The sequence below is a fragment of the Bradyrhizobium sp. USDA 4486 genome (assembly GCF_054057995.1).
The window spans coordinates 56,520-171,862 of sequence record NZ_JBSRZV010000001.1 but is presented as its reverse complement, the minus strand read 5'-3'; the positions used below and the strand labels follow the sequence as shown (position 1 = coordinate 171,862).

Annotated in this window: 96 protein-coding genes, 1 tRNA gene, 1 other RNA gene and 7 pseudogenes (2 of these 105 cut by a window edge); 43 read left to right on the top strand and 62 right to left on the bottom strand. The window is 63.4% G+C overall.

From position 1 onward, the window contains the following. The 8 genes and pseudogenes from ACVWY3_RS00775 to ACVWY3_RS00740 form a co-directional block, all read left to right on the top strand. A protein-coding gene (locus ACVWY3_RS00775; protein ID WP_456843252.1) for a hydrolase crosses the window boundary here: on the top strand, positions 1-1,678 show its 3' portion. 101 nt of this gene lie to the left of the window's left edge; only the last 1,678 of its 1,779 coding nucleotides appear in the window; its start codon lies beyond the left edge, outside the window; its stop codon occupies positions 1,676-1,678. A gap of 141 nt (positions 1,679-1,819) precedes the next feature. Next, positions 1,820-3,205 carry a hypothetical protein gene (locus ACVWY3_RS00770; protein WP_456843251.1) on the top strand — a complete coding sequence of 462 codons (1,386 nt, stop codon included), beginning with the start codon at positions 1,820-1,822 and terminating at the stop codon, positions 3,203-3,205. Continuing rightward, a complete protein-coding gene (locus tag ACVWY3_RS00765) occupies positions 3,202-5,259 on the top strand; it encodes a glycosyltransferase (RefSeq protein ID WP_456836746.1) in 2,058 nt (685 codons plus the stop codon). Before ACVWY3_RS00770 ends, ACVWY3_RS00765 begins: the two co-directional genes overlap by 4 nt. 100 nt (positions 5,260-5,359) lie before the next feature. Next, the gene (locus ACVWY3_RS00760; protein WP_456836745.1) at positions 5,360-6,781 is read left to right on the top strand and encodes a lipopolysaccharide biosynthesis protein; all 1,422 of its coding nucleotides are present in this window, start codon (positions 5,360-5,362) and stop codon (positions 6,779-6,781) included. Between the two features lie 65 nt (positions 6,782-6,846). Further along, positions 6,847-7,698: a glycoside hydrolase family 16 protein gene (locus tag ACVWY3_RS00755; protein WP_456836744.1), complete on the top strand. Its 852-nt coding sequence runs from the start codon at positions 6,847-6,849 to the stop codon at positions 7,696-7,698. Between the two features lie 61 nt (positions 7,699-7,759). Further along, positions 7,760-8,913 (top strand): annotated as a pseudogene (locus tag ACVWY3_RS00750) (glycosyltransferase). A gap of 286 nt (positions 8,914-9,199) precedes the next feature. Next, positions 9,200-11,440: an AAA family ATPase gene (locus ACVWY3_RS00745; protein WP_456836743.1), complete on the top strand. Its 2,241-nt coding sequence runs from the start codon at positions 9,200-9,202 to the stop codon at positions 11,438-11,440. A gap of 179 nt (positions 11,441-11,619) precedes the next feature. After that, positions 11,620-12,309 (top strand): sugar transferase, encoded by a 690-nt coding sequence (locus ACVWY3_RS00740; protein WP_456836742.1) that lies wholly within the window; start codon positions 11,620-11,622, stop codon positions 12,307-12,309. A 295-nt stretch (positions 12,310-12,604) separates the two neighbouring features. Here the strand turns inward: ACVWY3_RS00740 and ACVWY3_RS00735 are convergent, their stop codons facing one another. Further along, positions 12,605-13,906, bottom strand: a complete 1,302-nt coding sequence (locus ACVWY3_RS00735; RefSeq protein WP_456836741.1) for an NAD(P)-binding protein — start codon at positions 13,904-13,906, stop codon at positions 12,605-12,607. A gap of 610 nt (positions 13,907-14,516) precedes the next feature. Here ACVWY3_RS00735 and ACVWY3_RS00730 point away from each other — a divergent pair. Continuing rightward, positions 14,517-15,587 carry an acyltransferase family protein gene (locus ACVWY3_RS00730; RefSeq protein ID WP_456836740.1) on the top strand — a complete coding sequence of 357 codons (1,071 nt, stop codon included), beginning with the start codon at positions 14,517-14,519 and terminating at the stop codon, positions 15,585-15,587. Between the two features lie 340 nt (positions 15,588-15,927). On the opposite strand, the gene ACVWY3_RS00725 is transcribed toward ACVWY3_RS00730, so the two are convergent. The 7 genes and pseudogenes from ACVWY3_RS00725 to ACVWY3_RS00695 form a co-directional block, all read right to left on the bottom strand. Continuing rightward, positions 15,928-16,413: a hypothetical protein gene (locus ACVWY3_RS00725; protein ID WP_456836739.1), complete on the bottom strand. Its 486-nt coding sequence runs from the start codon at positions 16,411-16,413 to the stop codon at positions 15,928-15,930. Between the two features lie 177 nt (positions 16,414-16,590). After that, positions 16,591-16,787: pseudogene (locus ACVWY3_RS00720) on the bottom strand (chromosome partitioning protein ParB); the annotation flags it as partial. A 246-nt stretch (positions 16,788-17,033) separates the two neighbouring features. Continuing rightward, a tRNA-Lys gene (locus ACVWY3_RS00715) sits at positions 17,034-17,109 on the bottom strand. A gap of 168 nt (positions 17,110-17,277) precedes the next feature. Further along, positions 17,278-17,874 (bottom strand): Spy/CpxP family protein refolding chaperone, encoded by a 597-nt coding sequence (locus tag ACVWY3_RS00710; protein WP_456836738.1) that lies wholly within the window; start codon positions 17,872-17,874, stop codon positions 17,278-17,280. A 243-nt stretch (positions 17,875-18,117) separates the two neighbouring features. Beyond that, the gene (locus tag ACVWY3_RS00705; protein ID WP_456836737.1) at positions 18,118-19,134 is read right to left on the bottom strand and encodes a TRAP transporter substrate-binding protein; all 1,017 of its coding nucleotides are present in this window, start codon (positions 19,132-19,134) and stop codon (positions 18,118-18,120) included. A gap of 285 nt (positions 19,135-19,419) precedes the next feature. Then, a complete protein-coding gene (locus ACVWY3_RS00700; protein WP_456836736.1) occupies positions 19,420-20,982 on the bottom strand; it encodes a 2-isopropylmalate synthase in 1,563 nt (520 codons plus the stop codon). Between the two features lie 524 nt (positions 20,983-21,506). Beyond that, positions 21,507-21,770 carry a hypothetical protein gene (locus ACVWY3_RS00695; RefSeq protein WP_456836735.1) on the bottom strand — a complete coding sequence of 88 codons (264 nt, stop codon included), beginning with the start codon at positions 21,768-21,770 and terminating at the stop codon, positions 21,507-21,509. Between the two features lie 301 nt (positions 21,771-22,071). On the opposite strand from ACVWY3_RS00695, the gene ACVWY3_RS00690 reads away from it, so the two are divergent. The 9 genes and pseudogenes from ACVWY3_RS00690 to ACVWY3_RS00650 all read left to right on the top strand — a co-directional run bounded on the left by ACVWY3_RS00690 (position 22,072) and on the right by ACVWY3_RS00650 (position 32,634). Further along, on the top strand, positions 22,072-23,310 hold the full coding sequence (locus ACVWY3_RS00690) for an SMP-30/gluconolactonase/LRE family protein (protein WP_456836734.1): 1,239 nt from the start codon (positions 22,072-22,074) through the stop codon (positions 23,308-23,310). Positions 23,311-23,407: 97 nt separating this feature from the next. Then, complete coding sequence (locus ACVWY3_RS00685) at positions 23,408-24,511, top strand: NAD(P)/FAD-dependent oxidoreductase (RefSeq protein WP_456836733.1); 1,104 nt, start codon at positions 23,408-23,410, stop codon at positions 24,509-24,511. A gap of 254 nt (positions 24,512-24,765) precedes the next feature. Further along, positions 24,766-26,010 carry an ABC transporter substrate-binding protein gene (locus ACVWY3_RS00680; RefSeq protein WP_456836732.1) on the top strand — a complete coding sequence of 415 codons (1,245 nt, stop codon included), beginning with the start codon at positions 24,766-24,768 and terminating at the stop codon, positions 26,008-26,010. A gap of 102 nt (positions 26,011-26,112) precedes the next feature. Further along, a pseudogene (locus tag ACVWY3_RS00675) lies at positions 26,113-26,989 on the top strand (branched-chain amino acid ABC transporter permease). Between the two features lies 1 nt (position 26,990). Further along, on the top strand, positions 26,991-27,917 hold the full coding sequence (locus ACVWY3_RS00670) for a branched-chain amino acid ABC transporter permease (RefSeq protein WP_456836731.1): 927 nt from the start codon (positions 26,991-26,993) through the stop codon (positions 27,915-27,917). Further along, positions 27,917-29,399 (top strand): annotated as a pseudogene (locus tag ACVWY3_RS00665) (ATP-binding cassette domain-containing protein). Before ACVWY3_RS00670 ends, ACVWY3_RS00665 begins: the two are co-directional and overlap by 1 nt. A 40-nt stretch (positions 29,400-29,439) precedes the next feature. Continuing rightward, the gene (locus ACVWY3_RS00660) at positions 29,440-30,675 is read left to right on the top strand and encodes an ABC transporter substrate-binding protein (RefSeq protein ID WP_456836730.1); all 1,236 of its coding nucleotides are present in this window, start codon (positions 29,440-29,442) and stop codon (positions 30,673-30,675) included. A 184-nt stretch (positions 30,676-30,859) separates the two neighbouring features. Then, complete coding sequence (locus ACVWY3_RS00655; RefSeq protein WP_456836729.1) at positions 30,860-32,170, top strand: ABC transporter substrate-binding protein; 1,311 nt, start codon at positions 30,860-30,862, stop codon at positions 32,168-32,170. A gap of 269 nt (positions 32,171-32,439) precedes the next feature. After that, positions 32,440-32,634 carry a hypothetical protein gene (locus ACVWY3_RS00650; protein WP_456836728.1) on the top strand — a complete coding sequence of 65 codons (195 nt, stop codon included), beginning with the start codon at positions 32,440-32,442 and terminating at the stop codon, positions 32,632-32,634. Between the two features lie 182 nt (positions 32,635-32,816). Here the strand turns inward: ACVWY3_RS00650 and ACVWY3_RS00645 are convergent, their stop codons facing one another. The 9 genes and pseudogenes from ACVWY3_RS00645 to ACVWY3_RS00605 form a co-directional block, all read right to left on the bottom strand. Next, on the bottom strand, positions 32,817-33,986 hold the full coding sequence (locus ACVWY3_RS00645; RefSeq protein ID WP_456836727.1) for a Gfo/Idh/MocA family protein: 1,170 nt from the start codon (positions 33,984-33,986) through the stop codon (positions 32,817-32,819). 49 nt (positions 33,987-34,035) lie between these two features. Further along, the gene (locus ACVWY3_RS00640; RefSeq protein WP_456836726.1) at positions 34,036-34,350 is read right to left on the bottom strand and encodes a septal ring lytic transglycosylase RlpA family protein; all 315 of its coding nucleotides are present in this window, start codon (positions 34,348-34,350) and stop codon (positions 34,036-34,038) included. Positions 34,351-34,453: 103 nt separating this feature from the next. Continuing rightward, a complete protein-coding gene (locus ACVWY3_RS00635; protein WP_456836725.1) occupies positions 34,454-35,299 on the bottom strand; it encodes a CmcJ/NvfI family oxidoreductase in 846 nt (281 codons plus the stop codon). A 369-nt stretch (positions 35,300-35,668) separates the two neighbouring features. Then, positions 35,669-36,607, bottom strand: a complete 939-nt coding sequence (locus ACVWY3_RS00630; RefSeq protein ID WP_456836724.1) for an ABC transporter substrate-binding protein — start codon at positions 36,605-36,607, stop codon at positions 35,669-35,671. Then, positions 36,604-37,699: pseudogene (locus ACVWY3_RS00625) on the bottom strand (LLM class flavin-dependent oxidoreductase). Before ACVWY3_RS00625 ends, ACVWY3_RS00630 begins: the two are co-directional and overlap by 4 nt. 24 nt (positions 37,700-37,723) lie before the next feature. Then, complete coding sequence (locus ACVWY3_RS00620) at positions 37,724-38,896, bottom strand: acyl-CoA dehydrogenase family protein (protein WP_456836723.1); 1,173 nt, start codon at positions 38,894-38,896, stop codon at positions 37,724-37,726. Beyond that, positions 38,890-39,690: an ABC transporter ATP-binding protein gene (locus tag ACVWY3_RS00615; RefSeq protein WP_456836722.1), complete on the bottom strand. Its 801-nt coding sequence runs from the start codon at positions 39,688-39,690 to the stop codon at positions 38,890-38,892. Before ACVWY3_RS00615 ends, ACVWY3_RS00620 begins: the two co-directional genes overlap by 7 nt. Continuing rightward, positions 39,684-40,706, bottom strand: coding sequence for an ABC transporter permease (locus tag ACVWY3_RS00610; protein ID WP_456836721.1), 1,023 nt, complete (start codon positions 40,704-40,706; stop codon positions 39,684-39,686). Before ACVWY3_RS00610 ends, ACVWY3_RS00615 begins: the two co-directional genes overlap by 7 nt. Beyond that, positions 40,684-41,787 (bottom strand): ABC transporter substrate-binding protein, encoded by a 1,104-nt coding sequence (locus tag ACVWY3_RS00605; RefSeq protein ID WP_456836720.1) that lies wholly within the window; start codon positions 41,785-41,787, stop codon positions 40,684-40,686. The genes ACVWY3_RS00610 and ACVWY3_RS00605 overlap by 23 nt, the downstream gene beginning before the upstream one ends. Before the next feature lie 475 nt (positions 41,788-42,262). Between ACVWY3_RS00605 and ACVWY3_RS00600 the strand changes: the two genes are divergently transcribed. Next, positions 42,263-43,243, top strand: coding sequence for an ABC transporter substrate-binding protein (locus ACVWY3_RS00600; RefSeq protein ID WP_456836719.1), 981 nt, complete (start codon positions 42,263-42,265; stop codon positions 43,241-43,243). 297 nt (positions 43,244-43,540) lie between these two features. Further along, positions 43,541-43,792 (top strand): hypothetical protein, encoded by a 252-nt coding sequence (locus ACVWY3_RS00595; protein ID WP_456836718.1) that lies wholly within the window; start codon positions 43,541-43,543, stop codon positions 43,790-43,792. A gap of 1 nt (position 43,793) precedes the next feature. Here the strand turns inward: ACVWY3_RS00595 and ACVWY3_RS00590 are convergent, their stop codons facing one another. Further along, the gene (locus ACVWY3_RS00590) at positions 43,794-44,222 is read right to left on the bottom strand and encodes a hypothetical protein (protein WP_456836717.1); all 429 of its coding nucleotides are present in this window, start codon (positions 44,220-44,222) and stop codon (positions 43,794-43,796) included. 333 nt (positions 44,223-44,555) lie between these two features. Between ACVWY3_RS00590 and glgC the strand changes: the two genes are divergently transcribed. The 4 genes from glgC (at position 44,556) to ACVWY3_RS00570 (ending at position 48,525) form a co-directional block, all read left to right on the top strand. Further along, positions 44,556-45,818, top strand: a complete 1,263-nt coding sequence (gene glgC / locus ACVWY3_RS00585) for a glucose-1-phosphate adenylyltransferase (RefSeq protein WP_456836716.1) — start codon at positions 44,556-44,558, stop codon at positions 45,816-45,818. Then, complete coding sequence (gene glgA, locus ACVWY3_RS00580) at positions 45,815-47,278, top strand: glycogen synthase GlgA (RefSeq protein ID WP_456836715.1); 1,464 nt, start codon at positions 45,815-45,817, stop codon at positions 47,276-47,278. The genes glgC and glgA overlap by 4 nt, the downstream gene beginning before the upstream one ends. 30 nt (positions 47,279-47,308) lie before the next feature. Continuing rightward, the gene (locus ACVWY3_RS00575) at positions 47,309-47,569 is read left to right on the top strand and encodes a SemiSWEET transporter (RefSeq protein WP_157331162.1); all 261 of its coding nucleotides are present in this window, start codon (positions 47,309-47,311) and stop codon (positions 47,567-47,569) included. 278 nt (positions 47,570-47,847) lie between these two features. Continuing rightward, complete coding sequence (locus tag ACVWY3_RS00570) at positions 47,848-48,525, top strand: nucleoside deaminase (protein ID WP_456836714.1); 678 nt, start codon at positions 47,848-47,850, stop codon at positions 48,523-48,525. A 24-nt stretch (positions 48,526-48,549) separates the two neighbouring features. Here the strand turns inward: ACVWY3_RS00570 and ACVWY3_RS00565 are convergent, their stop codons facing one another. Both ACVWY3_RS00565 and ACVWY3_RS00560 read right to left on the bottom strand, forming a co-directional pair. Beyond that, positions 48,550-49,320, bottom strand: a complete 771-nt coding sequence (locus ACVWY3_RS00565) for a phosphorylase family protein (RefSeq protein WP_456836713.1) — start codon at positions 49,318-49,320, stop codon at positions 48,550-48,552. A gap of 410 nt (positions 49,321-49,730) precedes the next feature. Continuing rightward, positions 49,731-50,528, bottom strand: a complete 798-nt coding sequence (locus tag ACVWY3_RS00560) for a DODA-type extradiol aromatic ring-opening family dioxygenase (protein WP_456836712.1) — start codon at positions 50,526-50,528, stop codon at positions 49,731-49,733. A gap of 157 nt (positions 50,529-50,685) precedes the next feature. Here ACVWY3_RS00560 and ACVWY3_RS00555 point away from each other — a divergent pair, with 157 nt between their 5' ends. Next, positions 50,686-50,865, top strand: coding sequence for a hypothetical protein (locus ACVWY3_RS00555; RefSeq protein WP_456836711.1), 180 nt, complete (start codon positions 50,686-50,688; stop codon positions 50,863-50,865). Between the two features lie 135 nt (positions 50,866-51,000). Here ACVWY3_RS00555 and ACVWY3_RS00550 read toward each other — a convergent pair whose 3' ends face one another. Both ACVWY3_RS00550 and ACVWY3_RS00545 read right to left on the bottom strand, forming a co-directional pair. Beyond that, positions 51,001-52,461 (bottom strand): carboxylesterase/lipase family protein, encoded by a 1,461-nt coding sequence (locus ACVWY3_RS00550; RefSeq protein WP_456836710.1) that lies wholly within the window; start codon positions 52,459-52,461, stop codon positions 51,001-51,003. A 113-nt stretch (positions 52,462-52,574) separates the two neighbouring features. Further along, on the bottom strand, positions 52,575-52,751 hold the full coding sequence (locus ACVWY3_RS00545; RefSeq protein ID WP_231164101.1) for a hypothetical protein: 177 nt from the start codon (positions 52,749-52,751) through the stop codon (positions 52,575-52,577). Between the two features lie 246 nt (positions 52,752-52,997). Between ACVWY3_RS00545 and ACVWY3_RS00540 the strand changes: the two are divergent. The 3 genes and pseudogenes from ACVWY3_RS00540 (at position 52,998) to ACVWY3_RS00530 (ending at position 56,516) form a co-directional block, all read left to right on the top strand. After that, a pseudogene (locus tag ACVWY3_RS00540) lies at positions 52,998-55,689 on the top strand (flavin-containing monooxygenase). Between the two features lie 132 nt (positions 55,690-55,821). Next, positions 55,822-56,097 (top strand): hypothetical protein, encoded by a 276-nt coding sequence (locus ACVWY3_RS00535; protein ID WP_456836709.1) that lies wholly within the window; start codon positions 55,822-55,824, stop codon positions 56,095-56,097. A 113-nt stretch (positions 56,098-56,210) separates the two neighbouring features. Beyond that, the gene (locus ACVWY3_RS00530; RefSeq protein WP_456836708.1) at positions 56,211-56,516 is read left to right on the top strand and encodes a hypothetical protein; all 306 of its coding nucleotides are present in this window, start codon (positions 56,211-56,213) and stop codon (positions 56,514-56,516) included. Positions 56,517-56,868: 352 nt separating this feature from the next. Here ACVWY3_RS00530 and ACVWY3_RS00525 read toward each other — a convergent pair whose 3' ends face one another. From ACVWY3_RS00525 to ACVWY3_RS00455, 15 genes are all read right to left on the bottom strand, one after another. After that, a complete protein-coding gene (locus tag ACVWY3_RS00525) occupies positions 56,869-57,024 on the bottom strand; it encodes a hypothetical protein (protein WP_235544433.1) in 156 nt (51 codons plus the stop codon). Positions 57,025-57,235: 211 nt separating this feature from the next. Then, entirely contained in the window at positions 57,236-57,757 is a 522-nt protein-coding gene (locus tag ACVWY3_RS00520) for a septal ring lytic transglycosylase RlpA family protein (protein ID WP_456836707.1), read from the bottom strand. Positions 57,758-58,135: 378 nt separating this feature from the next. Continuing rightward, positions 58,136-59,788, bottom strand: a complete 1,653-nt coding sequence (locus ACVWY3_RS00515) for an NAD-dependent malic enzyme (RefSeq protein WP_456836706.1) — start codon at positions 59,786-59,788, stop codon at positions 58,136-58,138. 470 nt (positions 59,789-60,258) lie between these two features. After that, complete coding sequence (locus tag ACVWY3_RS00510; RefSeq protein WP_456836705.1) at positions 60,259-61,257, bottom strand: tripartite tricarboxylate transporter substrate-binding protein; 999 nt, start codon at positions 61,255-61,257, stop codon at positions 60,259-60,261. 90 nt (positions 61,258-61,347) lie between these two features. Continuing rightward, positions 61,348-63,678, bottom strand: a complete 2,331-nt coding sequence (locus tag ACVWY3_RS00505) for a mechanosensitive ion channel domain-containing protein (protein WP_456836704.1) — start codon at positions 63,676-63,678, stop codon at positions 61,348-61,350. A 971-nt stretch (positions 63,679-64,649) separates the two neighbouring features. Then, positions 64,650-65,570 carry a polyphosphate kinase 2 family protein gene (locus ACVWY3_RS00500; RefSeq protein ID WP_456836703.1) on the bottom strand — a complete coding sequence of 307 codons (921 nt, stop codon included), beginning with the start codon at positions 65,568-65,570 and terminating at the stop codon, positions 64,650-64,652. Next, the gene (locus ACVWY3_RS00495; RefSeq protein WP_456836702.1) at positions 65,530-66,549 is read right to left on the bottom strand and encodes a branched-chain amino acid ABC transporter permease; all 1,020 of its coding nucleotides are present in this window, start codon (positions 66,547-66,549) and stop codon (positions 65,530-65,532) included. Before ACVWY3_RS00495 ends, ACVWY3_RS00500 begins: the two co-directional genes overlap by 41 nt. Beyond that, positions 66,546-67,427 carry a branched-chain amino acid ABC transporter permease gene (locus ACVWY3_RS00490; RefSeq protein ID WP_456836701.1) on the bottom strand — a complete coding sequence of 294 codons (882 nt, stop codon included), beginning with the start codon at positions 67,425-67,427 and terminating at the stop codon, positions 66,546-66,548. Before ACVWY3_RS00490 ends, ACVWY3_RS00495 begins: the two co-directional genes overlap by 4 nt. 5 nt (positions 67,428-67,432) lie before the next feature. Further along, complete coding sequence (locus ACVWY3_RS00485) at positions 67,433-68,137, bottom strand: ABC transporter ATP-binding protein (RefSeq protein WP_456836700.1); 705 nt, start codon at positions 68,135-68,137, stop codon at positions 67,433-67,435. Beyond that, positions 68,137-68,907, bottom strand: a complete 771-nt coding sequence (locus ACVWY3_RS00480) for an ABC transporter ATP-binding protein (protein WP_456836699.1) — start codon at positions 68,905-68,907, stop codon at positions 68,137-68,139. Before ACVWY3_RS00480 ends, ACVWY3_RS00485 begins: the two co-directional genes overlap by 1 nt. A gap of 30 nt (positions 68,908-68,937) precedes the next feature. Then, positions 68,938-70,248, bottom strand: coding sequence for an ABC transporter substrate-binding protein (locus ACVWY3_RS00475; RefSeq protein WP_456836698.1), 1,311 nt, complete (start codon positions 70,246-70,248; stop codon positions 68,938-68,940). 95 nt (positions 70,249-70,343) lie between these two features. After that, positions 70,344-71,048 carry an NUDIX hydrolase gene (locus ACVWY3_RS00470; RefSeq protein WP_456836697.1) on the bottom strand — a complete coding sequence of 235 codons (705 nt, stop codon included), beginning with the start codon at positions 71,046-71,048 and terminating at the stop codon, positions 70,344-70,346. A gap of 29 nt (positions 71,049-71,077) precedes the next feature. After that, the gene (locus tag ACVWY3_RS00465) at positions 71,078-72,103 is read right to left on the bottom strand and encodes an ABC transporter substrate-binding protein (RefSeq protein ID WP_456836696.1); all 1,026 of its coding nucleotides are present in this window, start codon (positions 72,101-72,103) and stop codon (positions 71,078-71,080) included. A 269-nt stretch (positions 72,104-72,372) separates the two neighbouring features. Beyond that, the gene (locus tag ACVWY3_RS00460; protein WP_456836695.1) at positions 72,373-73,161 is read right to left on the bottom strand and encodes an ABC transporter permease; all 789 of its coding nucleotides are present in this window, start codon (positions 73,159-73,161) and stop codon (positions 72,373-72,375) included. After that, complete coding sequence (locus ACVWY3_RS00455; RefSeq protein WP_456836694.1) at positions 73,161-73,979, bottom strand: ABC transporter ATP-binding protein; 819 nt, start codon at positions 73,977-73,979, stop codon at positions 73,161-73,163. Before ACVWY3_RS00455 ends, ACVWY3_RS00460 begins: the two co-directional genes overlap by 1 nt. Positions 73,980-74,130: 151 nt before the next feature. On the opposite strand from ACVWY3_RS00455, the gene ACVWY3_RS00450 reads away from it, so the two are divergent. Further along, a complete protein-coding gene (locus ACVWY3_RS00450; protein ID WP_456836693.1) occupies positions 74,131-74,913 on the top strand; it encodes an ATP-binding cassette domain-containing protein in 783 nt (260 codons plus the stop codon). Further along, complete coding sequence (locus ACVWY3_RS00445; protein ID WP_456836692.1) at positions 74,910-76,469, top strand: glycine betaine ABC transporter substrate-binding protein; 1,560 nt, start codon at positions 74,910-74,912, stop codon at positions 76,467-76,469. Before ACVWY3_RS00450 ends, ACVWY3_RS00445 begins: the two co-directional genes overlap by 4 nt. 112 nt (positions 76,470-76,581) lie before the next feature. Here the strand turns inward: ACVWY3_RS00445 and ACVWY3_RS00440 are convergent, their stop codons facing one another. The 9 genes from ACVWY3_RS00440 to miaA all read right to left on the bottom strand — a co-directional run bounded on the left by ACVWY3_RS00440 (position 76,582) and on the right by miaA (position 87,467). Then, a complete protein-coding gene (locus tag ACVWY3_RS00440) occupies positions 76,582-78,294 on the bottom strand; it encodes a sulfatase-like hydrolase/transferase (RefSeq protein ID WP_456836691.1) in 1,713 nt (570 codons plus the stop codon). A 1,025-nt stretch (positions 78,295-79,319) separates the two neighbouring features. Continuing rightward, complete coding sequence (gene ilvC, locus ACVWY3_RS00435; RefSeq protein ID WP_456836690.1) at positions 79,320-80,339, bottom strand: ketol-acid reductoisomerase; 1,020 nt, start codon at positions 80,337-80,339, stop codon at positions 79,320-79,322. A 133-nt stretch (positions 80,340-80,472) separates the two neighbouring features. Further along, the gene (locus ACVWY3_RS00430) at positions 80,473-81,075 is read right to left on the bottom strand and encodes a LysE family translocator (RefSeq protein WP_456836689.1); all 603 of its coding nucleotides are present in this window, start codon (positions 81,073-81,075) and stop codon (positions 80,473-80,475) included. A 7-nt stretch (positions 81,076-81,082) separates the two neighbouring features. After that, positions 81,083-81,958 (bottom strand): EamA family transporter, encoded by an 876-nt coding sequence (locus ACVWY3_RS00425; protein ID WP_456836688.1) that lies wholly within the window; start codon positions 81,956-81,958, stop codon positions 81,083-81,085. A 68-nt stretch (positions 81,959-82,026) separates the two neighbouring features. After that, entirely contained in the window at positions 82,027-82,716 is a 690-nt protein-coding gene (locus tag ACVWY3_RS00420; protein ID WP_456836687.1) for a class I SAM-dependent methyltransferase, read from the bottom strand. Between the two features lie 3 nt (positions 82,717-82,719). Next, entirely contained in the window at positions 82,720-83,262 is a 543-nt protein-coding gene (ilvN, locus tag ACVWY3_RS00415; RefSeq protein WP_027572493.1) for an acetolactate synthase small subunit, read from the bottom strand. A 23-nt stretch (positions 83,263-83,285) separates the two neighbouring features. After that, entirely contained in the window at positions 83,286-84,257 is a 972-nt protein-coding gene (locus ACVWY3_RS00410; protein WP_456836686.1) for a threonine dehydratase, read from the bottom strand. Between the two features lie 4 nt (positions 84,258-84,261). Then, positions 84,262-86,037: an acetolactate synthase 3 large subunit gene (locus tag ACVWY3_RS00405; protein WP_456836685.1), complete on the bottom strand. Its 1,776-nt coding sequence runs from the start codon at positions 86,035-86,037 to the stop codon at positions 84,262-84,264. A gap of 488 nt (positions 86,038-86,525) precedes the next feature. Then, the gene (gene miaA / locus ACVWY3_RS00400; protein ID WP_456836684.1) at positions 86,526-87,467 is read right to left on the bottom strand and encodes a tRNA (adenosine(37)-N6)-dimethylallyltransferase MiaA; all 942 of its coding nucleotides are present in this window, start codon (positions 87,465-87,467) and stop codon (positions 86,526-86,528) included. Positions 87,468-87,478: 11 nt separating this feature from the next. On the opposite strand from miaA, the gene serB reads away from it, so the two are divergent. Further along, positions 87,479-88,387 (top strand): phosphoserine phosphatase SerB, encoded by a 909-nt coding sequence (serB, locus tag ACVWY3_RS00395; RefSeq protein WP_456836683.1) that lies wholly within the window; start codon positions 87,479-87,481, stop codon positions 88,385-88,387. Positions 88,388-88,482: 95 nt separating this feature from the next. On the opposite strand, the gene ACVWY3_RS00390 is transcribed toward serB, so the two are convergent. From ACVWY3_RS00390 to ACVWY3_RS00345, 10 genes are all read right to left on the bottom strand, one after another. Beyond that, positions 88,483-89,979: a Do family serine endopeptidase gene (locus ACVWY3_RS00390; RefSeq protein WP_456836682.1), complete on the bottom strand. Its 1,497-nt coding sequence runs from the start codon at positions 89,977-89,979 to the stop codon at positions 88,483-88,485. 157 nt (positions 89,980-90,136) lie between these two features. Further along, on the bottom strand, positions 90,137-90,343 hold the full coding sequence (locus tag ACVWY3_RS00385; RefSeq protein WP_057747247.1) for a DUF2065 domain-containing protein: 207 nt from the start codon (positions 90,341-90,343) through the stop codon (positions 90,137-90,139). A 102-nt stretch (positions 90,344-90,445) separates the two neighbouring features. After that, the gene (gene hflC, locus ACVWY3_RS00380) at positions 90,446-91,342 is read right to left on the bottom strand and encodes a protease modulator HflC (RefSeq protein WP_456836681.1); all 897 of its coding nucleotides are present in this window, start codon (positions 91,340-91,342) and stop codon (positions 90,446-90,448) included. Continuing rightward, positions 91,339-92,475, bottom strand: a complete 1,137-nt coding sequence (gene hflK / locus ACVWY3_RS00375; protein WP_456836680.1) for an FtsH protease activity modulator HflK — start codon at positions 92,473-92,475, stop codon at positions 91,339-91,341. Before hflK ends, hflC begins: the two co-directional genes overlap by 4 nt. Positions 92,476-92,634: 159 nt before the next feature. Next, entirely contained in the window at positions 92,635-93,144 is a 510-nt protein-coding gene (locus ACVWY3_RS00370; RefSeq protein ID WP_456843250.1) for a dihydrofolate reductase, read from the bottom strand. Further along, a complete protein-coding gene (locus ACVWY3_RS00365) occupies positions 93,144-93,629 on the bottom strand; it encodes an N-acetyltransferase family protein (RefSeq protein ID WP_456836679.1) in 486 nt (161 codons plus the stop codon). Before ACVWY3_RS00365 ends, ACVWY3_RS00370 begins: the two co-directional genes overlap by 1 nt. A 5-nt stretch (positions 93,630-93,634) precedes the next feature. Then, positions 93,635-94,429: a thymidylate synthase gene (locus ACVWY3_RS00360; RefSeq protein ID WP_456836678.1), complete on the bottom strand. Its 795-nt coding sequence runs from the start codon at positions 94,427-94,429 to the stop codon at positions 93,635-93,637. A 170-nt stretch (positions 94,430-94,599) separates the two neighbouring features. Further along, entirely contained in the window at positions 94,600-95,583 is a 984-nt protein-coding gene (locus ACVWY3_RS00355) for a tripartite tricarboxylate transporter substrate binding protein BugD (RefSeq protein ID WP_456836677.1), read from the bottom strand. Between the two features lie 141 nt (positions 95,584-95,724). Next, complete coding sequence (locus ACVWY3_RS00350) at positions 95,725-97,239, bottom strand: tripartite tricarboxylate transporter permease (protein WP_027560523.1); 1,515 nt, start codon at positions 97,237-97,239, stop codon at positions 95,725-95,727. A gap of 7 nt (positions 97,240-97,246) precedes the next feature. Beyond that, positions 97,247-98,008 (bottom strand): tripartite tricarboxylate transporter TctB family protein, encoded by a 762-nt coding sequence (locus tag ACVWY3_RS00345; protein ID WP_456836676.1) that lies wholly within the window; start codon positions 98,006-98,008, stop codon positions 97,247-97,249. A 485-nt stretch (positions 98,009-98,493) separates the two neighbouring features. Here ACVWY3_RS00345 and ssrA point away from each other — a divergent pair. The 7 genes from ssrA (at position 98,494) to feoB (ending at position 104,044) form a co-directional block, all read left to right on the top strand. Beyond that, positions 98,494-98,860, top strand: a transfer-messenger RNA (tmRNA) gene (gene ssrA, locus ACVWY3_RS00340). Between the two features lie 117 nt (positions 98,861-98,977). Continuing rightward, positions 98,978-99,496, top strand: a complete 519-nt coding sequence (locus ACVWY3_RS00335) for an SspB family protein (protein WP_456836675.1) — start codon at positions 98,978-98,980, stop codon at positions 99,494-99,496. Positions 99,497-99,584: 88 nt separating this feature from the next. Next, entirely contained in the window at positions 99,585-101,030 is a 1,446-nt protein-coding gene (gene fumC, locus ACVWY3_RS00330) for a class II fumarate hydratase (protein ID WP_456836674.1), read from the top strand. 276 nt (positions 101,031-101,306) lie between these two features. After that, on the top strand, positions 101,307-101,495 hold the full coding sequence (locus ACVWY3_RS00325) for a DUF4169 family protein (protein ID WP_130364945.1): 189 nt from the start codon (positions 101,307-101,309) through the stop codon (positions 101,493-101,495). After that, positions 101,492-101,746: a ribbon-helix-helix domain-containing protein gene (locus tag ACVWY3_RS00320; protein ID WP_456836673.1), complete on the top strand. Its 255-nt coding sequence runs from the start codon at positions 101,492-101,494 to the stop codon at positions 101,744-101,746. Before ACVWY3_RS00325 ends, ACVWY3_RS00320 begins: the two co-directional genes overlap by 4 nt. A gap of 112 nt (positions 101,747-101,858) precedes the next feature. Continuing rightward, positions 101,859-102,134 (top strand): FeoA family protein, encoded by a 276-nt coding sequence (locus ACVWY3_RS00315; RefSeq protein ID WP_456836672.1) that lies wholly within the window; start codon positions 101,859-101,861, stop codon positions 102,132-102,134. A gap of 38 nt (positions 102,135-102,172) precedes the next feature. Continuing rightward, positions 102,173-104,044, top strand: coding sequence for a ferrous iron transporter B (gene feoB / locus ACVWY3_RS00310; RefSeq protein WP_456836671.1), 1,872 nt, complete (start codon positions 102,173-102,175; stop codon positions 104,042-104,044). A gap of 287 nt (positions 104,045-104,331) precedes the next feature. On the opposite strand, the gene ACVWY3_RS00305 is transcribed toward feoB, so the two are convergent. Both ACVWY3_RS00305 and ACVWY3_RS00300 read right to left on the bottom strand, forming a co-directional pair. Then, positions 104,332-105,090: an outer membrane protein gene (locus ACVWY3_RS00305; RefSeq protein WP_456836670.1), complete on the bottom strand. Its 759-nt coding sequence runs from the start codon at positions 105,088-105,090 to the stop codon at positions 104,332-104,334. A gap of 161 nt (positions 105,091-105,251) precedes the next feature. Then, entirely contained in the window at positions 105,252-105,518 is a 267-nt protein-coding gene (locus ACVWY3_RS00300) for a hypothetical protein (RefSeq protein ID WP_456836669.1), read from the bottom strand. A 230-nt stretch (positions 105,519-105,748) separates the two neighbouring features. Here ACVWY3_RS00300 and ACVWY3_RS00295 point away from each other — a divergent pair, with 230 nt between their 5' ends. Together ACVWY3_RS00295 and ACVWY3_RS00290 are read left to right on the top strand one after the other, a co-directional pair. Next, the gene (locus tag ACVWY3_RS00295; RefSeq protein ID WP_456836668.1) at positions 105,749-106,264 is read left to right on the top strand and encodes a GNAT family N-acetyltransferase; all 516 of its coding nucleotides are present in this window, start codon (positions 105,749-105,751) and stop codon (positions 106,262-106,264) included. Positions 106,265-106,512: 248 nt separating this feature from the next. After that, on the top strand, positions 106,513-106,680 hold the full coding sequence (locus ACVWY3_RS00290; protein WP_456836667.1) for a hypothetical protein: 168 nt from the start codon (positions 106,513-106,515) through the stop codon (positions 106,678-106,680). Positions 106,681-106,932: 252 nt separating this feature from the next. Here ACVWY3_RS00290 and ACVWY3_RS00285 read toward each other — a convergent pair whose 3' ends face one another. From ACVWY3_RS00285 to ACVWY3_RS00270, 4 genes and pseudogenes are all read right to left on the bottom strand, one after another. Further along, entirely contained in the window at positions 106,933-107,175 is a 243-nt protein-coding gene (locus ACVWY3_RS00285) for a hypothetical protein (protein WP_456836666.1), read from the bottom strand. Positions 107,176-107,203: 28 nt separating this feature from the next. Further along, positions 107,204-108,323: pseudogene (locus ACVWY3_RS00280) on the bottom strand (DUF2336 domain-containing protein). Between the two features lie 271 nt (positions 108,324-108,594). Then, positions 108,595-112,212, bottom strand: coding sequence for an AsmA family protein (locus ACVWY3_RS00275; RefSeq protein ID WP_456836665.1), 3,618 nt, complete (start codon positions 112,210-112,212; stop codon positions 108,595-108,597). Positions 112,213-112,344: 132 nt separating this feature from the next. Then, a complete protein-coding gene (locus tag ACVWY3_RS00270; protein WP_456836664.1) occupies positions 112,345-113,571 on the bottom strand; it encodes a cytochrome P450 in 1,227 nt (408 codons plus the stop codon). A 142-nt stretch (positions 113,572-113,713) separates the two neighbouring features. On the opposite strand from ACVWY3_RS00270, the gene ACVWY3_RS00265 reads away from it, so the two are divergent. The 3 genes from ACVWY3_RS00265 to ACVWY3_RS00255 all read left to right on the top strand — a co-directional run. Further along, entirely contained in the window at positions 113,714-114,325 is a 612-nt protein-coding gene (locus ACVWY3_RS00265; RefSeq protein ID WP_456836663.1) for a TetR/AcrR family transcriptional regulator, read from the top strand. A gap of 267 nt (positions 114,326-114,592) precedes the next feature. Further along, entirely contained in the window at positions 114,593-114,982 is a 390-nt protein-coding gene (locus ACVWY3_RS00260) for a hypothetical protein (protein WP_456836662.1), read from the top strand. A gap of 156 nt (positions 114,983-115,138) precedes the next feature. Then, on the top strand, positions 115,139-115,343 hold the start of the coding sequence (locus tag ACVWY3_RS00255; RefSeq protein ID WP_456836661.1) for a peptidoglycan-binding protein. The gene runs 1,628 nt beyond the window's last position; only the first 205 of its 1,833 coding nucleotides appear in the window; it begins with the start codon at positions 115,139-115,141; its stop codon lies off the right edge, out of view.

Sequence of the window (115,343 nt, the reverse complement as noted above, 5' to 3'; positions counted from 1 at the left end):
AATGTTGGGCCTTCCAACCTCGGAGGTTGCAACGAGATTGGCGATTGAGCTGAACGTCGAAAAAACGTCGCTTATCCTAAACCGCCATTTGGCCAACGTTCTGCTCGCGCAGCGTTATGCAGGTCGTCGTATCGTTGCCGTCAGCGACACCATGCTGTCGTCCGAAAATGTGCGCGAACTAATTCGTCACTTTTACGTCCGGGATCTCATCGACCAGATCTACACCAGCGCCGATTGTGCACGTACGAAGCGGCAGGGCGATCTATTTCCTCATGTTGCGGAAACAGAAGGCGTCTCGTTGAGCCGCATCCTGCATATCGGCGACGACGTCCGAGCCGATGTGAGGAACGCGTCAGCACATGGCATCACCGCCATCCATACACCTCGCCCGATTTGGCTTGGCCATCTTCGCAAGGCAAACGGCGCCTTGGCCATGATGAGGGTCGCCCTCTCGTCCAAGAACCGCTTTGCAAGACGACCGCCGGCGACTCTGGAAAATGCCTTTGCGTTTGGACGTTTCGTCCTTGGGCCGATCGTTACGCAATTTTGCCTGCGCATTTGGCTTTATGCCGCCGAAGTTGAGGCCCACGACAGATCTGCGTTGTTGTTCTGCGCCAGAGGGGGTGTCGGAATTAGGGAAGCCTTCGAGCGGGTGCTCGCAAGACTTTCTCTTCCCCTGGGAATGCGGCGGGACAATATCATGGTTTCGCGACTGGTCGCCGCGCGAGCCGCAATTCTAACGCGCAGTTCTTCAGCGGTTGAGGAAATTGCCCGTGAATTCCGCGGTCGCTCGTTTTCAGACGTAGCGAGCGCACTCGGCGGACGCCGGTACAGCCTTCCAGACCGATGGAACAAGCCGTTTGTCGCGAGTGACTTTCTCGAAATGCTTTTTGATAATTCCGCTAAAGAGGTGTTGTCCGACATACGGCAGCAAAATGCCCTGTTCGAGCGCCACTTTTCAACGCTTCGTAACGATTCCTCACGGATACTACTTTGTGACACAGGCCTTTACGGCAGCACTCAGCGCCTGCTGGCGAGCGCCTTCCCCGCACTTAATATCGAAACTATTCAATTCGCGCGGGCGAACTACAAACAACATGGAGAGGAGCATTTCCAAAAGGTCGCTGGCCTAGTGGTAGAGCGGAATTGCTATAGCCCTCTCGACGTTCACTCATGCGTGTTGCGGTACTGGCATCTCATCGAGAGCCTTTTTGAGCCGGCGATTCCTTCAGTTCGGTTGTTCACGGACGGCGGAGGGGACGAAGTTGCGGCCAACTGCGGCGACATCCGGTACGGGTTCATTGATCCAAGCCACAGAAACGATCTCCTCTCGGGAACACTGACTTACATCGATGAGCTTTCGATCGAAGGCGCAGCCAAAGCGTCCGCGGATGCCGAGTTGGCTTGGCTTCGCCTGAAGAAGGCCATCACGCGCCCCACCGCCGGAGTGTTGCGTTGCCTCGACCTTCCCGGCCGATCGGTGGACTTTGGCCGGCCGGATGTCCTGAACGTGTTTGGCCCACGTCAAGCTGAACCGACGTTTAGCAGATTGGCATCGCTCCGAGCCGAACTGTGGCGCGAAGGCGCGATAGCTCGGGAATTTCCCATCCTAAAGCATGCTCTCCTGCCTATGCTCGATTCCGTGCACTCAGTGCGAGCGGTGATAGCGCGCCCATGATGAAGGTTGTCACAAATTGAAAGATGACTCAGCGAATCTCCAACATCGATCTGACCAGAGCACGATTTGATTACCGAGGACGTCATGGGAAGCAGTCAGGACTATCGAGGTTAGCGCGCAATGAGTGTAGAACCGATCGGAGTGTTGACCATCCTGCTCGGTTTGCTTTGCCTGCCTCTCGGCCAGCGAGCCACGTTCAGCGTGCTCATCTGCACAACGCTATTCGGAGCTGCTGCCGCCATTCTCGTCGGCGGTGCGAACATACAACCAGCTCACCTGTTTCTGGTTTTTGTGCTTGCAACGGTGCTTGCCCAGCGGAACGTGGCCGCGGCGGCAATCAGGGCCGTGAGCTTCGGCCAGCCCGGCTTTTGGCTGTTATGCTTGGTTGTTTATGGAGTTGGCTCAGCCGTCCTGCTTCCGCGGCTGCTGGCTGGGGGAACGCCGATTGTTCCGTTGGGAGCGTCGGAATATGCCAACACCGGGTCAACCGTCCCTCTTGGCCCAGTGTCAAGCAATTTTACGCAATCCATTTACATGATAGCCAATCTCGCCTGTTTTGGCATGACAGTTGCGACCGGTTCGAGCCTCGGCGGCTTTCGGACCATTGTCGCCGCGCTGCTGAGCTACTCGGCGGGCAACGTCCTGCTAGCGTTGCTGGACATCGGCACGCACGCTACCGGGACGCAGGCTCTTCTCAGTTTCATGCGTAATGCTCAGTACGCCATGCACTTCGACGATGAGGTGAACGGCGCAAAGCGCATCGTCGGTTCTTACCCGGAAGCATCCGCCTTTGCGCGCGCGACACTGGGTGCCCTCGCATTCACGGGTACGCTCTTTCTCTTCGGCCGCAACATCGCCTTGACCGGCCTTCTGGCTGTCGCCTCATTCGCTCTCGTAATCCTATCTACGTCTTCTACCGGGCTCGCGAGCGCTCCGTTGGTGCTCTTGATCCTATACATCTCGATGCTGTGGCGCACTGGCTTTGACCCTACTCGCCCTTTCAGTTCGGCGGCTGCAATATGCGCCCCTGTCCTTCTGATCACATTGATCCTTGCTGTGCTTCTTGATGAGAGAACCTCGGAAATCGTGCAGCGCTACGCCGACACGCTCATCCTCAACAAGTCGTCTTCGACTTCAGCTATCGAGCGTAGCTCCTGGAATGCTTATGCGATGCAGAACTTCTTTGATTCTCTCGGATTGGGTGTTGGGTTGGGCACCGTGCGCACCTCGAGCCTTCCGATCGCACTCCTCTCAAACGTCGGAATCCCCGGAACGGTCTTCTATTTGCTTTTCGTGGCGACAGCTCTGTTTGGGCAACGAAACGCGCCCCATACGATTGAGGCGGACGCTTGCATTGCAGCCCGGACCGCCTGCCTGGCGCTCATGATAGGAGACACTTTGGCTGCTCCGACCGTGGAGCAAGGCCTGCTGTTTTATGCTCTTGCCGGGCTTGCGTGCTCCTCCCCCCGTGATCAGCGTGCACCCGTCCTGCTCGCGTCTTCCCCCGCGTCAGGAGCCAACGCATGAGCTCGTCCGCCGGATTCGGGATAAATGGCCGGTTCTTGACTCAACCGCTAACGGGTGTTCAGCGATACGCCCATAACGTCAGTGCCGCCATGAATCGAGCACTCGCCAGGCGGGGCAAAGCAGCGGCGATCATTGCTCCAGCTGATGCCGCCGATCCGGGATTCCAGTCGATCCCCCTCCTAACCGCCGGGCCGCTTGCCGGTCACCTCTGGGAGCAGGTGGTACTTCCGGCGCGATGGCCGGACCGGCTCCTCAATCTTTGCAACACCGCGCCAGCGATCAAGTCCGATCAGGTCGTATGTATCCACGACGCGAACGTCTTTGTTGCGCCGCAGAGCTATCGCTCACTGTTTCGCATGACGTACCGAACCCTGCAGCCGTTGCTGGCGAAGCGCGCTGCCAGGATTGCGACCGTCTCGGCCGCCTCAGCCCGCCAAATTGCTTGTCACCTTCCCGTGCGCGCCGCCGACATTGCGGTCCTTCCAAACGGCCACGAACACGCATTGGCTTGGGAGCCAAGGCGCGCCCACATCGCCCCCTCGTCCGTGCCCGACGGACGTTTTGTATTGGCGCTGGGATCGCGCGCGTCCCACAAAAATCTGCAGCTCGTTCTCAAAATCGCACCGGAACTTGCAGCGATGAATCTCAGCGTGATTATTGCAGGAGGAGGCGCGGATATTTATACCCCCGAGAGCCTGACCAGCGCGCAAGGGGTAAAACTGCTCGGCTACGTTACGGATGACGATCTCGCGTATTTAATGGAACGAGCCTTGTGCTTGCTGTTTCCGTCGTGGACTGAGGGATTTGGACTTCCCATCATTGAAGCAATGGCCCGCGGATGTCCGGTTATTTCATCCAATCGCGCCAGCATGGCTGAAGTGTGTGGCGATGCAGCCCTTCTTGCCGCGCCCGACGATCCTGCCGAATGGGTTCGACAGGTTCGACAGCTCGCAAGTTCGGCGGACCGAAGAACTGAACTGGTCGGAAGAGGACGACAGCGGCTCCGACTGTTCTCATGGGAGAGTACCGCGGCCGGCTATCTCGAGCTCATGCAAGAGCCGAAGCGTTCCCTGAGCGCACGCGTAGCGAAAGAGCAGCCCCTACCGAGCATTGCCGTCGCCGTAGCAACACGAGGCCGCCCTGAAATCGTCACGGCCACCCTTACGCACCTGCTCCGGAATCAGACGCTGCAGCCTAAGTCTGTCGTCGTCTCCAGCGTCGTGCCGGAGGACGCCGGCGAAGCGGCGAACCTGCCGGGGGTTCGAGTTGTCCTTGGTCCTCCTGGATTGCCGGCTCAGCGAAATACTGCCCTCGCTGCCCTGGGTAATGCGGCCGAGGTCGTGGCTTTCTTTGATGATGATTTTGTCGCGGATCCGGACTGGTTAGCGGCCGCCGCGATGATTTTTCGCGACGAGCCGGATGTCATCGGGCTTACGGGCTATCTCCTTGCTGATGGCATTCACGGGCCGGGATTAAGCTTTGACGAAGCGCTGAGCATCCTTGCAGCAGAAAGCGGCCCGCAAGCCCCGATACGGATCGAGCCGTTTAGTCCATATGGCTGCAATATGGCTTTTCGTGCCTCGGCGATCGGCGATACGAGGTTCGACGAGCGCCTTGTACTCTACGGTTGGCAGGAAGACAGGGACTTTGGTGCGGCGCTCGCGAAGCGGGGGGGACGCCTGATCAAATCAGCGCGTGCGCGCGGTGTTCATATGGGTGTCAAGGGCGGACGGGTTGCCGGAGACAAGCTTGGCTACTCCCAGGTGGTCAATCCAATTTACTTGGTGGGTAAAGGTACAATGACCGCCCGTCAGGCCGCGAGCCATATCTTTCGGAATGTCGCCAGCAATCTTGCACGTTCCGCGAAGCCTGAACCCTTTGTCGATCGGCGAGGCCGGTTGCGAGGAAATATTCGCGGCCTCTCTGATGTATTGCGAGGGCGCATTGAGCCAGAACGTGCGGCAACGATCATAGGCGCAGGTGACAAGATGAAGTCAGCCTCGCAAGTATCTCTCTCAGCGAAAGGCAATAGCGATGGGTCTGCAGATTTGTAGCGCGGCTCAGTGCGCAACCTTCCGGCGTAATGCGGGCTGGTTTGCGATAAGCGTGCAACGTCCGCAACACGCCACGGTCGTGAAGGACTAGGCGCAGCTCGTGCTGACTCGCAAGACCATCTTGGGGGCGGCGTGGACGGTCTCGTCCAGGTTGTCAGGCCGACTCATCGACTTCTTTACTCTTCTTGTTCTGGCTCGGCTTCTGACACCTGGCGACTTTGGGCTTACGGCAATCGCCGCTACGTTGATTACGATCGCGGACATGGTGCTCGAGGTACCAACGCTCCAAGCCCTTACACGACTGCCCCATGTGAAGAAGTCGCATCTGGATACAGCATTTACCTTGAGCATGATCAGGGGCGTTGTACTGGGCTCGGTGCTGTTGCTCGCCGCATGGCCGTTTGCACATCTTTACAAGGATCCCCGGCTCGTCGCGCTGATTCTGGCGAGCGGGATCGGACCTTTAGCACGCAGCCTCTACAGCCCGGGCATGGTTGAATACGTCCGCAGCATGAGTTTCAGGCAAGTGTTCGTTGCTGAGATCGCCGGCAAGCTCATCGCTGCTGCAACCGCGATCGCCCTGGTGTCACTCGGAGCCGGTTATTGGGCAATTGTGGCCAGCGGCATGTCTGCGGCCATAGGGGCCACATCGGTGTCATACCTGTTGGCACCTTATAGGCCGCGCCTGACGCTCTCCGAGTTTCAGGAATTCTCGACTTTTCTCGGCTGGCTCAGCGGAGCGCAGATCCTAATTGCCTTGAGCTGGCAATTTGACCGCATCCTCCTCGGGTTCTCATTAAGCAAAGCCGCGCTCGGTCAATACACGATCGCCAGCGATCTCTCAGTCATGCCCACTCAAAGCCTGATTGGCCCGGCCATGCAGCCTCTCATGGCGGCATTAGCACAGATCAATCAAAGCGTGGACCGACTCCGTAACGCATATTCAAAGGCATCCCGCTTTACCATGCTCCTCGCAGCACCAACCTGCATCGGGATGTCTCTGACATCTGATCTGATCGCCGACGTCCTGTTGGGCCCGCAATGGCACGATGCCGGCCTCTATCTGCGGTGGCTTGCTCTCTCGACCGTTCTCAGCGCCTTCTATCAGCCTCTGCATTCTCTAGCGCTTGCGACCAACCAGACCAGTTTCGTGTTTCGTCTGACCTTTGTTGAACTGTGTTCCAAGGTCATTCTGATGTCTCTTGGTCTATATTTTTACTCGCTGATCGGGGTCATCGCCGCGCGCGGCCTGGTCTCCTTCATCTTGTTTGTCCTTTCACTTCTCGCCGCCCGACAACTTGTCGGCACCAGTGCGGCTTCGGAACTAGCCAAGCTCTGGCAAGTGGCCGCTGCATGCGCAGTCATGACCATTTTGGTTATTGCCTTGAGACACACGCTTACTTGGACACGTATCCCTGCTCTGTTGGAGCTGGGGACGGTCTCGCTATTTGGCAGCGCAGTCTACGTGGCCTCGCTGTACGGCTTTGGAATCCGACTCACAAAAAGTTTGAAGGCCGTGTAATTCATGACCGGAATTAGCGCATCTGCTGGTGATATCCGCGGCCACCATCAAACGGAGCCTGTCACATGAATGGCAGTATGCTTGCAGGAGGCGGCGCCCTCCTTGCCCTCGGTGTTTCCATCCGTTGTGTATTGGCAGCCGAGCCGTCACAGTCATGCGAATTCCGCCCCGTATTGCTCGAGGAGTTCGACGAGCTCCGTGCTTCGGCCAACCGCATCGGCCCCGCGCGGTGGACGGCGCACACGCCGTGGGCTGGCGATTTTGGCGACGCTACATTCGCAAACCCCGGACCGAAAGGGCCGTTCAAGGTTGAGAATGGAATTCTTTCCATCACCGCTTCGAAGGATCAAAACGGCCGGTGGACGTCAGGACTTCTGGCCGCCGCCGATGCGTCTGGCGCAGGGACCGGAACGCGCTACGGCTATTTCGAAGCACGAATGAAGATGCCTGCAGGCCGCGGCACTTGGCCGGCATTCTGGCTTGCCGCCTTGAAGCCGGCGGCGATGGCCGAGGGCAATGTCGAAATCGACGTCATCGAATACTACGGGCAATTTCCGTCTGCTTATCAAGCCGCGACGCACATCTGGTACAAGGATCCGCAGAAGACGCGCGGCGAGGCTCAGAGGATCGATATACCCGCCGATACTCTCGTTAACGAGTTTCACACCTTCGGCGTCGACATCTCGCCGCAGGCTATTGTGTTCTTCTTGGATCGCAAGCCGGTATGGACGCAGCCAACTCCTCCCGAGCTCGACGGCCCGCTCTATCCTCTTGTGAATCTTGCGCTCGGTGGAGGGTGGCCGATCGACCAGACCCCCAATCCCTCCACACTGCTCATCGACTATGTTCACGTATTCGCACGCGACGCAGGCCCACCCGAGGGCTGCCCTCCAGGCCCCGCGATGCTCCCCCCCTGAGTTCTACGAGTTCTTCGCGACGGCGAGCAGCCGATTTATCTTGCTTGCATGAAGTGACGCCATGAAAGTTGCCATCGTACACTATTGGCTCGTTGGAATGCGCGGCGGCGAGAAAGTCGTTGAAGCGCTGTGCGAAATGTATCCGGGCGCAGACATCTATATACACACGTCTATGTTCCGGAGATGGTCTCGGAGACTATTCGCAAGCACCGCGTTGCTTCGACATTCATAAACAGGCTTCCGCGCGCGCGGCAAATGTACAAGTCCTACCTGCCTCTGATGCCGATGGCGCTGGAGCAGCTCGATCTGCGGACATATGACCTGATCATCAGCAGCGAGTCGGGGCCTGCAAAGGGCGTCATAGCGCCGCCCGGCGCGTTACACGTCTGCTATTGTCACACACCGATGCGCTACATCTGGAACATGTTCCACGACTATCGGGAGACTGCAGGTTTCCTCACTCGGTTGGCGATACCGCCACTTGCGCATTACTTGAGGCTTTGGGACGTCTCCTCAGCCGCCCGCGTCGACAGCTTCGTTGCAAATTCCGCAACGGTTGCAGCGCGTATCCGTCGCTACTATGGCAGCGATTCCACCATTATCCACCCTCCCATCGATACCAAGGCGTTCTCACCGGTGCCATGCTCCGAACTGGCGGACTACTACCTGATGGCCGGCGAGCTCGTCTCCTATAAGCGGCCCGATCTTGCGGTACGCGCCTTTAATGAAATGAAGCTGAACTTGGTCGTAATAGGCGGCGGTGAAATGCTTCCTGAGGTCTGCCGCCTTGCCGGTCCGACAGTCTCAGTACTCGGACCGCAGCCGTTTGCAATCCTCAAGCATCACTACGCGCGCTGCCGCGCGTTGATTTTTCCCGGTGAGGAGGATTTCGGAATGGTTCCCGTCGAAGCCATGGCGAGCGGCCGTCCCGTTGTTGCCTTTGGACGCGGGGGCGCGACGGAGACTGTCGCAAGCGACCTGACCGGCGTTTTCTTCCAGGAGCAAACCGTCGATGCGATCGCGGATGCCGTTAGGCGACTTTCCACTATGGAGTTCGACTCCGAGGCCATCGTTGCACATGCCGCGCATTTCAACCGCGAGCAATTCGTCCGGAAGATGCGAGCCCACATCGACGCCCTTCTCGCGCAACGCGATCTTGCTGGACAGAACCTGCGGGACCAATCCTCGTTTCGCCGCCAAAGGGCCGCCACTTGAGGGGATAATTGGCCCGTCTTTGTAGCCGCACCATCATGGGGGGCGTCATCAGTCTGTGTTGGACCCGCCCTAGGCTGACGATCGCGGTCTGCTGGCGAAGCATTCGCAGGCACGGGTTCGCTGCAGCCGGCACCGCATTGATCAAGCAGCAGGCAATGCTGCACTTTCTTTGTGCTCCGAACGCGCGAGTTGATCAGCAATACTGGCTTGTACAGAGCTACCCCTAAATGGGCTTGCACTCGGCCCCATTTCTGCAAGCAGGTCTCATTTGAGGATATAATTTCAATTGAGTGAGGGCAGCAGCGCGATGAACATTGCCGGCGACCTTCGGCCCCTCGTTAGCCTAGCAGACAGCGGCTTGGATGCCCAGACGAAGTCGTTGCTCCACTTGCGGGACTTCCTCCGTCGCGAGTGGCGTCTCATCGCTTTTGTGACGGTTTTGTCATCGGCGCTTGGAGCCACCTATGTTGGACTCGCTCCGCGCAAATTCACCGCACAGACCGATATGTTCGTGGACACCAAAGGTATCACCTCGCCCCAGTCCGAAACCTCACAGGAAACCCGCGGTGTAGACGACTCGATCGTCGAAAGCGAGATTGAAACCACAAAATCGGAAAAGGTCGGCAAGTCCGTCATACGCCAATTGCATCTCACCGAGGACCCGGAATTCGTCGGATCTGGCCACGGACTCCTTGGCCGCGCTGCCGGACTATTTGGACTGGCTACGAAGTCTGATGAGCGCCTCTCCTCTGCCGAGCTTGAGCGTCGAGCACTCGCAACCCTCAGCGACAATTTGCGAGTTACGAGATTGGGCCGCAGCTATGTCGAAGAGATTGCCTATACCTCCTTAGATCCAGATAAGGCTGCGCGAATTGCCAACGCCTTTGCCGAGGCCTACATCGAATATCGGCTGGAGGCCAAGTATGAGGCCACGCGTCGCGCTAGCGTTTGGCTTGAAGAGCGGATCAGCGAGCTTCGCCAACAGGCCAGTAGAGCCTACAAGGCGGTTCAAGATTTCAAGGCCGAGAACGGCATTATCATCGGAGTGGAAGGAAAGCTCGCGAGCGACGTCGAGCTCGACCAGCTGGGCGTGGCGCTTGCAAAAGCCCGTGCTGATACCAGCCAAGCGCGGGCCAAGCTCGATCGGATACAGCTCATACTTGAACAGCGTCCAGAGAAGGAAAATTTCACCATTCCCGATCCGGTTGTCACGGACGCCCTCAACAGCCAGGTCATCACCAAGCTTCGGCAGAAGTTCCTCGAGAATCAAAACAGACAATCCGAATGGAGCACCCGGTACGGTGTCGACCACGAGGCAGTGAGAAATCTTCGCTCTGAGATGGCGGCGCTGCAGCGTTCGATTTGGGACGAGATTTCGCGTATCGCGGAGAGCTATAAAAGCGAGCTGCAGATCGCGAAATCCCAGGAAGAGGCCATCGATAAGCGAATGATCGAGATCTTCCAACAGTCCGGATCAACGCGACAGGCGCAGGTCAGACTCCGCGAACTGGAGACTGGAGCAAACACATATCGCGGAATTTACGAAGCCTTTTTGTCGCGGTTTACGCAATCGGTTCAACAGCAATCATTCCCGTCGACCGAGGCTCGCGTAGTGACGGAGGCCTCGGCTCCGCGCAAGCCAAGCTCGCCCAAAGTAGCGATCACTATGGCCTTTGCTGTCATGTGCGGATTGGGACTTGGTGCACTGAGCGCAATAGCCCGCGAGCAGTTCATGCATCGTCGGGTCCATACGCGTGATCAGCTTGAAACGCTGTTGGGGACGAGTTGCCTCGCCGCTTTTCCTCAGCTATCCAGACTCAAAGCCAGATTACGCGGTAGACCTTCAGCGTTTCGCCAAATCAACGACGCGCCTCCTTTCTCGGCTACCGCTGAGGCGCTGCGCTATATCAAGGTTGCGATTGACCTTTATCCCGGCGGCGCCAAAATCATTGGCGTCACTTCAGCGCTCCCCGGCGAGGGCAAGACGACGGTCGCGGCTGCGGTTGCAGCTTTCCTGGCAAAGACCGGAGCGCGCACACTCGTTATTGACTCCGACTTGCGCAGTCCCGCTCTGTCGCAAACGCTTGGTTATATCGATGAACGCGGGTTGCAGAGGATGGCCGCAGAGGGCTTGGCAGTGGCCGACGTCGTTATCCCTGATCCCAACTTCAAATTCGATGTCATACCGTCCTCCGCTACCGCGAGGCCCTCGAACAGCTCCGACGTTCTCAGTGCGCCTTCGATCAGGAAAGAACTGGAAAGGGCCCGCCAAGACTACGACTATATCCTATGCGATCTGCCGCCGATCCTACCGATCGTTGACGTAAAGGCGGTCGCGGGGCTGTTCGACGCATTTATCATGGTGGTGGAATGGGGCAACTCGACCGATGAGGTCCTCAAAGCCGTTCGTTCATCGCCTCTGCTTTCGGAGCGACTGGTTGGCGCGGTGCTGAACAAGACTGACGAGACGTTTATGCGTCGCTTCGAGGGCTATTCCGATCGGCGCTACGCCTACTACACGAAATAGCCCACAGCGCCGAAACACTGGTCACAACCTCAAGCTAAAAAAGACGCTGCTGCTGCTAAAACTTTAACCTTGCGTTAACCGATCGGCAGCCGCAAGCTTCGCATTGCACAACACGAGGAAGAAAATCTCGAGCTGTCTATTTTCAAGAGTTCATAAGTTCTGCTTGATGGAGTACCGCAATGGCCGATTTGGTCGATACTCGCGGCAAGCTGTCTTTTATCGGCGAGACGTCTCATCCGGCGCAAACGGTGAAGTGCCCCACAGGTTCAGCAACGAAAAGAGTGCTGGACGTTATACTAGCAAGTTTCGGTGTGCTGCTGTTATCCCCCCTATTCTTGATCTGCTACACAGCCACGGTACTTTCTTCGCCAGGTCCAGCACTTTTCCGCCACCGGCGGGTCGGTTTCAATGGCGAGACTTTCGCTTGCTTAAAATTTCGAACTATGGTCCCGGACGCGGCCGAACGACTCCAGCGATTATTGGACTCTGATGCTGCCGCCGCTGCTGAATGGAACGCCGCTCGCAAACTGCGTTGCGATCCTCGCGTAACGGTCATCGGCACATTGATGCGGAAATCCAGCCTCGACGAATTACCCCAATTGTTTAACGTTTTACGCGGCGATATGAGCATCGTCGGACCGCGGCCGGTGACCGAAGAAGAACTGGTTCGCTATGGGCACAATGTCGGTGCCTACCTTGCGTGCCGGCCAGGTATTACCGGGCTCTGGCAAGTGAGCGGTCGCAGTACCACCACGTATGGCAGGCGCGTGGCGTGTGACACCTATTACGCCCGAAACTGGTCCCTAGTACTCGACACCAAGATCATGCTCGCAACACTACCGGCCTTGTTCGAGGATGGAGCTTACTGACTCGGCGCTTCGAACGGTATTCGATGGGACTGCACGAGGATCGGAGAACAGAGATGAGCGCATATCCTCCAACCTCTATAGGTCCGGCGATCTTCGAGGCCGTTTGCGCTCAATGCGAAACTCTGGCCGTCACATTTCAACGCGCCGAGGGTGCGCTCGACAGCGCGCCGGTCTTTTGCAGCAATTGCGGTCGTCTGCGCGGTCTAATGGGAAGCATCAGAAAAATGGCTCATGAACCTGCAGCTGACCACTCCTCTGGTCGTCTGAACCAGCCCTAGCTGGAACTCTCAGCCGATCAGCGCCGAAGTGCGGCTTCCGCCTTCAAGGTCGAATCCCGAGCCGTTGGTTGATAGTCAAAGCTGCCTTGGCGTCCGATGGACTCAATTCCGAGTTTAGCCAGGACGGCCATCGCATGCTTGGCGTTCTCATCAGCGTTCTCAGTATAAATCGGATATGCGTTAGAAAGCAGGTGAGAGCCCTCTAGGCGAAGGTCACCCGAAAACAGTCGATTGGCTCTTGTATGCTCTCTGAAATCGCGGTCAGCCGCGCCGGCGTCCTGAGCAACATGCTCAGCATTGAGTTCTACTGAGAAGAATTCGCGTCCGCCGCATTTGCCGTAGAAATCGGAGTGCATCGTGAGGCGTTTCCACGCGCCCTTGCTCGAAAAGTTATACAAGATCGATTGCTTGAATCCACGTTGACCCGAATAGCTGTAAAAGAGGCTCATCAAAGTAACCGTTTTAAGCTCTCGTTGCGCCTCTAGACCGCATAGGGCCTGAATCTGAAATAGAGGGATGGTCGACACCAGACGCTCCGCGACAATCCGGCGGTCTCCCACGGCTATCGAAAACCTTCCATCATGGCTCTCAAGGCGGCCCATCTTCACGCCCAACAGAAAGCGCGCGCCCTGAGCCTCGAGCCGCTCCCTTGCCTTGTGATAGAGATATGAAAACCCCTCGCGCGGTCGAGCGAGTTGTTGATTGGGCGGCGACGGGGGAGCGGACGAAACGCATCGCCGAAGGACGTTGCGGAGACGTGCGTGCTCCTGGATCCAGAGCATTCTCTTCTCCGCGAACTTTGCGTCTACTTTGTCGGCTGGGAAACCATAAAATCGATCCAAATAGTACCCAAGGCCCGAGCGCATCAACATCCGCGCGCCAATCCAGAAGGTCGCGAAGTCTTCCGCACTGCGAATGTGGCGACGAGACAGACGGGCCGCGACAACGGAGCCCAAAATCAAAATCCATTCGATCGGACCAGCTCGCAGCAGATCATCTGCGATGGACAGCGGGTAGTGAGTCACAAATCCTTGTGGTGTCAGACGGCCCCACGATGGACTGATCGGGATATAGAGCGACAGCAGCTCCGGAAAGTGCGCCAACAGAGGCGAGTCGTCTTGGAAGATGTAGCTGCCCACATCGAAGGTATAGTCTCCGATTTTGCAGTCGATGTGATTGCCGCCGAGCCAAGAATATTCATCGATGACGAGCACGCTCCGCGCGCCTTGACGCTGTAAAATTGAGGCAGCAACCAGGCCGCTGATTCCAGCTCCCAGAACGACCGCATCAAACCGCTCACAGTCAGTGCTATCAGCCATCAGAGTGACATATGTTCAAAAAGATCATCCCTTAAATCAACGTAGTGAACCGCACCTCGAGAAAAAACACCAGCATAATCGATGTAACTCCCAAAGATGCGGCAGAGAACTGGCGGCCGAGCCAACGACGAGTAGAACGCGTTTCGCCGTCAGCGTAGGTTCGACTGTTCAAGAACAGCTCGGACCTCTGCGTCCATGAAAGTTTGGAGGCCTCTGCCAAGCAGCAAGCCTGCCAATTCGACTGTTTCGTTGTCGGTAATAACAGCGAATTTGACAAGCTCCGAGCACATCAATTCCGACAAGTCTACAGTAGCTCCGCAAGAAGCCGACGGAAATCCCTATCGATGCGCAATCATTATGCGGTCCGGCGAAAGAAGAAGGGCTGCTCGTTATGGGCGGCGGCGGGATGGCTGGACCACCGCCGAGGAGTGGCTCAATTTTGTGCATCGAGCGCCTACGATATCGCCTAGCCTCTTCGAGAGAGCGAATGCATTCTACCGGAATTTCAAGCTGCAGTCTCGAGGCCGGCGTTGGCCATCACGCCGCGCCTATCGCCTGATGCCGGTAATTTTTCACGAGTACATAGTCGGCCAGAATATCGAGGTATCAATTGACAGAAGAGAGGTTTGAAGTCCTAGACGCACTTCGGGGCTTCGCCGCCATTGGCGTCCTGCTCTTTCACCTTTCGATCGTCGGTGCACCGCAGTTGGCACCTCATGGTTATCTGGCGGTGGACTTCTTCTTCATGCTTAGCGGGTTTGTGCTTTCGCACTCCTATGCGAAGCGTCTTCAGTCTCGCAGACTAACAGTCGCCAAATTTCTTCTAATTCGCATGAAGAGGTTGTTGCCGCTTAGCCTGTTAGGGCTCTTGTTGGGAACTGGTTATTTCTTGCTTCGATTGGCGATGCAGACATATTCGCAGTACGCACTGTCTGACATTCTCGCCGGGACAGCCTTCAACGCGGCTTTGCTGCCTAAGCCCTGGGTAAGTCAGGCTCCTACAGATACGACATTTCCCACCAACACTCCGATGTGGTCATTGTCATTTGAAATCGCCGTAAACGTGCTTTGGGCGGCGTTGATATCCCGGCTAGATGCAAAGTGCGTTTGGACGATCACTGCTGTCACTGGCGGACTACTTACCCTAGTGATCCTCAATAGCGGTACCGCCGATCTCGGGGCTACGTGGACGACTTTTTTTGGAGGTGCTGTTCGCACCCTATTCGGTTTCTTTACCGGCGTCCTTGTTTGGTATTATCGCCCCAAACCATTCCTATCCACATTTCTACTTTGGCCAATCATCCTTCTGCTCGCCACCGTCTTTTGCCTTCCGATCCGAAGTTCTGTGTTCGATGCTGTTTCGATCGTCCTTATCTTTCCACTCCTTCTGTGTCTGTCCGTCGCTTACCATCTCCCACAAAAGCAGCGTCTTCTTGGTGTGCTAGGCCGCCTGTCGTATCCACTCTATATCGTTCACGTTCCAATTCTCATGTCGACGGTCGGCCTTCTAAAGGCCACTCATCTTGAGCAGACAGCGTCTTGTTACCTCTTTGCGCTAGTACCAGTTTGCATTCTGGTGGCGATCGGCCTGGACAAGTATTACGATTGCCCAATCGCATCGGTTCTTGGAAAACAAACGGTCCGGATCCGCGCTGTAGCTTCAGACAGTACGCTGCCCTAAGGCCTCTTCCGTCGGCAGAAATGAGATGATGCTTAGGAGGACGATAGCTGTAACGATGTGAGCGCTCGCATTTGTCGCTATGCCGATTAGTGCGATAGGCGCGTACCCGACGGCGATGGCGACGAAAAGTCCAGCGCTCGGCACCAAGACATTCGACGAGAACCCATGCTGATCGGCGATCCTCATCAGACGAGGAACGCCAGCTCGAGTGGCGGTCAAGCTCGTGAGGGTAAGTCCGATAACCCACACTAAAAGCGGGAGGATGGTCTTTCGTGTCTGCTCGACTGACCAAGACCGATTGAGGTCACGAAACGCAATTCGCGGCCGCAGAACTCGGCGCTCACTGAGCGCTTCTCGCAAGTAAAGCAATCGTCGCGGCGAATGCGACCTGCGAGCCGATGCCAAATACCCCAGTCAACGCACGCTTGGAGTGTATCCACCAATGAAAGCGTTGGATCGCGTGAACTAGACCACGAGGGTACAGCGTGTGGATGAATTGCAACGCGTCCGGCAACATCGCAGTGAAGGCGCCGATTGCAATCGTCAAAATCGATCCTTCCGCTGCAAACATCCAAAGCGCAAAGCCGAACCCGGCGCACGCGTCTATTCCGATGATTGCGAAATCGATCACCGTCGCTTTACACAAGGACAGACGGCGATTGTTAGCGCCTCGTCCTAGGTTAATTGAGCGAAGGGGGTAGTCCCAGTGCGGGATAGCATCAATTGCAAAATGGCTGGCAAAGCCGGCGAGCGCCGCCAACACCGGATGCGATGGAATCAGACTGGCGATCGCACCACCGACGATTGCATGCGTGCTTAGAATCATCAAATCAGTTCTTTTCTTGCTTCGTCGGCTTGGTGCTCCCGTTCAGGGGCAGAGATTGGCAAATGAACGGGAGCTTGGCAACGCGGTCGTCGGATGAGAATGGCTCTCGAATCAACCGGCGGGTCTCATAAAATTGAGAGTTTTACAGACTAAACTGCGAAGCAGAACATCACCCGCGAGCAGCTGGGCAAGCCGCCTGCCCTCGCCGATGGTCACGAGATAGAACCCGGTGGCCGTCCCCTCTCGTTCCAACTCGGGTTCAACGACCAGATTTTGCAGGATGCCTTTGCGGCGATACTTGCCGCGCAGCCCTCGACCGCCGTCTCGCTAGGCGGCATCTTGCGCGCATTGTTCGGTGACTTCTTCAACTTGTTGGTGCAGCGCGCACTCCGCGCCTGCGTCCCTGCCCGTCGGCGAAACCGGGGGTAGCAAGTGCCAGGGGTGACCCGAGCGGAGGGGATTACCTGCCCGCCAAAGACCGCTCGAAGAGCGGGTCTGCGCGGGCGCGTGTCAGCCGTTCGCGAGAGCGAGCGAGCTCCGTTCGAAAGCACCGAAGGCCGGGGAGACTGCTCGGGGCGGCGACGGCGAGGCCGGCGCCCTTGCGAGCCAATGCCTTAAAATGGTGGGCGCACCAGGGCTCGAACCTGGGACCCGCTGATTAAGAGTCAGCTGCTCTACCAACTGAGCTATGCGCCCGAAAGGCGGTCAAATGCCTTGCGAGGCCGGTCGTTTAGCAAAGCGATCCGGGTCTGGCAAGCGATGTCGCGAAGGTTTTCCAAGGTTCTTCCACAGTCCCCAAAAAGCGAAAAGCCGCTGGATTCCAGCGGCTTCGCCAAGGTTGATCCCCGTAAAATCCGCGCTGGCTCAGAGCCGGCCCTCGCGGTCTCGGTCCGGACCGCTATCGCGGTCGAACCGGTCACGGTGGAAGTGCTCCATGCCGCGCTCCATCATCCGGTCCATGCCCCGTTCCATGAAGTGCCGGGGCGGGCCGTCCTCGCCGCCGCCGAACGGGCCGCGGTGACGGGTCAGCACGGCGAGGCGCCGCTTCTGGCCCTCGTCGAGCGTCTTGTAGAGCGGATCGGCGGCGTCGGCGATCTTCTTCAGGGCCGCGGAACTGGCGCCCATGTCCTCGGCGCGCTGGCGCAGGCGGGCGATCGGATCGTCCGGCTTGTCAGCGTCGCCAGGGCCGGCATTCATCCGCGCGTTGGCGCGGTCGATGCGCAGCTTGGCGAAATCGCGCACGGCGGCCTCGACGGGCGGCCATAGCTTCTCCTGATCGGCATTGAGCTTCAGCCCGGCATGGACGGCGGCGATCCGCGCGTCGACGAAGGCGGCGCGGTCTTCCGGGTTCATGCGGATGTGGCGGAAGTGCTCCATCCACGGATGATGATATTGGGCATAGACCGCGCCCGAGCCGGCGATGCTGAGCGCGGCGATGGCGGCGACGGTGAACTTCCTCATGGCGGACCTCCTCTGGAAGGATGGGCGTGAGGATGAGCGCCGAGCGGCTGACGCGCAACTTACAACTTGGACAGGGAGCCCGTTCTTACGGAGATGTAACTACCGTGAATGTCCGTTCAGATGCACATTGAAACGATTTGCAACAAAAGGGCTTCCGTGCCGGCACGGAAAGCCCTTTGTTCATGCATGATCTATCCGTGCATGACGCCACTTGGTTCGCCGCGCGGCTCGTTCGTCGCGCTCTTAGTTGGTCGCGCTCTTGGCTTCCTTCTGGAACTCGTCGATCAGCGGCTGGCCGACACGGCTCGCGGCATCCTTGTAGACCGGCTCCATCGCCTTGCGCATCGCGGCATCCTGCTCCGGCGTCAGCTTGATGATCTCGCTCTTGCCGCTCTTCTTGATCTCGGCGAGCGCGTCGTCGTTCTCCTTCTGCGACTGCGCGTTGTTGAAGTCGGTCGCCTCCTTCATCGCCTTCGACAGTTGCTCGCGGATGTCGGCCGGCAGATCGTCCCAGAACTTCTTGTTCACGATCACGACGTAGCCGATGTAGCCGTGATTGGTTTCGGTGATGTACTTCTGCACCTCGTGCATCTTCTGGGTATAGATGTTGGACCAGGTGTTCTCCTGGCCGTCGACGACGCCGGTCTGGAGTGCCTGGTAGACTTCCGAGAACGCCATCACCTGCGGCAGCGAGCCGAGCGCCTTGAACTGGGCCTGGAGCACGCGCGAGGATTGAATGCGGAACTTGACGCCCTGGTAATCGGCGGGAGCGATCAGCTTCTTGTTGGCGCTCATCTGCTTGAAGCCGTTGTCCCAATAGGCAAGGCCGGTGATGCCCTTGGGCTCGAGCAGCTTGAGCAGCTTGGCGCCGAGCGGGCCTTCCGTCACCTTCCGCAGCGTCTTCAGGTCGGGAAGGATGTAGGGCAGATCGAACACCTCGAATTCACGGATGCCGAGCGGGCCGAATTTGGAGTTGGACGGCGCCAGCATCTGCACGCTGCCGAGTTGGAGCGCCTCGAGCTCTTCCTTGTCCTTGTAGAGCGTCGAGTTCGGGTAGACTTCGACCTTGACCCTGCCGTTCGTGTATTTCTCCGCAAGCTGCTTGAACTTCTCCGACGCCTTGCCCTTCGGCGTGTCGGTCGCGACCACGTGGCTGAACTTGATGATGATCGGCGATTGGGCCGATGTCGGCCCGGTCAAGCCAAGACTCAGACCAAGTGCCAGTGCCGCAATGGACGCGGCGATCGCAAAGCTGCGCATAATCTCTCCCTGTTGTTATTTTGGGCCGCCCGCGGGCGGCCGATCTTGAGCCGGCTGCATCAATAGCGGCTGGGAGAGCGAGCCGCTATTGGCCGTTAGCAGGGCAGCTATTCATCGTGAATGATGCTGCGCCCCCTCTTCCGCTTGCCGGAGAGGATTGGGAAGAGGATGTCTCCACAATGGGACATTCCCTGTGAGGAACCCTCACCCGCCGCGCGCTTCGCTCGCGTCGGCCTCTCCCGCAAGCCAAGCGGGAGAAGCGAAGCCCACGCGCAGCAGCGTTCGTCAGCTCGCCGCCGCCGTCGTCACCGTGTCGCGCTGGCGCTTCATGACGATCTTGTTGAGCGCACCGAGATACGCTTTCGCGGAAGCCACCAGCGTGTCGGGATCCGCCGCGCGAGCCGTCATCGAGCGGCCGTCCTGCGACAGGCGCACCGAGACTTCCGCCTGCGCGTCGGTGCCTTCGGTCACCGCATGGACCTGATACAGCTCGAGCTTGGCCTCGTGCGGCACCAGGCGCTTGATGCAGTTGAACACGGCGTCGACCGGTCCGTTGCCCTCGGCCTCCTCGATCTTGATCTGGCCGTCGACGTCCAGCTTCATGGTCGCGCGCTGCGGGCCATGGGTGCCGGCGATCACGGTCAGCGAGGTCAGCTTGATGCGGTCGTGCGAGGCCGCCATCTCCTCGTCGACCAGCGCCTCGATGTCCTCGTCGTAGATGTCCTTCTTGCGGTCGGCGAGCGCCTTCATCCGCGTGAACGCATCTTCCAGCTGGTTCGGGCCGAGCTTGTAGCCCATCTCCTCCAGCTTGTGCACGAAGGCATGGCGGCCGGAGTGCTTGCCCAGCACCAGCGAGGACTGCTTCAGGCCGACCATCTCGGGCCGCATGATCTCGTAGGTCGAGGCGTCCTTCAGCACGCCGTCCTGGTGGATGCCGCTCTCATGCGCGAAAGCGTTCCGGCCGACGATGGCCTTGTTGTACTGCACCGGAAACGAGGTCGCGGCCGACACGACCTTGGAGGCGCGGGTCAGCTGCGTGGTGTCGATCTTGTTCCAGTACGGAAATTTGTCGTTGCGCACGTTGATCGCCATCACGATCTCTTCGAGCGCGGCATTGCCGGCGCGCTCGCCGATGCCGTTGACGGTGCACTCGACCTGACGCGCGCCGCCGACGATGCCGGCCAGCGAGTTCGCCACGGCCATGCCGAGGTCGTTATGACAATGGACCGAGAACACCGCTTTATCCGAGTTCGGCACGCGCTCGATCAAGGTCTTCATGAAGTGGGTGTATTCCTCCGGCACCGTGTAGCCGACGGTGTCGGGGATGTTCACCGTGGTGGCGCCCGCCTTGATGACCGCTTCCACGATGCGGCAGAGAAAATCCATCTCGCTGCGGGTGCCGTCCTCGGCCGACCATTCGACGTCGTCGATCTGGTTGCGGGCGCGCGCGACCATGGCAACCGAGGTCTCGATCACCTGCTCCGGGGTCTTGTTCAGTTTCACGCGCATATGCAGCGGCGAGGTCGCGATCACGGTGTGGACGCGGCCGCGTTTTGCAAATTTCACGGCTTCGGCGCAGCGGTCGATATCGGCCGGATGCGCGCGGGACAGGCCGGCGATGACGGAGTTCTTCGAGCGCCGTGCGATCTCGCTGACCGCCTGGAAGTCGCCTTCGGAGGTGATCGGAAAGCCGGCCTCGATGACGTCGACGCCCATGTCGTCCAGCAGCTCTGCGACCTCGAGCTTCTCCTCGAAGGTCATGGTGGCGCCCGGGCACTGCTCGCCGTCGCGCAACGTGGTGTCGAAAATGATGACGCGGTCCTTGTCGGACTTGTTCGCGGGGGCCATTTCAAATTTCCTTTTGAGCTTTGGCGCCCTTCATCTGCCTTGAGCGCCTGAGGTTGTCCGGTGATCTCGTACCAACCCCTGAGTGCCCAGGCGCGTGGCGCCCAGCCGGCCCTCAGGGGCAAGTAAGAAGAAGGCCGCGAATAAGAATAAGAAGGGTGGGCAGCAGCGCGGCCGGGATCGTGGCGGCGGCCAGAGCCACCTCCCCTGAAATCCCATCGATTTGGCCGCGAATCAGCATTGCCAGACCCTTTTGAGCCCCGAATCCTCGTTCAAAACCGTTGACGGCTGGTTGCCGGGAGGCCCGATGCGTCTGTTTCTAGACGACAAACGGGCGCAACTGCAACGCCAAAAGATGGTCAGCTACGCTGACCTGATCGTAGGTGCGTGGGCGTTGCAGTTCAACCGTACCGCCCGGGCCCCCGTCATCCTGGGTGCGAGGCGCGGGGCGCAACGCGCATCCCAGGGTGACGGTGATGGATCGTGGCGCTTGCGGCGGCCTTCATCGAGCAAGAGACAACGTCACGCTATCCCACGCGGCGGGCGCGGGCGCGGGTCTCCCAGCGGTTCAGCATCCGGCCGAGCTCGCCGGTGGGCAGGGGCGCTGCCGGCCTGGTGCGCGATATCTCGTTGGTGTTGGCGGGCGCGGTGGCGCGGTCCCATTCCGGCTTTGCGTAGCCGCGCATGCGGCGTGCTTCCGCATGGCGCTTGCGGGAGATCTGGTCGCGCGTGAAATAGCCGGCCGAGAACGCGATCCCAAGCAACACGATCAATATGACAACGCCAGCCACGACCAACTCCGACCTGCGCCCCCAGGACTTTTTGTGCGCGGCAATAAGTGCGAAATCAAGGCTTGAAAAGCTCCGGCCGTATTCGCGGACGAGAACCCATATTCGTTCACACGTCGAGCAACTATATGCAGGTTCCTGCGCAGCGCTGCCCGCGTTTTAGACAGACTTGCGACGAAATCGCGACATCCGCAATCGCGCAGAACATGCAAAGCCGGCTCTCGCAACTAGCTGCGGACCGCATTAACCTCCGCTCCTGCTCGGCCGGATCAACCGGCCAGTCGAACATGATCGGGAGGACGCGATGACACGCCAAGAGGCTCGTGACCACGAGCAGCGTGACCGGGATGCTGCGCTTTCACGACGAACCCTTGTCCAAGGACTTGCATTCGGTGCCGTGGCCAGCGCGGCCGCAACCGGCGCCGCGCTGGCACAGACGGGGCCAGCCGCACCGCCAACGACGATCACCACACCGCCGCGCGATTTCGGCCCGCGCGGTGCGCCGACCACTTATTTCTGGGACCCCGACATCATCGCGGTCGATCCATCCTTCAACGATCTCGCCCAGCCCAACACCGCGATCAAGCGCCTCTACACCGGCCTGCTCTGGGCCGAAGGTCCGGCCTGGAGCGCGCAAGGACGGTATCTGCTCTGGAGCGACATTCCCAACAACCGGCAGATGCGCTGGAGCGAGGACGACGGCCATGTCAGCGTGTTCCGCTCGCCCTCCAACAATTCCAACGGCAACTCGTTCGACTTCCAGGGCCGCCAGCTCTCCTGCGAGCACCTGACGCGCCGGGTGACGCGCTATGAGCATGACGGCACCGCGACCGTGCTGGCCGATTCCTACCAGGGCAAGCGGCTGAACTCGCCGAACGACATCGCCGCGCATCCCGACGGCAGCTACTGGTTCACCGATCCGCCCTACGGCGGCCAGCTGTACGAAGGCGAGCCCGACGGTCCGGGCGGTCCGAGCAACACGAGCGGCAAGCTCAATCCGCGGATCGGCCAGCCGGCCGGCTTTGCTCCGGGCAAGCGCGAGCTGCCGACCAATTGCTATCGCATCGATCCCTCCGGTCGCATCGATCTCGTCGTCACGGAGGAGCAGGTGCCCGATCCAAACGGCCTGTGCTTCTCGCCCGATTTCAAGAAACTCTACATCGCCTCGACCGGCAAGGGTCCGGGTGACACTGGCGCCGGCGGCAAGGGCGAAATTTTCGTGGCCGACGTCGGCGCGGACAACAAGCTGTCCAACGTCAAGAGGTTCAGCGATTGCGTGATCGACGGCGTGAAGTGCGGACCGGACGGCCTGCGCTGCGATGTCAACGGCAATGTCTGGGCATCCAGCAATGCCGGCCGTGCCGTCGGCTATAGCGGCGTCACGGTGTGGTCGCCGGAGGGCAAGCTGCTCGGCCGCATTCGCTTGCCGGAAGTCTGCGGCAACATCGCTTTCGGCGGCCCGAAGCGCAACCGCCTGTTCATGGCGGCGAGCCAGTCGCTCTATGCAGTGTATACGGCAACACAAGGCGCCGGGCCGGGCTGAGGCCGCACGAGTCTCCAACGCGGCGCCGGCGCGTCTCGCCGGCGCCGCACTTTTGGATAGTCCTTTCGATGCAAACGAGATCATCAGGAAAAAAACCATGCGCGTCGTGATCTGCGGCGGCGGCGTGATCGGGGCCTGCACGGCGTATTTTCTTCGCCGCCACGGCATCGACGTCATCGTGGTCGAGCGGGTCGAGGTGGCCGCTGCCGCATCCGGCAAGGCCGGCGGCTTCCTGGCACGCGACTGGTGCGTCGGCTCGCCGCTCGATGCGCTGGCCCGGCGCAGCTTCGCTCTTCATGCGCAACTGACGGGAGAGATCGCTGGCGACTGGGGCTATCGCCCGATGAATGCCTATAGCGGCTTCGTTGCTTCCGACGCCGATCCGCGACGGACTGCACCATCCGCGCTAGGCTGGCTCGCCGATGGCGTCGTCATCGCGCAACGCATCGGCACCACAGAGACGACCGCGATCGTTCATCCCCACAAGTTCTCCTCGGCGATGATGGATGCAGCGATCGGGCTAGGTGCTCAGCTTCGCCGTGGCCGGTTCACGGGCATCGTACGCAATGCCGATGGCAGGACCGTCAAGGGCGTCGGGGTAGAAGACAGCATCATCGAAGCGGATGCAGTCGTGATTGCGATGGGACCTTGGTCGCTGCTCGCCGCGACATGGATGAGCCTGCCCGCCCTCTACGGCCAACGCAGCCCCAGCATCGTGTACGATACCGGCACGCATGTTTCCGCCGACGCCTTGTTTCTGGAGATGGAGGTCCACGGCGAGACCGAGCCAATCGAGGTGTTTCCTCGGCCGGACGGCAGCACATACGTCACCGCTTGTCCCGACACGAGCGGGTTTCCGACCGATCCGACCGACGTGAAGCCGGAACCCAACCGTCTGGAGAGCTTGCAGCAAATGTCGGAGCGGCTATCGCCGCTATTCCGGCCGGAGAAAATCATCGCACAGCAGGCCTGCTTTCGTCCGGTGACCAAGGACGGCTTGCCGTTGATTGGCCGCGTACCAGATGATGAAGGCCTCTATGTTGCGACCGGACACAGTGTCTGGGGTATCCTCAACGCTCCCGCGACTGGCGAAGCACTGGCCGAGTTGATCGTCGGAGGCGCAACGCGCAATGTCGACCTCTCGCCGTTCGATCCCGCGCGACTAGAACCACTCAATCTACCTCGGCGGTCATGGCGATGAGCCAGATCGACGGCGTCGCGGCGCGATGACTCGACATCGTGTGCCTTCGACGCTCACGCATGCCCATCGACCAAATCTGCATGCCTGCGCGTGCAGCAGGTCTTCCGCACCTCTCCGGCCTGCAATTTACGCAGCGCTAGACTTTAGTCCCCTTCTCATATTCCTGAACGCGGTTTCACTTGCCGAGAATTCCCTCGCCGTTATAGTCGCGCCCCAATAGCTCAAAGAAGCTTGGTTCAAAGGGAGAGAACAACATGAATAAAGCACTCTCTGTTGCATTGCGAATGACGCTTGGTGCGGCCGCGACGGGCGCGGTGATGGCGGCCTCAGGCGCAGCACTTGCAGCCGATCCGCTTCGGATCGGTGTGATCGCGGAAGCGCAGGCGATTGCCGGCGCCTCAATTCCGCAGGCGGCGCAGCTCGCTGCCGACGAGATCAACGCCAGCGGCGGCGTCGACGGCCGCAAGATCGAGATCATCTCCTACGACAATCACTCCTCCTCGGCGGATTCCGTGCGTGCATTCCAGCGCGCGGTGAACGAGGACAAGGTCAACGCGGTCATCGCCAGCTATATCAGCGAGGTCGTGCTGGCGCTGGAGCCGTGGGCGTCGCGGCTGAAGACGCCGTTCGTGACGCCGGGCGCAGCCTCCAACGAGATCAGCAAGAGCGTTCACGCCGATTACGAGAAGAACAAGTACACCTTCCACGGCTACCTGACCTCGGCGGCGCTCGCGCTCTCGGTCTGCGATGCCGCCAAGGACCTCCTCGTCGACAAGATGCACATGAAGTCGGCTGTGATCATGAGCGAGGATGCCGCCTGGACCAAGCCGCTCGACATCGGCTACGAGGAATGCCTGCCCAAGATCGGGCTGAAGGTGCTCGATCACATCCGCTTCTCGCCTGATACCACCGACTTCACGCCGATCTTCAACAAGATCGAAGGCGCCAAGCCCGACGTGATCATCACCGGCATCTCCCATGTCGGCGTGCAGCCGACGGTGCAGTGGAAGAACCAGCAGGTGCCGATCCCGATGTTCGGCATCTCCTCGCAGGCGACCAACGAGACCTTCGGCAAGGACACCAACCAGGCCGCCGAAGGCGTGCTCTATCAGGGCGTTTCCGGCCCCGGCGTAGCGGTGACGCCGAAGTCGGTGCCGTTCGCCGAAAACTTCAAGAAAAAGTTCGGCAACTACCCGTCTTATGCCGGCTACACCGCCTATGACGAGGTCTACTACATCGCCGACGCGGTGAAGCGAGCGGGCTCGACCGAAGCCGACAAGCTGGTCGCAGCGCTGGAGAAGACCGACTGGGAAGGCACGATCGGCCGCGTCCAGTTCTACGGCAAGGACGATCCGTTCACGCACTCGATCAAATATGGCAAGGGCCTGATCACGGGCTTGATGCTGCAATGGCAGGACGGCAAGCAGAGCGCGGTCTGGCCCAAGGACGTCGCCAAGGTCGACGTCAAGTTCCCTAGCTTCATCAAGCTCTCGAACTAGCAGGAACAGCTCCCGGGACCATCTCCCGGGAGCTTCCACATGCGGCGCCCCGCAGCACCTTCCCTCGAAGCGGCAGTTTGACTGCCACCTGGCCAATCATACATGCGAGTTTTTCAGATCCTGATCGATGGCTTCGCCATCAGCGCTCTCTACGCTCTCGGTGCCACCGGCTTCACGCTGATCTTCGGCGTCTCCGGCGTGCTCAACCTCTCCCACGGCGCCATCATGGTGGCCGCAGCCGTCGCGGCCTGGGCCGCCGCCAGCATCCTCGGCGTCGGCACCTATGCCGGCGCGCTGATCGGCGTCGCAGTCGCCCTCGTGACGGCCTTTGCCACCTATTTCGCCGTGGTGGAAGCCGATCCAGGACTCCCGGCGCATCCCGAACGAGGAGAAGGAGATCTTCGTCCTCACCGGAACGCTGCTCTGGGGCATCATGATCCAGGAGCTGATCGCCTATTTCTTCACCAATAACGCCAAGACCGTGCTGCCGATCGTCGAGGGCGTGGTCGAGATCCTCGGCGTCCGTACCCCGCGCAACGAGATCTTCACCGCCATCGTGTGCTGCCTCGTCATCGCGCTATTGTGGCTGCTGGTGAACCGCACCCGCACCGGCAAGGCGGTGCTGGCGGCCTCGATGAACCCGCGCGGCGTCACCCTGCTCGGGCTCGAGCTCACCAACATCTACATCGTGGTCTGGGCGATCTACGGCATCCTCGCCGGCATTGCCGGTGTGCTGCTCGGCATGTTCTTAGGGGTCAGCTCCTACAGCGTCGGGCCGCTGACCGCGAGCGCGTTCTCGATCGTCGTGCTCGGCGGCCTCGGCAGCGTCTCCGGCTCGCTGATCGCGGCCTTCGTGGTCGGCTATCTCGAAACCATCACGGCCTATCTGGTCTCGCCGGCCTATCGCACCATCCCGGCACTGCTGCTGCTGGTGTTCGTGATGTACATCCGGCCCCAGGGCCTCTTGGGGAGGCGCTGAGATGTCCACCTTCTTCACCTCGCGCCTGTTCTTCGTCTCGCTGGCACTCGTCATCATCGCGGCGACGCTGCCGCTCTATGTCTCCGGCTATGTGCTCGGACTGCTCACCGTCGCGTTCTATTTCGGCGTGTTCGCGATGGCCTGGGACCTGCTGTTCGGCTTCGCCGGCGAGGTCAATTTCGGCCCGACCTTCCTGATCGGCGTCGGCGCCTATACCGCCGGCATTTTGAACAACCAGTTCGGCTGGTCGGTCTATCTCTGCATCGTGCTCGGGGCGCTTGCCTCGGTCGTCGCCGGCCTCGTGCTGGCGCTGCCGGCGCTGCGGGTGCGCGGGCCCTATTTCGGCCTGACCACGTTGGTCGCGGTCTTGATGCTGCAGAACTTCGTGGTCGTGTTCGCCGATCTCACCGGCGGTGAGATCGGCCTCACCATCCCCGACGTCATCACCATCAATGCCGGCGCAAACTACTGGATCGCGCTCGGCTTCATGACGATCTCGGCGGCGATCCTTTACGGCCTGTCGCAATCGCCGATCGGCCTCGTGCTTCAGGCCAGCGGCCAGGATCCGGTGCAGGCCGGCGCGCTCGGCTTCAACATCGTCAAGCACAAGCTCGCCGCTTTCATCGTCTCGGCGTTCTTCTCGGGTCTGTCGGGAGCGCTCTTGGTGTTCTACTTCGGCACCGCCTCGGTCGGCACCGTCGTGGACGTCGCGGTCGGCGTCAACGTCATCGTCTCGGCTGTGCTCGGCGGCCGCCGCACCGTTCTCGGCGCGGCACTCGGCGCGATCTTCCTGATCGTCGCCGGCGAATTCCTGCGGCCGACCGGCGAGCTCGCGACCTTCATCGTCTCGGCGGTCGCGCTGCTCGTCGTGCTGTTCTTCCCCGGCGGCTTCCTCGGAGCGGCCCTCTCGCGCGAGGCTCGTTCGTGATGGATATGAGGCTTTCAAACCGGGCCGTGCTCGAAGTTCGCGGTCTCACAAAACGCTTCGGCGGATTGACGGCGGTCAAGAACCTCGGCTTCGAGGTCAATGGCGGCGAGATCTTCGGCCTGATCGGGCCGAACGGCTCGGGCAAGTCGACCGCGATGAAGAGCGTGATGGGCATCGAGCGCCCGACCTCTGGCGAAGTCGTGTTCGAGGGCGAGAATGTCGCTGGCCTGCCCGCGCATAAGATCGCGCGCAAGGGCTTTGGCATGGTGTTCCAACACTCGCGGCCGCTCAACCGGCAGACGGTGCTGGAGAACATCATGGTGGCGCTGCTGCCGGACAGCCTGTTCATGCTGTTCCCGGACAAGGCGCTGGTTGAGCGCGCCAAATGGATCGCCGACCGCGTCGGCCTCGGCAACGTGATGAATCGCCGTCCGCCGACGCTGCCGTTCGCCGATTTGCGAAGGCTCGAGCTCGCCAAAGCGATCGCGCGTGATCCCAAAGTGGTGCTGGTCGACGAGCCCTTCGCCGGCCTCACCCGCGCCGAGGTCGACGTGTTCTCCGACCTGATCCGCAGCTTTCGCGACGAGGGCCGCGCGGTGATGCTGGTCGACCACAACGTCAAGAGCGTCGCCGCGCTGGTCGACCGCGTGCTCGCGATGTATCTCGGCGAGGAGATCGTCACCGGCAAGGCCGATGACGTCATGCGAAACGAGACCGTGCGCCGGGTCTATCTCGGCGGCGCCATCGAGACTCATGCGCGGCCCGAGACCAGCTTCAAGGACAAGGTGCCGCTGCTCCAGGTCGAGAATGTCAGCGTGTTCTACGGCAAGGCCCAGGCGCTGGAGAACGTCTCGATCCACGTCCACGAGGGCGAGTTCGTCTCCGTGGTCGGCCTCAACGGCGCCGGCAAGACCACTCTGTTCAACACCATCTCCGGCTTCCTGCCCTACACCGGCGAGATCGTCCGCGGCGGCGAAAAGCTGCGCGGCACGTCTCCTGCGAAGATCGCGCGCAGCGGCCTCGTGCAGTGCCCGGAATCGCGCGAGCTGTTCGGCGAGATGAGCGTGCGGGAGAATCTCGACCTCGGCGGCCAGCATCTTTCCGACGACAAGCGCGCCGCGCAGCTCGCCTGGCTGTTCGAGCTGTTCCCGATCCTCAAGGAACGCCAGGGCCAGATGGCGCAGACGCTCTCCGGCGGCGAGCAGCAGATGCTGGCGATCGGCCGCGCGCTGATGATGCAGCCGCAGATCCTAATCCTGGACGAGCCGACGCTGGGCCTTGCGCCGGTCATCCTCGAGCAATTGTCCAAGGCCCTGACCAAGCTGCGGCAGACCACTTCGATCACGGTGCTGCTCGGCGAGCAGAACGTGACCTTCGCGCTGCCGCACGCCGACCGCGTCTATGTGCTGGAGCATGCGCGGATCGTCTGGGAGGGTGATCCCGGGCCGCTTCGCGGCGGAGGCCGGCGCCGATTTTCTGTAAGTCCTCGACATCAACAAAAAGCACAGAAAGGGAAACGACCATGCGATCTTCAGTTCTCAGCGGCAGCTTCATCGCCTCGGCGCTGGCGCTGTGCCTTGCCGCCCCCGCCTACGCGCAGTCGAACGATCCGATCAAGATCGGCGTCATCGCCGAGGTGCAGTCGATCGCGGGTGCCGCAACCCCGGGCGGCGCGCAGATCGCCGCGGACGAGATCAACGCCAAAGGCGGCATCCTCGGCCGCAAGGTCGAGATCGTCACCTATGACAACAAGAGCTCCTCGGCCGATTCCGTGCGCGCCTTCCAGCGCGCGGTGAGCGAGGACAAGGTCTCCGCCGTGATCGCAAGCTACATCTCGGAGGTCGTTCTCGCGCTCGAGCCCTGGGCGGCGCGGCTGAAGATGCCGCTGATCACGCCGGGTGCGGCCTCGAACGAGATCACCAAGGCGATCCACAACGATTACGAGAAGAACAAGTACACCTTCCACGGCTACCTGACCTCGGCCGCGCAAGCCCAGCTCGTCTGCGACGCCGCCAAGGATCTCCTCGTCGACAAGCTCAAGTTCAAGACGGTCGCGATCATGAGCGAGGACGCCGCCTGGACCAAGCCGCTCGACGTCGGCTACGAGGCCTGCCTGCCCAAGGCCGGGCTGAAGGTGGTCGAGCACGTCCGCTTCTCGCCCGATACCACCGACTTCACGCCGATCTTCAACAACATCGAGACCAAGAAGCCCGACGTGATCGTGACAGGCATCTCGCATGTCGGCGTGCAACCGACCGTGCAGTGGAAGAACCAGCAGGTGCCGATCCCGATGTTCGGTATCAGCGCGCAGGCGCTGAGTCCGACCTTCTGGAAAGACACCAACGGCGCCGCCGATGGCGTGCCGTCGCTCGCAGTGGCCACCCCGGACGTCGCCGTGACGTCGAAGACGAAACCGTTCGCGGCCGCCTTCAAGGCCAAGTTCGGCACGCCGCCGGCCTATACCGGCTACACCGCCTATGACGAGGTCTACATCATCACCGACGCGATCAAGCGCGCCGGCTCGACCGATCCGGACAAGATGGTCGTCGAGCTCGAGAAGACCAATTTCGAGGGCACGATCGGCCAGATCCAGTTCTACGGCAAGGACGACGAGTTCACCCACGGCATTAAGTCGGGCCCCGGCGCGGTGACCGGCCTCGTCTTCCAGTGGCAGGACCAGAAGCAGGTCGTGGTCTGGCCCGAGAAGATCGCCGAAGGCAGGCTGAAGTTTCCGAACTTCGTGAAGCTGTCGCAATAATCGGATCACAGCGACGCCAGGCCCACCGCTCTGCAGCGAGCGGTGGGCCTTTCTTTGTCTTTCGCAGGTGCGTTGTACGCGCCCGATCCGTATCGACCTTGGGCGATGTTGACTTTCCGCGGCCGCCCTCCCCATACTTCTCCAAAAAAGAACCAATCATAAGACGGATTTGAGGGAGGATAGGATGCCGACTTCACGCAGACAGCTGCTGAAGAATTCGGCGGCTGCCGCCGCCGCACTCAGCCTCGATTGGACGAGAGCCCAGGCGCAAGCCGAGACATTGCGCATCGGCCTGATCTACGACCTCACCGGCCCCTTCGCTGCCGGCGGCTCGGTCGCCTCCTCGGTCGGCGCGCAGATCGCGATCGACCTCGTCAACGAGAAGGGCGGCGTCGGCGGCAAGTACAAGGTTGCCCCGGTCGCCGCGGACTCCCAGAGCAAGCCCGACGTTGCGATCAACGAGGCCGAACGCCTGATCAGCCAGGAGAAGATCGACATCCTCAACGGCGTCTATGCGAGCTCGCACGCGGTGCCACTCGCGGCCAAGGTCGAGCAGCAGAAGAAGATCCTCTGGATCACGACGGCGGTCTCGACCGCCGTGTTCAAGGACAAGAACCTGCAATACGTATTTCGCGCGCAGATCCATTCGGACCAATACGGGCAGGCCTTCGCCGCCTTCCTCACCGAACACGCCAAAGCTAAGCTCGGCATGGACCCGAAGGACGTCAAGGTCGCGCTGATCCACGAGGACGGTCCCTACGGCGTCGGCGTCGCCACCGCCGACGAGACCTATGCCAAGCAGGCCGGCATCCAGGTGGTGCTGCGGGAGGGCTACTCGGCCTCGGCGCCCGATCTCTCGGTGCTGGTCACCAAGATCAAGCGCGCCAAGGCCGACGTCATCTCGCATGCCGGCTACAACCCCGACATCACCTTGTTCCTGCGCCAGGCGCGCGAGAGCGGGTTGCGCTTCAAGATGCTGTTCGGCGCCGGGGCTGGCTACAGCCAGCTCGACAAGCTGCGCGCGACCTTCGGCGCCGACATCGACAACTTCTGCAACATCGATCCGGTGCCGGCGCAGCTGCTCGATCCCGCAAAACTCGCGCCCGGCATGGGCGATCTGATCAACGCGATGGTCACGCGCTACAAGGCCAAGACCGGCGCCACTGACGTGCCGCCGCACTGCTCGATGGGGTTCAACCAGACCTGGGTGCTGCTCAACAACGTGCTGCCGGTCGCCAACGAGAAATACGGCAGCTTCGAGCCGGAGGCGATCCGCAAGGCCGCGCTCGACGTCGACATCCCCGCCGGTGGCACCATCCAGGGCTATGGCGTCAAGTTCTTCCCGCCGGGCACGCCGCTCTCAGGGCAGAACGAGCGCTCGACACCGGTGGTGATGCAGAATGCCGGCGAGCACATCTCGGTGGTATGGCCGACCAATATTCGCACGCAGGACCCGGTGTTCCCGCTGCCGAAGGGATCGACCTACGGGGCGTAAGACGATCACGGTGCGCCTCCACCTCGTTGTGGTGAGCGGCTCGCGAGATCAGCGAATTATTGAGAGGTTCTCGTCACGCGCGAACCTCTCGCCCATTGTTCCGCCGAGACGTGCTTTCGTCCGGTGCTCTCCTGCCCGCCTTTATTCGTTTCACGCTGTTTTCACGCCTTAATTCGGTTGACGGCCGACGATCGTCGTCGCGCAGGACCGGCACGCATTGCGCCCGTCCAGCCGGAATCAGAAAATTTCTCAGGTCGTGAGATCCAGCGATGGGGGTGAAAATGCCCGCCATACTCGAATTGCTCTACAGGGAATTCTGCCGCGCCCGCCTGGCGGAAATGCGCAAACAGCTTCTGCTCACCGGCAAGCAGGTCGAACTCGTTCTGCCGGACGACGACTCTGCCGATCCGGAGGCGGAGACGGACGCGCAGCATGAGGCGGAGTTGAACCGCACCAGCAAATAGGCGCCTCTCCTCCCGCCAGCGGCCGTTGAGAACGGCCGCACTTGTTCAGGAGGCAACATTGAGCACAGCCGAATTCTATACTGCGTCGATTGCCTGTCTCTCGTGCATGACCATCGCGATCATGATGGCGATCGGGGCCTGGTGGGCAAGGGCCTCGGCGAGCAGCGGCGCGTGGCAGCGGCCTACAGCACCACACGTCTCCCCTCTTCCGCGGCCCAATAGCCGGCGTAGTTCACCTTGATGGTCTCATAGGCCAGCGCGAGATCCGACAGCGGCTGCCGTCCGCTCGCGGCGCACTCCATGAAGTCCTGAATCTCCTGCAAATAGCCGCGCGTCCATTCCTCCTCGAGGCAGACATATTGCCAACCGGTCTTGCGATCGACCTTCTCGGTGATGTAGACGCCGGCAAGCTTCTCTTCGCTGGTCTGGTAGCTCACCAGATGCGTGTTCGGCGTGATGTTGGCGAACAGCGAGCCGCCGGAGGTGTAGGTCTCGATCAAATTGCGCACGCCGCCCATGATCATGTCGCCGGAGAACACGGTGGCCTTGGTGCCGTCGGAGAAAGTCGCCGTGAGCGTGCCCCAATCCTCGACATCGACGGGATTGGCCTTGATATAGGTACGCTCCTCCGGCTTCAGGCTCGCCGTCACGTTGCCGACATCGCAGCTGACGCTGGCGACATGGATGCTCTCGCCGCGCGCCCGGGCTTCGACCTGCTTCAGATACAGCACGGCTGAGAGCGGGTGGCAGCCCATGCGGATGAGCGAGCCGCCGCCGGTCATCGCCCATTGCGCCGCGTGCGCAGCATGCGAGCCGGAATGGCTCTCCTCGCCCTTCATGAACAGGATCTTGTCCTTCGTTGCCTTGATGATCTCCGCGATCTTGGTCACCGCGGGCGCATAGATCCAGTCCTCGGCATACATGAAGAGCTTTCCGGTCTGCTCGATCGCGGCCCGCGTCTTGTCCATCTCTTCGATCACGCGCTCATACATCAGGGCCTTCGGCACGTGCCTGCCGATCGGTTGCGCGTCCCCCTCGCGGCCGAAATAGCCCGCGAATGGCTTTTCGCAGATCACGTGCTTGCCCGCCTCCATGCTGGCGACGATCATCTCGGCATGGAGGTTGGGCGGGGTGCAGATGTCGACGACATCGAGCTCGCGGTCCGCGATCAATTCGGCAAAGCTGCGATAAACGCGCGGAATATTGTGATGCTGGGCGAACGCGACAACTTTGTCACCGCGCGCGGCCACCGCCGCGACCTCGACATCGACGCCATAAACGCGCCGGAACGCATACATATGCAGCTCCGACACGAAGCCGCAGCCGACGAGTCCAACCTTGATTTTGGCCATAGCGCCCCCTCCCCCTTGCTTTGGGTGGCACTATAGCGCGCTCGAAAGCCTAATCCACCGAGACCCGCACCACGCCCGCGCTCATCATGCCGAGCGCGCGGGCGGCGGGCACCGAGAGATCGACGATACGGCCGCGGATGAACGGGCCGCGATCGTTGACGCGGCATTGGATCGTGCGCCCGCTGTAGGACACCCGCAACACGCTGCCAAACGGGCGCGTGCGGTGCGCGCAGGTCAGCTCTCCGCCTTTTCCTGCCCTGCCATATCCATAGTAGGAGGCAAGTCCACTTTCGGCCTGTGCAACTGAAATCAAAGGGAGAAATGAAGTCGTCAAACCAAGCAAGAATATCGTTTGCGCTCGCACGGCACCGCTCCCGGTTGACCTGCCCGGCGCTGCAAACGTCGTTTTGTTCCCGTAAGTTCCCAAAACACTGCCGCGCAATGCGCGGCAGTGCCATCACACTTTGTTACTGTTTGTGAAAAACCAGCGTCCGGACCTCGATACTTTCGCGCGGCGCCGCATCCGGCGGCGTGGTGGGATCGACGAAGGCCGTGTGCGGCCCGAACCGCGTGCGGCCGTCGGTTGCGGAATCATAGCATTTGAGCAGCAGCGCCTCGTCCGGCGTCATCTCGGGGAAATAGAACCAGCGATGGTTGGGATTGTATTTCACCGAATAGGTTTCGCCGCGGCGGTTGGGATAGATCAGGTCGGAGGCGACGAGATCTTCAGGCGCGACCGTGGTGCCGTCGGCCATCGCCAGCGGTGAATCGCGTAAAGGTCCACGGATCGGCCGCCATAGGTTGATTACCTGCACGCGGCCCTTCAGCAGCTCGTCGGCCTCGTCGGGCAGATGCTCGCGCACGCGGTTGGCGCCGGAGACGACAGTCTGGTCGACATGGACACGCGTTGCCGGCTGACGCGGCCCGGCGCCGCGGATGTCGGCAGCACCCTCGACGCGCTTGCGCACCGTGTGGTCGAAGATCACGACGCGATCCGCCTTCAGCGCCGCGCGCAGGAACGCCTCGACCGCGGGATAATAGACGCTGCGAATTTCCTCCTCGTCGTAAAAGTCCTTCACCCGGGTCGGATGACGCACCAGCGCAAAACCCTCGCGGTCGAGCGAGAAATTGTCTGCGATCAGGCGCGCATCGAAGATCGGCACCTGATGCGGCTCCGGCAGCGAGGTGCTCTTGGGCTCGCCGGGCGGCGGGTCGAAGGCATAGGTGCGCGGCTTGCCTGATGTCGGCGCGAGATAGTTGAGTTCGGCGGTGACGAAGGGAAGCGACTCGATTTTTGTTTCTTGCAGGCCCATGGCCGGTCTCCCGATGTGGTCGTCGCATTGATTTTTGCGGGAGTGCGGCGTGGCGCAAGGGAGGCGGTGCAAATAGCAATGACGGTGTTGTCGTCAGAGCGAAACGTAGAAGGAACGGTTCGGGAAGGGCGATCGGGCTGGAACGTGTTCTTCCCGCTTCACGGATGCTTGAACGTTTGCGAGAGCCCTTCTTCCTTCTCCCCTTGTGGGAAAAGGTGGCGCGAAGCGCCGGATGAGGGGCATCTATCGGCGATTTCAATAGTGAGTGATGAGCGCGCGGACAGAACCCCTCACCCGTCTCGCCGCTGGCGCGGCGAGCCACCTCTCCCACAAGGGGAGAGGGTTAGATGCAGCGCTGCACGTTGAAGCCTACAGCCCCGCCTTCGCGATCGCATCCGCAAACGAGCGATCCACGATTTCCGCTGCATCCAGCTTCTGCTTGATCAGTCCCCAGCGGAAATAGAGATCGATCGTGCCCTGCTCGTCCGCAACCACGCCGCCGTCGATCGGCGCGATCCGGATCTTGGCGCGGGAGAGCCAGTTTTGCGGCACGGCGGTCGGGATGTTCATCAGCCTGCCCCAGGTCGCGGCATAGCTGTCGATATTGTTCAGCGACCACGCCCGCGCCGCGGTCAGGCGCCGGACGAAGTCCGTGAGCTCCGCGCGCTTGTCGCGGATCGCATCAGGCCGCGCCACCTGGAAGCTCAGACCCGGCGTCAGGCCCTCGGAGGTGATAATGCGGCGTGATTTGAACAGCACCTCCTCCTGGCTCACATACGGCTCCCAGGTCGACCACGCATCCACTGAGCCCTGCGTGTAGGCCACCTTGGAATCGGACGGCGCCAGGAACGCGATCTGCACGTCGCTCGCGCTCCAGCCGTTCTTCTCGAGCGCGGCGAGGATGAGTTGATGGCCGATCGAGCCGCGGCCGGTTGCGATCTTCCTGCCGCGCAGGTCGGCGAAGCTCTTGATCGGCGAATTCTCCGGCACGAGAATCGCGAGCCCCTCGCGCGTCTGCCGGATCGCGGCGATCGCCTTCACCGGCGCCCCGGAGGCGGCGGCGAAGGTGAAGGGCGCATCGCCAACGAGCCCGGTCTCGATCGCGCCGGCGCTGAGCGCCTCCAGCAGCGGGGCCGCCGCCGGAAATTCCTTCCACTCGATCTTGTACGGCACGTCCTTGAGCACGCCGGCGGCTTCCATCACCGCCTGCGAATTGCCCTTCTGGTCACCGACACGCAATGTGGTTTGCGCCGCCGCCAGTTCAAGCGAACCGAGCAGCAGCGCGCCGGCCAGCATCAGGCGGATCATTCAGCGGCCTCGCCGCGAACGGCTTTGCGCTCGGCGATCAGCTTGCGCGTCAGCGGGATCAACTCGCGGCCGTACTCGATTGTATCGGGAAGCGGATCGAAGCCGCGGATCAGGAAATGGCTGACGCCGAGATCGTAATAGTCGCCGAACACTTCGGCGACCTGCTCGGGGGTGCCGACCAGCGCGGTGGTGTTGCTGTTGGCACCGGTCAGCTTTGCGATCTCGGTCCACAGCCGCTTGTCGATACGCGCGCCCCTGGTCGGCGAGCGCCAGGAGCCGTTTGGCACCGTCGGTGGCGTGATTGGGCCGGCGGTAGCCGGTCTGATCCTGCAGCGCGGTGGCGCGTTCGAGGATCTCGTCGGCCTTCTTCCAGGCGGCCTCCTCGGTGTCGGCGAGGATCGGCCGCACCGACAGGCTGAAGCGCGGCGTCGGCCGCCCGTACCTGACGGCTGCATTATGAACGCGCGCCGTGACGTCGCGCACCTGCGCATAGGACTCGCCCCACAGCGCGAACGTATCGGCATGCTTGCCTGCAACCTCGATCGCGGCATCCGAGCCGCCGCCGACAAAGGTGTAGATGCCGCCCTTCTGAACCGGCTTCACCTGCGAAAAGCCGTTCTCGACGGCGTAATACTTGCCGCTGTAGTTGAACGGCTTCTCGCTGGTCCATTCCAACCGCACCACGTCGAGGAATTCGCTGGTGCGGGCGTAGCGCTCGTCCTTGTCGTCGAGCGTGTTGCCGTCCTGCCTGAGCTCGGTGGCGTTGCCGCCGGTGATGACGTGCAGCGAGACGCGGCCGCCATAGAGCTGGTCGAGCGTGGCGAGCTGGCGCGCCAGCAGCGTCGGCGCGGTGAAACCCGGCCGCTGCGCGATCATCACCTTGAGCTTTTTGGTGATGGTCAGCACATGCTGGGCGACCTGCAGCGCATCGGGCGTCGTCGAATGGAACGCCAGCAGCGCGCGGTCGAAGCCGGCGAGCTCATGCGCCTTGGCCACGGTCTCGATATAGTTCGGATCAAGCACCGGACCCTGTCGCACGATGGTCTCGGAAGCATTGCTGTTCGCGATAAAGCCGATGAACTCGACCGACATCAGGGGAACTCCATTTGTGATTGGTCAGATGCCCAGCGCGGCGCGCCCGGCAGAGATTCTCGTAGAGTCGTCCTGGGGAGTATGGACACGCCCGCAGAGCACGTCGCGATAATGCCGCTCCAGCGGATTCTTGCGCGACAGGCCGTGATTGCTGGTCAGCGACAAAGCGTCCTCCACCGCGGCCACGGCGTTGTTGGTCACCGTCAGCTTGACGATGTTGGACTCGATCGCACTCGCCTGCAAGCCCTCGTCGAAATCGGACGCAAAACTGTCGATCAGACGTGCGTTGACCGCGAGCCGTGCCTCGATGCCGCCGAGAATTTCCTGGGCACGCGGCAGGCTTGCCAGCGGCGCGCCAAGATTGGCCGGCACCCGCGTCTTCAGGAAGCCGATCAGCCAGTCGCGCGCCGCGCGGGCGACACCGTCATAGATCGCCGCGACGAAAATGGTGTGGACGGTTGCCTGCGCAACGTCGGGCGTGCGCCAGTCCGAGGGCTTGCGGACATCGATCTCGGCATCGAGCGGGATCACGACGTCCTCGAAGATGACGTCGTGGCTGCCGCTGGCGCGCAGGCCGTGGTGATCCCAGGTCTCGACGATGCGCGCCCCCGGCAGGCCCGCCGGCACCAGGAATTGGCCGACGCGCGGTTCGGCCTCGTCGGTGCGGGCCCAGACCAGGTACCATTTCAGGATCGGCGATCCCGTCGAATAGATCTTGTGACCCGACAAGCGCCAGCCGGTCTCGGTGCGCCGTGCAATGGTCGCCGGCAGGCCGCCGCGCGCGGGCGAGCCCAGGTCCGGCTCGACGCGGAGCGCGTTGATGAGTGCGAGGCCCTCGACACTCTCGCGCGCAAGCTTGCGCGACAGCCGCGCCGGCCAGGTCGGGCTCCGCGCCATCACGAGATGATTGATGTAGTGCATCGACAGCACCAGCGCGGTCGAGGCATCGGCCTTGCCGATGATGCCGAGGATTTTCGCAGCATATCGTGCGCCCGCGCCGGCCCCGCCATGGGCCGCCGGCACGGTCAACGACAACAGGCCCGCCTCTGACAGCTCGCGAAAATTCTCGAACGGGAAACTGCCCGTGCGATCATGCTCGGCGGCGCGCGCGGCAAAACGATCGGCCAGCGTTTCGGCCCGCGCGATGAAGTCGGGATCGCTATGAGCTGCCCGCCCCTGGGCTGCGGTTGTCACCATGTGGCGTCCAGCCCCAGCAGCCCAAGGATCTGACGGCGCAGATCGGCCAGATACGGATCGCCGCGATGGCGCGGATAGGGCCGGTCGACACGGATGTCGGCCTTCACCCGCGCAGGCCGCTCGCTGAACACGATGACGCGGTTGGCGAGCACCAGCGCTTCCTCGGCATCGTGCGTGACGAGGAGCGTGGTAAAGCCCTTGCGCTGCCAGAGCGAGACCAGCTCGGCCTGCATGGTGATGCGGGTGAGCGAGTCGAGTTTGCCCAGCGGCTCGTCGAGGATCAGGATCTTGGGATCATTGACCAGCGCCCGTGCCAGCGCGACGCGCTGCGCCATGCCGCCGGAGAGCTGGTGCGGATAGGCATTGCGGAACGACGACAGCCCGACGAGATCGAGCGCGTCGTCGACGCGCTGCCGCTGGCTCTTCAAGATGCCCTGGGCCTCGAGGCCCAGGGCGACGTTGTCCCAGACCGACCGCCAGGGAAACAGCGTCGGATCCTGGAACACGACCACGCGCGAGGGATGCGGCCGGGTGATGCGCGCCTCGTCCTCGCGCAGCGTGCCCGCCTTGGGCTTGTCGAGGCCCGCGACCAGCCGCAGCAAGGTCGACTTGCCGCAGCCGGAGGGCCCGAGCAGCGCCACGAACTCGCCCGGCTCGACCGCGATGCTGACATCGCTGAGGACAGGCAATTCGGTGCCGTCGATGTCGAAGGCGTGGCTGACCTGCTCGATGTCGAGCGCGGCGCCGGCGGCCGGATGGGTGATCGCTTCGGCGAGAGCAGCTGCGGCTACCATTTGACTGTCCCCTTCTGCCAGACGAGGAGCCGGTCGCGGATCGCAAACAGCAGCGTGATCGCGCCGGAGCAGAGCAGCGACATCACGATCAGCGCCGCATACATGTTGGCGTAGGCCGCCCAGCCCTGCGCCCATTGCAGATACCAGCCGAGGCCGGCCTTGACGCCGATCATCTCGGCGACGACGAGTACCGCGAAGGACGAGCCGAGCCCCATGAACAGACCGACGAAGACGTGCGGCAGCGCCGCGGGGATCGCGACCTTCAGCACCAGGAAGGACGGCTTTGCGCCCAGCGTGCGCGCGACATCGTAATACGCGTTGCTGACGCTCGCGACGCCGGACCAGGTCAGCACGGTGACCGGGAAGCCGGTTGCGAGCGCGATCAGGAAGGTCGAGGCGCTCCAGCTCGACGGGAACGTGAAAAACGCGATCGGCAGCCAGGCGGTCGCCGGCAGCGGGCCGATGAAGCGCAGCACCGGATGCACCCAATAGCCGACCGCGCGCGACCAGCCGATCGAGACGCCGGTCAGAAAACCGATCGTCGCGCCGATGAGATAACCACCGAGCTGAAGCCTGATCGAGGCGAACACGCTGTCCAGCAGCTTTGGCAGATCGTCGGTGTAGACCTCGATGATCGATTGCGGCGGCGGAAAGAACGGCAGCGGCAGCCAGGCGAATTTTGCGGTGGCGACTTCCCACAACGTCAAGAACACGCCGAGCGCGACGAGCCAGGGCGCGCGCTTGTGCAGCGCCGTTCCAGCCGTGCCGAGATAGTCGGCGCCGACGGTGCCGAACAGCGCTATGGCCGCGATGACGAAGGCGGCGATGCCGAGCGAATGCGTGCGCGACCAGTCGCCGACATCCGCCCACCACAGGCAGGACAGGCCGAAGGCAATCCAGGCGATGCCCGCGGCGACTCCGGCGCCGGAGTCGCGCAGCCAACTCGCCAGCAGCGGCGCGCGCGAGGTGCGCGGCGCGCCGGAGGCGAGGCCGTCAGACAGCGAATACGTCGACATAGATGCGCTCCGCGAACTTGGCCGTGTCGGTGCTCTGCTTGAACACCTGCACGCTCTTGAGATCGTCGGCATAGGCCTTGAGCTCGCGCTTCAGCACGTCGCCGACGGGGTGATGTTGATGGGCGTGGTAGCGCACCATGCCCTCGATGTCGGCGAGCGTTGCCGCCTTCGGCGCATAGGGCTGGAACGACTTTGCCGCGACAGCCGGATTTTGCGCCGTGAACATTGCGGCATCGAGCAGCGCCTGCGTGATCGCGCGCGCGACCTGCGGCTCCTCGCGCACGAGGCTGCCGCGCAGGCCGACGATGCAGCAGCTCTTGTCGCGATATTCGCCGTCGAGATTGGAGGCGACCTCCTTGTACTGGCTGTCCTTGAGCCAGAGATAGGCCAGCGGATCGGACGACAGGAAGGCCTGCACCTCGCCCTTCTCCACGGCGACGTTGAGCAGGTTGCCGGGATAGGCGCGCCAGTCGACGTCCTTGTTCGGATCGATGCCGAGCTTGGCGAGCTGGATCGAGAAGAAGTTCTTGTCGGGGCCGCCGAGATCGCCGACGGCGACGATCTTGCCCTTGAGATCGGCAAGCTTGGCGACGCCCGCGTCAGTGCGCGTCAGCACGCGCATGCAGCCACCATGGGTGCCGGCGCCGATCTTGACGTCAAAGCCCTGCTCCAGCGGCTTGAGCCAGCGCAGCGCCATGCCGAGGCCGGCATCGCTCTTGCCGGTTGCGATCGCCTCGAGCAGCTGGTCGGTCGAGCCGGAATAATTGACGAGCTCGACGTCGAGATTCTGCTTCTGGAAGAAGCCATGCTCGATCGCGACGGGCAACGGCGCGAGGCACACCGCGCCGGCATTCCACGACAGCTTGAGCTTGCGCGGGGCTCCCGTCAGTGCCGGCGCATCGGATGCGGTCCGGCACAGCGGGAATTCCGCGAAGTCGACGCCGGGCGCGATCGCGCGCGGCGCAAAGGCCTGCGCGGCTCCGAAGGCGCCGAGCGGCGCGGCGAACGCCGCAGCAAGCCCAGCCTGGAGCAGATGACGGCGGTCAAGCCCCGAACCGCTGCGCTTGTTGTCGTTCTCCATCAGTCCCCACTCCTGCGCTGTCACGGCTCCGCCATGTGCGCAACGGTCCACGTTGCGCATGTTCCGTGCGGAGCTGCGTTGAGAGAAATTTGTTCCGTCGGCGTTTGCGCGCCACGTTGATGCGATGCGCAAATCATGCGGCGCACGCGCCGTGTCGTCAATGAAATGGAATTTCGAATGTAGCGCGAGGCGAAGTTATTCTCTCCATCAGCGCGCGCAGGCGCGATGAAACGATTTCTGCCGACGCATCGGCTGGCAGAGCGCAGCACTTCCCCCTCTCCTGCTGCATTTCTGCGCAACTGCATGCCGCACGGATGACACGTTCTCGAAAGCTGCGCTTCGCAAAAACGTCCTTGCCCGATGCGCGCGCAATACGAATGGCCATTTCATTGACTGCGCATCGCGCGATCATAGACTTGATCGTCTCGCTGCATCGTTCGCTCACGCGTCGTGAGCAAAGCAACAAGACAGGCCCATGAGCATCAACTCTGACGATCATTCCATCACCCGCCGGCTCGCCGCATCGCTGCTTGCCGCCGCCATCGCGCTGTCGACCGCCGCGGCTGCATTCGCCGCCGACACGGTGGTGCTGCGCGTCGGCGACCAGAAGGGCGGCAACCGCTCGCTGCTCGACATCTCCGGCTATGCCAAGGACCTGCCCTACAAGATCGAATGGTCGGAATTTCCTGCGGCAGCGCCGATCCTGGAAGCGCTCAATGCCGGCGCGCTCGACGTCGGCTACACCGGCGATCTCTCGTTCCTGTCGGTCTACGCCGCCGGCGCGCCGATCAAGGCGATCGGCGGCACACGCTCGGATGCGAAGACGCAAGCCATCCTCGTGCGCCAGGATTCGCCGATCAAATCGGCGGCCGACCTCAAAGGCAAGCGCCTCGCCGGCACGCGCGGCGGCTGGGGCCAGTTCCTGATCGACGCGACGCTCGAGAAGGCACAGATCAAGCTGGAGGATGCGACCTTCGCCCCGCTCGGCCCGGTCGACGCCAAGATCGCGCTGCTGGCAGGCTCGATCGATGCCTGGGCGGTGTGGGAGCCCTATGTCTCGTTCGCGACCTTGAAGGACAAGGCGCGCGTGATCGCCGACGGTGAAGGCCTGACGCCAACCATCACCTTCATCGTCGCCTCCGACAACGCCATCGCGACCAAGCGCGCGGCGGTGCAGGACATCGTGCAGCGGCTGAACAAGGCGCGGCTGTGGTCACTTGATCATCTCGCCGAGTATGCCAAGAACACCGCCGAGCTGACCAGGCTGCCGGAGGACGTGCTGCTGTCCGCCTACACTGCGCAGCGCACCAGCCCGATCGTGATCGACGAGAACGTGGTGAAGGAAATCCAGCAAGCCTCCGACCGCTCGACGCGCTACGGTATCCTGCCGAAGGTAGTCGACGTCAGCAAAGCCGTTGACCGCAGCTTCACGGCTGCGGCGGCGGGATCGAATTGAACGATGATCTTCGGACCGAGCCGCGGAGTTCGCTTCACGTGTCCCGCTTGCGAGAGAGGTCGGCGCGAGGCGCCGGGTGAGGGCTTTCTCCTCTGGGGGGTTCTCGCTCGTGGAAACACCCTCTCCCCAACTCTCCCCGGCAAGCGCAGGGCTATCGCATATGCGGATAGTGCTGCAGGTTCGATGTGTCTTGTGAGCAGCCGATCGCTCCACAAACTCGTCATGCCCGGGCATAGCCGTCCGCAAGGACGGCGTCGCTTCGCTCGCCTATGTCCCTTGCTTTGCAGGAGTGAAGACGTGGATGGCCGGGACAAGCCCGGCCATGACGATGTGGAAACGGTAGCGCCAAAAATCACACCGTTTTCACATGCGATTGTCCTGCGCAAGCGGGGGACGGAGCGCGCCGTGTTCGCGGCAATGGGCAAATCCAACACGCCAAGGGGCACCGAGATGCGCGCACCTCGCCTCCGCGCCGGCCCGCTGCATCTCGCCGCCATCGTGCTCATGCATTTCGCCTGCATGAGCCTGATCGTGTGGCTGTCGCTCTAGCTTACCAATATGCGCGATAATAGGGACGATAGAAGGGCCGGTAGTAGCCGTAGCGATAGCCGTAATACGGGCGATAGGGCCGATAGTATCTGGGGTAAACGTAGGCCGGTCCGTATCCGTAATAGGCCGGCGCATAACCGTAGCCGTAGCCAGGGTAGCCATAGCCGCCATAATACGGGCCGCCGTAATAGCCATAGGCGTAAGGCGCGGTGCTGGCGGCGATGGCGCCGCCGATGATCGCGCCGGCTGCGAGACCGCCGAGGCCCCAGCCCCAGCCGCCGCGCCAATACACCTGCGTGACGTCATCGGCGGCCGCCGCCTTCATGGCCGCGACATTGGTTGGCATCGGCGCCGCATTGGCCTGATCGATTTGGCCCGCCATGACCGCGCTCGCCAGCGAACAGGCAATTGCCGTTTTCCAGATCCTCATCGTCGTGCTCCCTGTCTGACGTTTGCTTGGAAATGGGATCGCGTGGGCATGATCGGGCATCCTTGCGCCAAATCAAAGCCTGTTTATCAAGCCTGGATTCTGCGTGCGGCGCACAAGACGCGGCCGACCGGCGCGCTGAGGCGCGTCCGGCCGAACCGATGTGACAGCGGTACGACGGCGCGGCAGGCCGGCCCTCGCGGCAAAGCATTAAGCTTCCCGAGTGTTCGCAACCAACAACCACCTTCCCGATTTACTATTCGTACCGTTACTATCGGTTCCAATGCGCGCGGCGGGGGAGCCTCTCGCGAAGCGCCCGAGTTGTGGGAGGATGACATGAGTGCCGCGAGACCCGAGCCGCTTGCCCGCCAGGCGCTGGCCTTCGTCCTGGCCGGCGGACGCGGCAGCCGATTGCTGGAGCTGACCGATCGGCGCGCCAAGCCCGCGGTCTATTTCGGCGGCAAGTCCCGCATCATCGATTTCGCGCTGTCGAACGCGGTCAACTCCGGCATCCGCCGTATCGCGGTCGCCACCCAGTACAAGGCGCACAGCCTGATCCGCCATCTCCAGATGGGCTGGAACTTCTTCCGGCCCGAGCGCAACGAGAGCTTCGACATCCTGCCTGCGAGCCAACGCGTCTCGGAGAACATGTGGTATGTCGGCACGGCGGACGCGATCTACCAGAACATCGACATCATCGAGTCGCACGCCTGCCGCTTCATCGTGGTGCTCGCCGGCGACCATATCTACAAGATGGACTACGAGGTGATGCTGCGCCAGCATGTCGACAGCGGCGCCGACGTCACCGTCGGCTGCCTCGAAATGCCGCGCGCGGAGTCATCCGGCTTCGGCATCATGCATATCGACGAGGACGGCTGGATCCAGCAGTTCCTGGAGAAGCCGAAGGATCCGCCGCCGATGCCGGGCAAGCCTGACGTCTCGCTCGCCAGCATGGGCATCTACGTCTTCAACGCGAAATTCCTGTTCGACGAGCTCAAGCGCGACGCCGAGGACCCGAACTCGAACCACGATTTCGGCAAGGACATCATTCCCTACATCGTCAAGAACGGCCGCGCGATCGCGCATCAGTTCTCGACCTCCTGCGTCCGCTCCGGGAGCGACCCACGCGCCTACTGGCGCGATGCCGGCACGGTGGACGCCTATTGGGCCGCCAATATCGACCTCACCGACGTCGTGCCGGAGCTCGATCTGTTCGACCGCGCCTGGCCGATCTGGTCCTATGCCGAGATCGCCCCGCCGGCAAAATTCGTCCATGACGAGGAGAGCCGGCGCGGCCAGGCCGTGAGCTCGCTGGTCTCGGGCGGCTGCATCATCTCCGGCGCCTCGCTGCGCCGCTCGCTGCTGTTCACCGGCGTGCGCGTCAATTCCTACGCCAATGTCGAGAACGCCGTGATCATGCCTTACGTCAATGTCGGGCGCGGCGCGCGGCTGAAGAACGTCGTGATCGACCGCGGCGTCGAGATCCCCGAGGGCCTGGTCGTCGGCGAAGACCCGGAGTTCGACACCAAGCGCTTCCGCACCACCGAGCAGGGCATCACGCTGATCACCCAGCCGATGATCGACAGGCTCAATACATGACGCTTGTTCGCGTCCTCGCGGTCGCCTCCGAAGTCTATCCCATCGTCAAGACCGGCGGCCTCGCCGATGTCGCCGGCGCGCTGCCGATCGCGCTGAAGGCGCACGGCGTCGAGATGCGTACCTTGATGCCGGGCTATCCCGACGTGATGCGGCTGCTTACGGGCGCGGATGAGATCCGGCGCTGGCCGGATTATTTCGGCGGCCCCGGACGCCTGCTCGCAGGCTCCCATGACAGCCTCGACCTGTTCGTGCTCGACGTGCCGCATCTCTATGCGCGGCCGGGTAATCCTTACGTCACCACCGACGGCGTCGACTGGGCCGACAACGGCATCCGCTTCGCCGCGCTGTCGCGCATCGCAGCCGATATCGGACACGGCCTCGTCCCCGCTTTCATGCCCGACGTCGTTCATGCCCATGATTGGCAGGCCGGGCTCGCGCCGGCCTATCTGCACTACGACAATCGTCCGCGGCCCGGCACCGTGATGACGATCCACAACATGGCCTATCAAGGCAAGTTCGACCGAGGGCTGATCGGCGCGATCGGCCTGCCCTGGGAGTCCTCGTTCGACGTCCATGGCCTCGAATATTTCGGCGGCATCAGCTTTTTGAAAGCCGGCCTCCAGCTTGCCGATCGCATCACCACGGTGTCGCCGACCTACGCGCGCGAGATTCAGAGCGACGAAGGCGGCATGGGCCTCGGCGGTCTTCTGCGCGAACGCGCCGGCGTGCTCAGCGGCATCCTCAACGGCATCGACATCGAGGTGTGGAATCCGCAAACCGATCCGCACATCGCCTACCGCTTTGGCGCCGGGGACCTGACGTTCCGGGCCGCGAACAAGGCAGTCCTGCAGCAGCAATTCAATCTGGATTCCTCGGACGAAGCACCGCTGCTCGGCGTCATCAGCCGGCTGTCCTGGCAGAAGGGGCTCGATCTGCTGCTCGAGGCCATTCCGACCATCTTGGCCGAAGGCATGCAGTTGGTTCTGCTCGGCAGCGGCGACCGCGATCTGCAGGATCGCTATCAGGCCGCCGCCCGCGCCAATCCCGGCCGGATCGGCGTCATCATCGGCTATGACGAGATCCTGGCGCATCTGATCCAGGCCGGCTCCGATGCGCTGATCGTGCCCTCGCGGTTCGAGCCGTGCGGCCTGACCCAGCTCTGCGCGCTGCGCTACGGCGCCGTGCCGATCGTCTCCCGCGTCGGCGGCCTCGAGGACACCATCATCGATATCAACGAGGCCGATACGTCGGACCGCGATGCCACCGGTTTCAAGTTCGGTCCCGTGACCGCCGAGGCGCTCGCCGGTACGCTGCGCAAGGCCAACACCGCCTTCCACGACAAGCTCACTTGGCGCCGCCTCCAACTGAGCGGCCTTGCCACCGACGTGTCCTGGCGCAACCGCGCCGGCGACTATGCCGCGCTGTATCGCGATCTCATGGCATCGCGCCACGCGGCATGACCATTGTCGAATCCATGCTATAGAGCCGCCATGGACCCCTTCGCGATCAAGCTGCTCGGCTTTGCCGCCGCAACCTGCACCACCGTCGCCTACGCGCCGCAGTTCATCAAGGTCTGGAAGACCCGCTCGGCCCGCGACATCTCGCTCGGCATGTTTCTCGTCATGGTGCTGGGCCTAGCGCTCTGGCTCGTCTACGGCCTGCTCAGCGGCGACGCCCCGCTGGTCGCCGCCAACGCCGTCACGATGGTGCTCGCCGGCGGCATCCTGTTCATGAAGCTGAAGTACGGGTGAGCTTGAAGCTGCGTAGGGCGGTTTAGCGCGTGCTCCCATAAATCCGGGAACCGGCCATCATGTGGTCAGCGCGGTACTTGTAAGGAAACGACCTTTGATCCAGATCAAGTCAGATCGTTTGTAGCCCGTTGTTTGATTGCCAATATGCCAGGCTGCAGGAGCCGCCTCCGTAGCAGCGCCGGAATCATTCTTCGTCGCTCCGGCGCCGGCGCAATTTGAAGGGCGGCGAGAAACCAAAGCATTCTCAACACCAATTTTGCGTTCCCGAGGGACCGCCCATGAGTAGATCAGAAGCTGACGATCTGCGAATGATGGAAAGATGCATCGAACTCGCTCGGCAGGGGGTGAAGCAGGGAGAGCTGCCATTCAGCGCCGTAATCGCGTGTCGAGGACAGATCATCGCAGAAGCAACCAACCACGTTTCATCGGAATGCGACGTGACCCGACACGCGGAACTGGTGGCTGTTTCAGAAGCGCAGAAGATTCTAAGACAAAAGCGTTTGCCGGATTGCACCTTGTATTCAATCGTCGAACCTTGCCCAATGTGTTCTTTCCCGGCACGGGAGGCGCGGATTGGTCGCGTGGTGTTCGCTATTTCATCTCCGGTCATGGGCGGATTTTCGAGATGGGACGTTCTGTCGGACAACAATTTGTCGAGCAAGCTGCCTGAGGTCTTCGGACCTGCGCCGGAAATCGTCTCTGGCTTGCTATCGCAAAGGGCCGAGCAGGTCTGGCGTGACTGGAACGCACTCGCCTGGCGATTTATGAGACGACGAGGCTGCATCGGACGAGCGGCCGAGCAGACTTCGTGCCATGCGGGGGCGCCTCGGCCAAAGTTTTCCTGGAATTCGCTGGCGGAGATTTTGGCCGCGCCTGCTCTTTCGGTGAGTAACGTCTTGCTGCGCCGGCGTACAGATTCAAACACCATCTCGGACCTGGACAAGCCCGGAGTCTGAGATCGGGAGCGCGCTGCTGCAGGATCAGGCGCGTGCGGCTATCGTTTCGGGCACTCCCGTCGGAATGGGGACTGGGTCTCGTGAACACAGGTGCGGGAAAGCAAAGTGAGCTCCGAGCCGTTGCTTGGCGCGGCGCAAAGCCATCACCGCCATGACAGAGTCAACGGCGAGCCGGCCAAAAGCAGGGAGTTGCCCCGGGTCTTGAACAAGCGAACGTCCAATTTTACGCAGTTCAGGCTTACCTGCGGGTCCGATATCTATGAGCGCTGCCCTCGGAAGTTTTCGATGAGCAGGGTTTAGAACAACACGACAGACAGCAAAGGGAATTCTGAGTTCGGAAGCAATTCGAGCGACGATCTGCGACTCCATGTCGGCGGCGACCGCCCCGGTGGTGCCATGGAAGTCCCGCCTCTCTTCAAGACTTGTCATGGGGGAAGCGACACCAGCTATCGCAGAGTAGCTGGCACCCGGGATCATCCGAAGGAGCTCCTCGGCCCAGGGGATGTCAGCTGAATAGGCTTCATCTTTCGCGGCAAATACCGACGAGGCAATGACAATGTTACCTGGTCGAAGCTTCGGATCTAGCCCGCCGCATACCCCGAAACTAATAATGCCACGCGCGCCATGTCTGACGGCGTCCCGCAAGTAAAACGCGGTCCGGTCACCGTCAGCGATCATCGCTGGCGCGCCGGCTATTCTGGCTTCAATCGCAAGTCCAACGAGGGCGATGACCGCCTTCACGTCACGGCGAGGGGCGCCAATCTGAGCGTCGTTGACCGCAACATGCAGTGTCATCAGTGGCGTCGATAATCCTGAAACGATCTCCAGACTCGGACAATCGAGAATAAGCCGCCACTAGCACTGCCCGTCTAGACAAAATCGACAGGCCCCCCCGATTGGAACCCAGTTGTTAGAGGACTGTGCCTCAGACGCCACAGCTGCCGCCTGATCGCGGCAGAGACGCGCACCTTCAAAGGTGCAACGAACCCACAGCGGACTCCTCGCACCCGTGCTCTCGATCTTGATGTGGCCGAGCTAGAGCGATGCCATGATCGAATTTTGCCGCTGTTTGCCCGACGTATCAAACGTTGTCAAAATGCCGCTCCAGCCCCTGCCCACCCGGCGATTTTGCTAAGTAATTCTACTTTGCATGGGCGTCGTTTTCGATATTTTGCCTAGGCTCGGTCACGTGAGGGCATCCAAGCTCAGCCGCCGAACACATACGACGCCATCGCGACGTTTGCGACCTCATCAACGAAAACGCGCTTGCCGACATCGCTGGCGGCAGCGCCGGCGGCCACCATCAGCGGCAGCAGATGGTCCTCGCGCGGGTGCGCAAGGCGCGCGCTCGGCGCATTCTCCCAATCGACCAGCATCGCGTTCCGGCGCGACGCATCCGGGTTGCTGATGGCCTCGTTCAGATAGGCCTCGAAATCATACGAAACGGGCTTGGACTCCGCTCGGCCGAAGCCGCGCATGTTGTGATAGGTCAGCCCGCTGCCGACGATCAGAATGCCTTCGTCGCGCAGTGATGCGATCGCCTGCCCGACCTTGATGTGCTCGGCCGCATCGTAGCTCGATTTCAGCGACAGCAGCACGATCGGCATGTCGGCGTTCGGATACATCAGGCCCAGCGGCACGAAGGTGCCGTGGTCAAAGCCCTGGTTGGGATCCTCCCGGCAATCGATCCCTGCGTGCTTGAGCAGCGCCCTCACCCGAGCTGCAAGCTCGGGCTTGCCCGGCGCCGGATATTTCAGGTGATAGGTATGCTCGGGGAAACCGTAATAGTCGTACACCATCGGCGGATGCGCCGAGGTCGACACGGTGAAGGCGTCGGCCTCCCAATGTCCGGTGATGACGAGCACGGCCTTCGGCCTTTCCGGCAGCAGCTGCGGCAGCCGGCCGAACGCCTCGGCGGTCTTGGCGTATTGCACCCGCCTGTCCTCCATGAACGGCCAGGGGCCGCCGCCGTGGGACAGGAACAAGGTCGGAAATCGCGTCATAGATAAGGGTCCGGCTCAAGACAACATGCGCGTGGAGCAGCCGCGCGACCGGCGGCGAGCATAGGCAAACCGGTATGGTTAGCAAGCCGTTAACGATTTGCCGCCCAAAATCGCTGCCGTGTGGCCGAAGAAGTCGGCCGGTTGCCAGGGACGTGAGATGAGGAAGTTTGCGCTGGGGGACGTCGTCAACAGTGACAAGGGCCGCCGCGGCGTCGTTCGCGCCGCCTTCAAGTCGCGGGAAGGCCAGCAGTTCTATGCCGTCGAGAAGGACGGCACGATGGACTATCTGGAGGAAGACCGGCTGAGCCCGGCGCCGCGCGTCGAGCTCGCGGCCTAGGTACTCTTATCGTGCCAAAGCACGATGCGATTAAGTCTGATGCAGCTACGAAGAAGGTGCGCCCCCTCTCCCGCTTGCTTGCGGGAGAGGTTCGAACGAGGCCGCGGCCAGTCGTTCAGCTAAAACCATTTCGTGCTAGCGCGCGAGCCGGTCGAGACGCTCCGACAACGGGTCGTCTCCGCTCGCGATGCGCTCGTTCGTGATCAGCAGCAGGCGATCGCGGTCTGCGGCCGCGTCCCAGCGCGGCAGGTCGGGACCGTTGGGATCGCCACTCCTCGCGAAGTTGATCCAGTACCTGCGCATGCGGCTCGCGATCTCGCGGTCGCGGCGCGAGAAGATGCCCGCACCGGGCACGCCTTCCGCGCCGAAGATGAACTGCAGCTCCCGCCCGTGACCGCCGTCGGGACTTGCACGTCGCGCTTCCGGCACGTAAGCGAAACGATAGCGAAACGTCGGCGCGCCGCTTGCGGCATGCAGGCGGGCCAGCAGCCGCACCGGCTCGGAGAAGACCTTGTCGGTGTAGAACCGCGCTGCGAGGTCCGAAGGCTTGGCGAGATCGGGATAAAGCTTGCGCAGCTCCTCGCTGGTGGCGCCTGACGCTGCGAGCGCCTCCTTGATGTCGAGCTCGGTATCAAAACCCGTCTCGTCATCGTTCGAGCCGATGATCAGGGGAATGCGGCTTTCATGCCCGGCCGCAAAGCCCGCGGCAACATCTCCGGTCACCAGAGCTTCATCGATGAATGGCGCAAAGCCGTGCGGCGATTTTTCCAGCAGATGTTTTTCGGCGGCCAGCAGGCGCCGCGGCTCGGCCGCGCGCAGATCCGCCTGTGACCCGAGCGCCGCTGCGAACTGCCTTCCCACGACTTCCGCCTCCTGCGCCGAGCGCAAGTGGCTACGGCCGGGCACCGATTGCAGGATGGCCTTCTGAAACAGATCGCGCGATGGCGCTGATAGCATCAACAGCGCGATCGACGTCGCGCCTGCATCGCTGCCAAACAGGGTGACGTTGCGGGGATCGCCGCCGAAGGCCGCGATATTGTCGTGAATCCAGTGCAGCGCCACGAGCTGATCCATCAGCCCGTAATTGCCGGAGCCGCCGTCCGACAATGCGGGATGGCTGAGCCAGCCGGGCGCGCCGAGGCGATAATTCACGGTGACCACGATGAGGCCGGCCTGCGCGAGCTTCGCGCCGTCGAACAGCGGATCGTTCGCCGTGCCTGAGACGAAACCGCCGCCATGAATGAAGACCATCACCGGCAGCGGGCCGTCGATCCCAAAGGGACGGAACACGTTCAGCGTCAGGCAATCCTCGCTCGCGCCCGGCAGCGCCGGCTGAAGGCACGGCGCGCCGTAATCATAGACGGTACGCATTTCCGAGCTCTCGACTGTCGCTTGCGGCGGCCGCCAGCGCAGCGCGCCGACCGGCGCCGCCGCATAGGCCAGCCCCTTGAACGAGGCCACCTCGCCTTCGACGGCACCGAGCATCTGCCCCTCGCGCGTCAGCGCAAAAGGGAACTGTCCGACCGGCTGGGCCCCGACCGGGCCGCCGAGGCAAAGCAATACGGAAGCTGCGACGAGCGGAAGCACGGACCGCATCTTGGGATCTCGATGCGCAGAGGTTCTCCGGAGGTTACGTCCGTGCTTGACCGCGAGGCAAGCTGTCTTGCCCTCGCCCCGCTTGCGTCACCACGGCCACATCGCATCCGCAGCTAACCGCTCTTCGCGATGATCTCCGCCAGCGCACGCCTTGCGATGATGCCGAGCTCGCCGAGCGTGGAATGTCCCGCCTTTGCCGCCTCGATCAGGCGCTCGGCGATGAACCTGCGGCTGTCGTGATCGCCGCCATGCGGCAATTGGCGGCACGTCTCCTCCAGGACGACGTCCATGTTCGCTTTGGTTCGCTCACTCAACTCTGTCATGACGCCCTGGGCACGCGTGGCTTGTAACCGCAAGCATACACGGAAGGATGTGCTCTGATTAGCCCGGACAATCCCGGCGGTTGTGCATCGCGGCGCGTGTATCGCCACAACCTTCGCGCGCTGCACCAGACTACCGAAGATTGCACTTGCTCTGATGACAAGCCGAGCCTGCGGGACTAGCCTGCCGGCAAAACAAAGCAGGGAGGGAATGCCATGCCTGACGCAATGGTTGCTACGCGTGCCTCAGGGACGACGCGCGGAACCGCCCAGGAGGTCGATGTTGCCGTGGTCGGCGCCGGCTTTGCCGGCCTCTATTTACTGCACCGCCTGCGCAAGGCCGGCTTCTCGACGATCGGTCTCGAAGAGGCCGGCGACGTTGGCGGCACCTGGTACTGGAACCGCTACCCCGGAGCGCGCTGCGATATCCAGACCATCGACTACAGCTACACTTTCGATCCCGAGCTCGAGAGCGCCTGGACCTGGTCCGAGAAATACGCGACCCAGCCCGAGATCCTGCGCTATCTCGGCTTCGTCGCCGACCGCTACGATCTCAGGCGCGACATCCGCTTCAGGACCAAGGTCACCGAAGCCAGATGGGACGAGGCAGCCGAGCGCTGGCAGCTCACGACCGACAACGGCGCGCCCGTCTCCTGCCGCCATTACATCATGGCCACCGGCTGCCTCTCCGCGCCGAAACCGCCGGAGATCGACGGCGTCAAGGATTTCGAGGGCAAGGTCTATTTCACCGGGCGCTGGCCGCATGACGGGGTCGATCTCGCCGGCAAGCGCGTCGCCGTGATCGGCACCGGATCGTCGGCGATCCAGTCGATCCCGTTGATCGCCGAGCAGGCCGCGCATCTCACCGTGTTCCAGCGCACGCCGAACTTCGCGCTGCCGGCGCATAACGGCCCGCCGCCACAGGATCGCATGAGCCTGCTGCAAGGCGATCGCGCGGCCTATCGCGAGCAGGCGCGCCAATCGATGGCCGGCGTTCCCTACCCGCAGCAGACGGTGGTGAGCTGGCAATTGAGCGATGCCGAGCGCCGCGAGCGCTTCGAACGCGCCTGGGCGGCCGGCGACCTCGTCCACATCCTGACGCAGCTCTGGGCCGATCAGGCCGTTGACATCGACGGCAACAAGATCGTTCAGGACCTGATCCGCGAGAAGATCCACGCCGCCGTCAAGGATCCCGAGACGGCCGCCGCGCTGACGCCACACGATCATCCCTTCGGCGCCAAACGTCCGTGCCTCGATACCAACTATTACGCGACCTACAACCGGCCGAACGTCACGCTGGTCAATCTGCGCGAGGAGCCGATCAAGGCGATCACGGCAACCGGCATCACCACGGCCAAGCGCAATGTCGATGTCGACGTCATCGTGTTCGCGACAGGCTTCGACGCCATGACAGGGGCGATCCGCGCCGTGCATCCGATCACCGGGCGCGGCGGCAAGTCGCTGTCCGATGTCTGGGCACAGGGGCCGCAGAGCTATCTCGGGCTCACGGTCGCGGGCTTCCCGAACTTCTTCATGATCACCGGGCCCGGCAGCCCGTCGGTGCTCTCGAACATGGCGGTGGTCGATCGAGCAGCATGTCGACTGGGTCGTGGATCGCCTCGTTGCGCTGCGCGACGCCGGCTTCACCACGATGGAGCCGACCGAGACGGCGCAGGCCGGCTGGGGCCGGCACATGGCCGACTGTTCGATGCTGACGCTGCACCGGCTCGCCAACACCTGGTACACGGGCGCCAACGTACCCGGCAAGGTGCAGGGCCTGATGCCCTATACCGGCGGCGTCGGTCCCTATCGCAGCATCTGCGACGAGGTCGTCAGCCGCGGCATGCTCGGCTTCAGGCTCACCGGCCCGAACGGCGCCGAGCAGTGCAACGACGGCGAAGTCGTGCGCCTGCAACCCGACGTGAGGCTGGTCATGAACCTGCTCACGTCGCTGAACCTGCCGCCGATCGAGTCGATGGGCGCGACCGGTGCGCGCGCCTTCGTCAACGAGTTCAACAAGGGCCGGCCTGCGGGACGACCGATCGGCGAGATCGTCGACGGCACCCTGCCCGGCGCCGACGGCCCGCTGCCTTACCGCGCCTACAAGCCGGCGACGCCGGGGCCGTATCCGGTCGTGGTCTATTTCCATGGTGGCGGCTGGGTGCTCGGCGACGAGCAATCGGACGACCCGTTCTGCCGCGACATGGTGCGGCGGACCGGCATGATGTTCGTCAGCGTCGGCTATCGCCACGCGCCGGAGCATCGTTTCCCGGCCGCGGCCGAGGACGGCTACGCGGCGGCGCGCTGGATCGCCGAGCATGCCACCGAGCTCGGCGGCAGACCGGGGCCGGTGCTGGTGGCCGGCTGGAGCGCCGGCGGCAACATCGCCGCCGTCACCTGCCAGCTCGCGCGCGACCGCGGCGGGCCTGAGATCGCCGGCCAATTGCTGGTATGTCCGGTCACCGACTGCGCTTTCGATCGCCCGTCCTACAACGACAATGCGACCGGCTATTTCCTGACGCGCTCGTTGATGTACTGGTTCTGGGACCTCTACTGCTCACCGGCCGACCGCACCGATCCGCGCGTCTCGCCGCTGCGCGGCAAGGTCGCCGGCCTGCCGCCGGCATTCGTCGTCACCTGTGAGTTCGATCCCTTGCGCGACGAGGGCATTGCCTATGCCGAGGCGATGCAGGCTGCGGGCGTGCCGGTCGAACAGCTCAAGGCGCGCGGCCATTTCCACTCGTCCTTTACGATGGTCGACGTGGTGATCACCGGCGTCCAGGGCCGCGTGCAGATGGCCGAAGCGCTGCGGCGCTTTGCCGGGCTTCCGCCGGGGGTCAGCCGCGGCGATGAGACCAGCCACGGTCATGTCAGTCCGGGGCACAGAATCGCGGCGGCCGCGAGCTGACGGCAACAAGGTGGCCGGGAACCTTTTCCCGGCCGCTGCGTTGAACGCTTGTGGCATTGAGATGCAGCGATAGTTGTGGGCCCCGGCACGCAAACCAGCGTGCTGGGGTGTTTTTTGCGTGAGGGCAGGACGATGAGGGACGCATCAGTTGCAGGTTCAAAGGTCGATTTCAACGCGCTGGCGGTGCTGCACAAATGGCCGTCGCTGGCGAACCAGCGCCGGCCGGACAGGGACTCCTATCAGGTGAGCGAGGGCACGCTCGATCAGTGCATCTCCGCTTTCATGGGCAAGCCGGCGGCGACCAGGCATCTCTATGAGATCCGCACGACGGCGCAGCCGTCGCTGGTGACGGATGTCCTCTCGCCCGAGCACGTCGCCGAGCTGTCGCGCTTGCGGGAATTTCTCTGATTGCGTGCAGGCGCCGAAAGCTGCACGCGCGCGACAAGCTTCCGATCAAGGCAGGAACCTTCTTCCGATTTTTCCCGTTAATATGGATCGGAAGTCAAGACGAGTGCCTCAAGATGCTTGAAGCCGGCGTACCATCTTCCATCGTGCCTTATGGCGCAGATCAGACCCTCTTCGTGGTAATCGATCGCCTCGACCAGGCAACCGAAATTCGTGTCGAGCGCAGCGATCTCGAAGCCACCATCGGCGAGCTCGTCGCCGGCTGCTTCAACGATCCCGTCAAGGTGATTTCCTTCAACACGCTCGAGCACTGGATGAAGGACATCTCTACCGACGTCGCAGGCGAGATCCAGGCGCGCTGCGACATCGATGGCGTGACGCTGCCCGACTATCTCAGCGACTTCGTCGAGAGCCACACCTGATCGCGTCATTTGCTTCTCTGCGCTTCAAATCGCGCGCAACAAAAAAGCGCCGCTCCCGCGGCGCTTTTCGTGTCCCAGCCTTAGAGAGCATGATCCGGAAAAGTGCGTGGCGGTTTTCCGAAAAGATCATGCGCAATCAACAAGCCAAAGATCTCATCGCGCTTTAGTGGTGCCAGAACAATGCCAGCAGCAGGATAACCGGCAACGGCACGCCAAGCAGCCAAAGCAAAGCACCTCTTCCAAAACCCATGATGTCCTCCTCCTCTTGCCTCGTCCAGACGACGCAGCAGGCGAAAAGAAGTTCCGCGCCTCGAAGAGAGAGGGAATGCGTTCAGTGCATGGATTGCCTGAGTTATGCCCGCCGGTACTTGCCGGCGATGAGTTCGATCTCGCGGCGGCGTTCGCCGGCGAAGGTCAGCAGCTTTTCGATCGTGAGCGTATCCGTGATCCGTTTGGCGAGCCGCTCGGCGCGCGCAGCCTGATCTTCGAGATACTGGATCGTGTTCAAGCGTCCGCCTCCCCAACAGCCCCGAATTGTTTGGGCAGCCATGTTGCGCGAGAAGCAGCTAACAGCCGGTTAAGCGCGGCGCGTCTCAGCTCGATGAATCGCGGCTTAATTGTTTGAGCATGATCTCCGCGCAAACGCGTTCCGCGTTTGTCGCGAGGGAAAAGCGCTGCACACTTTGCGCTAACGCGGCCCTTCGGGTCCGGATCATGCTCTATCGCACGACGTCGAGCCGAACATTGGTGATGCCCTTGTCGACCATGCCGAGCGCCTCGGCCGCGGACGGCGAGATGTCGACCACGCGTCCGCGAACGAACGGCCCGCGATCGTTGACCCTGACGGTGACGAAGCGGCCGGAGGAAACATCGGTGACGCGAAGCTTGGTGCCGAACGGCAGGGTCGGATGGGCCGCAGTCAGTTCGTTCTTGTCGAACTTCTCTCCGCTCGCGGTCTCGGTATCCGAATAGAAGCTGGCAACGCCATGCGAGGCGCTTTGCTTTGCCTCGCGAGTTTTATCAGGAACGCGCGCCCGGCTGATCGGCCGCGAATGCAGCGCAGCCACCCGGTGCGGCCGCTCGATCGTGGCCTGCCGGCTGGTACCGAGATCCGCCCTCTGGCGGCCGACCGGCGACTGCGCGCACGCGGCGAGCGAAGCGGCAGCGACGGTGACGAGGAGCAACCGGCTCGAGGTTGCCAGCGACATCCGGGCAGTTTCGGCACTTGCAATGCGAGACATGATGCGCCCTCCGAACAACCCCAAGTTTCGTTGGGCAATGAGGGCAGAACCTTGTCGGAACAAAAGCGGCCTTGCGGCCACGCTCCTTTCGAGCCAGCTGTGACGATTCCACCACAGTCGCTGTCCCAAATCGGGACAAGATGTGCGGAAAGATCAGCCCGATACGACCCGCAAAATCATCGGATGCGCATCCGGGCGGTTTCAGCTGGAATAGTGCTGGGCCGACCTGACGGGGTTTCTGAAGGTCGTCATGCCCGGGGCTTGTCCCGGGCATCCACGTTCGTCGTGCCCGGGGAGCAAGGCGTGGATGGCCGGGACAAGCGCGGCCATGACGGTGTGGGAATGTCCACTAATCGCGTCGCTCTGGATGTGGCGACGTCAATACGCCGGCTCGTACATCTGCGATTGCACCAGCGCCTTCACATCGTTCGGCGCAGGTCCGTCCGCAAGCCCCCGCTGATAGGCGACATCCGCCACCGCCGCGGCAATCCGCGCCGACACCTCGCGGATGCGAGGCAGCGCGGGGTAGAGACTGCCCTGCGAGAGGTCGTCCTTGCCGACGCAATCGGCGAGCGTATGGGCCGCGGCCATGAACATCTCGTCGGTGACGAGGCGCGAGCGGCTGGCGATGACGCCGAGACCGACGCCGGGGAAGATGTAGGAGTTGTTGCCCTGGCGCGGCACGAAGGTGCGGCCGTTCAGCTTCACCGGATTATACGGGCTGCCACAGGCGAACAGCGCGCGGCCCTCGGTATAGCGGTAGGCATCCTCCGCCGAGCATTCCGCCTTCGAGGTCGGGTTGGAGAGCGCGAACACGATCGGCTGCTCATTGAGCTCGGCCATCGCCTTGAGCACGTCGGGTGTGAAGGCGCCGCCGACGGCCGCAACGCCGATGATCGCCGTCGGCTTCAGCGTCTTGATGGCGGTGAGGAAGTCGGCGATCGGTGCCTGGCCAGCATGGGCATAGCGCAGCTTATGGCCGTGAAGGCCGTCACGGCCGCCAACGACCAGACCGCGGGAATCCACCAGCCAGTTGCGGCGGAGCGCTTCGGCTTCCGACGCGCCCTCCGCCATCATGGCGGAGACTACGAGATCGGCGATGCCGGTCGCCGCTTCCCCCGCGCCGAGGAACAGGATGCGCTGGTCCCTCAGCTTGCCGCCGGAGACACGCAGCGCCGAGAACAGGCCCGCGAGCGCCACCGCCGCGGTGCCCTGGATGTCGTCGTTGAAGACGCAGGCCTCGTCGCGATATTTGTGCAGCAGCTTGAACGCAGAATGATTGGCGAAGTCCTCAAACTGGATCAGCACGCCCGGGAACGTCTTTCGCGCCGCTTGCATGAACTCGTCGACGAAACTGTCATAGGCCTCGCCCGTGAGCCGGCGCTCGCGCAAGCCGATATAATAGGGATCGTTCAAGAGCTCTTCGTTGTTGGTGCCGACGTCGAGCAGGATCGGCAGGCATTGCTCGGGATGCACGCCGGCACAGGCCGAATAGAGCGAGAGTTTTCCGACCGGAATGCCCATGCCGTTGGCGCCGAGATCGCCGAGGCCGAGGATGCGCTCGCCGTCGGTGACGACGATGAGCTTTGCGGGATACGGCCAGTTTTTCAGGATGTCCACGATCTGGCCGCGATCGCGCGAAGAGATGAACATGCCGCGCGGCCGCTGGAAGATCAGGCCGTATTTCTGACAGGCGAGCCCGACCGTCGGCGTGTAGATGATCGGCTGGATCTCGTCGATATTGTCGACGACGACGCGGAAGAACAGCGCCTCGTTGCGGTCATGCAGCGCATTCAGCGCGACGTATTTTTCGAGATCCGTGGGCAGCGCGCGCAGATTGGTCAGCACGCGCTCCACCTGCGTCTCCATCGTCAGCACGCAAGCCGGCAAGAGGCCGCGCAGGCCGAGCGCAGCGCGCTCCGCTTCGGTGAAGGCGGTGCCCTTGTTGAGCAAGGGATCGCGCAGCAGCGTCATGCCTTGCGCGGCGTCGGATGATGTCGAATGGGCGCTGACCCGAGCAGGTCTATTCACGAATTTCCCCCAGGAAGTTTCTTATTGAAGGGCGGCCATTGTCGGCCAGTGCTCACCCGAGATCAAGGACGCAGGCATCCCGGCGTCGATTGTGATCTCGCACCGCAGCGAGGTTTCCGAGAACGATCCGCCGCGCGCGGGACGATGCTTCGCATCGCCCGGGGCGCGCGATAGCCGAGGCTGCGCCTCGGCGTCCCCTGCAAGGACGGCGGCCGAGCGGCCTATGCTCTCCCGCAAGTCCAGGGCAATCGCATAAGGCTTGCACGATGCGGCGGCATCCGCACCGGGCTCCCTCTCCCGCTTGCTTGCGGGAGAGGGTTGGGGAGAGGGTGTCTCCGCAACGGGATAATCTCCCAGAGGAAAGAGCCCTCACCCGCCGCGCTCTGCGAGCGCGTCGGCCTCTCCCGCAAGCGGAAGAGGCGGAGCAAGCCCGCAGACAATTCTCGTGAAATCCATGCGGCGCAGCGCAACTACTCCGGCTTGATGTCGGCAGCCTTGACGATCGGCCACCATTTCTCGACCTCCGCCTTCTGGAAGGCCGCGAGCGCCGCGGGCGTCTGCTGCTCGAGCGGCGGAATCTCCTGCCCGAGTTCGGAGAAGCGCTGCTTGACGGCGGGATCGGCGAGGACAGTGACGATCGCCGCGTTGAGCTTTGTGACGATATCTTTCGGCGTGTTCTTCGGTGCCCAGATGCCGTGCCAATAGGAGATGTAGAGCCCGGGCAGCCCCGCCTCGTCGACGGTCGGAATGTCGGGCGCGGACGCAAGCCGCGTCGGCGATGTCACCGCGAACGCCTTGATCGCGCCGTTCTTGTATTGCGGCAGCGAGTTCGAAGCCTGGTCGAACATGATGTCGATCTGGCCGGCGACGAGATCGATCATCGCAGGTCCTGCGCCGCGATAGGGCACGAACTGGAAGTCGGTGCCGGTCTTCTCCTTGAAGAAGACGCCGGCGACGTGCGCGCCCGTGCCCGCACCGGCGGTGCCGGCGGTGGCCTTGCCGGGGTTGGCCTTCAGCCAGGCGATCATCTCTTTCAGATTGTTGGCCTCAAGCGACTTGCGGCCAACGATGAGCTGCGTGCCCATCGCGATGGTCGCGACCGGCTCGAAATCGGCGAGAAGATCATAGGGCAGCTTGAAGATCGCCCCGTTGAGCACATGCGTGCCCCAATGGCCGATGGTGATCGTCGTGCCGTCAGGCGTCGCGCGCGCGACGCGGGCGCCGGCGATGCTTCCGGAGGCGCCGGCGACGTTCTCGACCACGACCGTGGTGTGCAGCTCGGCCGCGATCCGCTCCGACAGGATCCGCGCCAGCGTGTCGGTCGGGCCGCCCGCCGCGAACGGCACGACAAGGGTGATGGGACGCGACGGAAAGGGCTGCGCGCTGACGGGTGAGCTCCACGCCCCGCATCCGAGCAACGCGCAAATAACGATCACATGACCGCGCAATCCGGCCCACAGCCCCCGCATCGTTCTCTCCCACCCTTTTTGCCACCCGCATGTTGTCCGCGGGCCGGAGCCGGAGTGAACGCTGCCGCACGGGCAGAGGCAAGCCAGAACTTATCCGGCCGCCCGCCGCGGCGTCAGATTGGCCGCGCCATCCGCGGGCGGCGCGATCTGCATCAGGATCGTCTGGACCGGCGATGCGATCTCGACGCCGTGCTGCTGGAAGCGCAGCTTCATGCGGCGGTTGAATTCGCGCTGGACCGGCCAGCGGCCGGCCTCGGTGCAGCGGATCTGACCGACGATCGAGACCATGGCGCCGTCGACCTTGTCGATACCCCACAATTCGAGGTCGCCGCGGATCGCCGCGCGAAACTCCGGCTCGCGCCGCATCTCGTCGACGATGTCCTTGAGGATCTGGCCGGCGCGATCGGTGTCCTCCTTGTAGGCGACATTGACGCTGACCGAGGCATTGCCGGCGCCGCGGCTGGCATTGGTGATGGTGGTGACCGCGCTGAACGGCACGATGTGCACGGCGCCGTCGCCGGCGCGCAGGCGAATGGTGCGGATCGAGACGTTCTCGACGACGCCCGAGAGACCCGAGACGCTGACGGTGTCGCCGACCTGGACCGTGTTCTCCAGCAGCAGGAATAGCCCGGTGATGAGATCCTGCACCAGCTTCTGCGAGCCGAAGCCGATGGCGATGCCGACGATGCCGGCACCGGCCAGCAGCGGTGCGACATTGACGCCGATCTCGCTCAGCGCGGTGAGGCCTACGACGGCGGCGATCAGGCAGAGCAAGGCAGTTCGCAGCATCGGCTGGAAGGTGCGCAGGCGCGCGGCCCGGGCGTAGTGCCCGTCTCGCGACAGCGAATTGATCTGGCGGTCCAGGAGCGCATTGCTGGCTTCCCAGATTGCCGCCGCGATAAACGCGGCCAATCCGATCGTCACCACCGCCGAGATCAGCCGGCTGCCGATCTGGCCACCATAGAACCAGACGATGGCATCGACGCCCCAGACTTCGAGCACGGCGACGAAGCCGATGAAGGCGATCACGCCGGAGACGATCCTGCGCAGCAGCGGCAGATAGCGGTTGGCGCGGACCTCGAGGCCCGGAAAGCGCTGGAGGATCTCCGGCCTGATGCGGAAGCCGCGGTCGATCAGGCTCAGGGTCACCATGATCGCGACGCGCGTGATCAGCGCCACCGCGATGGTGCCGACGAAATATTGCAGCAGCAGCGAATAGCCGTTGCGGATATTGAGCGCCCACACCGCCCACAATGCGAGGTCGAGCGCGATGGCAAGGTAGTGCCAGCCGGCGGCGATGCGGTTGCGCAGGCGGGCGGCGATGCCCTGCCGCTCGGCCGGCGCGCGGATGGCCTCGGCGACCTGGCGGCGGCATTGCAGGATGATGACGACGATGAAGAGATGCACGACCAGCATCACCATGCGCAGCAGCGCGGCATAGCCGGCGCGGTGCAGTCCGAGCAGCAGCGCCACATTGGCAAAGGCGATGCCGGAGACACCGACGCCGACGATGCGGCGCGCCCAGATCTCGATATAGGCCGCGGTCTCGGCGCGCACCGGAAACAAGCCGAACGGCCCGGCCAGCGCGCGGACGACGCAGATGAGCCCGCGCGAGAATGCATAGGCGTTGACGACCGCGAGGATCACGAAACGGACGATGACGGGATCCCCGATCTCGGTGCCGAGCAAGGCGGTGGCGACACCGATGAACACGAACACCGGCAGCAGCTCGAGCAGCAGGCGGCCGAGCACGAAGGGCAGCCGCAGCAGCAATTGCCAGACGCGCGCGAGGCTATGGCGTCGCTTCTGCAATTCGGGCGCCGGCGTCACGTCGGCCACCGACGATGGCGGATCGGCGATCGGCAGCGCCTGCACCGGCACGCGCGCGGTTTGCGGCACGCGCCCCTCAAGGAACGCCACCGGACGCCGGATCAGGCGGAAGATCGCCCATTCGGCCGCGAGCGCGCAGCCGAGCACAAGCGCGAGCTTCCAGGCGATCTCGATCAGCAGATTGTAGGCGGCGGGATCATTGGCGGTGCGCACGATCCAGTAATAGAACGCCGGGAAATGCGTCAGCGTCCGCGCCATGCTGGCGATCTCGCGCGAGATCTCGCCGATCTGCTCCGACACCGTGAGCAGGAGCTGCGCGCCGAGACCGTCCGCCGAGAGCGGGATTGGCGATGTCTGCTCGGGCGCGGACTGCTGCGGACCGGATGCGTTCGCGATCACGCGCAACGTGTCGATCATCTGCGCGCGCTTCTTGTCGTCCTGGAGCGTTTCCAGCGCGCGCTTCGCCTCGTCAGGCGACAACGCGGCCGCATGATTGGCGGCCGGACCGGGCGGCTCGGCGTGGGCGACACAGGACGACGAGATCGCGAGGAACAGAGCGGCGAGGAGCGCCGGGACAAGCTTATGCGACACGATGGTTCCCTGGAAAAAATGAATGCGCCGGCGGAGTCGGCATCGCCCCCGCCGAAGCACTGCGTCATGTCGGACCGTCGTCATTCGCCCCGGCGCTGTGTCGGAAATTGGCCAATGAGGCGACTTTCTCTTGGCATTTGCCGCAGTGCAGGAATGGGAACTGCGAACGTCCGCGGCCCGGCTTCGCCGTGCGAGACGCGCCAAATCTCTCCCGTCATTCCGGGGTTCGGCCCGGAATGACGGCGAGGAGGAGGAGAGAAAACAGGATGTCAAACACGCCGGTCGGCCTCGTCACGGCCATCCACAGCGTTCAGCGCGTCATCAAGCGCGATCGAAATACAGCGCCGGGACGGTAGGGGCCTTGCCTCACTGATGCGGCCCGCTAAACCTTGTCCCGGCGTGCCGTTCGCGGTTTTCGCCGCTATGCGATAGTCCGAACGAGCTCCATCGCAATTAACGCGGCTGGATTTGCGGAGGTGGCGTCATAGACCTCCCCTTGCTCTGATGTGGACGTTTGGCGTCGCTTGTTTGCGACCGTGACGATGCTCCTCCCGTGCCGCAAAACTGTCAAGCGGGATCAAAGGCGCACGGGATCACATTTAGCGCGAGTTCCTTCGGCCGCAACGTTAGCGGCGCTGCGAACGATCGTCTCGCACAATCGTAGCGTGGGCAAAGGCGCACTTGCTCTGTGCCCACCACTCGTCGAGATAAAAAATGGTGGGCATGCCTCCGCCTTCGCTCTTCGAGTTACGAAGGACAAGTCGCTTCGCCCCCCTCGCAAGATCCGAGCTCGACCTGCTGCGATGATGCCATCATGCCCCTGTTTTGCCCGACGCGTCAAGCCAATTTCGTAAAATCCGCAACGACATCACGCCAGTCGGCCAAGCCATTGATTCCGCTGTCACCGGCTACTGTGCATGGGGTTGTTTTCGATTTCTGTTCTCGCATGCTGTCGCAGCCGCCGTTCACCGTCACTTCTTGCCGTCCTTTCCCTCCTTCTCAAGCGCCTTGCGCACCGCCTTGAATTCCTCGAGCGAGGCCTTGTCGGCGCGCGGGAAGCGCAGATCGAGCTTTTCGAGCGCGGCATTGATCACCGAGCCGATCACGACGCGCGCGAACCATTTGTGGTCGGCCGGCACGACGTACCACGGCGCATGCGGCGTTGCCGTGTGCCGGACGATGTCCTGATAGACCGCCTGGTAACGCGGCCACAGCGCGCGCTCCTTGATGTCGTCCATGGAGAACTTCCACTGCTTGGACGGAATCTCCAGGCGGTCGAGAAAACGTTCGCGCTGTTCGTCCTTGGAGAGGTTGAGGAAGAACTTCAGCACCACGGTGCCGTTACGCGTGAGGTAACGTTCGAACGCGGCGATGTCCTCGAACCGCTCCTTCCAGATGTTCTTGGTCACGAGCTTCTGCGGCAGCTTCTGCTTGGCGAGGATTTCCGGATGCACGCGCGTCACCAGGCATTCCTCGTAATGCGAGCGGTTGAAGATGCCGATATGGCCGCGCTCGGGCAGCGCGACGACGTGGCGCCAAAGGAAATCGTGATCGAGCTCCTTGCTGCTCGGCGCCTTGAAGGCGGTGACCTCGCAGCCTTGCGGATTGATGCCCTCGAAGATCGCCTTGATCGCACTGTCCTTGCCGGCGGCGTCCATGGCCTGGAACACGATCAGCAGCGACCAGCGGTCCTGGGCGTAGAGCTTCTCCTGGAAGTCGACCAGCCGCTTCTTGTTGGCGTCGAGAAGCTCCTGCGCCTTCTCCTTGTCGAGATCGCCCTTCTCGTTCGTCTTGTAGTCCTTGAGGTGAAACTTGCCCGATCCGTCGTAGCGGAAGGGCGCAATGTAGCGGTCAAGTTCCTGGGCGAGCGATCTGGACGGCTTCTTGCTCATGAGCGCGGGGCACCTTGCGTTGGGGCTTCAATCGGTCGAGCAAGCTACCAAGGATGCCCTTGGGAAGGAATATGATGAAGAGCACGAGCAGCACGCCGTAGACGAGGTTGTCCCAGCCGACCGCCTTGGTGCCGAAGCCGATGCGCAGGGTCTCGGCCAGCAGGATCGTGATGATCGCGCCGAAGGTCGGGCCGAGCGAGACGAACAGGCCGCCGACGATGGCGGCGAATACCATCTGCAGCGACACCGCGATGCCGCTGACCGTGTCGGGCGTGATGAACATCTGGTATTGGCAGTAGATCGCGCCGGCGAGCGCCGTCATCAGCGCGCTGAGCAGCGTGATCTTCAGCTTCTCCGCGGTGACGTTGACGCCGGCGGCGGCCGCGGCGTCCTCGTCCTCCGAGATCGCCTCCAGCGCATAGCGCGCCATGCTGCGGTCGATCCAGTGCCAGGCCACGATGCCGAACAACCAGGCCGCGAGCGCGACCAAGTACCAGGTGGTCTTGTCGTCGAACTGCAGGGCCAGCAGCTTGTTGCCGGAGGCCCGGTTCGGGGTGTAGCCGAGCGAGCCGCCGGTATAGTCACGCGTCGCCGTGATGACCTGGAGCACGATGCCTGAGAGCGCCAGCGTCACCAGCACGAAATAGTGCCCGGTGATGCGGAAGCGGAAGCAGGGATAGCCGACGATCAGCGCCAGCGCGCCGGCCGCGACCATGCTGATGGGAATGCCGATCCAGGGCGACAGGCCCAGATGATTCCACAACAGCGCGGTGACATAGGCGCCGATCCCCATGAAGCCGCCATGGCCGAGCGAGACGAGGCCGAACCGTCCCATCATCGACCAGGACGTATAGGCGAACGACCAGATCAGGATCAGCACCAGGATGTGCAGATGATAGGGGTCGCGATAGACGAACGGCAGCGCGACCAGCACCGCCAGTCCGATCCCCCATGCGGTGAGACGCCCCTGCCCCGTCATCGGCGCCTCGCCAGCAGGCCCGCGGGCCGGATGAACATCATCACGATGAAGAAGGCGAAGGCGAGCACATAGCCCCATTCGAGATCGGAGAACAGGCCGCCGAGCGAGATGATCTCGGCGAACACGAAGGCCGCGATGAAGCCGCCGATGAAATTGCCGAGGCCCCCGAGCACGCAGATCAGGAAGGTGATCGGCCCGAACGAGAGGCCGACAAAGGGATGCACGTCATATTGCAGCACCAGGAGGCAAGCGGCGAGCCCGGCCAGCGCGCCGCCGAGCGCGGAGGTGATGAGATAGATCCGCTTGGTGTCGACACCCATCAGCGCCATGATCTGCCGGTCCTGCGAGATGGCGCGGATCGCGGTGCCGGTGAAGGTGCGTGTCATGAACAGATAGACTGCGACCATGCCGACCAGCGCGGCGAGGAACGAGAGCAGTCGGGCGTAGCTGAAATTCATGTCGCCGAAGGCCAGCACCGGCAGGCGGATGCCGAGATTGCGGAAATCGATGCCGAAGGCGACGGTGGCAAAGCTCTGCAGCACGAACAGCACGCCGCCGGTCGCAAGCAACTGGTTGATTGGTGGCGCTGTGAGCAGCGGTGCGATGACGAGGTAATGCAGGAGCGCGCCAAGCAGCGCGACCAGCAGGATCGTGAGCGGCGCGGCGACGAAATAGCTGACGCCGTAATACTGCACCATGAAGTACATGGCGTACATGCCGATCATCACGAGCTCGGCGTAGCAGATCCAGGTCACGTCGATGACGCCAAAAATCAAGTTGAGCCCGAGCGCGAGCAGCGCCAGCACGCCGCCGAGCAGGATGCCGTTGATCACGGCCTCCAGCAGGTAGATATCGAAAACATCCAGGAACGCCTGCATGAGCCTCACACCCCGAGATACGCTTCCTTGACCGTGTCGCTCGCCAGCATCTCGGCCGAGGTGCCCGACGCCCGGATCGTGCCCGCCTCGATCAGATAGGCGCGATCGACCACCTTCAGCACTTGCTGCACGTTCTGCTCCACGATCAGCACCGTCAGCCCGCTGGCACGGATCCGCTTCACCAGCTCGAACACCTGCTGCACCACGACCGGCGCAAGCCCGGCGGAGGGCTCGTCCAGCAGCAGCAGCTTCGGATTGGACATCATCGCGCGGCCGATCGCACACATCTGCTGCTCGCCGCCGGACATGGTGCCGGCCATCTGATGCCGGCGCTCCTTGAGCCGCGGAAAGAGGTCGAACACGACCTCCAGCCGCTCGGCATAATGGCCGCGCGCCTCCTTCATGAAGGCGCCCATCTTGAGATTGTCGTCAACCGTCAGCTGCGGAAACAGCCGCCGGTTCTCGGGAACGTGGGCAATGCCGAGGCTGACGATCTTGTGCGGCGGCCTTGCGACAACATCGACGCCCTCCATCCTGATCGATCCGCGCGTGGGACGGATCAGGCCGGAGATGACGCGCATCAGGGTGGTCTTGCCGGCGCCGTTGGGGCCGATGACGCCGACGGCCTCGCCGGCCTTGACGTCGAGATCGACGTCGAACAGCGCCTGGAAGGTGCCATAGCCGGCATCGACGCCGCGGAGCTCCAGCATCATTGCCCTCCCGCGCGGCGGCGCGCTTCGGCGGCCGCGGCCTGCGTGGTCTCGGCGTCGGTGCCGAGATAGACCTCGATGACGCGCGGATCGCCGGCGACCGCGCTTGGCAGGCCTTCCGAGATCTTCTCGCCGTGGTCGAGCACCATGACGCGGTCGACGACCCGCATCAGCACGCCCATGATGTGCTCGACCCAGATGATGGTGATGCCGAGCTCGTCGCGGATGTTGCGCAGCATGTCGGCCGCCTGGTCCATCTCGGCCTCGTCGAGGCCGCCGAGGCTCTCATCGGCGAGCAGCAGCTTTGGCGCGGTGGCGAGCGCCTTTGCGAGCTCGAGCTTCTTGAGGCCGGCGGCGCCGAGACCATCGACGCTGGCGTGCCGATCGATCGGCAGGCCGACCATCGCAAGCGATCGCTCGGCCGCCTCCTCCGCACCGGCGCGGCTATGGCGGCCCTGGCCGTAGAAACCGGCGAGCGCGACATTCTCGAAAATGGTCAGCCGGCGGAACGGGCGCGGGATCTGGAAGGTGCGGCCGATGCCGCTGTTGACGATCCGGTGCGGCGCGAGGCCCGCGATCTCGGAGCCGCCGAACAGGATCGAACCGGAGGTCGGCGCCAGCGTGCCGGATAGCATGTTGAAGATCGTGCTCTTGCCCGAGCCGTTGGGTCCGATCAGGCCGAGGATCTCGCCCTGCTCGACCTTGAACGACACGTTGTTGACGGCGGTGAAGCCGCCGAACCGTTTCACCAGCCCGCTGACTTCCAACACCGACCCGCTCTCCTTGTCAAAACTATTGCGCTACTGGTTGCTGTAGGTGGTGCCCTTCGGCAGCGGCAGCACGGCTTCGCGCTGCGCCTGGCTCTTGGGCCACACTACGTAGGATTTGTCGTCGATGTATTGGATCACCACCGGGAAGGAGCGCTCGTTCTGCCCGGCCATCGGCGTTCCCTCGCCGTAGAACTTGACGCCGAAGCCGAGCATGGTGCCGCCTTCGGGAATGTCGGTGTCGAGCGCGGCTTTGCGCAGTGCGTCCGGATCGACGCCGCCATACGTCTTGATCGCGCGCGGCAGCACGTCGTTCATGAAGACGTAGGTGTTGGACGCGCCGATGCCGACATGAGCGGAGCGGATGGCGACGCCGGGCTTGATCTTGTCGAATTCCTCTCCGACCATCTTGATGACGGGCCCGAGCTTCGGGTCCATCGTCTTCTGGTTGGCGAGCCAGATCGAGATCGGGTCGGTGTTGAAGATATAGGTGGCGTCCGCGCCCATGCCCTCCTTGAGCTTCTCATAGACGCCGTAGCCGGCGCCATGTCCCATCAGCGCAGCGAATTTCAGGCCCTGCTCGCGGGCCTGCCGCAGCAGGAGCGTGATATCGGGGTTGTAGCCGGTGTGGAAGATGACGTCCGGCTTGGCGCGCTTCAGCTTGGTCACCAGCGCGGAGAGATCCGGCGCTGTCGCCGAATAGCCTTCCTTGAGCACGACGTTGAAGCCCGCCTTCTTCGCGCCGGCCTCGTTGCCCTTGGAGACGTCGACGCCATAGGCGCCGTCCTCGTGGATGATGGCGACGCGCAGCTCGCCCGGCTCCTTGCCGAGCTTCGTCTTGGCATTCTGCGCGATGAAATCCATCGTCATCATGCCGAACTGGTCGCCGCTCGCCTGTGGCCGGAACACATATTTGTAGCCTTTCTCGTTGAACACGGCCGACGAGATGCACGTCGTCATCCACATGAACTTCTTGAGCTGCTCGACGCGCGCGGCGACCGGCACGCATTGCGCCGAGGAGAAGAAACCGAGCACCATGTCGACCTTCTCCTGCTCGAGCAGGCGGACGGATTCGTTGATGGCGATGTCGGGCTTGCTCTGCGCGTCGGCATAGACGGCCTCGACCTTGTAGCCCTCGACGCCCGTCTTGGCGAAATGGTCGAGGATGATCTTTGTACCGACATAGTTCAGCTCGGAGCCGCCGCCCGCGAGAGGCCCGGTCAAATCAAAGACGACACCGATCTTGATCTTCTTCTCTTGGGCCTCAGCGGATGCCGCCAAGCCCGTCGCTGCTATCGCGACCAACAGCCCACGTACCAAGCGGGCAGCCATGCGCAGGCGCATCTAAACCTCCCTGGACGATTGTGCATTGCAGTCTTGTTACTTTTGCTTTTTTGCCCATCACATGGGCTGCGCGCAGCGATGTCAAGCCTCGCGCATCAGCGCGATGCGAACTGCTGCGCGATAAAGGCCGTGACAAATCGCGGCATGGTCGGCGTGAGATCATCCATCCCGCGCACGAGATGAATGGCCGACAGCTCCGGTTCGGCCTCGCGCGCCAGATTGGCCTCGATCCGGGCGCGCGCAACGTCGCCCGGCATATCCAGGTTGAGCACCCGGATCATCGCAATCGTACGGTCGGAGACGACACAGTGCCAATCCGCTTCGGCCCGATAATCGTCGGCCGTGAGCCCGGTCTCCTCCTCGAGCTCGCGAACGACGCTGCCGGGAATATCGAGCCTGCCGTCCCTGACGTCGCCCGGATCGGGTGTCCCCGAGGGGAAATAGATCCGGCCTGCATTGGCGGTGTGGGGCGCCATCTCGCCCATGACGAAAGCACCGTCGGATGCGCGCAGCGCCCCCATGCCGAAACCGTTGAACACGGAGGGGTCCGGAAATCCCCAGTCGCGCCAGGCGAGGAAGCTTGCGAAATCCACTTCGGAATAGGTCGCGGCCAGACGGCCGTCCGCGAACACGGGATCGCGGCCGAGCAGGATGCGGCCGTTCCAGATCTTCGGCCGCTCGCGCTGCTTCTCGGCGAAATGCGCCGCGATCTCGACGCGGCGCTCCTCAGCAAACGGCCAAACCGTCGGCCGCACGGCAAGATCAAGCGTCGTGACGCGATGAATGATAGGTGACGTCATGACGCCTGATTACAACGCGTTCGCGTCAGTTATTTGGCGCTCCCCGTGGTCTTCTTGGCCTGGTCGACGAACTTATTGGTAAAAGTCTTGCTGACGTCGATCTTGGCGTTGGCGACCTCTGGCGAGCCGACGCTGAACACCGCGAGCACGGCGTCCGCGCCCTTCGGGTCCATCTTGCCGGTCTGGGAGAACATCGGAATCGTGTTCTTCAGCGCGGCGAGATAGAGGTCCTTGTTCTTGCCGACCATCTCATCCGGCATCTTCGCCATGATCTCCTCGGGCGAATGTGAATGGATCCAGGCGAGCGTGGCCAGCATCGCGTTGGTGAGCGCCTGCGTCTCCTTCTCGTGCCCATTAACCCAGGCCGCCGTCGAGTACAGCGCGCCGCCGGGATATTCGCCGCCGAACGTCTCGAGCGTATCCTTCTGGGTGCGGGTGTCAGAAAGGATGCGCAGATCCTTGTGGCTGCCCTGGAGCACGGTCACGGAGGGGTCGAGCATCACGGCCGCGTCGATCTGGCCCTGCTCCATCGCGGCGACCGCGGTGGCGCCGAGGCCGACGCCGATCACGGCGGTGCCGGCGGGGTCGAGCCCGTTCTTCTTCAGAAGATATTTCAGAAAGAAGTCCGTGGAGGAGCCGGGCGCGCTGACGCCGACCTTCTTGCCGGCAAGATCCTTGATCGATTTGATGTCGTTGGTTCGCGAGGGGGCGACAACCAGCACGAGGCCGGGATAGCGGTCATAGACCACGAAGGCCTGAAGCTCCTGCTTCTTGGCCGCGAGGTTGACGCAATGGTCGAAATAACCGGAGACGACGTCGGCGCTGCCGCCGAGCACGGCCTTGAGCGCGTCCGAGCCGCCCTTGAGGTCGACCAGTTCGACATTGAGGCCTGCCTTCTCGTATTCGCCGAGCTGCTTCGCCAGCACCGTCGGCAGATAGCACAGGCAGGCGCCGCCGCCGACGGCGATGGTAACCTTGCTTTGCGCCGCGGCAAATCCGGTGGTGAGCGTCAGCGCGAGCAGCGCGCCGGCGAGCCTGGCAATCGTGTTCTTCATTGGTTTCCTCCGTTCGGCCGGCCGCACCATAGAGCAGAGGGACGGGCTTGAGAAGCGCAGGCGGAGGCTCTGGCCATCGGCCTTTCGGCGCAATAGCATGGGCCCACAACAATAATCCTGGTGGGGGAGGATCACCATGAATCGCCTTGCTGCCGGCCTGTCGCTCGCCGCCGCCTTTGCCCGGCGCTTCGCGCCGCCTCTCTCGCTTGCTTGCGGGAGAGGTTAACTGCCGCCTCAGCTCGCACTAATTCCCGCAAGACGCATTGCGCCTAGCCCCGCCCGTCCGACGCGGTCGGCCGCCATACCAGCAGCCGCCGCTCGACCAGCGTGACCCCGAAGTCGATCAGGATGACGAAGGCCGACAGCACGAACATGCCGGCGAACACGCCAGCGACGTCGAACACGCCTTCGGCCTGCTGGATCAGATAGCCGAGCCCCGCCGCCGATCCCAGATATTCGCCGACGACCGCGCCGACCACCGCGAATCCGACGGAAGTGTGCAGCGACGAAAACATCCACGACAGCGCCGACGGCCAGTAGACGTGCTGCATCAGTTGCCGCTCGCTCATGCCGAGCATCCGGCCGTTGTCGAGCACGGTGCGGCTGACTTCCTTGACGCCCTGATAGACGTTGAAGAACACGATGAAGAACACCAGCGTCACGCCGAGCGCGACCTTGGACCAGATGCCGAGGCCGAGCCACAGCGCGAAGATCGGCGCGAGCACGACGCGCGGCAGCGCATTCACCATCTTCACGTAGGGATCGAACACCGCGGCAACCAGCGGCTGGCGCGCGAACCAGAAGCCGACGAGGACGCCGCCGAGCGATCCGATCACGAAGGCGAGGATCGATTCCGCGAGCGTGATGCCGAGATGCTTCCAGATCACGCCGGAAGCGAACCATTTCACGATCTGGCTGAACACGTCGAACGGGTTGGAGAAGAAGAACGGCGGCAGCAGGATCTTGCCGAACACCGGAACGGTGGACAGCACCTGCCACAGCACGATGCAGATGACCGCGACCAGGACTTGCAGCGCGAACAGCGTCGGACGCGACATCAGACCGCCTCCGCCGCATGGGTGGATTGCGCGTAACCCTTCATCACCTCGTCCTTGAGCACGCTCCAGATCTCGCGATGGAGCGCGTGGAATTCCTTGTCGAGCCGCACCTCGAATATATCGCGCGGGCGCGGCAGGCTCACGCGCCAGTCGCCGATGATGCGCGAAGACGGCCCGGCCGACATGATCACGACGCGGTCGGCGAGCGCGATTGCTTCTTCGAGATCATGGGTCACGAACAGCACGGCCTTGCGGTCGGCATTCCAGAGGTCGAGCAGCAGGTTTCCCATCACCTGCCGGGTCTGTGCATCGAGCGGGCCGAACGGCTCGTCCATCAGCAGGATCTTTGGATCGCGGATCAGCACCTGCGCCAGCGCCACGCGCTTGCGCTGGCCGCCGGAGAGCATGTGCGGATAGCGGCCCGCGAAGGCGCCGAGGCCGACGGATGTCAGCCATTTCTGCGCCCGCGGCAGCGCTTCGGCGCGCGGCGTGCCCTTGATCTCGAGCCCGATCGCGACGTTGTCCAGCGCAGTCTTCCAGGGGAACAGCGCGTCGGCCTGGAACAGGTAGCCGGCGTCCCGGTTCAGCCCCGCCAGCGGCCGGTCGAAAATCTTGACGCTGCCGGCGGCAGGCTTGAGCAGGCCGGCGGCGACGTTGAGCAGCGTCGATTTTCCGCAGCCGGTCGGCCCGACGATGGCGACGAACTCGCCCTGCGCCACCGTGAGATGCGCCTGCTCCACCGCCGTATAGACCCGCCCGTCTGCGAGCCGGAACGCGACCTTGGCATCTTCCAGCGCCACCGCCGTGGGCGTTGTCATGTGTTTCCTCCAGACTTGGTCCGATGCCTTAGCCTCTCGCGCCGCCAAGTTCAATCAAGCCGTCAAGCGTGCTACGCATGGGCTCTTGCCGTGCTCTTACTCTCTCCTGGAGGGTCTCTCCAGGGGAGGTAAGAAAGAATGAGCTCCTCCAATGCATTCCAACGCTGCCATCAGCTACCAGCGTGTCACCAAAAGCTTTGGCCCGCTCAAGGCCGTTGCTGACGTCTCGCTCGACATTGCCGAAGGCGAGTTTGTGGCCATCGTCGGCGGCTCGGGTTCGGGCAAGACCACGCTGCTGCGGCTCGCCAACCGGCTGATCGAGTCCGATGGCGGCACCATTACCGTCGAGGGCGAGGACGTGCGAAACGTCGATCCGGTCGCGCTGCGGCGGCGGATCGGCTATGTCTTCCAGAGCGGCGGGTTGTTTCCGCATCTGAGCGTCGCCGACAATATCGGGATCACGCCGAAGCTGCTGGGCGTGCCGGTGGCGGATATCGCCGCGCGTGTGGACGAGCTGATCGAACTCGTACAGCTCGACGGGGCTGCACATCGTGACCGGCTTCCGGAGGCATTGTCGGGCGGTCAGCAGCAGCGCGTCGGCGTCGCGCGGGCACTGGCGGCGCGTCCGCGCATCGTACTGATGGACGAGCCGTTCGGCGCGCTCGATCCCCTCACCCGCGATGCGCTCGGCGACGATTATCGCGCGCTGCACCGCAAGCTAGGTCTGACCACCGTGATGATCACACATGACATGACCGAGGCCATCCTGCTCGCCGACCGCATCGCGGTGATGCGCGGCGGCAAGCTGGTAGCGCAGGGCACACCGGCAGAGCTCTCGAACAGCGGCGACGCCTATGCGCTGGAGCTGCTGCGCACGCCGCGGCGCCAGGTCGAGCGGTTGAACGCGCTATTGTCGCAGAGCGGTCCGGCATGAGCCTCCTCACTGATCCGCGCTGGGGCGAGGCGCTGGCGCATCTGCCCGACTATCTCGGCAATCATGTGCGGGTCAGCCTCGCCGCGCTCGCGCTCGGTCTCGCCGCCAGCCTGCCGCTGGCGATCCTGACGCGAAATCGGCCCGCGCCGCGCGCGGTCCTGCTCGCGCTCGCGAGCATCGTGCAGACGGTGCCGGGGCTGGCGCTCCTCGCGCTGTTCTATCCACTCCTGCTGCTGGCTGCCTCGGTCGCACTCGCCTGGTTCGGCGTCGCCTTCTCCGCCTTCGGCTTCCTGCCGGCGATGCTCGCGCTGGCGCTCTATTCGATGCTGCCGGTGCTGCGCAACGGCATCACCGGCCTCAATGGCATCGATCCGGCTCTGATCGAAGCTGCCAAGGGCGTCGGCATGACGGCACGGCAGTCGCTCGTCATGGTCGAGCTACCGCTGGCCTTGCCGGTGATGATGGCGGGTATCCGCACTGCCGCGGTGTGGGTGATCGGCACCGCGACGCTCTCGACCCCGATCGGCCAGACCAGCCTCGGCAATTACATCTTTGCAGGGCTTCAGACCCAGAACTGGGTGTTCGTGCTGTTCGGCTGCTTAGCCTCGGCGCTGCTCGCGCTCGCGGTCGATCAATTGCTCGGCCTGATCGAGAGCGGTCTGCGCCGGCGCCGCCGCGTGCGCACCGCGCTTGGCGGTATTGGAATCGCGGCTTTGGTCGCCGCGACGCTGGTACCGACGATGGCGCGCTCGCCGCAGACCTATGTCGTCGGCGCCAAGACATTTGCCGAGCAATATGTGCTGTCGGCCCTGCTCCGCGACCGCCTCCAGGCGGCGGGTCTCCCCGTCACGGCACGGTCGGGCCTCGGCTCCAGCGTGATCTTCGAGGCGCTGAAAGCCGGCGACATCGATCTCTATGTCGACTATTCTGGGACGCTCTGGGCCAATCAGCTGCACCGTACCGACATCAAGCCGCGCGCGGAGTTGCTGGCTGAACTTAAGACCGCGCTCGCGCAGGACAACATCACCCTACTCGGCGAGGTCGGCTTCGAGAACGCCTATGCGCTGGTGATGCCGAAGCAGCGCGCCGAGGCGCTTCATATCCGCAGCATTGCCGATCTCGCCGTGCATGCGCCGGCGATGTCAATTGCCGGGGACTACGAATTCTTCTCGCGGCCAGAATGGGCGGCGCTGCAAAAAGCCTACGGCCTCTCGTTCCGCAGCCAGCGCCAGATGCAACCGGACTTCATGTATGCGGCGGTCGCCAGCGGCGAGGTCGACGTCATCGCCGGCTACACCAGCGACGGGCTGATCGCGAAATACGATCTTGTCGCACTCGACGATCCCAAGCACGCGATCCCGCCTTACGACGCGATCCTGCTGCTCGCACCAAAGCGCGCCGGCGATGAGAAATTGCAGGCGGCGCTCACGCCGCTGCTCGGCAAGATCGATATCGCCACGATGCGCGAGGCAAACCTGCGCGCCAGCGGCAATGATGCGAATTCATCTCCGGATGCGGTGGCTAAGTGGCTGTGGGGGAAAGTGGGTGAACGTTAAGCAAGCATCTCGTAGGATGGGCAAAGGCTCGTAAGCGCCGTGCCCACCACGACGGAATGGTGGGCACGCTTCGCTTTGCCCACCCTACGATTCTGCTTGCCGGTCCTCACAGCTACAGCCCCCGGATCATCCCGGCATTGATCAGCAACCGATTCAACCGCCGCGCCTCGGCGCCGTTCTTGCAGCCGTAGAAGATGCCCTTGCAGCGGAGCATGATCTGCTTCTGCTCGGCGAAGGACGGATCGAGCGGGATGCCGGCGGCCTCCTGGATCACCAGGGGCAGATAGGGGCCGTCGACCGTATCCATCACAGCCTCGGTTTTGACCGGCTCGAAATTAACGGCATCGATGGCGTAATAGGTCGCGTAGAGACGCGGATCGTAAGCGTCGAGCTTCTTGCCGATCGCGCCCTCGTCGAGCCCAGGCTCGAGCAGGTTCGGCGCGAATTCCGGCTGGTGATCGCCATAGCGCACGATCAGGAACGGCTCGCTCGGAAAATTCTTCTTCAGGCCCGCGACGAACGCCTTGTATTGCTCGGCACTCATCGCCTGCCGGCGCAGATATTCGTCGATGGACGGCACGTTGCCCGGCGCATGCCAGTTCGGCAGAAGGTCCGGGCGGTAGCGCGTCTCCCAGGGGAAATGATTAGCGCCGAGATAGATGAAGGTGAAGAGCGGCTTGTTCGGCGGCTGCTGGCCCATCAGCTGCAGCGCCTTGTCATAGAAGAAGCTGTCCGGCTCGACGTCCCTGGCGCCAAGGTCTTTTGCGTCGAGGAAGCGCTCGATACCGGTCGTCAGCTGGAAGCTGCGTGCGCCCATGAAGCCGCCATTGGCGGGATAAAGCGACATCGTATCGTAGCCGCAGCGGCGCAGCGCCAGCGGCAAGCCGCGCTCGACCCGGTTCGAGGCGATGCGCGTCACGAAATAGGCGAAGCGGCCGAACGAGCGCGAGGACAGTCCGGCGAGCACGTTGTATTCGGTGAACCAGCTCGGCCCGCCATTGCTTTCGGCGAGGAACGTGCGCTGCCTGCCGTCCCAGGACTTGAAATGGCTGCCATAGCCCTGCGGCACCTTGATGCCATCAGCCGCGCGGATGTCGAAACTCGATTCATCATGGATCATGATGATGTTCGGCCGGCGACCCGCAGGATGGCAGGCATCGATCAGCGGCATGTTGAGCCGCTCATTGGTCGAGCCTGCCGACTCCATGAAACCGTACTGCGCGAAATCGGAGACTGCAGTGACGCCGGAGCGGAAAAACTTCGAGAGATAGCCGTCGTCGTAATAGCCGCGCCAAGCCTCGTCAGGATGATACAGCGAATAGCCGACGAGCGCAGCGAGACAGGCGAGCATGGACGCGAGCGCAGGCAGACGGCGGATCCGGAACGGATCGAGCCACCACAGCGCATACATCAGCGGCAGCGTGACGAGACCGGCCAGGATCACCGACCAACGCAAATTCGGGAAGATGGTGAACAGGAAGGCGATGGTATCGCGGTCGATCATCATCAGGTCGATGAAGTTGACCGTCATCTGCACCACGTCGTGCTTGAGCCGCGACAGCAGCACCAGCACGACGACCATGGTGAGCGACAGCGCGCCCGACAGCGCCGGCCGCCGCAGCAGCGTGATCCAGGAGAAGTTGAGGGCGCCCCAGGCCAGCGCGAAGGAGAGACGTGAGCCGAAATCGGTCTCGGTTTCGTACATGAGCGCCAGCGCGGCGAGATGCGGCACCGCAACCGCGAGCAGCCGCCAGATGCCGAGCGCGGCGACGCTCGCCAGGACGGAGGTGGAGGCAGAGGGACCTGGATTGGGCGCGGACGCCATCGACGACACGCAAATTCTGATCCGGCGCGGGTGATGCCAAGCCGTCGAGCCGCCCCCGGGGACGGCTACGGCGTCCGGCGCAGCCGGAAACCTGCACCGTGTCATAAAATTGTAACGGAACCGTCACGAGGAGGCAACGCGATCTGGCGTCCGACCTTCGCTTAATGTCAGCGGGCGACGAACGGCCGCACGGGTTGGCGCGTGGCCCAGCGCGATCCCCTCACCTCTGAGGTGCCCACGAAGCGGGCGGCTCGAAGGACGAGGCCGGATCTGCAGCCGGACGTGCATGGTTCGAGACGGCGGCACCCGCCTCTTCACCGTGAGGGTCGAGGGAGTGAGTTCGGCTTCGCGATCCCCGCGATGAACAGATCGGGCACCCCTTCCGCCATGCGATCGACCTCACGGTTCATCCGGGCGCGGCAAGGGCCCGAGCCGCTTGGGAATGACGCGACCGAGCATCCGTTTCGGCAGCACGGCCGATCAGGTGGCGCAGCGGGTCCGGCGCGATCTAGTGGCGCACCTTGGGGCTTGCCGCGGTGAGCGCCTCGAACACGTCCCCCAGCGACGGCGCTTTGCGTGCAAGCGAGGGGCGGCAAGAAAGCACGGCGAATGTGGGATGTTAGGATGAAGTGGCACGCGAACCGCGCATAGCGAGATGCAGCGCGCTATGAGACGGCGGATCAAGAGCCGAATCTTTGACTCTGAAGACGCTGACGTTTTGACGTTGAGCTGAGTGCGGAAAAGGTGAGAAACGACGCGAGATCAAGAATGTGGTTTAAGCGTCAGTTCTTGCTGCTCAGAGAGCAATTCAGCTCGCGAAGAATTTGAATGAAGCAGCAATGCTTCGCGCGAGTGGATGTCCGTCACTACACGCAAATATCTATGCCCGGGGGCTTAATTTTTGGTGTTCGGCTTCCCAGACCAATCCTTTGCAGGAGCGGTCTAGGAAGCGTCCCAAAATTCGAACCGGCTCCCGACGGATCGGCAGCCAGCCATCCGATGCAGATGCTGCGCTATGGTCGAGGTCAGTTCTTCGACTTGTCGACCAGCGCGCCCTTCTTGATCCAGGGCATCATGTCACGCAGCTTGGCGCCGACTTCCTCGATCGGGTGCGCGGCGAGCTTGGCGCGGGTGGCTTTGAACGAGGTCTGGTTGACCTTGTTCTCGAGCATCCAGTCGCGGGCGAACTTGCCCCCCTGGATGTCAGCCAGAACCTTGCGCATCTCCTTCTTGGTCTCGTCGGTGATGATGCGCGGGCCGGTGACATACTCGCCGTACTCGGCGGTGTTGGAGATCGAGTAGTTCATGTTCGCGATGCCGCCTTCATAGATCAGGTCGACGATCAGCTTCACTTCGTGCAGGCACTCGAAATAGGCCATCTCCGGGGCGTAGCCCGCTTCGACCAAGGTCTCGTAGCCACCCTTGATCAGCTCGACCAGGCCGCCGCACAGAACCACCTGCTCGCCGAACAGGTCGGTCTCGCACTCTTCCTTGAAGGTGGTCTCGATGATGCCGGCGCGGCCGCCGCCGATGGCCGAGGCGTAGGACAGGCCGAGGTCATGGGCGTTGCCCGAGACGTCCTTGGCGATCGCGATCAGGCAGGGAACGCCGCCGCCGCGCTGATATTCCGAGCGCACGGTGTGACCAGGGCCCTTCGGCGCAATCATCAGCACGTCGAGGTCAGCGCGCGGGTCGAGCAGGTTGAAGTGGACGTTGAGGCCGTGCGCGAACACCAGGGCGGCGCCCTTCTTCATGTTGTCGTGCAGGTGCTCGCGATAGATGTCGCCCTGGAGCTCGTCCGGGGTCAGCATCATGACGAGGTCGGCCCATTTGGCGGCTTCGGCGACTTCCATCACCTTGAAGCCGGCATTCTCCGCCTTCTTGGCCGAGGCCGAACCCGCGCGCAGCGCAATCGCCACTTCCTTGACGCCGGAATCCTTCAGGTTGAGCGCATGGGCGTGGCCCTGGCTGCCATAGCCGACGATGGCGACCTTCTTGCCCTTGATCAGGTTCAGGTCGGCGTCGCGATCGTAATAAACACGCATAGTCGTTTCCTCGTTGCGGGCCGAAAACCGGCCGTTGGTCAGTGTCCGAAGGGTGAAATTTGCGGATTTCGGGGGCTGTCTAGAGCATTTCGGCCCCTTAGGGAAACCCGTTTCTGCATGGAAATCCGCGACATCATGCATCCATGAAAACGGGGTAGAGGGAGGCGAGCAGCAGGATCGCCATCAGGACGTTGAAGGCGCGGACCAGCCGCTCGGAGGTCAGGACGGGCCGCAAGGCAGTGCCGAACAAGGCCCAGACCACGGTGGAGACCGTGCCGATCAGCAGGCTGATCAGGGTCTGGATCGCGATGTTCAGGGGGAATTGGGCGATCGCGGCATAGGCGGTGATGGTGCCGATCACGATCACCCAGCCCTTGGCGTTGATCCACTGGAACATGGCCGCGCCCCAGAAGGTCATCGGCCCGCGGCCGTCCGCCTCGCCCGGCTTGGCCGGACCCGACATTGCGATCACCACGGCGAGGTAGATTAGGTAGGCGGCGCCGGCATATTTCAGGATGGTCTGGAGGATCGGATAGGCCAGGAAGACGGTGCCGAGCCCAAGGCCGACGGTGGCGACCATGAAAGCAAAGCCGAGGACGATGCCGACGATGTGCGGGATGGTGCGGCGGAAGCCGTAGGTGAGTCCGGAGGACAGCAGCATGATGTTGTTCGGCCCGGGCGTGAAGTACATCACGACCATGAAGGCGAGGAAGGCGTAGAACAGCGAGTAGGCCATAGGCACCTCAGGCAGTCTTCGGCAGCGCCCGGGGACGCTGCGCCAGCACCATCACCGCGATGCCGGCGATCACGGTCACCATGCCGGCCAGGCGCAGAGGCCCGAACCGCTCGCCGAATACGATGCTGGAGGCGGCCGAGCCGACGAACGGCACGAGCAATGCGAACGGCACCACCTGGGCGGCCGGATAGTCGCGCAAGAGGCGGCCCCACAGCCAATAGGCGATGCTGGTGGAGATGCCGCCCAGCGCCAGCATGCAGAGAGCCGATGTCAGCGACATCTGCGTCAGCGAGGTCCAGGTCGGCGCCGGCCCGTTGGCGATCAGCGCCAGCACGAATAGCGGCACGGCCGAGGCAAGGCACAGCCAGGCGAACAGGTCGAACATCGGCACTCCGCGGGCACCGCGCAGCAGCAGATTGCCGACGGCAAAGCTGACCGGCGAGATCATCAGCACAGCAAAGGCGGTGACGCTGAAATCATAACCGACGGTGCCGCAGATCATCAGGAGGCCAGCGGCGGCGACGACGATGCCGAGCGTCTGCACCGGCGTCGGGCGCTCGCCGAACGCGATCGCGGCAAAGCCGATGGTGAACAGCGCCTGGCTTTGCACGACGACGCTGGTCAGCCCGACCGGCACGCCGTGGGCGATGCCATAGGCCTGCGATAGAAACTGGCCGAGAAACAGCGTGAAGCTGATCGCGATCAACAGGGTCCACGCAATCTTGGGCTTGCGGATGAACAGGCACGGCACCGCGGCGATGGTGAAACGCATCGCCGTCATCAGCTCCGGCGGTAACTCCTCGAGCGCGATCCGGCTCGCCACGAAGGCAAGCCCCCAGATGATCGCCACCATGACGGCGATGAGGATGTCGGCCGGCTTCATTGTTGTTTCCGGTTCTGCCCTGTCGTGCAGCCCTGTTGTTATTCTGGACTAGCCTTGCTCGCCGGCCGTTACGTGGAAGAATTGGGTTTCCGCAGCAGATAAGTGCCATGCATCGGCGCGTGGTAATCGGCCGAGACCAGCGTAAAGCCGACATCGGTCAGCATCCGCTCCATGACCCAGCCGAAAGTGGAATATTCGTCCCGCATATGCGTCACCACGCCCTCGCGGGAAAAATCGTGGTTCTTGATGTGGAAGTCGGCCCATTGCTCGATGTCGCGCTCGATCGCATCGGGCATCGAGGCGTAGACGATGTCGCGCAAATAGAAGCTGCCACCAGGCTTGAGCGCACGATAGATCCGCGACATCGCCACCACCTTCCAAAAATCCGGAAGATGGTGCAGCGTGAACTCGCTGACGATCAGGTCATAGGATTCCGGCCGGTAGGCGAAGCTGAGCAGGCCGGCCGACTGGGTGCGCACGGGCGCCTTGCGGTCGCGGGCGTAGATTTCGGCGAGCGCCAGCATCGCCGGCGAGATGTCGATGGCGTCGACCTCCGCGCCCATCAGCGCGGCTTCGGTGGCAAGCACGCCGTTGCCGCAGCCGATATCGGCGATGCGCCAGCCGCGCTGCACTCCGAGCATTTTCAGCGCGGCGCGCGCCCGCAGGTCGGCATCGTCATCGTTGTCGTAGATCGAGGCCACAGCGGGCTCGATCCCCATCCGGTTCCGCTCGTTATAGTACCAGTCGCGCGCCAGCATGGTTCACATCCCTTCAGGCCCGCGACCGATCGCGGCAACGCCGGTGCGCGACACCTCGACAAGGCCGAGCGGGCGCATCAGGTCGATAAACTGGTTGATCTTGTCCGTGTTGCCTGTGATCTCGAACACGAAGCTCTCGGTCGTGGCGTCGATCACCCGGGCGCGGAACGCATCTGCCAGCCGCAGCGCCTCGACGCGATGCTCGCCCTGGCCGCGCACCTTGACCATCGCCAGCTCGCGCTCGATCGAGCGCTTGGTCTGGGTCATGTCGACGACGCGGTAGACCGGGATCATGCGGTCGAGCTGGTGCTTGATCTGCTCGATCACCATCGGCGTTCCCGTCGTGACGATGGTGATGCGCGACAGATGCTTCTGGGCCTCGGTCTCCGAGACGGTGAGGCTCTCGATGTTGTAGCCGCGGCCCGAGAACAGGCCGATCACGCGCGCGAGCACGCCGGGCTCGTTCTGCACGAGCACCGCGAGCGTGTGCGTCTCGTTGGGATCGTGACGGTCTTCGATGAAGTAGGCGGATGCAGGCTGGTTCATTGTCGTCCCCTCTTGTCTCTCCGTCACGCCATCGCCGGCGCGGCCGCCCGGACCCAACGGCGGAACAGATCGAAATCGATATTGCCGCCAGACAGCACGAGACCAACGCGCTTGCCCTTCAGCTTGCTTTTTTCTTGCAGTGCCGCAGCGAGCGCGGCAGCGCCGGCGCCTTCGGCGAGATTATGGGTGTCGGTCCAGTAGGCGCGAATTGCGGCGGCAACCTCGCCGTCGGTGACCTGCACGATGCGTGAGGCGCCCTTACGGATCAGCGCCAGCGCATCCCCATCAGGGATACGCGTCGCCATGCCGTCGGCGAGCGTATTGGCAGTCTCGGTCGTCACCACCTTGCCGGCCGCGAACGACAGCGCATAGGACGGCGCCTCGGTCGACTGCACGCCGACGATCTCGGTCTTCAGACCCAGAAGATCGCGGGCCATGATGCAGCCGCAGATGCCGGAGCCCTGCCCGATCGGCACATAAAGGATGTCGAGATCGGGCGCCGAGCGGAACAGTTCGAGCGCATAGGTCGCGACGCCCAGCACGAGGTCCGGGTGGAACGACGGCACCATGTGGAGCCCTGCGAACTGCGCGCGGCGCTCGGCCTCCTCGCGGGCGGCCTGGAAATCCTCGCCATGTTCGACCAGTTCGGCGCCGAACGCCTTCATCGCGCGGTTCTTCTCGACCGAATTGCCCCGCGGCACGTAGATCACCGCGGGCACGCCGTGGCGGCTCGCCGCGAATGCGAGGCTCTGGCCGTGATTGCCGCGCGTCGCCGAGATGATGCCTGGCGTATTCGGCCGCTCGCGCTTCAGGCGGTCGAGATAGACCAGCCCGCCCCGCACCTTGAAGGCGCCGATCGGCGTATGGTTCTCGTGCTTGACCACGACCTCGGTGCCGAGGCGCTCAGCGAGCAGCGGCCAGCCGCGCGCCGGCGTTGCCGGCACCGCCTGCCCCACGATCGCATGTGCGCGCTCGAGCTCCCTCAGGTCGAACATCGCCTCACACCAGCGCCTTGCCGGCGGCGAACGCCTTGGCCGTCGCCTCGTCGTTGGCCTGCTCCGGCAACAGCATCTCGTTGTGCGCCTTGCCTGAGGGGATCATCGGGAAGCAGTTTTCGAGCGCGGCGACACGGCAGTCGAACAGCACCGGGCGCTTGACCGAGATCATCTCCTTGATGGCCCCGTCGAGATCAGAAGGCTTGTGCACCTGCAGGCCGACAGCGCCATAGGCCTCCGCGAGCTTGACGAAATCCGGCAGCGCCTCCGAGTAGGAATGCGACAGCCGGTTGCCGTGCAGCAGCTGCTGCCACTGCCGCACCATGCCCATGTACTGGTTGTTGAGGATGAAGATCTTGATCGGCAGCTCGTACTGAACCGCCGTCGACATCTCCTGCATCGTCATCTGCACCGAGGCATCGCCCGCGATGTCGATGACAAGGCTGTCGGGGTGGGCAACCTGCACGCCGACCGCGGCCGGCAGGCCGTATCCCATGGTTCCGAGGCCGCCAGACGTCATCCAGCGATGCGGCTCCTCGAAGCCGTAGAACTGGGCCGCCCACATCTGGTGCTGGCCGACCTCGGTCGTGATGTAGGTGTCCTTGCCACGCGTTGCCTCGAACAGGCTCTGGATCGCGTGCTGCGGCAGGATGACGTCGCTGCTCTTCTTGTAGTAGAGCGAGTTGCGAGCGCGCCACAACGCGATCTGCTGCCACCACGACTTGATGTCCGGCTTCTTCGCCTCCGCCTTGAACACCTGGATGATGTCGCCGAGGACGTTGCCGCAGTCGCCGATGATCGGCACGTCCACACGGATGTTCTTGTTGATCGAGGACGGATCGATATCGATGTGGATCTTCTTCGAGCCGGGCGAGAACGCATCGACGCGGCCGGTGATGCGGTCGTCGAAGCGCGCGCCGACGCACAGCATGACGTCGCAATCATGCATCGTCATGTTGGCCTCGTAGGTGCCGTGCATGCCGAGCATGCCGAGCCAGTTCTTGCCCGAGGCCGGGTAGGCGCCGAGGCCCATCAGCGTGGACGTGATCGGGAAGCCGGTGACCTCGACCAGCTCGCGCAGGAGCTTGGTGGCCTCCGGGCCGGAATTGATGACGCCACCGCCGCTGTAGATCACGGGACGCTTGGCATTCGCGAGCAGAGACACGGCTTTCCGGATCTGCGTCGCATCGCCCTTCACGCGCGGGGCGTAGGAGCGGTGCACGTCGGATTTGCGCGGCGGATGATAGGTGCCGGTCGCGAACTGCACGTCTTTGGGCACGTCGACCAGCACCGGGCCGGGACGGCCCGAGGTCGCGACGTAAAAGGCTTCGTGCAGGACTTTGGCGAGATCGTTGACGTCGCGCACCAGCCAATTGTGCTTGGTGCAGGGCCGCGTGATGCCGACCGTGTCGCATTCCTGGAACGCGTCATTGCCGATCAGATGCGTCGGCACCTGGCCGGAGATGCAGACCAGCGGGATCGAGTCCATCAGCGCATCGGTCAGCGGCGTCACCATGTTGGTGGCGCCGGGACCGGAGGTCACCAGCGCAACGCCCGGCTTGCCGGTCGAGCGCGCATAGCCCTCGGCGGCGTGGCCTGCGCCCTGCTCGTGGCGGACCAGGATGTGCTGGACTTCGCTCTGCTGGAAGATCTCGTCATAGATCGGAAGCACCGCGCCGCCGGGATAGCCGAAAATGTCGGTCACGCCGTGATCGATGAGCGCGCGGACGATCATCGCGGCGCCGGTCATCTGGTTCGGATCGTGGCTCTTGTCGCTCATTGGCTTGCTCCGGATGCGCTGTTGCCAGCGGCTTTCGTTCTGGGTTCGGGAAATAAAAAAGGCCCCGAAGAGGGCCCATGCACACCGCCTGTCTTGTGGATGGCAGCTAGCCACCCCCGGCGGTGAGCCTGGGTACGACGGCGATAAGGATTTTGGTAATAATGTTACGCATGGCGGGCGCTCGGCTTCCCAAAGGTTGCGCGAAACATAACGACGAAAGCCCGGATGTCAAGGCAAAGCGGCCGTTCCCGCGCGATTTTGGCAGTGTAGCGGTGTTCCCGCACTTCGGCGAGAGGTAAATGCGGGAATCCGAGTACAAAAGCGCGTCAACGCGTCATTCCGGGGCGATGCGCAGCACTGAGCCCGGAATCCATAGCCACAACCGCTGCTGTGGTCCGCAGTCGCCAAGCCGTCGCCCCACGAGTGCTCGAGTGTATGGGTTCGAACTCGCGCTGCGCGCGTTTCGGAGCGACGACTGAGCGAGGCTCCTATTCCGCCTCCCGCGCCGCGTTCACGGCCGCCGCGAGCCATCCCCTCGCCTCCTCCAGCTTCACCCATTCGAATTCGGGCAGTTGGTGCCGGAACCAGGTGAATTGCCGCTTGGCGTAGTGGCGGGTGTCGGCACGGCCGATCGTGGCGGCCGCCTCCAGGCTGAGCTCGCCGCGCAGATGCCGGATCAGCGCCGGCACGCCATGGGCCTTCATCGCCGGCAGCAGCGGATCGAGCTGGCGGGCGGCCAGCCGCTCGACCTCCTTCACCGCGCCGGCACCCAACATCGCGTCGAAGCGGGCATCGATGCGGGCATAGAGCTCGTCGCGTTCGGGGGCGAGGAACACCGCGCGAAAACTATCTCTCGGCAGCAGCGGCGGCTGGCCCTCATGGTGCCAGTCCAGCAGCGAACGGCCGGTCGCCTCGATCACTTCGAGCGCGCGCGCGATCCGGGTTCGATCGCGCAGATTCAGTCGTTCGGCCGCGCGCGGATCGCGGCGTGCGAGTTCCGCATGCAGCGCCTCGACGCCGTTCTGCTCCAGCCGCGCCCGCACGTCCTCGCGCACCTGTGGAGGAATCGGAGGCACCACGGAGAGGCCTGCCGTCAGCGCCTTGAAATAGAGCCCGGTACCGCCGACGAAGATCGGCAGGCGGCCCTCGGCTTGCGCCTCTTCGAGCGCGTTCGCTGCATCGCTCACCCAGGCGCCGGCCGAGAAATTCACGGCCGCATCGACATGACCGTAGAGCCGGTGCGGCGCGCGCCCTTCCTCGGCATGCGTGGGGCGAGCCGTGATGATGCGGAGATCGCGGTAGACCTGCATGGAATCGGCATTGATGACGATTCCACCCGCGCTGAGGGCAAGCTCCAGCGCCAGCGCCGACTTGCCGCTGGCGGTCGGGCCTGCGATAAGCACGGCCTTGCTCGTACGCCCCTCGCTCACGAAAACCTCAAATGTCCCTCGTCGCCACGCTGATCTGCAACCCCGATAATCCCGCGCTCGACTCTACCATCGTCGACGGCGCCCGCGCCGTGCTGCCGAAGGCGCAACCGGCGCACTGGCTGTTCGACGGGGTTGCGGCCGATATCCCTTTCGGCGGCGCGCAGGATAACCTCGAAGGCGACCGGCACGCCATCGCGCAGCGCTTGCGCGAGCTGCGCGGCGACCTGCCGATCGACATCGTGGTGCAGCCTGTCGGCTTCCGGCGCAAGAAGCTTTTTCTCGCTGACATGGATTCCACCATGATCGGCCAGGAATGCATCGACGAGCTCGCTGATCTCGTCGGGATGAAGGCCCATGTCGCCGCCATCACCGAACGCGCGATGCGCGGCGAGATCGAGTTCGAGCCTGCCCTGCGCGAACGCGTCGCGCTGCTCAAGGACCTTCCCGCCAGCGTGGTCGACGAGGTCATCGAGAAGCGCATCACGCTGACCCCAGGCGGCCGTGAGCTGGTCGCGACCATGCGCAAGCACGGCGCCTACACCTGCCTCGTCTCCGGCGGCTTCACCCTGTTCACCAGCGCAGTCGCCGCCAAGCTCGGCTTCCAGGAGAACCGCGCCAACGAGCTCGTCGTGCGCGATGGCAAATTCACTGGCGAGGTCAAGGAGCCGATCCTGGGCCGCGCGGCGAAGCTGGCGACGCTGGTGGATCTGATGGAGTCGTTCGATCTCGACGACATCGATTCCGTCGTGGTCGGCGACGGCGCCAATGACCTCGCGATGATCCAGGCGGCGGGCCTGGGCGTTGCGTACCACGCGAAGCCTGCGGTCGCTTCGGCTGCAGCGGCGCGGATCGATTACGGCGATCTGACCGCGTTGCTTTATGCGCAGGGGTATCGGCGCGAGGAGTTTGTGGAGACCTGACACAACTGTCGTTCCGGGATGGTGCGAAGCACCAGACCCGGAACCTAGAGATTCCGGGTTCGGTGCTTCGCACCGCCCCGGAATGACAGATGAAGTTACTGCACGCTCAGCGCGACGAACCGCAATTCACCGTCGCCGTTCGAGACCAGCAGCAGCACCGATTTCTTGCCGTCCTTCTTGAGCTGGTCGACGCGCTTCTGGATGTCGGCGCCGCTGGAGACGGCCTCCTGCGCGACTTCGACGATGACGTCGCCGGCGGAGAGGCGCTTCTCGGCCGCATCCGAATTGGCGTCGACATTTGTGACGACCACGCCCTTGACGCTGTCCTTGATCTTGTAGCGCGAGCGCAGGTCCTTGCTGAGCGCGGCGAGATCGAGGCCGAGCGCCTTCTGCGTCACCAGCTTCTCGGGCGGGGGCTCGTCGGTCTTCACCGCGGCCTGCACCTTGTCGGCATCCTGGAGACGGCCGAGCGTGACCTTCTTGATCTGCTCCTCGCCCTTGCGGATGATGACGACGTCGACCTCCTTGCCGACCGCGGTGTCGGCGACGACGCGCGAGAGGTCCTTGGGGTCCTTGACGTCCTTGCCGTCGAACTTGACCACCACGTCGCCGGGCTCGATGCCGGCGGGCTTGGCGGGGCCCTTGTCGTCGATGCCCGCAACCAGCGCGCCGCGCGCCGGCTTGATGTTGAGGCTCTCGGCAATCTCGTCGGTAACGCTCTGGATGCGCACCCCGAGCCAGCCGCGGCGGAGTTCGCCGAACTGGCGCAGCTGGTCGACGACGCCGGCGACCGTCTTCGATGGCACCGCGAAGCCGATGCCGATCGAGCCGCCGGACGGCGAGATGATCAGGGTATTGACGCCGATGACGTCGCCTTCGAGGTTAAACAGCGGGCCGCCGGAATTACCGCGGTTGATGGCGGCGTCGGTCTGGATGTAGCTGTCGTAGGGACCCGAGGAGATGTCGCGATTCTTGGCCGAGACGATGCCGGCGGTCACCGTGCCGCCCAGGCTAAACGGATTGCCGATCGCGACCACCCAGTCGCCGAGGCGCAGCTTGTCGCTGTCGCCGAACTTCACCGCGACCAGCGGCTTCGGCGGCTTGAACTTGAGCACAGCAAGGTCGGTCTTCTTGTCGACGCCGACCAGCTCCGCCTTGATCTTGGTGCCGTCGTTGAGGATGACGTTGATCTCGTCGGCATCCGCAATGACGTGGTTGTTGGTGACGACGACGCCCGCCGTGTCGACGATGAAGCCGCTTCCGAGCGAGTTGGTCTTGCGCGGCGGCCCGTTGCCGTTATCGCCGCCCTTGCTGCCGCCACCAGGACCCTTGTGGTTCTTGAAGAAGTCGTCGAAGAACTCCTCGAAAGGCGAGCCGGGCGGCAGTTGCGGCATGCTGTTGGCGCCGCCCTTGGCCTCGACGGTCTGCGAGGTCGAGATGTTGACGACCGCGTCGATCACCTTCTCGGCGACGTCGGCAATGCCCTCCGGTCCGCGGGCGTAAGCCGGCGTGCCGAACGCGCTGAATGCACTGACGGCGAGCGCGGCCAGCCCTAAGCGCAAGCGGGTCGGGGCAATGGTGGCAGCGGTCATTGGTTTCTCCAGAGAAAAGGATTCGGCGCCAAGGATTCGGCGCCAAGACTGCGCTCGAACGGGGGGACGGCGCAAGCGCGGAGCTTAACGGGCCCCAGGACCGGGATGATACGGCGAAAACCGATCCTTCGCCTTCACTTTGGCGTTGTCGTGACGCTTAAATCGGGCGGCGCATAACCCAGATCAGGATCAGACCGGCCACAGCCGAGCCGATCCCGACTGCCCGCAGGATGTTGTCCGGCGTGGCGATGGCGCTTTTCATGGCCTTGCGCATCCAGTTCGGACTTGCCGCGAACATCAAGCCTTCCAGCACGAACAGGATGCCTAAGCCGATGAGGAAGTCGGCGAACGCAATGGACCTCATCGGATTGGAACCTCCCGTTATGCTGTTCTTGTCTGGACGAAGGGCGGCAGAGGCGCCGCCTTTCGTCGAGTAGAAGCCCGTCTAGGTCAGGGCTTGTCTAACTCAAGGCTTGGCCGGCGTCTCGGTCGCCGTCTTGCCGGACGGGCTACCGAAATACCGGAAGAAATCCGAGCCCGGCCGCAGCAGGAAGCGGGTGTCGCTCGCCTTCAGTCCGTTCTCGTACGCCGTCATCGACCGGTAGAAGGCGAAGAAATCGGCATCCTTGCTGTAGGCGTCGGCGAACAGGCGGTTGCGCTCGGCATCGCCGGCGCCGCGGGTCTGCTCGGCCTGCGAATTGGCTTCCGCGACAATGACGGTCGCCTCGCGATCGGCCTTGGACTTGATCTCCTGTGCCTTCTGGCCGCCCTGGGCGCGGAACTCGGCGGCTTCGCGCTCGCGCTCGGTCTTCATGCGCAGATAAACCGCCTGGCTGTTCTGCTCCGGCAGGTCGGCGCGGCGGATCCGGACGTCGACCACCTGGATGCCGTAGCCGTCGGCCTCGCGATCGAGCTGGTCGCGGATGCGCAGCATCAGCTTCTCGCGGTCGTCGCGTACCACGTTGATGAAGGTGACCTCCCCGAGCACGCGACGCAGCGCCGCGTTGAGCAGCGTGGTGAGCTGGATGTTGGCGGCTTGGATCGAGCCGACGCTTTGATAGAAGCGCAGCGCGTCCTTGATACGGTAGCGCGCGAAGGCGTCGACCACGAGCCGCTTCTGGTCGGACGCGATCGCTTCCTGCGACGGGTTCTCGAGGTCGAGAATCCGCTTGTCGATGTTGATTACCGAATTCCACGGCGCCTTGAAGTGCAGGCCGGGAGCGGTGACGACGTCGACCGGCCGACCGAACTGCAGCACGATGGTCTGCTCGGTCTGCTGCACCGTGAACAGCGACATGTAGCCGACGATCACGACCAGCAGGAGTGCGAGCAGCGTGACGATACCTGTGACCGGAGACCTCATCGGTTGCCTCCCCCCGACTGCTGGCCGCTGGTGGGCGGCCGCTTGGTCGCCAATTCGTTGAGCGGCAGATAGGGCACGACGCCCTGGCCCGAGGGACCGCCGTCATAGACGAGCTTGTCCGCGCCGCCGAGCACCCGCTCCATGGTCTCCAGATAGATCCGTTCACGCGTCACGTCGGGCGCCTTCTTGTATTCCTCGTAAACCTTCAGGAAGCGCGCGCTCTGGCCCTTGGCCTCGGCGATCGCCTGCTCCCTGTAGCCTTCGGCGGCCTGGAGGATCTGCGCCGCGCGTCCGCGCGCCTGCGGCACCACCTGGTTGGCGTAGGTCTGGGCTTCGTTCTGCAACTGCTCGAGATTGGCGCGCGCCGCCTGGACGTCGCGGAAGGCAGCGATCACCTCGCCCGGCGGGTCGACCTTCTGCATCTGCACCTGCGTGATCAGAATGCCGGAGCCGTAGCCGTCCAGGGTCCTCTGGATCAGTTCCTGCACGCCCTGCTCCGTGACGTTGCGCGCGCCGGTCAGGATCGGCTGGATCTGCGATCGGCCGATGACCTCGCGCATCGCGCTCTCGGCGACCGCCTTCACAGTGCCTTCGGGGTTCTGGATGTTGAAGAGGAAGTCACCGACGCCGTCCGGCTTGATGCGCCAGAGCACCGTGAAGTCGACGTCGACGATGTTCTCGTCGCCGGTCAGCATCAGGCTCTCTTCCGGCACGTCACGAATGGAGCGGCCTCGCCGCGCCGGATCGTCGATCAGCGTCATGCCGATCGATATGGTGTTGACGCGCAGCGCCTTCGGCAACAGTACGGTCTCGATAGGATAGGGCAGATGATAGTTCAGGCCCGGCTGCACGGTGCGAACGTGCTTGCCGAAGCGCAGCACGACGCCGAGCTCTTCGGACTGCACGCGGAAGAAGCCCGACAGCAGCCAGAACGCAATGATGATCAGGATGATCAGCGTGATGCCGATGCCGGAGAAATAGCCGCCCGGCATGATCTGCTGGAGACGGTCCTGGCCGCGGCGCAGAAGGTCTTCCAGATCCGGCGGCCTCGGACCGACCGGTTGCGGGCCCGTGCCCCATGGTCCTTTCGGACCCGAGCCCCAAGGGCCACCGCCCTGATTCTTCCACGGCATTCGACGTTCTCCTCGGCAGTCCGGGACTAGCACTAACCCGGCCCGCATTGTCCGGTCCGGCTTTATAGGGGACCGGCAGGTCCCTTACAACGCAGCCCTCGCCGCCTTCCGAGCTATGCTCGGGCACGAAAAAGTCAATGTAAACATTGGCGAAAGCGGTTAATGGGACGACCGCCGACGATATGTCACATAGGAGTAGTCGGCGCTGTCGTCGGGCCCGGCCGGATGGCGGACACGCGCCATCTCCTCCCAGTCTGCCTTGTCGATGTCGAAATGGGTGTCGCCGTCGGGGCGCGCATGCAGTTCGGTGATTTCGAGGCGATCGGCGCGATCGAGCCATTGCCGATAGATCTCGGCGCCACCGATCACCGCAATCTCGGCGACCGAACGCCGCAGGGCGTCGCCGCGCGCAACATCGCCCGCATGCGCGGCCGATGTCGTGACGATGGCACCTGCGGCGCGGTAATCCGGATCGCGCGTGATGACGATGTTGGTGCGCCCCGGCAGCGGCCTGCGCAGCGACTCGAACGTCTTGCGGCCCATGATCACGGGCTTGCCGATGGTGAGCGCCTTGAAGCGCGCCATGTCGGATTTCAATCGCCACGGGATCGCGTTGCCGGCGCCGATGACGCCGTTCTCCGCAATCGCGACGACGAAGACGATCTCCATCATGCCGCGTTCCCGGCAAGCCGCCTCAAGGCAGGACCAGAGACGCGGCACAGCGTCCAGTCATCCATCATGACGGCACCGAGCGATTTGTAGAACGCGATCGACGGCGCATTCCAGTCGAGCACCGCCCATTGCAGGCGCGACCAGCCATTGTCGAGGCATTCCCTGGCGAGATAGACCAGCAGCGCCTTTCCGAGGCCCCTGCCCCGATGTGATGGCCGCACATAGAGATCTTCGAGATAGATGCCGTGGCGGCCGCTGAAGGTGGAGAAGTTCGCAAACCACACCGCGAAACCGACGGCCTCACCGTCCCATTCGGCGATCGCGCAGTAAAGCCGCGGATTGCTGCCGAACAGCGCGTCCGCGATCATCGCCTCAGTCGCCTCGACCTCGTGCGAAAGCTTTTCGTACTCGGCAAGTTCGCGAATGAAGGCAAGAACGAGCCCGGCTTCGTCCGGGCGGGCGCGGCGGATGTTGGGAGACATCCGCGTCAGACCGCGACTTCCGCCTTGATGTGCGGATGCGGGTCATAGCCGACGAGCTCGAAGTCCTCGTAGCGGAAGGAGAAGATGTCCTTCACGTCGGGATTGATGCGCATCACCGGCAACGGACGTGGCGTCCGCGTCAGTTGCAGTCGTGCCTGCTCCAAATGGTTGGAATAGAGGTGGGTGTCGCCGAGCGAGTGCACGAAGTCGCCGGGCTTCAGGCCCGTGACCTGCGCCACCATCATGGTGAGCAGCGCGTAGGAGGCGATGTTGAAGGGCACGCCGAGGAAGACGTCGGCCGAGCGCTGATAGAGCTGACACGACAACTTGCCGTTCGCGACATAGAACTGGAACAGCAGATGGCAGGGCGGCAGCGCCATCTTCTCGACGTCCGCCGGATTCCAGGCGGTGACGATCAGCCGGCGGGAATCCGGCGTGCGCTTGATCATGTCGACAACGTTGGCGATCTGGTCGATGCTGCGCCCGTCGGCGGTGGGCCAGGAGCGCCATTGATGACCGTAGACCGGTCCGAGGTCGCCATTGGCATCGGCCCATTCGTCCCAGATGGTGACGCCATTGTCCTTGAGATATTTGATGTTGGTGTCGCCCTTCAGAAACCACAGCAGCTCATGCACGATCGCCTTCAGCGGCAGCCGCTTGGTGGTCAGCATCGGGAAGCCGGCCGACAGATTGAAGCGCATCTGATGGCCGAACACCGACAGCGTGCCGGTGCCGGTCCGGTCGGTCTTCTCGGCGCCGTCTGAAAGAATTCGCTCGAGCAGGTCCTGATATTGATGCATGTGCGATAGAGCCTTTGGGGAGGCGGCGAACTTAACGGCGCGCTCCACGCTGCGACAGCGGCGATTCGCTGCTCCCACAGATTATACCCGGAAAAGGTGAGCGTTCCCGCGGCAAACGACAAGGGGCGGAACTTAAGTCCCACCCTCGCCTATCAGGTTGAAAGTGCTGATTAAGTCGCCGGCTTGAGCACCGGGCTCCACTTCACGATCTCGCTTTTGACGAGGCTCGCCAGCGCCTCCGGCGTCCGGTCCCTGGCCGCCGGGATAACGCTGCCGAGCTCGAGCAGGCGCTTCTTCACAGTCTCGTCGTCGAGCGCCTTGATCGCGGCCGCGTTCAGGCTCGCAATGATCGCGGGCGAGGTTCCCTTGGGCGCGAACATCGCGTTCCAGGCCTGGGCCTGGAACGCCGGCAGGCCCGCTTCCGCCGTGGTCGGCACGTTCGGCAGCGACGGATTGCGCTCGGGCGTTGCGATCGCATAGGCTTTGATGGTGCCGGCGTTGATCTGCGGAACCGCGTTGACGATCTGGTCGCACATGTAGTCGACCTGGCCCGCCACCAGCGCGTTCATCGCCGGACCCGTGCCGTTGAAGGGCACGCCGACCGGCTTGACGTCGAGAACCGAGTGCAGGAGCTCGCAGGAGACATGCGAGACCGAGCCGACGCCGGCATGCGCTGCGTTCACCTTCTCGGCATTGGCCTTCACGTAAGTCACGAACTGCTGAAGGTCCTCCGGCGGAAAATCCTTGCGCGCGAGGATCAGGATCGGCGTGCCCGCGAGCAACGCGATCGGCTCAAAATCCTTTTCGGGATGATAGGCGAGCTTGGGATAGAGCGGCACGGACGCCGCATGGGTGCCCATATGCCCCGTGATGAGCGTGTAGCCGTCATCGGTGGCACGCGCCGCACGCGTGGTCGCGGTGGTGCCGCCAGCGCCGACCACGTTCTCGATGATGATGCTCTGTCCCAGCGTCTGCGCCATATGCGCGGTGACGATGCGCGAGATGACGTCGGTCGGCCCGCCCGCTGCGAACGGGACGATCATGGTGATGCTGCGCGTCGGATAGTTTTGGGCTTTCGCCGGTGCGACAAAGGCGCACAGCGACGCCAGCGCTGCAGCGCATGCGCTCGTAGCAAGCGCGCGAAGAGAGGTCATGTCGTTTTCCCCGGGACACGAACAAAAATGCCGGCCACAAGGGCCGGCATTTTCATGTCACGAAGACATCACAGACGTCGATTCGACTTCCGAATGCGGCGCGCGGACGCAGGCCGCCGCGAGGGTGCCGCAACGAGGCGATCAGTTCTCGGATTCGGTGAACACCTCGTCGCGCTTGGCGCGCAGCGTCGGCAACACCGTCAGAACCAGAAGGCCCAGCGAGATCGCCAGCAGCACCGCCGACAACGGACGCGTCAGGAACACACTCCAGTCGCCGCGCGAGATCAGCAGCGCACGGCGCAGGTTCTCTTCCATCAACGGCCCGAGCACCATGCCGAGCAGCAGCGGCGCCGGCTCGAAATCGTGCTTGATCAGCCAGTAGCCGACGAGACCGAACACGCCGGCGAGGATGACGTCGACCGGTGCATTGTTCACCGAGTAGATGCCGATCGCGCAGAAGATCACGATCGAGGGGAACATCAGCCGGTAAGGCACGCGCAGCAGGCGGACCCAGATGCCCACGAGCGGCAGGTTGATGATAATGAGCATGAGGTTGCCGATCCACATCGAGGCGATCATGCCCCAGACGAGATCCGGCTGCTTCTGCATCACCTGCGGACCCGGCACGATGCCGTGGATGGTCATCGCGCCGACCATCAACGCCATCACCGCGTTCGGCGGGATGCCGAGCGTGAGCAGCGGAATGAAGGAGGTCTGCGCCGCGGCGTTGTTGGCGCTTTCCGGCGCCGCCACGCCTTCGATCGCGCCGCGACCAAACCGCTTCGGATCCTTCGCGAGCTTCTTCTCGAGCGTGTACGCCGCGAACGAGGCGATCACCGCGCCGCCGCCCGGCAGGATGCCGAGGATCGAGCCGAGCACCGTGCCGCGAAGGATCGGCGGCGTCGAGTCCACCAGATCCTTCCTGGTCGGCATCAACCCGGTGATCTTCTGCTGCACGAGATCGCGGTTCATCTCGGCGCCGGCGTCGAGGTTGCGGATGATCTCGGCGAAGCCGAACACACCCATCGCCACCGTCGCAAAGCCGAGACCGTCGGCGAGTTCCGGAATGTTGAACGCCATGCGCGAGGCGCCGGTCTCGATGTCCGAGCCGACCATCGAGAGCAGGAGGCCGAATACAATCATCGCGATCGCCTTCAGCACCGAGCCCTTGGCCAGCACGACCGCGAAGATCAGGCCGAGCACCATGAGCGAGAAATACTCGGCCGGACCGAACGCCAGCGCGAGCTTCGTGAGTGGCGCCCCGAGGACCGCGATCAAGACGGTCGCAACGCAGCCAGCAAAGAACGAGCCGATCGCGGCGATCGCGAGCGCCGGGCCAGCACGGCCCTGCTTGGCCATCTGGTGGCCGTCGATGGCGGTAACGACCGATGTCGCCTCACCGGGAATGTTGACCAGGATCGACGTGGTCGAGCCACCATATTGCGCGCCGTAATAGATGCCGGCGAGCATGATCAGCGCGCCGACGGGCGGCAGACCGAAGGTGATCGGCAGCAGCATCGCGACGGTTGCGATGGTGCCGATACCGGGGAGAACGCCGACCAGCGTGCCGACGAGGGCGCCGATCAGACACATCAGGAGGTTGATCGGAGAGAGCGCGACGGCGAAGCCGTGAGCCAGGTTGGCAAAAATATCCATCACGCCCTCACTGGACCAGGAAACGCGGAAACATCGGCATCGGCAGCCCAAGCACGTAGGGGAACAGGATCGCGCAGCCGAGCGTCAGGCAGGCGCCGACGATGGCAGCCTCCAGCCACCGCGTCTCATGCGACCCGGTCGCGGCGATCATGAAGCTGACGAAGGCCGTGACCACGAGGCCGAGCGGCCGGATCGCGAGCGCGAAGAACAGGATCGCGACCATCACGAACAGCGGCCCGCGCCAGGAATAATGGGACATTCCCGGCCCGTCCGCCAGAAGACCGGTCAGGGCGATGCCGGCGGACAGCGCGACAAGCAGCCCGCCGAACATCCGCGGCGCGGTGCCGGCGCCGAAGGAGAAGCCGCGCATGCCCTGCAAATCGCTGGAAGCCCACAGCGCAAACAACGCGACCGCCATCAAAATGACGCCGCCGACATAGTCCTGCGCCGAGCGGATGGTCATGAACAGCGTGACGATCGCCACGGCGAAGATCGGGTAGGAATAGATCAGCGCGAGCAGCACATCGGATGAAGCCTTCTTGGTCTCACCGCCGGCCGCTGCGATCAGGGCTGCGGGCGCACCCGCCACCAGCGCGGAGGCGTGGCTGATCAGGACGGTGGCCGGGCCGCGTCCCGCACCCCAGCCGAAGATGGTCCCGATCGACCAGATGAATTCGAAAATCTGCGGCGCAATCGCCAGCAAACAAAAGCCGAGCGCCACCGAAGTGTTTCGGGTGGCTGTCGCTGAGTGGCCCATCGTATCGGCCATGGATGTCTCCTCCGCGACCCGTAAGTCACGAGCACTGTTGTTCAAATCGGCTGGAAAGGGATCCCCGGGCCGCATCACTGCCTAGCGATTTTCATCACACAATGCCAGCAAAACCCAACACGCCGCCGGCAGACAGAAGCGAGAGTCGATTGACGCGCGAGATGGACGCGACCACCGCAACCATCACGTCAGAAGCAATTCATGGATCAAGCCGATCAACGTAACGAAGCACCAAATTCGGGCTGCGGCCGGTGCATGCTGCTACTTTCCGCCGCAGGAAATTAAACGACGCCGACACTGTCGGCGTACGTTCGCTCGAGCGGCAGCCTCATTATGCGCAAGGCCACGGCGATCGAGAGTGCCGGGCAAGAGATGCGCGCAACCATTCGCGCGCACCGGCCCAAGCCTCTCGGAAGACCAAAGCATTGACCAGCCCCGGGGGTCCGGAACCTATCCAAAGGGAACAGCGGGATCGGTGCTCGAAACCCCTGTTTTTTGAAACCTTTGCCACCTATATTGGGGGTGCCGGCTCGCCGGCTATGGAAATAAACGGTCGTCGTAATAAACCATTCGGACCCGGGGGCGGTACCCGGCGCCTCCACCAAAGCCCACTTCAGGGCTATTGCCAGAGCGGGCTTTGGCGGGGGCGAAATAGGATCGACGAGGGTGTAAAGGGCGAACTTTTTCCCGGTATTGTTCCGCCGTTATCGGGCTACTGCAATAGTTGCCAACGACAACTTTGCTCCGGTTGCTCAGGCTGCGTAACGCAGTTTGAAAGACCACTCTAAAGTCCTAGTGGGTTAAGCTCCGCTAGGCGGGGTTCGGAGGCACCTGGCAACAGAAGCCTCCACTTTACTCTTTGATTTCCTCCCCGGCGGGGGACTCCTGCTGACCCGTCAGGCGCGGTACTATTGCGGCTTGGCGAGTCGGGCCGGCAGGGCCCAACTCCTGGAATGCAACAGGACCACCATGGCGACCGATCATATCCGATACGATGTGCTGGCCCGCGATGCGCTGCGCGGCGTGTTGCGGAAGGTGTTGACCGATGCCGCGGCCCATGGCCTGCCGGGCGAGCACCATTTCTTCATCACCTTCGTGTCGAAGGCCGAAGGCGTGAAGCTGTCGCCGCGGCTGCTCGCGCAATATCCCGAAGAGATGACGATCATCCTCCAGCACCAGTTCTGGGACCTGACCGTGCTCGAGGATCGTTTCGAGGTCGGCCTGTCCTTCGGCGGCATTCCGGAGCGGCTGGTGGTGCCGTTCTGCGCCATCAAGAGCTTCCTCGATCCGTCCGTGAAATTCGGCCTCCAGTTCGACACCTCCGATGTCGCCGAGGTCGCGCCGGAGACATTGCCGGCAGCCCCCGCTCCTTCCGCCGTTTCGGTGCCCGCGCCTGCCGCTGAGAAGGCAGAAGCCGCCGACGAGCCGACCCCGCCGGGCCAGGGTGGCGCCGAGGTCGTGCGGCTCGATCGTTTCCGCAAGAAATGATCTAGGTTGGGCGCGCGGCCGTCGCGCTCGCCCCCACTGCCTATATAGAGGCAATATCAGAAGGCCGCGCGGCGTTTCGCGCGACAGGATGGATATGCTGATGGCCAAAGCTGCCAACTCAAAGACGACCCGCCCCGCGCGCAACACCCCAACCCGCACCGAGACCGACAGCTTCGGTCCGATCGAGGTCCCCGCCGATCGCTATTGGGGGGCGCAGACCGAGCGCTCGCGCCAGAATTTCCGCATCGGCACCGACCGCATGCCGATTGCGCTCGTGCATGCGCTCGGCATCGTCAAGCTCGCCGCGGCGCAGTCCAACCTCGAGCTCGGCCTGCTCGACGAGCGCCGGGCCAACGCCATCATCCGCGCCGCACGCGAGGTGATCGAGGGCAAGCTGGACGACCATTTCCCGCTTGTGGTGTGGCAGACGGGCTCCGGCACCCAGAGCAACATGAACCTCAACGAGGTGATCGCCAATCGCGCCAACGAGTTGCTCGGCGGCGAACTCGGCGCCAAGAAGCCGGTGCATCCCAACGACCACGTCAACATGAGCCAGTCGTCGAACGACTCCTTCCCGACCGCGATGCACATCGCAGCCGCGAGCCGCATCAACAGCGATCTCGTCCCCGCCCTCGGTGAGCTGCTCGGGGCATTGCGCGAAAAAGAAAAGGAGTTTTCGAAGATCGTGAAGATCGGCCGCACCCACACCCAGGATGCGACGCCGCTGACGCTCGGCCAGGAATTTTCAGGCTATGCCGCGCAGGTCGAAAGCGGCATCGCGCGGCTGAAGGTCGCGGTGAAGGACCTCTATCCGCTGGCGCAGGGCGGCACCGCGGTGGGTACCGGCCTCAACTCAAAGCCGCGCTTTGCAAAACTGTTCGCAAAGCACGTTGCCGGGATTACGAAGCTCCCCTTCACCAGCGCCGCCAATAAATTCGAGGCGCTGGCCTCGAACGACGCCTATGTGCTGGCGCACGGCGCGATCAACTCCGTCGCGACCGGCCTGTTCAAGATTGCCAACGACATCCGCCTGCTCGGATCGGGGCCGCGCTCGGGGCTCGGCGAATTGATCCTGCCGGAGAACGAGCCCGGCTCCTCGATCATGCCGGGCAAGGTCAATCCGACGCAGTGCGAAGCGATGACCATGGTGTGCTGCCAGGTGTTCGGCAATCACACCGCCATCACAGTCGCTGGCAGCCAGGGCCATTTCGAGCTCAACGTCTACAAGCCGGTGCTGGCCTACAATATGCTGCACTCGATCCGCCTGATGGCGGATGCGGCGCGCTCCTTCACCGGACATTGCGTCAGCGGCATCCGCGCCGACGAAAAGCGCATCAAGGAGCTGATGCAGCGCTCGCTGATGCTGGTCACGGCACTGGCCCCGAAGATCGGCTACGACAACGCCGCCAAGGTCGCCAAGACGGCGCATGCTAACGGCACCACGCTGAAGGAGGAGGCGCTGCGGCTCGGCTTCGTCTCGGCGGAGGAGTTCGACCGCCTGGTGCGCCCCGAGAGGATGACCAGCCCGGGCTAAATTTCCGAATTCCGATAGTCATCCGTAATGATACGGACGCTCGACGCTCAGAAATATGCGGCTTTATAGGCGGGATTTGATTACCGTCAATGTTCTGGCCGGACGGCGTGTTACGCCGCCGTCTGCCCTTGACGGGCGAAATTCATCGTTTGATGGCCCTAAGGGCCGATTGACGAGGATCAGCGAATGACGATCAAGTCTTGTGGGGCGCAGCGCGCCACCCTGTTTCTGAATGTTTCATCCTGCCTGATGAGGATCGGATGATGGAGACGCGGCATGGGGAACGTCATCAACCTGAATCGTTTCAGGAAGCGCGCCGAGCGGGAAGCCTCGGCGAAGCAGGCGGACGCCAACCGGGCGAAGTTCGGCCGCACGAAGGCGGAGCGGTCGGCGGAGGAGACGCGCGCGGACAAGGCGAAGGCGCATCTGGACCAGCATCAGATCGATCGCGAGGAGCAGCCATGAAGTCGCCCGTCGTGAAACGGTCGATCGTAGTCGCCGGCCACAAGACCAGCGTCAGCCTGGAAGAGGCGTTCTGGAACGGCATGAAGGAGATCTCGGGCCTGCGCAACATGACGCTGTCCGAGCTGGTCGGCGAGATCGACAGCAACCGCCAACAGGGCAATCTGTCCTCGGCGATCCGCCTGTTCGTGCTCGACTACTTCAAGAGCCGCGCCATGGCCACCATGCAGCCGGAAAAGGTCCCGGCCCAATAGACGCCGGCCCGTTTGCCTGGCCCCGGTCACCTGCACTTTAAAATAGCTCTAAGGTGCAGCTTCGGCCGACCCGTGCGCTTGACCTCACTGCCCTGCGTTGAAAATACAGGGCATGACCGATACCCATGACACGCGCCGCGAGATGCCGTTGGGCCTGGCCCAGCGCGGCTATACCGGCGTCATCCAGCACCTCTCCGCCAAGGATGCAGGCTCGGCGCTCCCGGACATCGAGCTGGAGAGCCGGCTGATCGAGCTCGGCTTCGTCGAGGGGGCCCGGGTCGAGATCCTGCACGAGGGGCTGGTTGGACGCGATCCGATCGCCGTGCGGGTCGACAACATCACGATCGCGGTGCGCCGCCGCGAAGCCATGGCCATCATCGTCGCCTAGTTGGCGACCGGACATCTGCTCCCAAGGCCTTTGATCACATGGAATTACCCCTGCTGCATCTCGCCCTGGTCGGCACGCCCAACAGCGGGAAGACCTCGCTGTTCAATGCGCTGACCGGCAGCCGGCAGAAGGTCGCGAACTATCCCGGCGTCACCGTCGAGCGCAAGGAAGGTTTCTTCGTCACGCCGCTGGGGCGTCAGGTCTCAGTGGTCGACCTGCCCGGCACCTATTCGCTGCGCGGCCGCAGCCCGGACGAGGAGATCACCCGCGACTTCGTGCTCGGCAAGGCTTCCGGCGAGATCGTTCCAGATCTCGTGCTGTGCGTCGCCGACTCCACCAATCTGCGCCTGACCATCCGCCTGCTGCTGGAGCTCAAGCGCACGGGACGGCCGATGATCCTCGTGCTCAACATGTTCGACATCGCGAGCCGCCGCGGCATCACCGTCGACGTCGAGCGGCTCGCCAAGGAGCTCGGCGTGCCCGTGGTCACCTCGATCGCGGTGCGCAAGGGTGGCACCGCCGATCTGCTGGCGCTGACCGACGAGATCTCGGCCAAGCTCTCGGCCGAGCCCGCGAAGAGCAGCTGGCGCGCGCTCAGCGTCTCCGAATTACGCGCCACCCAGCGCGAGGCCGATCGCATCATCGCCGATTGCGTCAGCCTGCCTGCCAGGCCCGACACCTGGACCGCGCGGATCGATGCGGTGGTGCTGCATCCCGTCGGCGGGCTGATCGTGCTGGCGCTGATCCTGTTCGTGATGTTCCAGGCGGTGTTCGCGTGGGCGCAGCCGGCGATGGACCTGCTCAAATCCGGCTTCGACACGCTCGGGGAGCTCGTGCAGGCCACCCTGCCCGACGGCCTGTTGCAGAGCTTCCTGCAGAACGGCGCGATCGCGGGCGTCGGCAGCGTGATCGTGTTCCTGCCGCAGATCATCCTCATCTTCCTGTTCATCCTGCTCCTGGAAGATTTCGGCTACATGGCGCGCGCTGCGTTCCTGATGGACCGCATCATGGGCGGCGCGGGGCTGCACGGCCGCGCCTTCATTCCGCTCTTGTCGAGCTTTGCCTGCGCCATTCCCGGCATCATGGCGACGCGCGTGATCGACGACAAACGCGACCGGCTGACCACGATCCTGATCGCGCCGCTGATGACCTGCTCGGCGCGCATCCCGGTCTACACGCTGATCATCTCCGCCTTCATTCCCGCGAAGGACGTCTGGGGCTTCATCAATCTCCAGGGCCTCGTGATGTTCGGCCTCTACGCCACCGGCATCGTCAGCGCGCTCGCCGTCTCGTTCGTGATCAAGTTCTTCATGATCCGCGACTATGCGCCGGCCCCGTTCATGCTGGAGCTGCCCGACTACAAGATGCCCAGGCTGAAATCGATCGTGATCGGCATCTACACCCGCGCCAAGATGTTCCTCTACCGCGCCGGCACCACGATCTTCTCGATGATGGTGCTGATCTGGTTCCTCGCCTCGTTCCCGCAGCCGCCGGCCGGCGCAACCGAACCCGCGATCGACTTCAGCCTCGCTGCCATGATCGGCAAGGCGCTGGAGCCGCTGCTCGCCCCCGTCGGCTTCAACTGGCAGATCGCGGTGGCGCTGATCCCCGGCATGGCAGCGCGCGAGGTCGCGGTCGCAGCGCTCGGCACCGTCTATGCGATCGAAGGCGGCAAGGAAGCGGCCGAGCAGATCGGTCAGGTGCTGGCGACGAAATGGTCGCTCGCGACCGCGCTGTCGATGCTGGCCTGGTACATCTTCGCCCCGCAATGCGCCTCGACGCTCGCCGTGATCCGGCGCGAGACCGGCAGCTGGGGCTGGATGGCGGCGACCTTCGCCTACATGCTGGTGCTGGCCTATGCTGCGAGCCTTCTGACGTACAACGTGGCGGTCGCGCTCGGGGCGGGATAGCGCCTCGAAACCAAAACTGCGAAAACAACCCCATGCACAGTAGGCGGGGAAGTGTCATCGAGATATTACGAATTATCCGAAATACGTTTGACACGTCGGGCAAAACACCGGCATAATGGCGTCATCGAAAGCTGCCATTAACGGCTTCGCCGTTCTCATGGAGGCAGAAACTCGCGAGCCTCGACCGGCAGAACCGACGTCGTCAGCATCAGGCTCCTTGCGACCTCCCATGAAATGAAAAAGGCCCCGGTCGATGCCGGGGCCTGAGTTCACCGGGAGACTTCAGATCAATAGCGCGCCGTGACCGGCGCACCGAAACCGCCGAAGCGGTAGTTCAGCCGAAGCGTGACCATGTCCACGTCCTGCGTGACCCCGCTGCCGGTAAGGGTGAATCCGCCGGGCGTGACCACGCCTGCGAAGCCGCTGCTGTCACGTCCCATCCAGAGATGGTTGTACTCGATGCCAACCGACCAGTTCGGCGAGAAGCCATATTCCCAGCCGACGCCCAGCGCGCCGCCCCAGCGCGTGTGGCCTGCCGAAGCGAGGCCGACGCCGGTGACGTTGTTGAAGATGTCGAAGCGATTGCGCGTCACGGCGGCGCCGCCCTTCACATAGAGCAGCGAAGCGTTCCACGCCCAGCCGAGCTGGCCGGTGAACAGCCCGATGGCGTCGATCTTGCCCGTGGTCGAGATCAACGGATCGATCAGGCTGACGCGCGTGTTCTTGATCTCGGCCCAATCGCCCTGGGCTTCCAGGCCGAGCACAAATTGATTGGTCTGCCAGCGATACCCGATCTGTCCGCCGGCGAGGCCGCCGGAGCGATCCGCGCAGCCAGCTGCAACGGCCCCTGCGGGCGTGATGAAATCCACGCAACCATGGCTCTGACCCCAGCCCCCATTGGCGCCAATGTAAAATCCGGTCCAGTTGTACACTGCTGCTACCGGAACCGGCGGCGGCGCCGCCTTGACAGCCATATCGGCCGCCATCGCCGGAGCCGCCATGCTCAGCGCCGCGAAGCCGATCGCCGCGATCGAAAGCTTCCTCATCGTTTCGTCCCCTTTGCTCAAATATCTTCTTTCAGAAACGAGCCCTTACGCAGGCTGACGTGCATAAGTGCTGCGAACACCCTGGAGTTAGCCGCAAGGGGATTCCTGGCCCGTACCAAAATGGCAACACTCGAGCGCGATCGCTATGCACGGAAACGTGCTTAGCCCTTATCCGAACTGCCGGGTGCTGCGGCGCTGTCCTGTTCGTCGGCAAGCCACGCATTGATGCCCGAGGTCGGGATCAGCCGTTTCGGAAGGTGCGGGTTGATCGTACCTGCAAAGACGGAAAGTCCCTCATCGCGCTTGACCCGCGCAAACTCCTTCGCTTCCTGCTCAGTCGCAAAGGTCTTCGTTTCACGCGGGCTTCGTTGCCTCGGCAGAATGCCTCGCTGTTGCACCTCGAAGGTGACGTACCAGGTCGGAATCATTGCGCACCAAAATATCACCAGCCCCTGGAGTCGCGTTGTGGTGCGGCCGCCATCCGCGTGCTTGATTCAGATCAAGCTGCCGATTGACCACATTCATCCGAGCGCCTGAGGCGCCGGGATACGAGCCGGGCGTCGGTTGAGCCGCCGGGCGGAATAGGGGCACCATGGCATCATCAAGATCGCGACCGGCTCCAAAGTGACGACCGGCTCCAAAGTGACGAACTGCTTCCATGGATCACTTCAGCACGGAAAGGCTCATCGCCGAGCGGCTGCGTGACGATCACCTCGCGGACCTCATCGCGCTGCATCTCGATCCCGAGGTGTCGCGCTATCTCGGCGGCGTGCGGCAGGCTGAGGCGACGAAGCAATACCTCGCCGTCAACATCGCGCATTGGGATCGGCACGGTTTTGGGCTGTGGGTGCTGCGGACGAAAGACGGGGCGTTCGCCGGACGGGCAGGCATCCGGCACATCGTTGTCGATGACATCGACGAGATCGAGATTGCCTATACGTTCAAGCGCGAGTTCTGGGGCCAGGGACTTGCTAGCGAGATCGCGACCGCGCTGACGGAGATCGGGCTGACGCAACTCGAGCTGCCCTCCCTCATTGGCCTTGTCTTTGTCGGCCACGGCGCGTCCCGCCGCGTGCTGGAGAAGGCGAACTACGTTCTCGAGAAAAGCACGATTCATCGCGGCGAGGATGTCGTGATCTACCGCATCCGGCGTATATCACCGGCTCGACATTGACCGTCGATGGCGGCGCCAACACGTCGGCGCTCGACAACGGCCGGAGCGTGAAGCGGTCCGGCCGTTCAAGCCGAACGCATGCAGCGGAACAGAAGAACTTGCATCTCGCAGTTCCAGTGCAACTCCTTCACTGCAGCGCTTGAACGCAACCGACCTGAACAGACGTTCAAGAAAGTTTCGTCGCTGTTCCTGCAACAGGTGATGGCCGCGGTCGTTGACCCGCGACGATGCAAACCAAGGAGGAACAGATGAAGAAGCTGGCTTACGCTCTTGCGGCGGCAGCGACGCTTGCAGTCGGTGCCCCTGCAATCGCCAATGCGGGCGGCGTCGGCGTCTATGTCGGCGGCGACAGAGACTATTATGAGGGCCCGCGCGCGCGCATCTACGAGCATGATCGCGGCTGGCATCATGGCTGATGGCTGGTATCACCGCGATCGCGACTACGACCGCGGCGTCGTGATCCGCCGATATCATGACTGGGACGATTGATGCGGTCCGGCATGATTGAGCAAGGAGGCCCCGCTGCGGCGGGGCCTTTCGCATTTGGGCGAGAGGAGAGGACGCGCCGCAGTCCGGATTGCTTCGTCGCGAGGGCTGTTCGCAATGACGAGGGAAGCAGCCCCGCAACCAGGATGGCTTGCCTTGCGCTCTCGCTCTTCTACGAGGTCCTACCTGAAATATCCCAGCACGAGATCGACGTCCGAGCTGCGGGCCACGGTCCCGGTCAGCTCGGCGTCGATGACGCGCCGGCAGGCTTCGATCGCGGCATGATCGCCGAGATCGTTGGCGGCTTCGAGGACGAGCCAAGCGGCATCGACCGACGCCTTGTCCGGCGCGCCGCCGCCATCGATGGTGACGGTCTTGGTGAGGTTCTTGTTCTTGCGAACCGCGGTGCCGAATTGAGGCAACATTGCAACGACTCCCCTCTCGAATTCCCGCTCAGTGAACCTGGAGTTCGGGCTGACGGCCCGCATCGGCACCCGCGCCGGTCTTGCGCGACTGGTAGAACTTCAAGATGCTGCGCGAGGTCTCGATCTTGAGGCGGCCGAACTCGCGTTCATTGTCCTGGAGCTCGCGCGCCGTGATCAGATGATCCTTGGCGCCGAGGAACAGCAGCGACATCGTCGTGTCCCAGGAGAAGTCGAGCGCCTTGCACAGCACCAGAAGCATCTCGCGGTTGCGGTCCATCAGCGCGCGCTCGATCACGTCGACCGGTAGCGCCGACAGCAGCGACAGGCCGATCTGCACCTCGTCGAAGCGATGCTGACGCGCGTAATTCGAGATCGAATCCTGGTTGAGGTTGCCCTGGCGGTACTGCGTCGTCACCACGCGCTTCGCGACGAAATAGCTGCGCGAGGACGGGCCGAACTTGGACTGAAGGTCGCCGGTGACCTCGGTCACCGAGCTCTGGATCTGTGCCATCATCTCGGGACGCTCTGTCTCGAGGCGGCGGCGGACGTCCTCGGACGCCTTCGAGATCAGCTGCTGGAAGATGTGTCGCGGCACGTCCTTGCGCAGGCCGAGCTGCTCGGCCAGGATCGAATCTCCCTCGGCGCGGCGGACCATGTGCAACAGGCCCGAGCCGGAGAAGCGCGCGCCGCTCGTTCCTCGCGACCGAGGTCACGACCTCCTGGTTGCCGCGCTTGACCAGCACGTCGGTCACGGCCTCGCCGATCTGCTCGCGCTGCGAGATCGCAAGCAGATGCGCCTGGCCTTTGGTCAGGGCGCTCTCGACCAGCATCTTCTCATCGATGCGGTTGGAATCGCGCAGCACGGGGCCGGCGACCTCGATCTCGTCGTCGAGGGCGAGCTTCTCGATGACGTTGAGCGGGGCGTGATCGCAGGCTGCCATCAGCTCGGAGAGCTGCGCCCGCGCCGCCACCTCGATCTCGTCGGCGAGCCGGCCGATGACCTCGCCGAACATGCTGATCTCGTCGTCGCTGTAGCGGCCCGTGATCAGGATGTCGGTCGCATGCCACAACGCCTTCGCGCGGCTCTCGTCGGTGCCGCGCGCAATCGCGTCGTCCAGATCCTGCAGAAGCGATTTCGCCCCGTTCATCTCGATCACCCCAATTCTTGGTCGTCCTTTGGCGCGCCGTCCTACCTGTGCTGATAGGACGCCGGATTCTCTGGGGAACAACCCTAGAGCTCAGATGCGAGAATTCAGTAAAATCAGCAAATCAGTTTTGCCGACCAAAATTCATTCAAATCCGAGGGAATGGGTTTACCGGTGCGCAGGACGGGAAGGTGCCGCCCGAGAAGTGCGTCCCCTCTTCCGCCTGCAAGCGGGAGAGGAGCTCGCGGCTCGATCCGTGCAAGCCAAAATCGCCTTACGGATTTGACGGCGTCAGGAGCAGCGGCGGCTTGGGCTTCGGCTTTGCCGGTGGCGGGCCTGGGGCCGGCCTGATCTCGATCGGCGGCGGCAGCGGGGCAACCTGCTGGCTTGCGAGCGGCGGGCTTGGCAATGCGGGTGCGGCCTGCGGCGCTTTCGGCATCGGCGCGGCCTTTGGCTTTGGCGGCGGCACACGACGCGGGTCGCGGCCGGGCAGCGGCACGTCGGTCAGCGACGGCTCCGGCACCGGATCGGGGGACACCAGTGTCGGCAATGCAGCGGTCGCCGGCGGCGGCTCGCCGCGCTCGATGGCGTCCAATCGGCGCGTCTCTCGGTCGATAGTGCGCACCGCGAGCCAGGACGACAGCGGCGCGAGATCGATGGTGCGGCTCAGTCTGTCGGGAGGACCGGCGGCGAACAGCTGGATCTCCGGCGGCGCGCCGGAGAGCCCGGTCATGATCGGCGTCAGGCTGGCGCGGATGTCGGCCTGGTCGGCGGGAATGTCGTAGCCGCCGGAGACGATGGCGCGCGCATTCTTCGCTTCCAGCGGCGTTGCGCCGACTCGCAACCGGCCGTCACGGATCGTGAACGGGATCTGCGCCGAGGCGACCGCGATGGGGGCCGCCGACAAGGCGGGCTCGACCAGCTGCCGCAGGCGGTTGTCGTCGCTGACCTGCCCGCCGTCGCTGGCGCGGATGGCGATCTCGAAGGCGCGCGGATTGAGACCGGATATCTCGGCGGCCTCGAGCGTCACGGTGCCATTGCCGGCAAGCGCGCCGGTCAGCGCCGCGATGCTGCGGCCCTGACTGCTCAGTGCCATCTGCGCCGAGGCGCGTCCCTTCGGCAGCGCGAGATCGCGGTAGCGCAAGCTCGCCGCATCGACATTGCGGAGCTCGATGCGCGCGCTCAGCGCGAGGCCATTGGCGCCATTGCGGGCATCAAAACTCGCCGACATCTCGCCGCCGCCGAGGCCGCCCTTGAGGCCATCGAGCGCGAGCGACTGGCCGTCGCTCCTGATGATGCCGCCGACGGGACGCAGCTCGATATCGCCAGGCAAAGTGCCATGCAGCGCCTGGAACGCGATCCGGCCGCGCCAGCCGCTGATGAGCCCGGCGTTGAGCGGCTCGCCGGCATGACGTCCGGCAGCACCAATCGTCATCGCGAATGCAGGCACGAGATCGAGCGTGTCGAGGCCGACCTCGCCCTCGATATTCTTCTCCGGGTCGAGCGTCACCGCGAGATGACCGCGCAGATGCGAGCCGGCCGCGCTGCTGTCGAGATCGTCGAAGGTCAGGCGGCTCCCGGATAGCCCGACGCGCGCGGACAGATTGACGCTCTGCACCGATTTGTCAGCCGGGCTGGTGCCGAACAGCGGCGCCAGATTGACGTTGCGCACGCGCAGATTCACGCTGCCTTTGGGCTCCGACAGTTCGACATTACCTTGGGCATCCGCGTCCAGCCCGCCGCCGCTAAGTCTTGCGTTCAATTGCAGCGGACGGAGCCAGGCGCCGCTGAGCCTGCCTTCGAACTGAGAGGCGCCCTCACCGGCGGCCACGATGTGGTCGAGCCCGAGCAGCGCCAGCAAGACGCCGGCCTGCGGCGTCGAGACTTTCGAGTCCAGCGTGAAGTCGCTGCTGCGCAACTTCTCGATATCGATGCCGTTGACGGCGGCGACCGGTGTCTGCGCGGCCAGCGTCGCGCTGGCCTTGAGCTGCGGCGCGTCGAAATCGAGCACGGCGCGGGCGTAGCTGCGATCGGCATGTTCGGCGTTCTTGTCGAGGCTGAGGTCGAGCTTGAGGCGCGTCGCGCCCGATACCGACGGGAGCGCATCGAAGCGTGCGCGCAGCGCAGGCGCAATCGGCTCGATCAGCGCGGTGAGCTCGCGCAGCGAATTGGCCGAGGATTTAAGCGCGAGCTTCCCGGTCGCCTTGGTGCGATCAAAGCTGCCGCTCGCTTCCGTGGTGACGCCGCCGGTCTGGCCGAAGTGCAACTGCTCCAGCGACAGCGCCGCCGGCCCGTAGCCCAGCTTGGCCGTGAACGGCTTCAGCTCCTGGCCGGCGGAAATGGCGCGGCCGATATCGAGCGAAAGCTTTGCTTCCTCCGGCCATTCGCCTTGCGGGTCGGCGAGCGCGCGCACAAAGCTGGCGGCGGCGTCGAGGTCGAGGCGATCGGCCTTGATCTCGGCGTCGATGTGCGAGCCCTTGCTCGCGCCTGTCTGCACGAACGCGATGCGGCCTTCGACGGCGCCGCCCTCGATCTCGGCCTTCAACTTGTCGACGGCGAGATGGTTGGCGGCGATGGTGACGTCGCCGGAAAGGCGCACCGGCCGCGTGCTGCGGCGGTTGACCTCGCTGCGGCCCTGGAGCCAGGACACCAGCGTATCCGGATCGGACGATTCGACGCTGAGGCGGCCGCTGAAACTGTCGGCGCCGGGCGTCGCACCGTTGAGCGAGAGCTGCGTCATGCCGGGCGCACGCAGCTCGAGCTTCTGGAAGGTCCAGGACCGTCCGTCGGTCGAAAGCTCGGCGGCGATGTTCTGGAGCGGACGGCCGCCGAGCATGATCTGATCGGAGTTGAACTCGATCTGCGCCGGGATTGGCGCCTGCGGGATCGCGGCCAATCCCGCACGCAGCGCCGGCAGGATGCGCAGCGGCTCGGCATTGTCCTTGCCCGCGAGCTTGTCGGCATCGACCTGCCGCGCCGACAGCACCGCGCGCAGCAACGGCGAGGCGCCGAACCTGAGATCGCCGACGCCGCCGAGCTTGAGCGCGCTGTCCTCCGCCCCGAAGCTGGCGTCGACCTGCTCGAATTTGGCGCCGGCCGGATCGGCCTTGAGTTTTGTCGTGAGCTTCCACGGCGTCGGCCCGGCCTCGCCCGACTTCTTAGGCGCCGGCACCGCCAGCATCAGCGCGCCATCGAATTTTGGCTGGCGGTTGTCGAAGGCGAGCACGCCTTCGAGGTCGGCGAGGATGGCGCGCTCGCCGGGATCGACGTTGAGATGCAGTCTCGTGGCGCTGCCGTCGGCGCTCGGGCCGGAGGAGATTCGGAACGGATAGCGCGTGCGGCCGACCGTAAAGCTGCCGTCGCCGCGCACCGAGCCGGCGAGCGAGCGGACGTCGCCGGAGAAGGCGATGTCGTTCAACTCCAGCGTCGAGCGGCTGGCGGCATCGTGCAAGGCGATGCGGCCGGTGAGGTTGAGCCGCTCGATCGCGAGCGAGGCGAGGTTGAAGGTGCCGCTCGCAGTCGAGGGCAGATCGACCCGCCCGCGCGCATCGAGGCCGAGATCGACGGCCATGCCATTGACCGAAAGCTCGGTGGCGCGCCATTCGCCGCGCATCAGCGAGCCCAGGCTGAACTCGACGTCGAGCTTGTCGGCGCGAAGACGACCGAGATCGTTGCTGCCGCCGAATGTGACCGAGCGCAGCCGCAGGCTCGGCGCCGGCAACAGCCGCGCGTCGAGCTCGCCCGCCACCCGCACCGGCACGCCGATGATCCGGCTCGCCTCCGCCTCGAACTGGGGCCGGAACTGGTTCCAGTCGATGAAGTAAGGCCCGATCAGCGCGGCCAAAAGCGCAATGATGAAGGCAATCGCCAATCCGAGCAGCGTCGTCTGCACGGGTCTCCCCTCGGCCAAACCGGCCCGGGCCAAGCCTGAGGGCCTCAGGCGCGCCGGAACAGCCCCCTATATAGGGCCAAGTGTGGCGAAGTCACAGCGGCTGTTGCGCGCGGAGGTTAACGCGCCCCGCCCTCACCAGCTCGCCGGTAGCCGCTTCAGGCCGCGCAGCACGAAAGTCGGGCGCCATTCCGGGTTCTCGACGTCGTCAATCCGCAAGCCCGGCAGCCGGCGCAGCAGCGTCGCGATCGCGACCTCGGCCTCGATCCGCGCCAGCTGGGCGCCGAGACAGAAATGGATGCCGCCGCCGAACGACAGCGGCCTGACGTTGAGCCTGGTGACGTCGAGCCGGTCGGGATCATCAGGATAGACCGCCGGGTCGCGGTTGGCCGAGCCGAGCAGGCACAGCACAGACTCGCCCTTGGGGATGGTCTTGCCGCCGAGCTCGACATCCTCCAGCGCGACGCGGCCGGTCATCTGCACCGACGAGTCGTAGCGCAGGAATTCCTCGATCGCACCCACCATCAGCTCCGGCCGCGCCTTGAGCAGCGCGAGCTGGTCCGGATTGCGGTGGAGCGCGAGCAGGCCATTGCCGATCAGATTGACCGTGGTCTCGTGGCCGGCGCCGAACAAGAGGATGATGTTGGCGGTCAGCTCCTCGTTGCTGAGCTTATTGCCGTCCTCCTCGGCCTGCACCAGCTGCGTGGTGAGATCGTCTCCGGGATTGCGGCGGCGCAGCTCGAACAGCTGCTGGAAGTACATCTGCGCCATCATGTTGGCGGCGTTGCCCTTGGCGATCTCCTCGGGCGACATCGGCACCGGATCGAGCAGCCGTCCGCCGTCGCGCGAGCTCTTGTAGAAAACCTCGCGATGGTCCTCGGGGATGCCGAGCATGTCGCAGATGATGGTGACAGGCAGGCGGAAGGCGAAATCCTCGATCAGGTCCATGTGGCCGCGATCGATCACGGCATCGATGGTCTGGTCGACGATCTCCTGGATGCGCGGCCGCATGTCCTCGACACGGCGGGCAGTGAACGCCTTCACGACGAGGCCGCGCAGGCGGGTGTGGTCGGGCGGATCGGCCTGCAGCATCCAGTGGCCCATGCTGCGGAAGATCGGCTCGTCCATGATCTGCGGGCCGTAGCGCCGCTTGGTGCGCTCGACGAAATCCTTGCCGAAACGCTTGTCGCGCAGCACGAGGCTGACGTCGGCATGGCGGCTGGTGACGAACTGGCCGAACGAGGTCACATGGATCGGATCGATTGTGCGCAACCGGTCGTAATGCGGATAGGGATCGCGGATGAAGTCCGGCGAGAGCGGATTGAACAGCGGTCCGCCTGCGGGTTGCACTTGCTCGTTCATGGTGACCTCACATCGGTTGCCGCATGACACGAATACGCCGGCAGCCCCTCTTTTCGCAGCGTAACTATCCCAAGATCACTTACGTGAATTATAAACTCGATACATTCTTGTATCGAGTTGCATTTTGCCCTAAACTGCGCCGATGTCAAGGGTGAGAACCAGGCCGACCAGGGACGACACGCGCGACAAGCTGTTCGAGGCGGCCGCGCGCGTGTTCGAAGCCGACGGCATCGGCGGCGCCAGCATCGAGGCGATCGCGGCCGCGGCGGGTTTTACGCGCGGCGCGTTCTATTCCAACTTCAAGAGCAAGGACGAGTTGATCATCGCCATGCTCGAGGACCATGTCGAGCAGTCGATCCGGCGCAACATGGACATCCTCGCCCAGCACGACAATCTCGACGACTTCATCGCGGCGCTGAAGGCGATGGACCGCAGCAAGCAGGATCCGCTCGGCCGCTCGCCCCTCCTCCATATGGAAATGATTCTGTTCGTCGCGCGCGCCGAGAAGCGTCGCCCCGAACTTGCAAAACGGCTGCGCGCGCGGCGCAAGCTGGTGGCCGACATCGTCGAGGCAACCTTGAAGAACAAGCCGAGCGGCGGCACGTTGAACCCGCCCTGGATGGCAAGCGTCGTGCTGGCGCTGGAGGACGGCTTCCGCCTGCACCGGCTGATCGATCCCGAGACCACGCCGGCCGACAGCTTCTTGCGCGCCATCACGGATCTGCGGCGCAGGACGGGATTGGCGTCGGACTAAATTAGACCCCTCATGCGCTGATCCGTCGCAGTGCCGGGAACGATCGCACCGCAACACGATCATGCGAGCCGCAGCGGAACAGCGGAACGCGCCGATCTCTTCAATCAACGCGACCCGCTACAAGGCCACCGTCGGAACACGCGCAGCCGCCGAGATGAACGCGCGTTTATCTTCATGACTCTTTGTCTCTCCCGAACGCCCGCTTGCAACTTTTGCCCGCCGTTGCTGTTGGCCCGGCATCGCAACACCAACTGGAGAGGAATGCGAATGAAGAAGACCGCGTTGGTTCTGGCAACCGTCGGCACGCTCGGGGTGAGCGCCGTGGCAGCGCCAACGCCCGCAGAAGCGCATTGGCGTGGCGGATTCGGTCCGGCGCTGGCAGGCGGGTTGATCGCAGGCGCCATATTCGGCGGCCTCGCCTCTTCCGCTTATGCGTATGGTCCGGGTTACGGCTATTATGGCCCGGCTTACGGCTATTACGGCGGCTACGAACCGTATCCCTGGGGCGGCTACACCACGACCTACTACAGCACGGGTTATGCCCCGGCCTATTACGGCTATCGCTATCGCCGCGTCGTGCGTCCCGCTTTCGCCTATTACGGCGCACCGTTCCCGCGGCGGCACTTCTATCACCATCGTTGGCACCATCACTGGTGATGTGAAGCGCCAAGGCAGGCCCAGCGCGGAAGGCTGAGCCTCGTAAGAGACCAAACAACCAGATCGATGCGTCCGGCTTCGATCGAGAGCGTTTGTGCGCGCTGTCGCATCGCGGGCAACGCGCAACGGCAACCCACCAAACCTAAGGAGGTTCAGATGAACATAGGAAAGAACAAGTTCCTGCTGACGACAGCGGTGCTACTCGCCGGTGTCAGCCTGGCGTCGGTGCGAGGATCGGCGCAAGGCATGCGTGAAGGTGCCGGCGGCGGGATGAGTGCCGGCGGCAACGCAAGTGGCGGCGCAGCTGGCGGGGCCAGCGGAGGTGCTGCGGAACACTCCGGCGGCGCGACCTCGCACGGTG

Excerpts from the sequence above, each read along its gene's own strand:
- ACVWY3_RS00765 (WP_456836746.1), top strand. The coding sequence starts at position 3,202 with ATGAGCTCGTCCGCCGGATTCGGGATAAATGGCCGGTTCTTGACTCAA.
- ACVWY3_RS00755 (WP_456836744.1), top strand. The coding sequence starts at position 6,847 with ATGAATGGCAGTATGCTTGCAGGAGGCGGCGCCCTCCTTGCCCTCGGT.
- ACVWY3_RS00740 (WP_456836742.1), top strand. The coding sequence starts at position 11,620 with ATGGCCGATTTGGTCGATACTCGCGGCAAGCTGTCTTTTATCGGCGAG.
- ACVWY3_RS00735 (WP_456836741.1), bottom strand. The coding sequence starts at position 13,906 with ATGGCTGATAGCACTGACTGTGAGCGGTTTGATGCGGTCGTTCTGGGA.
- ACVWY3_RS00725 (WP_456836739.1), bottom strand. The coding sequence starts at position 16,413 with ATGATTCTAAGCACGCATGCAATCGTCGGTGGTGCGATCGCCAGTCTG.
- ACVWY3_RS00710 (WP_456836738.1), bottom strand. The coding sequence starts at position 17,874 with ATGAGGAAGTTCACCGTCGCCGCCATCGCCGCGCTCAGCATCGCCGGC.
- ACVWY3_RS00705 (WP_456836737.1), bottom strand. The coding sequence starts at position 19,134 with ATGCGCAGCTTTGCGATCGCCGCGTCCATTGCGGCACTGGCACTTGGT.
- ACVWY3_RS00700 (WP_456836736.1), bottom strand. The coding sequence starts at position 20,982 with ATGGCCCCCGCGAACAAGTCCGACAAGGACCGCGTCATCATTTTCGAC.
- ACVWY3_RS00690 (WP_456836734.1), top strand. The coding sequence starts at position 22,072 with ATGACACGCCAAGAGGCTCGTGACCACGAGCAGCGTGACCGGGATGCT.
- ACVWY3_RS00685 (WP_456836733.1), top strand. The coding sequence starts at position 23,408 with ATGCGCGTCGTGATCTGCGGCGGCGGCGTGATCGGGGCCTGCACGGCG.
- ACVWY3_RS00680 (WP_456836732.1), top strand. The coding sequence starts at position 24,766 with ATGAATAAAGCACTCTCTGTTGCATTGCGAATGACGCTTGGTGCGGCC.
- ACVWY3_RS00670 (WP_456836731.1), top strand. The coding sequence starts at position 26,991 with ATGTCCACCTTCTTCACCTCGCGCCTGTTCTTCGTCTCGCTGGCACTC.
- ACVWY3_RS00660 (WP_456836730.1), top strand. The coding sequence starts at position 29,440 with ATGCGATCTTCAGTTCTCAGCGGCAGCTTCATCGCCTCGGCGCTGGCG.
- ACVWY3_RS00655 (WP_456836729.1), top strand. The coding sequence starts at position 30,860 with ATGCCGACTTCACGCAGACAGCTGCTGAAGAATTCGGCGGCTGCCGCC.
- ACVWY3_RS00650 (WP_456836728.1), top strand. The coding sequence starts at position 32,440 with ATGGGGGTGAAAATGCCCGCCATACTCGAATTGCTCTACAGGGAATTC.
- ACVWY3_RS00645 (WP_456836727.1), bottom strand. The coding sequence starts at position 33,986 with ATGGCCAAAATCAAGGTTGGACTCGTCGGCTGCGGCTTCGTGTCGGAG.
- ACVWY3_RS00635 (WP_456836725.1), bottom strand. The coding sequence starts at position 35,299 with ATGGGCCTGCAAGAAACAAAAATCGAGTCGCTTCCCTTCGTCACCGCC.
- ACVWY3_RS00630 (WP_456836724.1), bottom strand. The coding sequence starts at position 36,607 with ATGATCCGCCTGATGCTGGCCGGCGCGCTGCTGCTCGGTTCGCTTGAA.
- ACVWY3_RS00620 (WP_456836723.1), bottom strand. The coding sequence starts at position 38,896 with ATGGTGACAACCGCAGCCCAGGGGCGGGCAGCTCATAGCGATCCCGAC.
- ACVWY3_RS00615 (WP_456836722.1), bottom strand. The coding sequence starts at position 39,690 with ATGGTAGCCGCAGCTGCTCTCGCCGAAGCGATCACCCATCCGGCCGCC.
- ACVWY3_RS00610 (WP_456836721.1), bottom strand. The coding sequence starts at position 40,706 with ATGTCGACGTATTCGCTGTCTGACGGCCTCGCCTCCGGCGCGCCGCGC.
- ACVWY3_RS00605 (WP_456836720.1), bottom strand. The coding sequence starts at position 41,787 with ATGGAGAACGACAACAAGCGCAGCGGTTCGGGGCTTGACCGCCGTCAT.
- ACVWY3_RS00600 (WP_456836719.1), top strand. The coding sequence starts at position 42,263 with ATGAGCATCAACTCTGACGATCATTCCATCACCCGCCGGCTCGCCGCA.
- ACVWY3_RS00590 (WP_456836717.1), bottom strand. The coding sequence starts at position 44,222 with ATGAGGATCTGGAAAACGGCAATTGCCTGTTCGCTGGCGAGCGCGGTC.
- glgC (WP_456836716.1), top strand. The coding sequence starts at position 44,556 with ATGAGTGCCGCGAGACCCGAGCCGCTTGCCCGCCAGGCGCTGGCCTTC.
- glgA (WP_456836715.1), top strand. The coding sequence starts at position 45,815 with ATGACGCTTGTTCGCGTCCTCGCGGTCGCCTCCGAAGTCTATCCCATC.
- ACVWY3_RS00575 (WP_157331162.1), top strand. The coding sequence starts at position 47,309 with ATGGACCCCTTCGCGATCAAGCTGCTCGGCTTTGCCGCCGCAACCTGC.
- ACVWY3_RS00570 (WP_456836714.1), top strand. The coding sequence starts at position 47,848 with ATGAGTAGATCAGAAGCTGACGATCTGCGAATGATGGAAAGATGCATC.
- ACVWY3_RS00565 (WP_456836713.1), bottom strand. The coding sequence starts at position 49,320 with ATGACACTGCATGTTGCGGTCAACGACGCTCAGATTGGCGCCCCTCGC.
- ACVWY3_RS00560 (WP_456836712.1), bottom strand. The coding sequence starts at position 50,528 with ATGACGCGATTTCCGACCTTGTTCCTGTCCCACGGCGGCGGCCCCTGG.
- ACVWY3_RS00555 (WP_456836711.1), top strand. The coding sequence starts at position 50,686 with ATGAGGAAGTTTGCGCTGGGGGACGTCGTCAACAGTGACAAGGGCCGC.
- ACVWY3_RS00550 (WP_456836710.1), bottom strand. The coding sequence starts at position 52,461 with ATGCGGTCCGTGCTTCCGCTCGTCGCAGCTTCCGTATTGCTTTGCCTC.
- ACVWY3_RS00545 (WP_231164101.1), bottom strand. The coding sequence starts at position 52,751 with ATGGACGTCGTCCTGGAGGAGACGTGCCGCCAATTGCCGCATGGCGGC.
- ACVWY3_RS00535 (WP_456836709.1), top strand. The coding sequence starts at position 55,822 with ATGAGGGACGCATCAGTTGCAGGTTCAAAGGTCGATTTCAACGCGCTG.
- ACVWY3_RS00530 (WP_456836708.1), top strand. The coding sequence starts at position 56,211 with ATGCTTGAAGCCGGCGTACCATCTTCCATCGTGCCTTATGGCGCAGAT.
- ACVWY3_RS00520 (WP_456836707.1), bottom strand. The coding sequence starts at position 57,757 with ATGTCTCGCATTGCAAGTGCCGAAACTGCCCGGATGTCGCTGGCAACC.
- ACVWY3_RS00510 (WP_456836705.1), bottom strand. The coding sequence starts at position 61,257 with ATGCGGGGGCTGTGGGCCGGATTGCGCGGTCATGTGATCGTTATTTGC.
- ACVWY3_RS00500 (WP_456836703.1), bottom strand. The coding sequence starts at position 65,570 with ATGAGCAAGAAGCCGTCCAGATCGCTCGCCCAGGAACTTGACCGCTAC.
- ACVWY3_RS00495 (WP_456836702.1), bottom strand. The coding sequence starts at position 66,549 with ATGACGGGGCAGGGGCGTCTCACCGCATGGGGGATCGGACTGGCGGTG.
- ACVWY3_RS00490 (WP_456836701.1), bottom strand. The coding sequence starts at position 67,427 with ATGCAGGCGTTCCTGGATGTTTTCGATATCTACCTGCTGGAGGCCGTG.
- ACVWY3_RS00485 (WP_456836700.1), bottom strand. The coding sequence starts at position 68,137 with ATGCTGGAGCTCCGCGGCGTCGATGCCGGCTATGGCACCTTCCAGGCG.
- ACVWY3_RS00475 (WP_456836698.1), bottom strand. The coding sequence starts at position 70,248 with ATGCGCCTGCGCATGGCTGCCCGCTTGGTACGTGGGCTGTTGGTCGCG.
- ACVWY3_RS00470 (WP_456836697.1), bottom strand. The coding sequence starts at position 71,048 with ATGACGTCACCTATCATTCATCGCGTCACGACGCTTGATCTTGCCGTG.
- ACVWY3_RS00465 (WP_456836696.1), bottom strand. The coding sequence starts at position 72,103 with ATGAAGAACACGATTGCCAGGCTCGCCGGCGCGCTGCTCGCGCTGACG.
- ACVWY3_RS00460 (WP_456836695.1), bottom strand. The coding sequence starts at position 73,161 with ATGTCGCGTCCGACGCTGTTCGCGCTGCAAGTCCTGGTCGCGGTCATC.
- ACVWY3_RS00455 (WP_456836694.1), bottom strand. The coding sequence starts at position 73,979 with ATGACAACGCCCACGGCGGTGGCGCTGGAAGATGCCAAGGTCGCGTTC.
- ACVWY3_RS00450 (WP_456836693.1), top strand. The coding sequence starts at position 74,131 with ATGCATTCCAACGCTGCCATCAGCTACCAGCGTGTCACCAAAAGCTTT.
- ACVWY3_RS00445 (WP_456836692.1), top strand. The coding sequence starts at position 74,910 with ATGAGCCTCCTCACTGATCCGCGCTGGGGCGAGGCGCTGGCGCATCTG.
- ACVWY3_RS00440 (WP_456836691.1), bottom strand. The coding sequence starts at position 78,294 with ATGGCGTCCGCGCCCAATCCAGGTCCCTCTGCCTCCACCTCCGTCCTG.
- ilvC (WP_456836690.1), bottom strand. The coding sequence starts at position 80,339 with ATGCGTGTTTATTACGATCGCGACGCCGACCTGAACCTGATCAAGGGC.
- ACVWY3_RS00430 (WP_456836689.1), bottom strand. The coding sequence starts at position 81,075 with ATGGCCTACTCGCTGTTCTACGCCTTCCTCGCCTTCATGGTCGTGATG.
- ACVWY3_RS00425 (WP_456836688.1), bottom strand. The coding sequence starts at position 81,958 with ATGAAGCCGGCCGACATCCTCATCGCCGTCATGGTGGCGATCATCTGG.
- ACVWY3_RS00420 (WP_456836687.1), bottom strand. The coding sequence starts at position 82,716 with ATGCTGGCGCGCGACTGGTACTATAACGAGCGGAACCGGATGGGGATC.
- ilvN (WP_027572493.1), bottom strand. The coding sequence starts at position 83,262 with ATGAACCAGCCTGCATCCGCCTACTTCATCGAAGACCGTCACGATCCC.
- ACVWY3_RS00410 (WP_456836686.1), bottom strand. The coding sequence starts at position 84,257 with ATGTTCGACCTGAGGGAGCTCGAGCGCGCACATGCGATCGTGGGGCAG.
- ACVWY3_RS00405 (WP_456836685.1), bottom strand. The coding sequence starts at position 86,037 with ATGAGCGACAAGAGCCACGATCCGAACCAGATGACCGGCGCCGCGATG.
- serB (WP_456836683.1), top strand. The coding sequence starts at position 87,479 with ATGTCCCTCGTCGCCACGCTGATCTGCAACCCCGATAATCCCGCGCTC.
- ACVWY3_RS00390 (WP_456836682.1), bottom strand. The coding sequence starts at position 89,979 with ATGACCGCTGCCACCATTGCCCCGACCCGCTTGCGCTTAGGGCTGGCC.
- ACVWY3_RS00385 (WP_057747247.1), bottom strand. The coding sequence starts at position 90,343 with ATGAGGTCCATTGCGTTCGCCGACTTCCTCATCGGCTTAGGCATCCTG.
- hflC (WP_456836681.1), bottom strand. The coding sequence starts at position 91,342 with ATGAGGTCTCCGGTCACAGGTATCGTCACGCTGCTCGCACTCCTGCTG.
- hflK (WP_456836680.1), bottom strand. The coding sequence starts at position 92,475 with ATGCCGTGGAAGAATCAGGGCGGTGGCCCTTGGGGCTCGGGTCCGAAA.
- ACVWY3_RS00370 (WP_456843250.1), bottom strand. The coding sequence starts at position 93,144 with ATGGAGATCGTCTTCGTCGTCGCGATTGCGGAGAACGGCGTCATCGGC.
- ACVWY3_RS00365 (WP_456836679.1), bottom strand. The coding sequence starts at position 93,629 with ATGTCTCCCAACATCCGCCGCGCCCGCCCGGACGAAGCCGGGCTCGTT.
- ACVWY3_RS00360 (WP_456836678.1), bottom strand. The coding sequence starts at position 94,429 with ATGCATCAATATCAGGACCTGCTCGAGCGAATTCTTTCAGACGGCGCC.
- ACVWY3_RS00355 (WP_456836677.1), bottom strand. The coding sequence starts at position 95,583 with ATGACCTCTCTTCGCGCGCTTGCTACGAGCGCATGCGCTGCAGCGCTG.
- ACVWY3_RS00350 (WP_027560523.1), bottom strand. The coding sequence starts at position 97,239 with ATGGATATTTTTGCCAACCTGGCTCACGGCTTCGCCGTCGCGCTCTCT.
- ACVWY3_RS00345 (WP_456836676.1), bottom strand. The coding sequence starts at position 98,008 with ATGGCCGATACGATGGGCCACTCAGCGACAGCCACCCGAAACACTTCG.
- ACVWY3_RS00335 (WP_456836675.1), top strand. The coding sequence starts at position 98,978 with ATGGCGACCGATCATATCCGATACGATGTGCTGGCCCGCGATGCGCTG.
- fumC (WP_456836674.1), top strand. The coding sequence starts at position 99,585 with ATGGATATGCTGATGGCCAAAGCTGCCAACTCAAAGACGACCCGCCCC.
- ACVWY3_RS00325 (WP_130364945.1), top strand. The coding sequence starts at position 101,307 with ATGGGGAACGTCATCAACCTGAATCGTTTCAGGAAGCGCGCCGAGCGG.
- ACVWY3_RS00320 (WP_456836673.1), top strand. The coding sequence starts at position 101,492 with ATGAAGTCGCCCGTCGTGAAACGGTCGATCGTAGTCGCCGGCCACAAG.
- ACVWY3_RS00315 (WP_456836672.1), top strand. The coding sequence starts at position 101,859 with ATGACCGATACCCATGACACGCGCCGCGAGATGCCGTTGGGCCTGGCC.
- feoB (WP_456836671.1), top strand. The coding sequence starts at position 102,173 with ATGGAATTACCCCTGCTGCATCTCGCCCTGGTCGGCACGCCCAACAGC.
- ACVWY3_RS00305 (WP_456836670.1), bottom strand. The coding sequence starts at position 105,090 with ATGAGGAAGCTTTCGATCGCGGCGATCGGCTTCGCGGCGCTGAGCATG.
- ACVWY3_RS00300 (WP_456836669.1), bottom strand. The coding sequence starts at position 105,518 with ATGATTCCGACCTGGTACGTCACCTTCGAGGTGCAACAGCGAGGCATT.
- ACVWY3_RS00295 (WP_456836668.1), top strand. The coding sequence starts at position 105,749 with ATGGATCACTTCAGCACGGAAAGGCTCATCGCCGAGCGGCTGCGTGAC.
- ACVWY3_RS00290 (WP_456836667.1), top strand. The coding sequence starts at position 106,513 with ATGAAGAAGCTGGCTTACGCTCTTGCGGCGGCAGCGACGCTTGCAGTC.
- ACVWY3_RS00285 (WP_456836666.1), bottom strand. The coding sequence starts at position 107,175 with ATGTTGCCTCAATTCGGCACCGCGGTTCGCAAGAACAAGAACCTCACC.
- ACVWY3_RS00270 (WP_456836664.1), bottom strand. The coding sequence starts at position 113,571 with ATGAACGAGCAAGTGCAACCCGCAGGCGGACCGCTGTTCAATCCGCTC.
- ACVWY3_RS00265 (WP_456836663.1), top strand. The coding sequence starts at position 113,714 with ATGTCAAGGGTGAGAACCAGGCCGACCAGGGACGACACGCGCGACAAG.
- ACVWY3_RS00260 (WP_456836662.1), top strand. The coding sequence starts at position 114,593 with ATGAAGAAGACCGCGTTGGTTCTGGCAACCGTCGGCACGCTCGGGGTG.